This window comes from Paenibacillus sp. JT31N17, assembly GCF_056269255.1.
Genome location: NZ_JBWDNP010000013.1, coordinates 115,343 through 228,440, shown reverse-complemented (window position 1 = coordinate 228,440; position 113,098 = coordinate 115,343). Strand labels below are relative to the sequence as shown.

At 52.0% G+C, this 113,098-nt stretch carries 107 protein-coding genes, 1 pseudogene and 1 other annotated feature (1 of these 109 only partly in view); of the genes and pseudogenes, 25 read left to right on the top strand and 83 right to left on the bottom strand.

What is annotated here, in order from left to right; genetic code table 11:
• Window positions 1-397: 397 nt before the first annotated feature.
• The 9 genes from priA to AC0YOB_RS29630 form a co-directional block, all read right to left on the bottom strand.
• Window positions 398-2,986 carry a primosomal protein N' gene (priA, locus tag AC0YOB_RS29670; protein ID WP_475795852.1) on the bottom strand — a complete coding sequence of 863 codons (2,589 nt, stop codon included), beginning with the start codon at window positions 2,984-2,986 and terminating at the stop codon, window positions 398-400.
• On the bottom strand, window positions 2,983-4,194 hold the full coding sequence (coaBC, locus tag AC0YOB_RS29665; RefSeq protein ID WP_475795851.1) for a bifunctional phosphopantothenoylcysteine decarboxylase/phosphopantothenate--cysteine ligase CoaBC: 1,212 nt from the start codon (window positions 4,192-4,194) through the stop codon (window positions 2,983-2,985). The genes priA and coaBC overlap by 4 nt, the downstream gene beginning before the upstream one ends.
• Window positions 4,195-4,507: 313 nt before the next feature.
• The gene (gene rpoZ, locus AC0YOB_RS29660; RefSeq protein WP_210047070.1) at window positions 4,508-4,714 is read right to left on the bottom strand and encodes a DNA-directed RNA polymerase subunit omega; all 207 of its coding nucleotides are present in this window, start codon (window positions 4,712-4,714) and stop codon (window positions 4,508-4,510) included.
• Window positions 4,715-4,733: 19 nt separating this feature from the next.
• Window positions 4,734-5,351 carry a guanylate kinase gene (gene gmk, locus AC0YOB_RS29655; protein ID WP_475772723.1) on the bottom strand — a complete coding sequence of 206 codons (618 nt, stop codon included), beginning with the start codon at window positions 5,349-5,351 and terminating at the stop codon, window positions 4,734-4,736.
• A gap of 14 nt (window positions 5,352-5,365) precedes the next feature.
• The gene (gene remA / locus AC0YOB_RS29650) at window positions 5,366-5,626 is read right to left on the bottom strand and encodes an extracellular matrix/biofilm regulator RemA (protein ID WP_020615370.1); all 261 of its coding nucleotides are present in this window, start codon (window positions 5,624-5,626) and stop codon (window positions 5,366-5,368) included.
• Between the two features lie 370 nt (window positions 5,627-5,996).
• Entirely contained in the window at window positions 5,997-7,877 is a 1,881-nt protein-coding gene (locus AC0YOB_RS29645) for a bifunctional homocysteine S-methyltransferase/methylenetetrahydrofolate reductase (RefSeq protein WP_475795850.1), read from the bottom strand.
• A 24-nt stretch (window positions 7,878-7,901) separates the two neighbouring features.
• Window positions 7,902-8,732 carry a diaminopimelate epimerase gene (gene dapF / locus AC0YOB_RS29640; protein WP_475795849.1) on the bottom strand — a complete coding sequence of 277 codons (831 nt, stop codon included), beginning with the start codon at window positions 8,730-8,732 and terminating at the stop codon, window positions 7,902-7,904.
• 749 nt (window positions 8,733-9,481) lie between these two features.
• Window positions 9,482-10,621, bottom strand: a complete 1,140-nt coding sequence (locus AC0YOB_RS29635) for a serine hydrolase domain-containing protein (RefSeq protein WP_475795848.1) — start codon at window positions 10,619-10,621, stop codon at window positions 9,482-9,484.
• A gap of 185 nt (window positions 10,622-10,806) precedes the next feature.
• Complete coding sequence (locus AC0YOB_RS29630) at window positions 10,807-13,602, bottom strand: calcium-translocating P-type ATPase, SERCA-type (protein ID WP_475795847.1); 2,796 nt, start codon at window positions 13,600-13,602, stop codon at window positions 10,807-10,809.
• Window positions 13,603-13,759: 157 nt separating this feature from the next.
• Between AC0YOB_RS29630 and AC0YOB_RS29625 the strand changes: the two genes are divergently transcribed.
• Window positions 13,760-15,568 carry an Rqc2 family fibronectin-binding protein gene (locus tag AC0YOB_RS29625; RefSeq protein WP_475795846.1) on the top strand — a complete coding sequence of 603 codons (1,809 nt, stop codon included), beginning with the start codon at window positions 13,760-13,762 and terminating at the stop codon, window positions 15,566-15,568.
• A gap of 64 nt (window positions 15,569-15,632) precedes the next feature.
• On the opposite strand, the gene AC0YOB_RS29620 is transcribed toward AC0YOB_RS29625, so the two are convergent.
• The 10 genes from AC0YOB_RS29620 to AC0YOB_RS29575 form a co-directional block, all read right to left on the bottom strand.
• Window positions 15,633-16,487 (bottom strand): PHP domain-containing protein, encoded by an 855-nt coding sequence (locus AC0YOB_RS29620; protein WP_475795845.1) that lies wholly within the window; start codon window positions 16,485-16,487, stop codon window positions 15,633-15,635.
• Window positions 16,478-17,389 (bottom strand): selenium metabolism-associated LysR family transcriptional regulator, encoded by a 912-nt coding sequence (locus AC0YOB_RS29615; RefSeq protein ID WP_475795844.1) that lies wholly within the window; start codon window positions 17,387-17,389, stop codon window positions 16,478-16,480. Before AC0YOB_RS29615 ends, AC0YOB_RS29620 begins: the two co-directional genes overlap by 10 nt.
• Before the next feature lie 151 nt (window positions 17,390-17,540).
• On the bottom strand, window positions 17,541-17,978 hold the full coding sequence (locus tag AC0YOB_RS29610) for a hypothetical protein (protein ID WP_188992175.1): 438 nt from the start codon (window positions 17,976-17,978) through the stop codon (window positions 17,541-17,543).
• 184 nt (window positions 17,979-18,162) lie between these two features.
• Complete coding sequence (locus tag AC0YOB_RS29605) at window positions 18,163-18,426, bottom strand: YlbG family protein (RefSeq protein ID WP_210039983.1); 264 nt, start codon at window positions 18,424-18,426, stop codon at window positions 18,163-18,165.
• 24 nt (window positions 18,427-18,450) lie between these two features.
• Complete coding sequence (locus AC0YOB_RS29600) at window positions 18,451-18,912, bottom strand: YlbF/YmcA family competence regulator (protein WP_210040027.1); 462 nt, start codon at window positions 18,910-18,912, stop codon at window positions 18,451-18,453.
• A gap of 161 nt (window positions 18,913-19,073) precedes the next feature.
• Window positions 19,074-20,834 carry a hypothetical protein gene (locus tag AC0YOB_RS29595; protein WP_475795843.1) on the bottom strand — a complete coding sequence of 587 codons (1,761 nt, stop codon included), beginning with the start codon at window positions 20,832-20,834 and terminating at the stop codon, window positions 19,074-19,076.
• On the bottom strand, window positions 20,827-22,557 hold the full coding sequence (locus AC0YOB_RS29590; protein ID WP_475795863.1) for a DNA repair helicase XPB: 1,731 nt from the start codon (window positions 22,555-22,557) through the stop codon (window positions 20,827-20,829). Before AC0YOB_RS29590 ends, AC0YOB_RS29595 begins: the two co-directional genes overlap by 8 nt.
• A 103-nt stretch (window positions 22,558-22,660) precedes the next feature.
• Window positions 22,661-24,481 carry an FtsX-like permease family protein gene (locus AC0YOB_RS29585; RefSeq protein ID WP_475795842.1) on the bottom strand — a complete coding sequence of 607 codons (1,821 nt, stop codon included), beginning with the start codon at window positions 24,479-24,481 and terminating at the stop codon, window positions 22,661-22,663.
• A 15-nt stretch (window positions 24,482-24,496) separates the two neighbouring features.
• Window positions 24,497-25,261: an ABC transporter ATP-binding protein gene (locus AC0YOB_RS29580; RefSeq protein WP_475795862.1), complete on the bottom strand. Its 765-nt coding sequence runs from the start codon at window positions 25,259-25,261 to the stop codon at window positions 24,497-24,499.
• Window positions 25,262-25,424: 163 nt separating this feature from the next.
• On the bottom strand, window positions 25,425-26,624 hold the full coding sequence (locus tag AC0YOB_RS29575) for a M20 metallopeptidase family protein (RefSeq protein ID WP_475795841.1): 1,200 nt from the start codon (window positions 26,622-26,624) through the stop codon (window positions 25,425-25,427).
• Window positions 26,625-26,856: 232 nt separating this feature from the next.
• Between AC0YOB_RS29575 and AC0YOB_RS29570 the strand changes: the two genes are divergently transcribed.
• Together AC0YOB_RS29570 and ftsW are read left to right on the top strand one after the other, a co-directional pair.
• Complete coding sequence (locus AC0YOB_RS29570) at window positions 26,857-27,201, top strand: YugN family protein (RefSeq protein ID WP_475771438.1); 345 nt, start codon at window positions 26,857-26,859, stop codon at window positions 27,199-27,201.
• Window positions 27,202-27,217: 16 nt separating this feature from the next.
• Window positions 27,218-28,387, top strand: a complete 1,170-nt coding sequence (gene ftsW, locus AC0YOB_RS29565; RefSeq protein ID WP_475795840.1) for a putative lipid II flippase FtsW — start codon at window positions 27,218-27,220, stop codon at window positions 28,385-28,387.
• 158 nt (window positions 28,388-28,545) lie between these two features.
• Here ftsW and AC0YOB_RS29560 read toward each other — a convergent pair whose 3' ends face one another.
• Entirely contained in the window at window positions 28,546-28,929 is a 384-nt protein-coding gene (locus tag AC0YOB_RS29560) for an Asp23/Gls24 family envelope stress response protein (RefSeq protein ID WP_475771440.1), read from the bottom strand.
• 176 nt (window positions 28,930-29,105) lie between these two features.
• Between AC0YOB_RS29560 and cax the strand changes: the two genes are divergently transcribed.
• Window positions 29,106-30,167 carry a calcium/proton exchanger gene (gene cax, locus AC0YOB_RS29555; protein WP_475795839.1) on the top strand — a complete coding sequence of 354 codons (1,062 nt, stop codon included), beginning with the start codon at window positions 29,106-29,108 and terminating at the stop codon, window positions 30,165-30,167.
• 146 nt (window positions 30,168-30,313) lie between these two features.
• Here cax and AC0YOB_RS29550 read toward each other — a convergent pair whose 3' ends face one another.
• The 5 genes from AC0YOB_RS29550 to AC0YOB_RS29530 all read right to left on the bottom strand — a co-directional run bounded on the left by AC0YOB_RS29550 (window position 30,314) and on the right by AC0YOB_RS29530 (window position 35,062).
• Window positions 30,314-30,601, bottom strand: a complete 288-nt coding sequence (locus AC0YOB_RS29550) for an Fpa/YlaN family protein (protein ID WP_188992183.1) — start codon at window positions 30,599-30,601, stop codon at window positions 30,314-30,316.
• 137 nt (window positions 30,602-30,738) lie between these two features.
• Window positions 30,739-31,035, bottom strand: coding sequence for an HPr family phosphocarrier protein (locus tag AC0YOB_RS29545; protein WP_210040025.1), 297 nt, complete (start codon window positions 31,033-31,035; stop codon window positions 30,739-30,741).
• A gap of 34 nt (window positions 31,036-31,069) precedes the next feature.
• Window positions 31,070-32,185 carry an aminopeptidase gene (locus AC0YOB_RS29540; RefSeq protein WP_475795838.1) on the bottom strand — a complete coding sequence of 372 codons (1,116 nt, stop codon included), beginning with the start codon at window positions 32,183-32,185 and terminating at the stop codon, window positions 31,070-31,072.
• A 68-nt stretch (window positions 32,186-32,253) separates the two neighbouring features.
• Window positions 32,254-32,988, bottom strand: a complete 735-nt coding sequence (locus tag AC0YOB_RS29535) for a hypothetical protein (protein WP_475795837.1) — start codon at window positions 32,986-32,988, stop codon at window positions 32,254-32,256.
• A gap of 151 nt (window positions 32,989-33,139) precedes the next feature.
• Window positions 33,140-35,062: a sensor domain-containing diguanylate cyclase gene (locus AC0YOB_RS29530; RefSeq protein WP_475795861.1), complete on the bottom strand. Its 1,923-nt coding sequence runs from the start codon at window positions 35,060-35,062 to the stop codon at window positions 33,140-33,142.
• A 369-nt stretch (window positions 35,063-35,431) separates the two neighbouring features.
• On the opposite strand from AC0YOB_RS29530, the gene rpsD reads away from it, so the two are divergent.
• Window positions 35,432-36,031: a 30S ribosomal protein S4 gene (gene rpsD, locus AC0YOB_RS29525; RefSeq protein ID WP_475795836.1), complete on the top strand. Its 600-nt coding sequence runs from the start codon at window positions 35,432-35,434 to the stop codon at window positions 36,029-36,031.
• A gap of 142 nt (window positions 36,032-36,173) precedes the next feature.
• Here rpsD and tyrS read toward each other — a convergent pair whose 3' ends face one another.
• Window positions 36,174-37,430: a tyrosine--tRNA ligase gene (gene tyrS, locus AC0YOB_RS29520; protein ID WP_475795835.1), complete on the bottom strand. Its 1,257-nt coding sequence runs from the start codon at window positions 37,428-37,430 to the stop codon at window positions 36,174-36,176.
• Between the two features lie 49 nt (window positions 37,431-37,479).
• Window positions 37,480-37,758: a binding site (T-box leader), on the bottom strand.
• A 255-nt stretch (window positions 37,759-38,013) separates the two neighbouring features.
• Between tyrS and AC0YOB_RS29515 the strand changes: the two genes are divergently transcribed.
• On the top strand, window positions 38,014-41,157 hold the full coding sequence (locus AC0YOB_RS29515) for a transglycosylase domain-containing protein (RefSeq protein WP_475795834.1): 3,144 nt from the start codon (window positions 38,014-38,016) through the stop codon (window positions 41,155-41,157).
• A gap of 172 nt (window positions 41,158-41,329) precedes the next feature.
• On the opposite strand, the gene acsA is transcribed toward AC0YOB_RS29515, so the two are convergent.
• Window positions 41,330-43,054 carry an acetate--CoA ligase gene (gene acsA, locus AC0YOB_RS29510; RefSeq protein WP_475795833.1) on the bottom strand — a complete coding sequence of 575 codons (1,725 nt, stop codon included), beginning with the start codon at window positions 43,052-43,054 and terminating at the stop codon, window positions 41,330-41,332.
• A gap of 218 nt (window positions 43,055-43,272) precedes the next feature.
• Here acsA and AC0YOB_RS29505 point away from each other — a divergent pair, with 218 nt between their 5' ends.
• A complete protein-coding gene (locus AC0YOB_RS29505) occupies window positions 43,273-43,905 on the top strand; it encodes a GNAT family N-acetyltransferase (protein WP_475795832.1) in 633 nt (210 codons plus the stop codon).
• 25 nt (window positions 43,906-43,930) lie between these two features.
• On the top strand, window positions 43,931-45,109 hold the full coding sequence (locus tag AC0YOB_RS29500; protein ID WP_475795831.1) for an acetoin utilization protein AcuC: 1,179 nt from the start codon (window positions 43,931-43,933) through the stop codon (window positions 45,107-45,109).
• Between the two features lie 182 nt (window positions 45,110-45,291).
• Here AC0YOB_RS29500 and AC0YOB_RS29495 read toward each other — a convergent pair whose 3' ends face one another.
• The 5 genes from AC0YOB_RS29495 to AC0YOB_RS29475 form a co-directional block, all read right to left on the bottom strand.
• On the bottom strand, window positions 45,292-45,996 hold the full coding sequence (locus AC0YOB_RS29495) for a 5'-methylthioadenosine/adenosylhomocysteine nucleosidase (protein WP_475795830.1): 705 nt from the start codon (window positions 45,994-45,996) through the stop codon (window positions 45,292-45,294).
• Window positions 45,993-47,000 (bottom strand): catabolite control protein A, encoded by a 1,008-nt coding sequence (gene ccpA / locus AC0YOB_RS29490; protein WP_210039967.1) that lies wholly within the window; start codon window positions 46,998-47,000, stop codon window positions 45,993-45,995. The genes AC0YOB_RS29495 and ccpA overlap by 4 nt, the downstream gene beginning before the upstream one ends.
• 209 nt (window positions 47,001-47,209) lie before the next feature.
• Entirely contained in the window at window positions 47,210-47,557 is a 348-nt protein-coding gene (ytxJ, locus tag AC0YOB_RS29485; RefSeq protein WP_475795860.1) for a bacillithiol system redox-active protein YtxJ, read from the bottom strand.
• 68 nt (window positions 47,558-47,625) lie between these two features.
• Window positions 47,626-48,039, bottom strand: a complete 414-nt coding sequence (locus AC0YOB_RS29480) for a hypothetical protein (RefSeq protein ID WP_475795829.1) — start codon at window positions 48,037-48,039, stop codon at window positions 47,626-47,628.
• Window positions 48,040-48,247: 208 nt separating this feature from the next.
• The gene (locus AC0YOB_RS29475; protein WP_475789006.1) at window positions 48,248-48,676 is read right to left on the bottom strand and encodes a VanZ family protein; all 429 of its coding nucleotides are present in this window, start codon (window positions 48,674-48,676) and stop codon (window positions 48,248-48,250) included.
• Between the two features lie 85 nt (window positions 48,677-48,761).
• On the opposite strand from AC0YOB_RS29475, the gene AC0YOB_RS29470 reads away from it, so the two are divergent.
• Window positions 48,762-49,283 (top strand): type 1 glutamine amidotransferase domain-containing protein, encoded by a 522-nt coding sequence (locus tag AC0YOB_RS29470; protein ID WP_475795828.1) that lies wholly within the window; start codon window positions 48,762-48,764, stop codon window positions 49,281-49,283.
• Window positions 49,284-49,321: 38 nt separating this feature from the next.
• Here AC0YOB_RS29470 and ptsP read toward each other — a convergent pair whose 3' ends face one another.
• The 6 genes from ptsP to AC0YOB_RS29440 all read right to left on the bottom strand — a co-directional run bounded on the left by ptsP (window position 49,322) and on the right by AC0YOB_RS29440 (window position 56,391).
• Window positions 49,322-51,079 (bottom strand): phosphoenolpyruvate--protein phosphotransferase, encoded by a 1,758-nt coding sequence (ptsP, locus tag AC0YOB_RS29465; protein WP_475795827.1) that lies wholly within the window; start codon window positions 51,077-51,079, stop codon window positions 49,322-49,324.
• On the bottom strand, window positions 51,076-52,959 hold the full coding sequence (locus AC0YOB_RS29460) for a glucose PTS transporter subunit IIA (protein ID WP_475795826.1): 1,884 nt from the start codon (window positions 52,957-52,959) through the stop codon (window positions 51,076-51,078). The genes ptsP and AC0YOB_RS29460 overlap by 4 nt, the downstream gene beginning before the upstream one ends.
• Before the next feature lie 135 nt (window positions 52,960-53,094).
• The gene (locus AC0YOB_RS29455; protein ID WP_475795825.1) at window positions 53,095-53,889 is read right to left on the bottom strand and encodes a hypothetical protein; all 795 of its coding nucleotides are present in this window, start codon (window positions 53,887-53,889) and stop codon (window positions 53,095-53,097) included.
• Between the two features lie 163 nt (window positions 53,890-54,052).
• Entirely contained in the window at window positions 54,053-54,487 is a 435-nt protein-coding gene (locus AC0YOB_RS29450; protein WP_475795824.1) for a CoA-binding protein, read from the bottom strand.
• Window positions 54,488-54,537: 50 nt separating this feature from the next.
• Window positions 54,538-55,830 (bottom strand): 3-phosphoshikimate 1-carboxyvinyltransferase, encoded by a 1,293-nt coding sequence (aroA, locus tag AC0YOB_RS29445; RefSeq protein ID WP_475795823.1) that lies wholly within the window; start codon window positions 55,828-55,830, stop codon window positions 54,538-54,540.
• A gap of 42 nt (window positions 55,831-55,872) precedes the next feature.
• The gene (locus AC0YOB_RS29440) at window positions 55,873-56,391 is read right to left on the bottom strand and encodes a shikimate kinase (RefSeq protein WP_475795822.1); all 519 of its coding nucleotides are present in this window, start codon (window positions 56,389-56,391) and stop codon (window positions 55,873-55,875) included.
• 152 nt (window positions 56,392-56,543) lie between these two features.
• Here AC0YOB_RS29440 and AC0YOB_RS29435 point away from each other — a divergent pair, with 152 nt between their 5' ends.
• Window positions 56,544-56,846, top strand: a complete 303-nt coding sequence (locus AC0YOB_RS29435; protein ID WP_475795821.1) for a hypothetical protein — start codon at window positions 56,544-56,546, stop codon at window positions 56,844-56,846.
• Here the strand turns inward: AC0YOB_RS29435 and gndA are convergent.
• The 10 genes from gndA to AC0YOB_RS29385 all read right to left on the bottom strand — a co-directional run bounded on the left by gndA (window position 56,843) and on the right by AC0YOB_RS29385 (window position 68,115).
• Window positions 56,843-58,261 (bottom strand): NADP-dependent phosphogluconate dehydrogenase, encoded by a 1,419-nt coding sequence (gene gndA, locus AC0YOB_RS29430; protein ID WP_475795820.1) that lies wholly within the window; start codon window positions 58,259-58,261, stop codon window positions 56,843-56,845. The genes AC0YOB_RS29435 and gndA overlap by 4 nt on opposite strands.
• Before the next feature lie 291 nt (window positions 58,262-58,552).
• A complete protein-coding gene (locus tag AC0YOB_RS29425; RefSeq protein ID WP_475795819.1) occupies window positions 58,553-60,145 on the bottom strand; it encodes a gluconokinase in 1,593 nt (530 codons plus the stop codon).
• Between the two features lie 166 nt (window positions 60,146-60,311).
• On the bottom strand, window positions 60,312-60,908 hold the full coding sequence (locus AC0YOB_RS29420) for a hypothetical protein (protein WP_475795818.1): 597 nt from the start codon (window positions 60,906-60,908) through the stop codon (window positions 60,312-60,314).
• Window positions 60,909-61,145: 237 nt separating this feature from the next.
• Complete coding sequence (locus tag AC0YOB_RS29415; RefSeq protein ID WP_210040020.1) at window positions 61,146-61,907, bottom strand: DeoR/GlpR family DNA-binding transcription regulator; 762 nt, start codon at window positions 61,905-61,907, stop codon at window positions 61,146-61,148.
• Between the two features lie 47 nt (window positions 61,908-61,954).
• A complete protein-coding gene (locus tag AC0YOB_RS29410; protein ID WP_475795817.1) occupies window positions 61,955-63,430 on the bottom strand; it encodes a rhamnulokinase in 1,476 nt (491 codons plus the stop codon).
• Window positions 63,427-64,647, bottom strand: coding sequence for an L-rhamnose isomerase (gene rhaI, locus AC0YOB_RS29405; protein ID WP_475795816.1), 1,221 nt, complete (start codon window positions 64,645-64,647; stop codon window positions 63,427-63,429). The genes AC0YOB_RS29410 and rhaI overlap by 4 nt, the downstream gene beginning before the upstream one ends.
• Window positions 64,648-64,674: 27 nt before the next feature.
• Window positions 64,675-65,055: a sensory rhodopsin transducer gene (locus AC0YOB_RS29400; protein WP_379113342.1), complete on the bottom strand. Its 381-nt coding sequence runs from the start codon at window positions 65,053-65,055 to the stop codon at window positions 64,675-64,677.
• Window positions 65,056-65,091: 36 nt separating this feature from the next.
• Entirely contained in the window at window positions 65,092-67,161 is a 2,070-nt protein-coding gene (locus tag AC0YOB_RS29395; RefSeq protein ID WP_475795815.1) for a bifunctional aldolase/short-chain dehydrogenase, read from the bottom strand.
• Between the two features lie 150 nt (window positions 67,162-67,311).
• Complete coding sequence (locus AC0YOB_RS29390; RefSeq protein WP_379113340.1) at window positions 67,312-67,521, bottom strand: hypothetical protein; 210 nt, start codon at window positions 67,519-67,521, stop codon at window positions 67,312-67,314.
• Between the two features lie 168 nt (window positions 67,522-67,689).
• Complete coding sequence (locus AC0YOB_RS29385; RefSeq protein ID WP_475795814.1) at window positions 67,690-68,115, bottom strand: Hsp20/alpha crystallin family protein; 426 nt, start codon at window positions 68,113-68,115, stop codon at window positions 67,690-67,692.
• Between the two features lie 214 nt (window positions 68,116-68,329).
• Here AC0YOB_RS29385 and AC0YOB_RS29380 point away from each other — a divergent pair, with 214 nt between their 5' ends.
• The 6 genes from AC0YOB_RS29380 to AC0YOB_RS29355 all read left to right on the top strand — a co-directional run bounded on the left by AC0YOB_RS29380 (window position 68,330) and on the right by AC0YOB_RS29355 (window position 70,596).
• Entirely contained in the window at window positions 68,330-68,551 is a 222-nt protein-coding gene (locus tag AC0YOB_RS29380) for a spore germination protein (protein ID WP_475795813.1), read from the top strand.
• 9 nt (window positions 68,552-68,560) lie between these two features.
• Window positions 68,561-68,764 (top strand): spore germination protein GerPB, encoded by a 204-nt coding sequence (locus tag AC0YOB_RS29375; protein WP_475795812.1) that lies wholly within the window; start codon window positions 68,561-68,563, stop codon window positions 68,762-68,764.
• A 28-nt stretch (window positions 68,765-68,792) separates the two neighbouring features.
• Window positions 68,793-69,584: a spore germination protein GerPC gene (gerPC, locus tag AC0YOB_RS29370; RefSeq protein WP_475795811.1), complete on the top strand. Its 792-nt coding sequence runs from the start codon at window positions 68,793-68,795 to the stop codon at window positions 69,582-69,584.
• A gap of 13 nt (window positions 69,585-69,597) precedes the next feature.
• Window positions 69,598-69,840 carry a spore gernimation protein GerPD gene (locus tag AC0YOB_RS29365; protein ID WP_475795810.1) on the top strand — a complete coding sequence of 81 codons (243 nt, stop codon included), beginning with the start codon at window positions 69,598-69,600 and terminating at the stop codon, window positions 69,838-69,840.
• Entirely contained in the window at window positions 69,837-70,304 is a 468-nt protein-coding gene (locus tag AC0YOB_RS29360; protein ID WP_475795809.1) for a spore germination protein GerPE, read from the top strand. The genes AC0YOB_RS29365 and AC0YOB_RS29360 overlap by 4 nt, the downstream gene beginning before the upstream one ends.
• Before the next feature lie 163 nt (window positions 70,305-70,467).
• A complete protein-coding gene (locus AC0YOB_RS29355) occupies window positions 70,468-70,596 on the top strand; it encodes a sporulation protein YjcZ (RefSeq protein ID WP_475795808.1) in 129 nt (42 codons plus the stop codon).
• 201 nt (window positions 70,597-70,797) lie between these two features.
• On the opposite strand, the gene AC0YOB_RS29350 is transcribed toward AC0YOB_RS29355, so the two are convergent.
• The 21 genes from AC0YOB_RS29350 to AC0YOB_RS29250 all read right to left on the bottom strand — a co-directional run bounded on the left by AC0YOB_RS29350 (window position 70,798) and on the right by AC0YOB_RS29250 (window position 94,489).
• Entirely contained in the window at window positions 70,798-72,765 is a 1,968-nt protein-coding gene (locus tag AC0YOB_RS29350) for a glycoside hydrolase family 15 protein (RefSeq protein ID WP_475795807.1), read from the bottom strand.
• A gap of 2 nt (window positions 72,766-72,767) precedes the next feature.
• Entirely contained in the window at window positions 72,768-74,210 is a 1,443-nt protein-coding gene (glgA, locus tag AC0YOB_RS29345) for a glycogen synthase GlgA (protein ID WP_475795806.1), read from the bottom strand.
• A gap of 55 nt (window positions 74,211-74,265) precedes the next feature.
• Entirely contained in the window at window positions 74,266-75,378 is a 1,113-nt protein-coding gene (glgD, locus tag AC0YOB_RS29340; protein ID WP_475795805.1) for a glucose-1-phosphate adenylyltransferase subunit GlgD, read from the bottom strand.
• A complete protein-coding gene (locus tag AC0YOB_RS29335; protein WP_475795804.1) occupies window positions 75,375-76,541 on the bottom strand; it encodes a glucose-1-phosphate adenylyltransferase in 1,167 nt (388 codons plus the stop codon). The genes glgD and AC0YOB_RS29335 overlap by 4 nt, the downstream gene beginning before the upstream one ends.
• Window positions 76,542-76,604: 63 nt before the next feature.
• Window positions 76,605-78,539: a 1,4-alpha-glucan branching protein GlgB gene (gene glgB / locus AC0YOB_RS29330; RefSeq protein ID WP_475795803.1), complete on the bottom strand. Its 1,935-nt coding sequence runs from the start codon at window positions 78,537-78,539 to the stop codon at window positions 76,605-76,607.
• A 643-nt stretch (window positions 78,540-79,182) separates the two neighbouring features.
• The gene (locus tag AC0YOB_RS29325) at window positions 79,183-80,076 is read right to left on the bottom strand and encodes a helix-turn-helix transcriptional regulator (RefSeq protein WP_475795802.1); all 894 of its coding nucleotides are present in this window, start codon (window positions 80,074-80,076) and stop codon (window positions 79,183-79,185) included.
• Between the two features lie 331 nt (window positions 80,077-80,407).
• A complete protein-coding gene (locus AC0YOB_RS29320; RefSeq protein ID WP_475795801.1) occupies window positions 80,408-81,376 on the bottom strand; it encodes an ArsR/SmtB family transcription factor in 969 nt (322 codons plus the stop codon).
• A gap of 69 nt (window positions 81,377-81,445) precedes the next feature.
• The gene (locus AC0YOB_RS29315; protein WP_475795800.1) at window positions 81,446-82,822 is read right to left on the bottom strand and encodes a cytochrome P450; all 1,377 of its coding nucleotides are present in this window, start codon (window positions 82,820-82,822) and stop codon (window positions 81,446-81,448) included.
• A 124-nt stretch (window positions 82,823-82,946) separates the two neighbouring features.
• On the bottom strand, window positions 82,947-84,062 hold the full coding sequence (locus AC0YOB_RS29310; protein ID WP_475795799.1) for a sensor histidine kinase: 1,116 nt from the start codon (window positions 84,060-84,062) through the stop codon (window positions 82,947-82,949).
• A gap of 37 nt (window positions 84,063-84,099) precedes the next feature.
• Window positions 84,100-84,828: a response regulator transcription factor gene (locus AC0YOB_RS29305; RefSeq protein WP_475795798.1), complete on the bottom strand. Its 729-nt coding sequence runs from the start codon at window positions 84,826-84,828 to the stop codon at window positions 84,100-84,102.
• A gap of 207 nt (window positions 84,829-85,035) precedes the next feature.
• Entirely contained in the window at window positions 85,036-85,902 is an 867-nt protein-coding gene (locus AC0YOB_RS29300; RefSeq protein ID WP_475795797.1) for a hypothetical protein, read from the bottom strand.
• A gap of 16 nt (window positions 85,903-85,918) precedes the next feature.
• Window positions 85,919-88,345, bottom strand: coding sequence for a heavy metal translocating P-type ATPase (locus tag AC0YOB_RS29295; RefSeq protein ID WP_475795796.1), 2,427 nt, complete (start codon window positions 88,343-88,345; stop codon window positions 85,919-85,921).
• 89 nt (window positions 88,346-88,434) lie between these two features.
• Complete coding sequence (locus AC0YOB_RS29290) at window positions 88,435-88,635, bottom strand: copper ion binding protein (protein WP_210039929.1); 201 nt, start codon at window positions 88,633-88,635, stop codon at window positions 88,435-88,437.
• 92 nt (window positions 88,636-88,727) lie between these two features.
• The gene (locus AC0YOB_RS29285) at window positions 88,728-89,057 is read right to left on the bottom strand and encodes a metal-sensitive transcriptional regulator (RefSeq protein ID WP_210039928.1); all 330 of its coding nucleotides are present in this window, start codon (window positions 89,055-89,057) and stop codon (window positions 88,728-88,730) included.
• A 114-nt stretch (window positions 89,058-89,171) separates the two neighbouring features.
• The gene (locus AC0YOB_RS29280; protein WP_475795795.1) at window positions 89,172-89,723 is read right to left on the bottom strand and encodes an MOSC domain-containing protein; all 552 of its coding nucleotides are present in this window, start codon (window positions 89,721-89,723) and stop codon (window positions 89,172-89,174) included.
• A gap of 231 nt (window positions 89,724-89,954) precedes the next feature.
• Window positions 89,955-90,692 (bottom strand): DUF4247 domain-containing protein, encoded by a 738-nt coding sequence (locus tag AC0YOB_RS29275; RefSeq protein WP_475795794.1) that lies wholly within the window; start codon window positions 90,690-90,692, stop codon window positions 89,955-89,957.
• 12 nt (window positions 90,693-90,704) lie between these two features.
• Complete coding sequence (locus AC0YOB_RS29270; RefSeq protein ID WP_210039925.1) at window positions 90,705-91,211, bottom strand: DUF4178 domain-containing protein; 507 nt, start codon at window positions 91,209-91,211, stop codon at window positions 90,705-90,707.
• A gap of 36 nt (window positions 91,212-91,247) precedes the next feature.
• Complete coding sequence (locus AC0YOB_RS29265) at window positions 91,248-91,652, bottom strand: DUF350 domain-containing protein (RefSeq protein WP_475795793.1); 405 nt, start codon at window positions 91,650-91,652, stop codon at window positions 91,248-91,250.
• 124 nt (window positions 91,653-91,776) lie between these two features.
• A complete protein-coding gene (locus tag AC0YOB_RS29260; protein WP_475771479.1) occupies window positions 91,777-92,448 on the bottom strand; it encodes a PspA/IM30 family protein in 672 nt (223 codons plus the stop codon).
• 143 nt (window positions 92,449-92,591) lie between these two features.
• A complete protein-coding gene (locus AC0YOB_RS29255) occupies window positions 92,592-93,497 on the bottom strand; it encodes a copper amine oxidase N-terminal domain-containing protein (protein WP_475795792.1) in 906 nt (301 codons plus the stop codon).
• Window positions 93,498-93,646: 149 nt separating this feature from the next.
• Window positions 93,647-94,489 carry a phytanoyl-CoA dioxygenase family protein gene (locus AC0YOB_RS29250; RefSeq protein WP_210039921.1) on the bottom strand — a complete coding sequence of 281 codons (843 nt, stop codon included), beginning with the start codon at window positions 94,487-94,489 and terminating at the stop codon, window positions 93,647-93,649.
• Window positions 94,490-94,671: 182 nt separating this feature from the next.
• Here AC0YOB_RS29250 and AC0YOB_RS29245 point away from each other — a divergent pair, with 182 nt between their 5' ends.
• Window positions 94,672-95,553 (top strand): helix-turn-helix domain-containing protein, encoded by an 882-nt coding sequence (locus AC0YOB_RS29245; protein ID WP_475795791.1) that lies wholly within the window; start codon window positions 94,672-94,674, stop codon window positions 95,551-95,553.
• Window positions 95,554-95,610: 57 nt separating this feature from the next.
• Here the strand turns inward: AC0YOB_RS29245 and AC0YOB_RS29240 are convergent, their stop codons facing one another.
• Window positions 95,611-96,207 carry a TetR/AcrR family transcriptional regulator gene (locus tag AC0YOB_RS29240; RefSeq protein WP_475771483.1) on the bottom strand — a complete coding sequence of 199 codons (597 nt, stop codon included), beginning with the start codon at window positions 96,205-96,207 and terminating at the stop codon, window positions 95,611-95,613.
• A 252-nt stretch (window positions 96,208-96,459) separates the two neighbouring features.
• Between AC0YOB_RS29240 and AC0YOB_RS29235 the strand changes: the two genes are divergently transcribed.
• Window positions 96,460-97,086 carry an FMN-dependent NADH-azoreductase gene (locus AC0YOB_RS29235; RefSeq protein WP_475795790.1) on the top strand — a complete coding sequence of 209 codons (627 nt, stop codon included), beginning with the start codon at window positions 96,460-96,462 and terminating at the stop codon, window positions 97,084-97,086.
• Window positions 97,087-97,156: 70 nt separating this feature from the next.
• Here the strand turns inward: AC0YOB_RS29235 and AC0YOB_RS29230 are convergent, their stop codons facing one another.
• Together AC0YOB_RS29230 and AC0YOB_RS29225 are read right to left on the bottom strand one after the other, a co-directional pair.
• Complete coding sequence (locus AC0YOB_RS29230) at window positions 97,157-97,513, bottom strand: winged helix-turn-helix transcriptional regulator (protein WP_475795789.1); 357 nt, start codon at window positions 97,511-97,513, stop codon at window positions 97,157-97,159.
• A 220-nt stretch (window positions 97,514-97,733) separates the two neighbouring features.
• Window positions 97,734-98,609 carry an AraC family transcriptional regulator gene (locus AC0YOB_RS29225; RefSeq protein WP_475795788.1) on the bottom strand — a complete coding sequence of 292 codons (876 nt, stop codon included), beginning with the start codon at window positions 98,607-98,609 and terminating at the stop codon, window positions 97,734-97,736.
• Window positions 98,610-98,820: 211 nt separating this feature from the next.
• On the opposite strand from AC0YOB_RS29225, the gene AC0YOB_RS29220 reads away from it, so the two are divergent.
• Entirely contained in the window at window positions 98,821-99,903 is a 1,083-nt protein-coding gene (locus AC0YOB_RS29220) for an NAD(P)-dependent alcohol dehydrogenase (protein ID WP_475795787.1), read from the top strand.
• Window positions 99,904-100,062: 159 nt separating this feature from the next.
• On the opposite strand, the gene AC0YOB_RS29215 is transcribed toward AC0YOB_RS29220, so the two are convergent.
• The 6 genes from AC0YOB_RS29215 to AC0YOB_RS29190 form a co-directional block, all read right to left on the bottom strand.
• Window positions 100,063-100,890: a sugar phosphate isomerase/epimerase family protein gene (locus tag AC0YOB_RS29215; RefSeq protein WP_475795786.1), complete on the bottom strand. Its 828-nt coding sequence runs from the start codon at window positions 100,888-100,890 to the stop codon at window positions 100,063-100,065.
• A 186-nt stretch (window positions 100,891-101,076) separates the two neighbouring features.
• A complete protein-coding gene (locus AC0YOB_RS29210; RefSeq protein WP_475795785.1) occupies window positions 101,077-101,676 on the bottom strand; it encodes a nitroreductase family protein in 600 nt (199 codons plus the stop codon).
• A 109-nt stretch (window positions 101,677-101,785) separates the two neighbouring features.
• Window positions 101,786-104,167: an EAL domain-containing protein gene (locus tag AC0YOB_RS29205; protein WP_475795784.1), complete on the bottom strand. Its 2,382-nt coding sequence runs from the start codon at window positions 104,165-104,167 to the stop codon at window positions 101,786-101,788.
• 51 nt (window positions 104,168-104,218) lie between these two features.
• Entirely contained in the window at window positions 104,219-105,412 is a 1,194-nt protein-coding gene (locus AC0YOB_RS29200; RefSeq protein WP_475795783.1) for a beta-ketoacyl-[acyl-carrier-protein] synthase family protein, read from the bottom strand.
• Between the two features lie 266 nt (window positions 105,413-105,678).
• Entirely contained in the window at window positions 105,679-105,843 is a 165-nt protein-coding gene (locus AC0YOB_RS29195; protein ID WP_210039911.1) for a hypothetical protein, read from the bottom strand.
• Between the two features lie 61 nt (window positions 105,844-105,904).
• Complete coding sequence (locus tag AC0YOB_RS29190) at window positions 105,905-106,063, bottom strand: hypothetical protein (RefSeq protein WP_210039910.1); 159 nt, start codon at window positions 106,061-106,063, stop codon at window positions 105,905-105,907.
• Window positions 106,064-106,304: 241 nt separating this feature from the next.
• Between AC0YOB_RS29190 and AC0YOB_RS29185 the strand changes: the two genes are divergently transcribed.
• Both AC0YOB_RS29185 and AC0YOB_RS29180 read left to right on the top strand, forming a co-directional pair.
• The gene (locus tag AC0YOB_RS29185) at window positions 106,305-106,565 is read left to right on the top strand and encodes a hypothetical protein (RefSeq protein WP_475795864.1); all 261 of its coding nucleotides are present in this window, start codon (window positions 106,305-106,307) and stop codon (window positions 106,563-106,565) included.
• Window positions 106,481-107,533 carry an FAD-dependent monooxygenase gene (locus AC0YOB_RS29180; protein ID WP_475795859.1) on the top strand — a complete coding sequence of 351 codons (1,053 nt, stop codon included), beginning with the start codon at window positions 106,481-106,483 and terminating at the stop codon, window positions 107,531-107,533. The genes AC0YOB_RS29185 and AC0YOB_RS29180 overlap by 85 nt, the downstream gene beginning before the upstream one ends.
• Window positions 107,534-107,718: 185 nt before the next feature.
• Here AC0YOB_RS29180 and AC0YOB_RS29175 read toward each other — a convergent pair whose 3' ends face one another.
• The 3 genes and pseudogenes from AC0YOB_RS29175 to AC0YOB_RS29165 form a co-directional block, all read right to left on the bottom strand.
• On the bottom strand, window positions 107,719-108,417 hold the full coding sequence (locus tag AC0YOB_RS29175) for a TetR/AcrR family transcriptional regulator (RefSeq protein WP_475795782.1): 699 nt from the start codon (window positions 108,415-108,417) through the stop codon (window positions 107,719-107,721).
• 330 nt (window positions 108,418-108,747) lie between these two features.
• A pseudogene (locus tag AC0YOB_RS29170) lies at window positions 108,748-108,810 on the bottom strand (4Fe-4S binding protein); the annotation flags it as partial.
• A gap of 79 nt (window positions 108,811-108,889) precedes the next feature.
• Window positions 108,890-110,644 carry a Rieske (2Fe-2S) protein gene (locus AC0YOB_RS29165; RefSeq protein WP_475795781.1) on the bottom strand — a complete coding sequence of 585 codons (1,755 nt, stop codon included), beginning with the start codon at window positions 110,642-110,644 and terminating at the stop codon, window positions 108,890-108,892.
• A gap of 261 nt (window positions 110,645-110,905) precedes the next feature.
• On the opposite strand from AC0YOB_RS29165, the gene AC0YOB_RS29160 reads away from it, so the two are divergent.
• The 4 genes from AC0YOB_RS29160 to AC0YOB_RS29145 all read left to right on the top strand — a co-directional run bounded on the left by AC0YOB_RS29160 (window position 110,906) and on the right by AC0YOB_RS29145 (window position 111,940).
• Entirely contained in the window at window positions 110,906-111,037 is a 132-nt protein-coding gene (locus AC0YOB_RS29160; RefSeq protein WP_210039908.1) for a sporulation protein YjcZ, read from the top strand.
• A 194-nt stretch (window positions 111,038-111,231) separates the two neighbouring features.
• A complete protein-coding gene (locus AC0YOB_RS29155; protein ID WP_210040029.1) occupies window positions 111,232-111,387 on the top strand; it encodes a hypothetical protein in 156 nt (51 codons plus the stop codon).
• Window position 111,388: 1 nt separating this feature from the next.
• Window positions 111,389-111,556 (top strand): hypothetical protein, encoded by a 168-nt coding sequence (locus AC0YOB_RS29150; RefSeq protein WP_475795780.1) that lies wholly within the window; start codon window positions 111,389-111,391, stop codon window positions 111,554-111,556.
• A 162-nt stretch (window positions 111,557-111,718) separates the two neighbouring features.
• On the top strand, window positions 111,719-111,940 hold the full coding sequence (locus tag AC0YOB_RS29145) for a DUF2905 domain-containing protein (protein WP_210039906.1): 222 nt from the start codon (window positions 111,719-111,721) through the stop codon (window positions 111,938-111,940).
• 464 nt (window positions 111,941-112,404) lie between these two features.
• Here the strand turns inward: AC0YOB_RS29145 and AC0YOB_RS29140 are convergent, their stop codons facing one another.
• Together AC0YOB_RS29140 and AC0YOB_RS29135 are read right to left on the bottom strand one after the other, a co-directional pair.
• Window positions 112,405-112,581, bottom strand: a complete 177-nt coding sequence (locus AC0YOB_RS29140) for a hypothetical protein (protein ID WP_475789052.1) — start codon at window positions 112,579-112,581, stop codon at window positions 112,405-112,407.
• A gap of 145 nt (window positions 112,582-112,726) precedes the next feature.
• Window positions 112,727-113,098, bottom strand: the 3' portion of a protein-coding gene (locus AC0YOB_RS29135; RefSeq protein WP_475795779.1) for a carbohydrate ABC transporter permease. Its footprint extends 513 nt past the window's final position; only the last 372 of its 885 coding nucleotides appear in the window; its start codon lies beyond the right edge, outside the window — the gene reads right to left on this strand; its stop codon occupies window positions 112,727-112,729.

Genomic DNA, 113,098 nt, shown 5'->3' with positions numbered 1-113,098 from the left:
TTGCGTGGTTATACCTGAATGCTCGAGTGAACCGAGTGATTCAAGCCATAACTCACTTCGTAAGCGATACTTAAGTTATTGCGTGGTTATACCTGAATGCTCGGGGGAACCGAGTGAATCAAGCCATAACTCACTTCGTAAGCGATACTTAAGTTATTGCGTGGTTATACCTGAATGCTCGAGTGAACCGAGTGATTCAAGCCATAACTCACTTCGTAAGCGATACTTAAGTTATTGCGTGGTTATACCTGAATGCTCGGGGGAACCCGAGCGATTCAAGCCATAACTCACTTCGTAAGCGATACTTAAGTTATTGCGTGTTATACCTGAATGCTCGGGGGAACCCGAGCGATTCAAGCCATAATTCACTTCGTAAGCAATACTATTTTGCAAATCGCTATAGGATCATTTGTGGATCAACATCCACACTGATGAGTACAGGCGGTTGACCCAGCTTCCCCGAAAGTCCGTGGATGGCCTGCTTCAGCATGCCGACTGCGTCAACGTTTCCCCGATATTTTATCATACATTGAAAACGATAGCGATCTTTCATTCGGGGGATAGGAGACGCTACGGGACCCAGAATATCAATAAAACTGCGGCTTTCACCGGCGGTTCCGGATACCCCGCTGTCATTCGTCATCTCTCTGAGCCGGGTGGACAGCTTCTCTCCGACCGATATAAGCAGGGGCAGCTGCTCATGCGAGAGAGTAACGAGAATAAGCCGGCAAAAAGGAGGATAGGACATAAAGCGCCTGTGCTCCAGCTCATGAGCAATAAATGCGGAATAATCATGCTGCTGCGCCGTTATAATCGCATAATGCTCCGGGTTATAGGTCTGGACAATAACTTCACCCGGCAGCTCATGTCTTCCCGCTCTGCCCGCAACCTGCGTAAGCAGTTGAAATGTTTTCTCCGCGGCGCGAAAATCAGGGAGATGCAGCGATGTATCCGCGGCGATAACACCCACTAAAGTAACATATGGAAAATCAAGGCCTTTGGCTACCATTTGCGTACCAAGCAAAACATCCGCTTTACGCTCGCCGAAAAGCGTCAGCCATTTCTCATGCGAGCCTTTCTCTGTCGTCGTATCGACATCCATTCGAATAACGCGAATGCCAGGAAAAAGCTTGGAGAGCTCTTCTTCAACCTTCTGGGTGCCGGTTCCAAAAAAACGGATATGCTCGCTTTCGCAGGTCGGGCATTTCGAGGGAGCCGCTTCAGCATGACCGCAGTAATGACACCGCAGCGCCCGTGATTTTTGATGATAGGTAAGCGAGATGTCGCAGTGCGGGCAAAGTGCCGTATACCCGCAGGAGCGGCACATGACAAAGGTTGAGTAGCCCCGCCGGTTCAGCAGCAGCACCGATTGCTCGCCGCGATCCAGACGGTTCTGCAGCTGCTCATGCAATTGACGGCTGAACATGGAGCGGTTGCCTTCACGCAGCTCCTCCCTCATATCCACCAGCCGGACAGGCGGCATCGGTCTGCCCCCTACCCGGTCCGGCATCGGCAGGAGTCCCGAGATGCGCCCTGTGTCACGCTTATCCCGAAATGATTCAGAAGCACCTGATGCTTCGCTGTGATCTTCTTTGGCTGCTGCTGCACTGAAATCCGCTGAGCTTGCGCTCCCCGTTCCAGGATGAGTGGCCGCGGCGTAGCTTTCAAGTGAAGGTGTGGCTGACCCGAGGACAACCGTGGCACGATGCTGTCTTGCTCTTCGCACGGCAACATCGCGCGCATGATATTTCGGACTTTCTTCCTGCTTATAGGAGGATTCATGTTCCTCATCAATAATAATAAGTCCGATCCGCTCGAACGGGGCAAATATAGCCGAGCGGGCGCCAACTGCAACCTGTGCCCGCCGCTCGCGGATTTTACGCCATTCATCATAGCGCTCCCCGTTCGATAACCGGCTGTGAAGCACCGCCACGGCATTGCCGAAGCGGCCTTTAAAACGCTCCACCATCTGTGGAGTCAGGGAGATTTCGGGTACGAGCACAATCGCCTGCCGCCCCAGCTCCAAACAATGCTGGATCGCCTGCAGATATACCTCTGTCTTGCCGCTTCCGGTTACTCCATGGAGCAAAAACACGCGGGGGTCGCCAGCGTCGACTGACGCTTCGATTTTTTGATAAACAGCCCGCTGTCCCTCCGTGAGGGGCAGCGGGGATGTTCTTGTAAAGTCGCGCCCCGCATAAGGATCGCGGTCATGCTCTACCTCGCCAAGCGTAATAAAGCCTTTGTCTGCCAGTGTCCGCACGGTACTTGCCGTCGTTGGAACTTCCTCCACCACGACCTGCATGGCAGCCGGTTCTCCCCGCTTCATCATATATTGGAGCACTTCCCGCTGCTTGACAGCACGGGGCGGAATCAGGCTCAACGCTTCAAGAGCAGCCTCTTTGTCCACAGGCGGGAAGACAGTCAGAACTTTCCGTACAGCCATTCTGTCACGAATGGATACACGCGCAAGAAGCAGCCCGTCACGGATAGCGGACTTTACAGAAGCCGCATCGGAGGGATAGCGCTCCTGCAGACTCGTCATACGGACAGTTCCGCCGTTATGACGGATATAATCGACCCATCCCCCTGCAAGAGACAATAATGCATGCTCGGCTTTGACCGCATCCTCGGATAAAGTAACCGTCGTCTCCGCTTTCCCCTTGAGGGCTGCCGGAATCATCGCCTGCAGCGCAATCGTGAGCGGGCAGCAATATTTATCACTGATCCACTGGGCCAGCTCAATCAAGTCCGGAGACAATGGAGGCGTATGGTCAAGCAGCTCGGCAACCGCCTTAAGCTTGGATCGGTCCACATCCGCCCATTCCGCAAGGGAAACAACGAAGCCCTGAACAACCCTTCCTCCGAAGGGCACCCCGACTCTGCTGCCGACTTCGACCCAACCCGTCCACTCCTGGGGCACTTCATAATCAAAAGGCCGATCGGTCTGTCGGCTGGGGACGTCAACGATCACTTTAGCGATCATTCCCCGGCCCCCCGGGCCGACATCCGTTGAACAATAATTTCCAGGAGGCGGTCGGCAACCTGCCTTTTCTGCATCAGAGGAACCGTTTCGATAAGTCCCTCCTCACCGTAAATCGATACAATATTGGTATCGAGATTAAATCCGGCCCCCGCTTCGGCGACATTGTTGGCTACGACCAGATCGCAATGCTTGCGGTGCAGCTTGTCCATCGCATACTGCTCCATCTGCTCCGTCTCCGCAGCAAAGCCGACAAGAAATTGCCCGCGCTTGCGTTCGCCGAGCGTCTGCAATATATCTGTTGTACGCTCGAGCTCAATCACCAGCCGCTCATCCGATTTCTTGATCTTCTTATCGGCTACTGTAACGGGACGGTAATCGGCCACTGCCGCTGCTTTCACAACGATGTCCGCATTCTCATAGCGTTCCAGTACTGCCTGGAGCATTTGCTCTGCAGACTCGACTTTGACAAGCGTTACGCCGCCGATAGCTTCCGCCGTCGTCCTTGCCGCAATCAGGGTTACTTCAGCGCCGCGATTAGCCGCCGCTTCTGCAATGGCGAATCCCATTTTACCCGAGGAATCATTGGTCAAATAGCGGACCGGATCGAGCCGCTCCACTGTTCCTCCGGCGGTAACCAGAACCTTCTTCCCTCTTAGCGATTGGCTTTGCGCAAACCAGAGTCCTGCCGCATGGACGATATCCTCAGGCTCCGCGAGCCTGCCTTTGCCGACGTAACCGCAGGCCAGCTGTCCCGTACCGGGTTCAATAAAACGGACGCCGCGATCCGCAAGCAGCTGCATATTGCGCTCAACCGCTGGATGCGCGTACATATGGACATTCATGGCCGGAGCGACCAGGACCTGTGCGGTTGTAGCCAGCAGCGTCGTACTGAGCATGTCATCCGCCAGTCCCCCCGCCATCTTCGCCAGAATATTGGCCGTAGCCGGAGCGACGATGAACAAATCCGCACTGTCCGCAATATCGATATGGGATACAACAGACGGATCATATTCATGGAAGGTGTCGATATGAACAGGGTGACGCGATAAGGTTTGCAGGGTCAAGGGCGTTATGAACTTGGTTGCGGATTCCGTCATGATGACCCGCACTACTGCACCTGCCTGAACCAGCTTGCTGCACAGCGCTGCCGCTTTATAAGCGGCAATCCCCCCCGAAATGCCAAGTACAATCGTCTTTCCTTTCAGCATGCTTCTCCTCCTCTCTTTCCAACCCATTCAAGTAACGGCAGCCATTATGAGTGACAGCGCCATGAATATACGGCCCTTGGGCATCCTCTGACGCCAAACATGTTTATTCCCCTGCACCTCGTAGAAATCTATAAAATTGAAACTAATAAATGCTATAAGGCAAGAAGAACCGGCTGTCGCCGTCCTCTGGTGGCGCAGCAAGTTTCTTCCCTCATAACTTATAGAAATGGATAAATGTGAAACTTATACATGATATAAGATTAAAAAAATAACAACCACAAGGGTTGTTATTTCGGGCATGAAATCATCTTGCTTAATCCTGCCTGTTTGTACTTTCTACAACCAGTATATCGTGATAAATTTCCTCCAGCGCAACACCCACGTACTTATGGGATCTCGGATTGCGAAGTTCGGATTTGGCGCCGTCCCGGATCATTCTTGCCCGTCGTGATGCAGCAACAACTAATGAATACTTGCTGTCCACTTTCTTCATCATCTCATCGATCGATGGATACAACATATTTCTTCACCTCGCTCGCTTAGGCTTTCTCGGAAGCTTCCTGCATCGTTGCAAGCTCGGCAATGAACCGGTCCTTGCGGCAATGCTCGGCCGTGATGATGCTTTGTATTCGATGGCAAGCCGCATCTATTTGGTCGTTCACGACTGCGTAATCGTAATAGCTGATCAGATTCATTTCCTCAACGGCTACAGACATCCGATGGTCGATCACATCCGCATTCTCCGTACCGCGGCACGTAATACGATGCTTCAATTCGTCCAGGGAAGGAGGAACCAGGAAGATAAAAACGCCTTCAGAGAATTTCTCTTTCACTTTCAACGCGCCTTGAACTTCAATCTCCAGAATGATGTCTTTGCCCATAGCAAGTGTACGCTCCACAAAATCCCGCGGCGTGCCGTAATAATTTCCGACATACTCGGCATATTCCAGAAGCGCATCATGCGCAATCATATCCTGAAATTGTTCTCTTGTTTTAAAAAAATAATTAATACCGTCTACTTCACCCTGCCTGGGCAGCCGGGTCGTTGCCGACACGGAGTATACAAGGTCACTCTGCCTGCGCCGCAGCTCAGAGCATACCGTGCCTTTACCGACGCCTGAGGGGCCGGATAAAACAATCAATAATCCTCTGCTCATAATACTCCCCGTCACTATTCGTCGTGATCGTCATCCTTGGTTGAAAGCCGATGAGCCACCGTTTCCGGTTGGACCGCCGATAAAATGACGTGATCGCTGTCCGTTATAATAACAGCGCGAGTCCTTCTGCCATAGGTCGCATCGATCAGCATATGCCGGTCGCGCGCTTCCTGAATAATTCGTTTAATAGGTGCTGATTCCGGACTTACAATGGAAATAATCCGATTAGCGGAAACGATATTGCCGAATCCAATATTTATTAATTTGATAGCCACGCCAGGTTCCTCCTCCGACTCTCTCCTGTATGCAACAGCAATATATACATGATGTATAGATGAACGCAAGAACGAAAATGTATAATTTATCTGCCAAATGAAGGAAAAAGCAGAGCCATTGCACTATTCTTGACGAAAAAAGCCCGGAGCATACGTTTGCCCTCCTGGTTTAAAAGCTGCACAGATTCGGCCGGCATTGGCTTGTCTGACTTTAAGTGAGCGCAATCAAGCCGGCATGGCAAGTGCATCCATTGCTCTATTCTAATTCATTTTCTTACAACGAACAAGTGTTAAGAGAGCTCACAATAAAAAATAACTGCAGACTGTCAAACCGTCATCTGGAGCAAAGATGAAACAGACGGCAAAATATTTATCGGGCGACGCTCGTTTTTTGCCATACATACCGGGTCAGCTTGACCGTCATATCATATGACAGGAACGGGGTAATGAGATAGATCCCTTTAAAATGCGGAAGGGCCGCTTCCAGCAATTCCTCGGCAATCCGGACGCCTTCTTCCCGCCCCGCTTCACCTTCCAGACCCGCCATCCGTTTGCGTACTTCATCCGAAAGCTGGATGCCGGGCACTTCATTGTGTAAATATTCAGCATTACGGCCGCTCGCAAGCGGCATTATACCGATGAAGATCGGAACGGATAAATGGCGGGTTGCCTCGGCGATCTGGATGATTAAATCCGGATTATAGACGGGCTGAGTCATAATATAATCAGCGCCATATTCAATTTTGCGCTCCAGGCGCTGCACGGCTTTGTCCAAATATTTTACATTGGGATTAAAAGCGGCTCCTGTAATAAAATTCGCCTTTTGCTTGAGCGCCTTCCCCGAAAAGGATACTCCCTCATTCAGCTGTTTGATCATTCGGATCATCTCGAAGGAAGTCAAATCATAGACGGAGCTTGAATCCGGCAAATCCCCGAATCGCGCCGGATCTCCCGTAACCGCAAGCACATGGTCGATCCCCAGCGCGTCCAGCCCCATCATATGCGACTGCGTGCCAATCAGATTGCGGTCACGGCAGGCAATATGCACCAGAGGCCGAAGGCCCACCTGCTGCTGCACGATGGAAGCCAGCGCCAGATTGCTCATGCGCGTGACAGCCAGTGAATTGTCCGCCATCGTTACCGCGTCGGCACCGGCTTCTTTCAGCGCGGCTGCGCCGGCCATGAATTTGCGGATGTCCAGATCGCGCGGCGGATCCAGCTCAACAATAACCGTATGGCGCTCCTTCACCAGATCAACAATGGAAGGCCCTGCAGCATTGACGCCTCCGCTGCCCGTGACCATGATTTCCGGTTGAGGAGCAATGACTGCGGGACGCTCGGCGGTCATTACCGCTGTCCGCATTTCCGCGCTCACAGGCCTCGGCACATATCCGTCCAACGATGCGGATATTGCGGCTATATGCTCGGGTGTTGTCCCGCAGCAGCCGCCGATAATCCGTGCGCCGCGGTCAGCGAATTTGCGTGCGGATTCTGCAAAATATTCAGGCGTAGCCGTGTAGAGGTATTTGCCGTCCACATAATCCGGAATACCCGCGTTGGGGAAAATGGACATCGGCAGAGAAACCTCTGCGCCAATGGCGTCTATTGCGCGAAGAATTCCATTCGGGCCGCTGCGGCAATTAAAGCCGACAACATCCGCTCCTTCTTCTTTCAACCTCTCAAATGCAAAGGCCAGCGTATGACCATCCTGCGTCACCGCCTCCTTCTCAATGGCGAATTGGCAAAGCACGGGAACGGCCGACTGCTGGCGCACTAACTTGAGTACAAGCAGCGCTTCCTCCAGGTCATAGAACGTCTCCAGCAGCAGCCCGTCCACTTCCTCGCTCAAGAGTCCGTCAATTTGCTGCTGAAACGACTGCTTGAGATGATGGGAGCGGATGTTCTTCCTCTTGCCCGCGCGGATAGAGCCAATGGCTCCCACCACATACGCATCGCTGCCGACAGCGGATCTGGCGATCTGTACGCCTGCCTTGTTGATTGCCGCAACATCCGAGTCCAGCCCGTACCGAATCAAGCTTTCCCGGTTGGCCGAGAACGTGTTGGTTTCGATAATTCGTGCGCCGGCCTCATAATAGCGGCGATGCACATCTGCAATTACATGTGGTTTGAGAATATTAAATTCTTCGTAAGAAACGCCGACCGGGAACCCCATTTGGTATAAAAAAGTTCCCATCGCGCCGTCGCCGGTCAAGATGCGCGATCCCAGCGCTTCCCGTAAATCCGGTTTCATGGTCAAAACTCCTTCTGTCATTCGTTACAGCTTTCCGTTGAATACTTCTGCTGCCGGTCCTGTCATATATACATGGTTATCCGCTTCATTCCACTCGATAAACAAATCCCCGCCTTTGAGCGAAACGGTCGCTGTACGGTCTGTATATCCGTTCAGTACGGATGCCACGACGGTAGCGCATGCTCCTGTGCCGCAGGCAAGGGTTGGCCCTGCCCCGCGCTCCCATACGCGCATATCCGTAAAATCTCTGGACCGCACGGTTACGAATTCCACATTGATTTTACGCGGGAATAACGGATGAACCTCCAATTTGGGGCCCCAGACAGCAAGATCAAAATTGACGGCATCATCCACATAAATGACACAGTGCGGATTTCCCATGGAAACAGCGGTAAATCGAAATTCCCGGCCATCCACTTCGATTGGATGATTGATTACCGGCTCGGCATCAATTGTCGTCGGCACCTGAAGACCGTTCAGAATCGGTGCCCCCATGTCGACGCGGACCGTTTGTACTTTGCCATCGCTGACCGTTAACTGCACCCGCTGGGCACCGGCTCCCAATGTTTCAATTGAAATGTCCTGTTTATCGGTCAGACCCTTGTCATATACATATTTGGCCACGCAGCGGATCGCATTGCCGCACTGCTCGGCTTCCGATCCGTCTGAGTTGATGATGCGCATCCGAAAATCCGCGATCTCCGATGGCAGGATATAGACCAATCCGTCCGCTCCGATGCCAAAAAACCGGTTGCACAATTCCTCGGCAAGCTCTGCTGCGTTCGTTGGTAGACTTTCCTCGCCTGCGACAATGATAAAATCATTGCCCAGCCCATGCATTTTTGTAAAATTCATCAGCTTGCACTCCTTTATCCATAAGGGAAACAGTAGGTAAGATTTCTTATTAGCATAACGCAAAGCGTGTCTGATGGCTATTGATAATTTCACTCATTGTTTGCACATATCCCCTTAAGTCCCCCTTGGAATGGGGGATTCCTTCTGACTTTCCCTCCCTAAATCCCTCCTGAGGAGGGACCCCAAGGGCCCCGGCCCTCTGGACACCCGGAAGGAATAACGTTGGATGGACAGAGATGCTCCTTAGTCAGGTGTGAGCGTGCAGCGTTTACGTCCCTTGCGGGACACACTTCCTTTCGATATACCTTGGTACCTCGTGCCTCGCTGGGGCTTGAATAACGTTGGATGGACAGAGATGCTCCTTAGTCAGGTATGAGCGTGCAGCGTTTACGTCCCTTGAGGGACACACTTCCTTTCCATGTACCTTTGGTACCTGGTGACCCGTTTGGGGCTTGAATAACGTTGGATGGACAGAGATGCTCCTTAGTCAGGTGTGAGCGTGCAGCGTTTACGTCCCTTGCGGGACACACTTTCTTTCGATATACCTTGGTACCTCGTGCCCCGCTGGGGCTTGAATAACGTTGGATGGACAGAGATGCTCATTAGTCAGGTATGAGCGTGCAGCGTTTACGTCCCTTGCGGGACACGCTTCCTTTCCATGTACCTTTGGTACCTGTTGCCCCGTTGGGGCTCGAAACAAACCCTGCTCCGGTTGTGAAACCGGGCAGGGTTTTGAGGGAGTTGCCGTGTTAAATCGGGAGATTTAGTAATTGTCTGATTTTAGTGGTTAGAAATATATCCGTTTCCTGCTCACCGCGGTTATAGGTCATTCGGTTTTTGAGGATCGCTATCGCGAGATTATGCTCGGGATCAGCGAATCCAATCATGCCTCCGTTGCCGGTGTGGCCAAATGCGGACTGTCTGGAACCCATTGCTGTCAGTCCTACTTTGATTCCCCCAAGCCAGTATCCGAGCGCCTTGGGGATGGGCAGGCCCAGGAAGATTTCATCCGGCTGCTCGGTCTGCAGCCTGGTAGCTGCCCAAGACTGGGCAGGTGTCAGCAGCCTTACACCATCTACACCGTCTCCGATCAGGGAGGCATATATCCTCGCAAGCGCATTTGCCGTCATGATGCCGTTGGATGCCGGCATAACGGCCTGGTGGACGCGCGGTCCGTTCCAGGCTGACAAATTGTTATTTGGCGAGACGGACGGCGGCAGCATTCTTTTCAGCAGCATTTCATCCGGCATATCGTCCCACGGCAGCGGCTCTCCGCTCAGCCTGGCTATCCGCTGCTCCGCCGCCTCCGGTGCACCGAAGTAAAGCTCCACCGATATGCCGAGCGGCTTGCAAATTTCCTCGCAGACAATTTGGGCAAACGGGCGGCCATCGGCCCGCTGCGCAATCTCGCCCAGAATCCAGCCGAAGGTAAAACCGTGATAGCCCGTTTTGGTTCCAGGCTCCCAAACAGGCGCAAGCCGCTCCACTTCCCTGACTATTTCATCCCAATCGCAGATCATATCTACGGTGCTGTTCTCGGGCATCTGGGGAATTCCCGCTTCATGTCGAAGTACCTGCCGGATTGAAATATCCTGCTTGCCGTTCACTGCAAATGCGGGCCAATAGTCTGCAATGCGGTCATCGTAATCCAGTTTCCCTTGCTGGGCCAGCAAATGAATAACTGTTGCGGTGATTCCCTTCGAGCAGGACATAGCAACAAAGAGCGTATTTTCGTCCACCGGTTGGCCCGTCTTGCGGTCGGCTGTTCCGGAACAGGCATTGACGATCAGCACACCATGATGATAGACGGCCACTTGAACACCATCTTCCCTCCCGCTGCCAGTCAATTCATCCAGCAGGCTCTGCACTTGATTTTGAATAGCTTCCATAGCATCTCATCCTCTATAGTTTGGTTTTATTTAACATCTCACCACTTCTAGATTGAAGCATACACCCCGATTATGAACGGAATTTGAACGAAACAAATCCCCCGCTCAATCCGAAAATATGCGCTTCTCCAAACAAAAAGAAACCGCACCCTCGCCGGGTGCAGCTTAATCACAATATTACGGGTTCATCTTGTCAGTGTGCGGGAGCCTTTAAGCGGCCAGTTGCTTTTGTTCTTCTTCTTCTCCGTGGTGCCGAGCACGCTGCCGATGCCCATGAGGAAGGTCGGAATGCCGGCTGCTACAAGCACCAGACACCAGTCGCGGAAGCCGAGCGGAACGGTTTTGAATATCGGCTGCAGCGCTTCGATATACAGTACTCCCAGCATCAGGAGCACGGACGACAGGACGGCAAGCAGCAGATATTTGTTTTGAAAAATATTGCGGTGAAAGATCGACCGCGAGCTGCGGCAGTCAAATACGTGGATCAGCTGAGCCATAACCAAGGTGGCAAAAGCAACCGTCTGAGCCTCCACTAAATTGGACGCGCTGCCTGGATCCTTGTTCAAGGTAATCCAGAAGGCAGCCAGGGTGCATACGCCGATCAGAATACCGCGGCTGATTATTTTCCAGCCCATCCTTCTGGCAAATATATTCTCTTTGGCTGAGCGCGGCTTATGCTGCATCAGATCCTTCTCGGCCTGATCCACACCCAGCGCCATCGCCGGCAGGCCATCGGTAACCAGGTTCACCCATAGAATCTGGATGGGCACCAGCGGCAGCGGAAGACCGGCCATCATCGCCAGGAACATCGTGAGAATTTCGCCTACGTTCGAGGCAAGCAGGTAGCGGATAAATTTACGGATATTCTCGTAGATCCCCCTGCCTTCTTCAATAGCTGCTACGATTGTAGAGAAGTTGTCGTCACTGAGCACAAGGGAAGCCGCTTCCTTCGACACATCCGTTCCCGTGATGCCCATCGCAATTCCGATATCCGCCGCTTTGATTGCCGGCGCGTCATTGACGCCGTCGCCGGTCATCGCGACGACATGGCCTTTGCGCTGAAGCGCTTTGACGATCCGCAGCTTATGCTCGGGGGATACACGCGCATAGACATAGATGTTATCGACGAGACGATCCATCTGTTCTTCGCTCATGGCCGCAAGCTGCTGGCCGCTGATGGACAAGCCGCCCCTTGGCATGATGCCCAGCTGGCCGGCAATCGCTTCTGCCGTAAGCTGGTGGTCTCCTGTAATCATCACCGTCTTGATTCCCGCTCTGCGGCAGGTTGCAATCGCCTCCCGCACCTCGCGCCGCGGGGGATCAATCATACCGCTCAGACCGACAAAAATCAGCTGGCATTCAACGTCGTCTTCGACCTCCGTAGCGTCCTGCGGCCGCAAATCGCGATATGCGAACCCGAGGACCCGCATTGCGGATAACGCCATCGCTTCACCTGCGTCCGTTACCTTCTGCTTCAGCGTTGAGGTGAACGGAACGACTTTGCCGTCCCACAGCACATAGGCGCAGCGATCCATCAGCATGTCCGGCGCGCCCTTCGTGCAGATCAGCCGTCCTCCCTGATGGGTGACGAGCACGGACATGCGCTTGCGTTCGGAATCGAAGGGATATTCCTTAACCCGTTTATAAAGACCTTCCATTGATTTCATCGTGATGCCCAGCTTCGCGGCAAGTACGGTCAATGCCCCTTCGGTAGGATCACCCTTGAGCACCCATTCTTCATTAACAGCCGTATCTTTGCCTTTCTTGCGCTTGATGTCCGAATCCACCTCAACCTGCGACAAAGAAGCATTGTTGCAAAGAGCTGCGATTTGCAGCAGCCGGCGCAGCGACAGATCATGCTTTGTATCGAGTGCATTCCCGGATTCCATAATAGCGCCAACCGGTTCATATCCTTCGCCGGTTACCTGCATCTGACGTCCGCCAATCCACAAATTGGTGACCGTCATTTTATTTTGTGTCAATGTGCCGGTTTTGTCCGAGCAGATCACGGATGCGCAGCCCAAGGTCTCAACGGATGGCAGCTTGCGGACAATCGCCCTCCGTTTGATCATGCGCTGCACACCAAGGGCAAGTGCGATGGTCACGATGGCCGGCAGCCCCTCTGGAATTGCGGCGACAGCCAGGCTGACTCCCGCTAGGAACATTTCGTAAGCAGGCTGACCGTGCACGATACCCGCAAGCACCACAATAACAGTCAAGCCGAGCGCGACAACGATCAAAATTTTGCCCAGCTGCTCCAGTCTATGCTGCAGCGGCGTCTCCATGGAATCCGTTTGCTGGATCAAATCGGCGATTTTGCCCATCTCGGTGTCCATGCCGGTTCGAATGACCAAGCCTCTGGCTGTACCCCGTGTGACCATGGTTCCCATGAAGCCCATATTGCGCTGATCCCCAAGCGGCAGATCCGCTTCATTGATTGGCAGGCTGTGCTTCCCGACCGGAACCGATTCTCCGGTAAGAGCGGATTCCTCCGCGTAACAGCTGTTGGTTTCGATGAACCGGATATCCGCCGGAATCCGGTCCCCGCTCTCCACCAATACAATATCGCCTGGAACAAGCTCGCTTGCGGGCAGAACGATAACCGTGGATCCCCGCATGACCTTCGCAGCCGGCGCTGACAGCGCCTTTAAGGCACGCAGCGATTTTTCCGCCCGGTATTCCTGTACAAATCCGAGAACCGCATTTATGACAATAATGGCGACAATCGTGATCGCATCCAAATATTCGCCAAGCAAGCCTGAGATCAGCGTTGCGCCTATGAGCACAAGCACCATGAAATCCTTGAATTGGCCAAAAAACAGCTTCCAGGGTGAAGCTTTCTTTCCCTCCGTCAGCTCATTGCGCCCAAAACGGCTGAGTCTGTCTGCTGCCTCTTCCGGCGTAAGACCGGTCTCCAAGGATCCTTGAAACGACTGTGCCAGCTCATCTGTCCCCATCTGGTGCCACTTTCCTTGTTCCATGCCCTGTCTCCCTCCCGTTACTTGCCGCCCGGCGGACAGCCTATATTGCCTAAATGTATTCGGACAACCTGCAAAATATCCCAACGGGGGCTTAAGTTTTTGTCCCAACTATGGCATGATAGAGAGATGAACCATTACAAAGGAGATTTGAGCACGCATGGCTTTAGACGGTATTGTCACCCGCGCGATCGTAAACGACCTGCAATCCTGCATCGGTTCGCGCATTCATAAAATACATCAGCCCACCGACCATGACCTGGTTTTTCAGATTAAAGGCAGGGGTTCAAACAGTAAGCTGCTGCTTTCTGCGAATCCCACTTATCCCCGGGTCCATTGGACGGAGCAATCCTTTCTTAATCCAACCCAGGCACCCATGTTCTGCATGCTGCTCCGCAAGCATTGCGAAAGCGGTCTGATCGAGGATGTCCGCCAGATCGACAATGAGCGCATTATTCATATTGACATACGCCAGCGGGATGAGCTCGGTGATATTTCCTTAAAAACCATCATCATCGAAATCATGGGCAGACACAGCAATATCATTCTGATCGATGCCGCTACCCGGATCATCCATGACGGCATTCATCATGTTACGCCGGCAATCAGCAGCTTCCGGATCGTGATGCCGGGTGCAGTGTACGCTGCGCCCCCGGAGCAGGATAAGCGTGATCCGATTACCGTTACAACGGAGAGCGGGTATGCCTCCATCATCGAAGCCCAGGCTGCCAAAGCGCTTCAGCGGCCGGAAGATACTGAATTCAGTGATAAGCCGTCTGCTCCCCCCGCTGTACTGTCACCGGACAAATGGCTGGTGGCAGCCTTCAGCGGAATCAGTCCGCTGCTGGCCAAAGAAATCGTTCACCGCAGCGGGATCCAGGCCAAGCTGAGCGATGATCCTATTGTCCTGTGGCCTGCTTTTGACCAAATGATGAACACGTTTCGCGACCAACAATACGATCCGCAAATCATTACAGATGAGACTACCGGAAAATCGGCATTCTCCGTGACTGCGCTTACTCATTTAACAGGCATAACCGCGAGCTACGATACAATCAGCTCCTGCCTGGAAGCCTTTTATGGAGATAAAGCAACCCGGGATACTGTGAAGCAGCGCGTGTCGGATCTGATTCGTTTTCTGCAAAATGAGTACAACAAGAACGTGAAGAAATTGGAGAAGCTGCAGGAGACGCTAAACGATGCTCAGGACGCAGATAAATTCCGCATTCTCGGCGAGCTTATCACCACCTATATGCATCAGATTCAGCGGGGCGATGAGTCGGTTGACGTTGTTGACTATTATGACGAGGAGCAGCGGACGGTCACTATCCCGCTTGATAAGCAGCTCACCCCGTCGCAGAATGCTCAGCGATATTTCAAGAGATATACCAAGCATAAGAACAGTCTGACGGTGGTAGGCGAGCAGATGGATCAGGCGCAGGAGGAAATGCGATATATCGCTTCCCTGCTGCAGCAGCTGGAGAGCGCTACGCTGTCGGATATTGATGAAATACGCGAGGAATTGGTCGAACAGGGGTATTTGAGGGACCGCAGCAAGCGGGGGACGAAGAAGCGCAAGCCGACCCGGCCCGCACTGCTGTGTTATACGTCCTCGGAAGGAATTCCGATTTATGTGGGCAAGAACAATACACAGAATGAATTTTTGACCAACAAAACAGCCTCTGCGAACGAAACCTGGTTGCATACCAAGGATATTCCGGGCTCTCATGTCGTTATCCGCGCAGCCGAATTTAACGAACAGACGCTGGAGGAAGCGGCCATGCTGGCGGCTCATTACAGCCAGGCGCGGTCATCGAGCCAGATTCCGGTGGATTACACACTGATCCGGCATGTGAAGAAGCCCAGCGGAGCAAAGCCGGGATTTGTTATTTACGATCATCAAAAAACGCTCTTCATCACACCGGATGAACAACGCTTAAAGGCTCTGCCATCGCAGATCAAAACTTAGATTGCCGCCAATCGCGCCACGACTAAAGAGACAAGTCGCGGCGCTTTTGATATTCCGCTGCAATTTAGAGGCTGCCTCTCCTGGCCGGATCAAGCTGCTTCAGCACATCCACATGCACCGTGCGGTTCCCGATCGGCCCGTGGAAGACTTCTTCCTCACGCTTGCCGTGAAAATCGGAGCCGCCTGTGATGATCAGCTTGTACTTCTCTGCCAATCTAATGTACCTGACTTCATCCTCGGGGCCGTGATCGGAGTGATAGACTTCAATTCCCTGTGCGCCATGGCGGATAATTTCTTCCACCAGCGCATCATCGCCATACAATCCGGGATGGGCAATAACGCTTGTGCCCCCAGCCTCCCGAATCCAATCGACGGCCTCGAAGGGATGAAGCCGCGGCGGATTCGCGAAGGCTGCTCCGTCGGAGGCGAGATATCGGTCGAATGCCTCCTGGATCGAAGCGACAATCCCTTTGGCTACCAATAAGGAGGCCATATGGGGCCTACCGATCGTTCCGCCCTCCTTGCCCTGCTTCCGGGCTTCCTCCACCACTTCGTCCAAGGTGATGGAAATCCCAAGATTGCGGAGCTTCTCGATAATCATCAGATTCCGGCGGTCCCTCGTCTGAAGCAGGCTGCCGAGCTTGAGGCGCCAGGACTCGCTCTGCCAATCCGTATAATAACCCAGAATATGAATATCGCTGCCATCTGCGGCTGTGCTGATTTCAACGCCCGGAACGACGATGACACCAAGCTCTTTACCCGCCTCGATCGCTTCCGCGATGCCATCGACCGTATCGTGATCTGTTATGGCGATTGCTGCAAGTCCGGCCTCCTTGGCCATGCGCACGTTCTCCCGGGGCTGCTGCAGTCCGTCGGAAGCGGTCGTATGGCTGTGGAGATCTGCGCGGTCTATAGCCATTGCTGGAGATCCCTTTCACGCAGAAAAGTAAGAAAGGTAACCGCGGAAATAGGCAGCAGCGCGGATTTGAGATAAATCGAATAGAATTGGCGTTTGAAGCTGGCGTCCGTAATCGGAATCGTATGAATAAGACCCAGTGCAACCTCATGCTTGACGGATGATCCGGATACGAAAGAAACGCCAAGACCTGCTTCGACGGCCGATTTCACGGCGCCGGTGCTTCCCAGCTCCATCACGATCTTCAGATCAGCGGGATCAAAACCCTTGTTCCTCAGCTGCTCCTCCATTACAAGCCTTGTTCCCGAGCCCTGCTCCCGGAGAACAAATGGATACTCCAGCACATCGGCCAGAACCAGCTCCCGGGCATCGGCCAGCGGATGGGATTTGCCTACAATAAGCCTCAGTTCATCGCTCATGACCGCCTCCATATGCATGTCCGGATGATTGACAGGCGCTTCAATAAGACCGAAATTGAGCTGATGGTTCAAAATTTCCTCCATGATTTGAGCGGTATTCATCACCTTCATGCTGATTGAAATATGGGGGAATTCCTGGCCGAACGGTCCGAGCAGACGGGGCAGAATATATTCGCCGATGGTCAGACTGGCGCCGAGCTGCAACCGGCCCTTCAGCTGTTTCGTAAATTTCGACATCGAGGCATCCGTATCCCGGATCAGATCGATGCTGCGCTGGGCAAACGGCATCAAGGCTCTGCCCGCTTCCGTCAACTCGATTCTCTTGGTGGAGCGCTGAAGCAGCTTGGTGCCAAAGTAATCTTCCAGCGACTGGATCTGCATCGTTACAGCAGGCTGCGTCATATGAAGCGCTTGTGCAGCAGCCGAGAAGCTCCCCCGCTCCGCCACGGTATAAAATATATGGAGCTGGTGAAAATTAAGCGCCATCCCATTCATCCTTTCTCTCATTGAAATTCATTATACAACAAACCATGCAAAGAGTATCCAATCCCAAATCATGAAATAAAGGCGGTTCCACAGAAAAAAGCATACGCTCTTTGGAAGCGCATGCTTATTATTTAAACAAAATATGCGGCGATTATTTCCGTTTTCTGCTGTTTTTTATTAAGGTCATTCGCCGGGAATGTCTCAGCCAGGAATAATACGATTTCAAATCGCGTAGTTCAATGGTCTCGGACATCCGCCCGAGAAACGTGACGACGATCATCTTGTGGAGCGGATTGCCGGCCAAATCGGTTTCTTTATCCAAAGTGGCGAATTCCGCTACAAATACCAGATCGTCATCGATCAAATAAACATCCTGCTCATTGCGATAATAAGGCTCAATACGTCCCTGCTTCAGACACTGCCACATGAAATCGGCGATATCCTCAAATCCGGTTTTTTCACTTTCGACGCGATCCGCCCAGCGAATTTTGGCATGGTTCGTGATGACGATATCCGCTACTTTCTTGTCCCCTAACACGACATGAAATGATTCGTAGGTGCTCCATCTCTCCGTCGTCTTGTCTTTCATCGCACGATCCACCCCTCCCCAGGAAGTAGGCCTTATTAACTATGTTTATAATTATATCCATTGTAGCATGCATGTCCAATAATACAAAATAAAAATAAAGCTGCACCAATACTGGTACATTATGGATATAGAAGTTTAAAAAAACAGCTTCCGCTCCGTTGACCGGTATCGGAAGCTTGTGAGATCACAAACTGTAAAACCGTGTTTTGTCAGGAACATTGCGCTCATACTCGGTCTTGATTTCGTTCCGGTAAGAACGTTCCGTCTTCTTCACGAAAGGCAGTCGCTGGATGTTGCGGATAATCTCTTCTTCCCGATCGCTGTTCATGTACATCACGACATAATGCATTTTCCTTGAAATATAATGGATGTTGCCGTATTTCTCCAATGAACGGGCCGATTTGATATCATTGACCCAAATAATATAGCCGGTACGTTCTGAAAACATAGCTCGCGATCGTCCTCCTTTTCCTTATCCGCAGCCTCCGCCAGTGCTGCATCCGCAGGAGCCGCCTCCGCCGCAGCCTCCGCCGGAAGATTCGTTGCCTGGCACCTTGATCGTTTCGGACACTGAGCCGGCGATCTGTTTGGCAATGTCATGGAGCAGCTCATCCACCGCCTGCTCCGCGATTTTGTAGCGGGTCACGCATTCAATCGCCGCAAGCTCTTTCTCGATAGCTTTCACTTTATCCTTCGCCTCATGAAAGTTGGGATGGAACCGTCCAAACCGCTGGCATTCATCGAAGAGCTCCTTGGCTTTCTCGAACTTCCGGATCAGCGCCTTGACTTCCTGGCTCTGATCGACTGCTGTTTTCCAGTATGCATATTCGGCAACTTCCGCCGATTGATTAATCATGTCGCCTATTTCATAAGCGTTGATGAGCAATGCTGCCATATCGAGCGAGGGCGATGGATCGGGAACGAAATCAAGCATCGCACCGCTTCCTGCAAACTCGGCAGGCTCAGTCATTGGTATCGCTTGCACTGTACCCACCCCTTTGGTATGAAGGTTAGGCTTTCGCCTACTTGCTATCATACCATAATAGGTTTCAAGAAGAAACGGGGGCTTTTGCCGCCTGATCCAAGCCCTGGCCCTCAATCGCTTTCCAGCGGGATGACCAGCATCATTTCCCCCCACATATCCGGTTTCAGACGAAGCGGAGACCGCATATCCGCACCATCCCCATGAATATGGCCGATAACGGCCCACTGCCCGTCGTAATCCTGGATTTCATGGGGCACAAACAGCTGCAGGCCTTCCTCGCGCTGCAGCTTGACTGCCGTTCTCCAGCTGAGCGCTTTCTCCAGAAGTTCCCTGCGGGTTGAGACATGATAAGATCTTAGCTGCTTCACCCACATGGAGGACACCTCCTCAAGCCCGCCAAACAAGGACCTGATTGAAGGCACTTCAGTAAGCAGCTCATAGGCATGAAGCGCACAGGGATCCTGAAAATAAAGCTTGATTTCTGGCGGATGAACTCCATCAAGCGGCTGGCGGGCTCTTGTCTCCATATGCCCCGTGACGTTATCCTGCTGCATCCACCCTTCTATGGCAAAGCGGAGAGGCTCCGGCAGCGGCTGATCCGCCGCCCGCTCCAGCATGGCAATGACATCCCCGCAGGTAAACCTTCGTTCCATCGCTTTGACGGCCGCTTTTTCGTTTACCCGATAGATCGTAATCACATCGACGACTTTGCGTTCCCATACCATCTCCAGTTCCCATCTGACTGCCGCAGGCACATAGGCGGATACGTAAATATCCCCGTCAGGAGAGACCGCAATCGGCTCTGCAAACTCCTTGGCACACTGAGTCGGCACTAAGTCAGGCGAAATAAGCCATCTGAAGAATCCGTCGCCGCTCGCTGTTGTCATCAGCTCCATATAACCGCAGGCTTTCATCAGACCGACCCATCGCAGCGCAGGCGTCAGCGCTTCCTTGTCCCCCGCGAAGGCGTGTTGTTCCAGCTGCTTCTCCACATCGGAGATCTTATACCATTGTCCGCTTCCCAGAGCGGCTGTGACTGCAGCTGCGCCCGCAATGGAGCTGTCAAGAACCGCATATTGCTCGATGATGAGCTGCAGCAGCCCGGACTCCCTCTGCTCTCCTGTAAGCTCAAACCACTCCTGCAAACGGCCGGAATGCAGTCTGAACGCATCTGCATTCTCGCTTAGCCACCCTTTACGGGATGCAATCTCAAGGGCAAATGCCAGCGGGAGCGGGTATTCGGCAAACGGAACTGTTTTTAATCCAATCAGGGACAGTTCGCTTGGTTGTACGATCATTTGGCTGCTGCATTTATCAATTGTCCTTTTGGTCAGCATTCCTTTGACCGTCTTGTGCATACCCGACCGCACCAGCTCAGCCAGTACATGAAGCAGCTGAAGTCCCAGCTCCGGGATATAAACATCATTCTCTTCGAAAATAATATCCGCATCCCCGACAGCGCCTGCTGCCGGGGAAATGAAGGATGCAAACAGCGTATGGTGCCAGGGCAGAAAGGTATCGCGCGGCAGAAAATACAGCTTCTCGCCCCAACCTTTGCGTACCGCAAAAATAATGCCTGATTCGGCCAGCATGAGAAGCCCGATCCGATAATCCGCTCCGGCAATTCCCGGTTCGCTGAAGCCCAGCATCTGCTCCTCCTTGAAGGGCAATGCGCCAAATCTCCCAACGATGATCTTGAGCGCCGCCGCAGCTGGCCGCGGCATAGACGACCAGGCGGCAGCCAGGCTCGGCTTGTCGCGCAGCGCTTCCGGCCAGGGCATCGCAACTCCCGGCAAAGCCCATAAGGGAGCCGAGGCGTACTGCTGCAGCTCTGCTTCATTCAGACGACTGGCAACCTGGCGGCTATTCATTGATTTTCCGCCTCTCATCCCACTGAACGTAGCTCTCACGCTTCCACTTGTTCTTATCCAGCCGCCAGTCGCTCACTTCATAATGATAGCCCTGTTCGAGCAGAAACAACTGGCGCTTATGCGCGAAATCCACTTCCTTGGTATCCTGGGAAACCAGCGTGTAGAACCAGGCATTGTTGTCGCCGGGCTTGGGCCGGAGAATACGGCCGATCCGCTGGGCCTCTTCCTGGCGGGACCCGTAGCTTCCGGATACTTGAATCGCCACCGCCGCATCTGGCAGATCGACTGCAAAATTCGCCACTTTGGAGACGACCAGCACCGGAATGGCGCCCTCTTTGAACAAATCGTAAAGCTTCTCGCGCTCGGCATGGGGGAGCTCGCCTGTAAGCACAGGCGCCTGGAGGGCCTCTCCCATGGCATGGAGCTGCTGCAAATATTGGCCGATGACAAGCGCCGGCTTGCCTTCGTGCTTCGTCAGCAAGGTCCGGACCGCATCGATTTTCCTTCCATTCTCTCCGGCAATGCGAAATTTGGATTTGGCCTCTGCCGCCTCATATTCCTGTTTTTCCGGCGTGGAGAGCGGAATGCGGATCTCGGCGCAGTGGACCGTGGCAATCCACTGACGGGACTCCAAGGTCTTCCAGGGCATGTCGAATCGCTTCGGACCGATAAGAGAAAACACATCCTTCTCCCGACCATCCTCACGAACAAGCGTAGCCGTAAGCCCCAGACGCCGTGTAGCCTGCAGCTCGGCAGTCATCCGGAAGACCGGAGCAGGCAGCAAATGGACTTCATCATAAATGATGAGTCCCCAGTTCCTCTCCTGAAACAGCTTCATATGCGTGAATTCATCGTCTTTCTGACGGCGGGTGGTTAGAATTTGGTACGTCGCGATCGTAACCGGTCGCACCTGCTTCGAAGAGGCTGCATACTCTCCGATATCGCTGTCATCCAGGGTTGTTTTATCAAGCAGCTCCGTTTTCCACTGCCTGACCGAGGTGACATTGGAGGTAAGGATTAAAGTATCACAGCCCAGGCTGGCCAATGCGGCAATGCCGATAACTGTTTTCCCTGCCCCGCACGGCAGAACGAGCACCCCGCTCCCGCCATCCTCTCTTCCTTCCCGGTAGAACAGATCCACAGCCAGCTTCTGGTAATCGCGCAGCTGGAAGCCGCGTCCTCCCAGCGTCTGTTGACGCAGCTGGACGGGCAGGGACTCCCCGTGCCGGTAGCCTGCGAGATCTATGACCGGGTAACCCAGGCGGACCAGCTCCTGTTTCAGGCTCCCGCGGTTTTCCGGACTGGCATGACGCTGGCCCGTCTTCTCTCCGGCAGTCAGCAATGTGGAGATTGTGGCATCCTCCGTCAGAGAGCCAAGCAGCGTCTCGTCCCCGCACAATACGAGATCGCCCTCCTCGGACCGGTCAAGGGTCAGCTTGCCGTAGCGTTCCGTCAGCATGCGGATGCCGCTCGTTACTTTGACGGGCAGCTCGTACCGACTGTGGGCGCCGAGAGCTTCGAGAATCTGATCGGCCCCCATCCCGGATGCTGCTGCATTCCACAGCGACAACGGCGTGATCCAATAGGTATGAATGTCTCCCGGACGCTTGGTCAAATCGGCAAAACAGGACAGCTGCTCGCGCGCCTCCTCCGCGTCCGGATGCAGATCATGAAGGAGCACGGTGAAATCGCCCTGTACAATCAAAGGCCGGTCCTTGCGCATAAACAAGCTCATCATCTCCTAAAAACATTGCTTGCGAGCCGCTTGGCACTGCCGGCAGCACGCAAACCATCATGTTCTTATAGTTTGAGATATTTTGATGTTTTTATACTTGTTTTCCAGGAAGAACTGCCCGTTTGTACAAATAGACCGTGAGAAAATAATAAATCGTATAGATGACCACAAAGATTACAAGCGGAATCCAGATCCGGTAATACGGATTCACCAGAATGAACGAGAACAAGTTCATGCCGACAAGCACATGGGACAATCCTACGACTCCGGGAATCAAAAACACCAGAAACAGCTCTTTATATATGGAAGCGGACAGCCTGCTCCGCCGCACACCGATCTTGTGAAGCATCCGGTAGCGATTGACATCACGGCTCGCGCCGCTGAGAATTTTGAACATCAGACAGCTGGCCATCATCGCCAGGAAGGCGATTCCCAGGAAGAAGCCCATGAATACTGTCCCGCTGGCAAAGCCGAGCTTGCTTTGATAGTATTCATTTTTACTCTGCGGATAATAACCGATATTTTCGTATTTCTTCGCTTCCATCTGGTCAAGCTGCTTCCATGTCTGTTGATTCGCGGTGAAACCCTCTGTCTTGCCGATCATGGCCATATGGCTCGCTGCGTCAATCTTATTGAATGCCCCGGCATCCACCAGCTGCATCTGCACGACTTCTACGGCAGGAGGCTGAAGCTCATACAGGAAATTGATCCATTCTTGAGACAAAGAGCCGTCATCCATTGAACCAGGCGCTATCTTGTCGGCCAGCCTCGTATATTGGTCCCACTCCTTCTGCGTGTTTCCGGTATGTGTCAGCGGACGGCCCTTCTCCATATCTTCAAGCAGAAAATATACCGTCTGGTCGTGCACCTTGTAATGATAGACATGCTCTTCGGTGAACGTTGTGCCGCTTAGAAGCTTTTGCTCTTCCGCTGTCGGGTTATGGATGGTGACATCATAGATTTTATAATTCTCGGCAGAGATAAAAGCATTGTTCTGGAATGCCATTCCGCCGGAAATCGCTCCTGCCGAGAGAGCAATGAGCATCGCAACTGTCGCCAGCATTTTGGTCAATCCATTGATTCGAAAGCTTAACTGCCCGAATGTAAAGGCATGAATTCCTTTATTCGCCTGATTTTTATCAGACTTCAAGCGGTTAATGAAGAGCGGCACCAGCGAGATAAAGATCAAATACGTCCCAAGCGTGGTCATGACGGTGGCCACCAGCAGCCCGATTTCCCTAAGCTGCTCCATAAATACGAGACATACATAACCGATCCCAAGCGCCAAGATACCTAACACGCTTATGAACCATTTCATCCGGCTCATGACCGGAATACGCTCCGGCTGCTTGTCCGCATGTATCAGCTGCAGAAGCCGCATGCGGGATAGCTTGGCATAATTCCACAAGCCGGACAGCAGAAACAACGCGATGAAGAAAATAATTGTAATGGCGATAGAGGATCCGAATAACGGATGATAGCCTGCGAGATCCACATCAAGCTGCGACGCCATCAGCTGGCCGACCACGGCCGCAAGGCCGATTCCAAGAGCGATGCCAAGCAATAAAGAAATACCGCCCATGACCATATTTTCAATAAACAGCAGCATGTTGATTTTTTTCTTCCTGGCTCCGAGCGTCATGTACATGCCGAATTCCCTTTGACGCAGCGAGAAGAGAAACGAGCTGGCATAAATAATATAAAAAAAGGTCACAACCGACAGCAGAAAGGAGCCCATCAAATAAACCAGCTCTATATGATTGATTACCGAATTGCTTTTAATAAATTCCTTATTCCAGGCCAACGTCTGGAACATATAGAAAATGGCTATCGCCATGATTAGACCCGCCAATAAGACAACATAATTCTTGAACTTGCTTGTCATGCCGGTTAAAGCGAGTTTGACTAACACTCGGGCACCTCCTTTTTATTCATCCTGCACCGTGCCCCATTCCGCCAGAACATCAAGAATTTGTCTGTAAAAGATTTCCCGCGTCGTTGTACGGCGTATTTCCTTGTACATCCGGCCATCCTGTATAAACAGAATCCGGCTGCAATAACTGGCGCTGAAAGCATCATGGGTCACCATCATAATGGAGATTCCCTGGTTCTCGTTCAGACTCTTCATGACCTCAAGCAGGCTCATCGCATTTTTGGAATCGAGGGATCCTGTGGGCTCATCGCCAAGAAGGAGCGCCGGCTCATGCACAACCGCTCTTGCGGCAGCAGTCCGCTGCTTCTGCCCGCCTGAAATCTCCGTAGGGTATTTGTCGGCAATTCCCGCGATGTCTAAGGTGCCGAGCACTTTATTCACTCTGATCCCGATTTCTTTGGAAGGCATGTTCTGCAGCGAGAGCGGAAGCGCCACATTCTCATAAACGCTCAGGTTCTCCAGCAAATTAAAATCCTGAAAAATAAAACCCAGCTCCCGGGAGCGAAAATCCGCAAGCTGATCCTCTTTCATCCCCGCAATATCGGTTCCGTTAATCTTGATGCTCCCCTGTGAAGTGGAATCCAGCGTCGAAATCACATTAAGCAGCGTTGTTTTCCCTGATCCGGAGGGACCCATAACCGCCACAAATTCTCCTTTCTGAATCAAAAACGAAATATTATCCAACGCCAGAAATGGATGTTCATTTTTTTTCCCATATACCTTCTTAACGTCTCTGACGTCCACTACCGGTAATACCATCATTGGCGCCTCCTTTTTTCATAAGCGGATTACTTGGCTAGTCTGTTTATTATAGAAAATGATCCGTAAGGAGGTATTACGAAAAAATTAAGAATTATTAAGAGGTAAACGCAAAAAGACCCGGCGCACAACATCGCCGGATCACCTGGCTTGCTATAAGTGATTAATCTTGTTTTGAACCGTTAGCTGATGCATAATCCTCGGCCATCGCGATCATCAGTTTCGCCGAGACCAGCATCGACCGCTCGTCCAGGTCGAATTTGGGATGGTGATGAGGATAGAAAGCGCCGCACTCCTCATTGCCGGCCCCGACAAACATGAAGCAGCCGGGAATTTCCTTCAAATAATAAGAGAAATCCTCCCCTGCCATAATCAACGTCGATTCCTTTACTGCCTCCTCGCCCAGCCGGCGGCGGGCAACCTCGAAGAAACGCTCAGCTTCTGCAGGATCGTTTACTACCGTCGGATATCCGAAACGGTAATCAAGCTCGGCTGTTGCGCCATGCATTTCTGCCGTTTGCTTGACAATCTGCTCAAGCCGCGCTTTAATCCGGCTTCTCGTTTCCTCATTGAAAGTGCGGACCGTCCCGGTCAGCCTGCAGCGCTCGGCAACCACATTTCCGGTTGAGCCTGCATGAAAGGAGCCTATCGAGACCACGGCCGGCTCCAGAGGGTTTATATTGCGGCTTACTATCGTCTGGAGCGCCTGTACCATCGCCGAACCGACCAGCACTGCATCCACCGTCTCATGAGGCATCCCGCCGTGACCTCCGCGGCCTGTAATATCAATATAGATTTCATCGGGAGACGCCATCAGCGGCCCGCTGCGGGTCGCCACAACACCATAAGGCAACGGTGTCCACAAATGCACGCCGTATATGACATCCACATCCGCGAGCACGCCGCTGCGGATCATGCCGAGTGCGCCTCCTGGCGTCAGTTCCTCGGCCGGTTGGAACAGCAGCCGCCGCTCCCCCTGCAGCTGCACGCGATTGGCACTGTAATACCGCGCTATTCCAAGCATCGTCGCTGTATGCGCATCATGTCCGCATGCATGCATGACTCCGGGAACCGTCGATGCATATTCGCATGATTTCTCATCCTGAATCGGCAGGGCATCAATGTCGGCGCGCAGAGCGATGACCGGCCCCGGTTGTTCTCCTTTGATCGTCGCGACCACGCCGTAACCGCCCTCGGTTCTTGCCACTTCACAACCGAATGCAGCCAGCTGGCCCGCGATCCATTCCGATGTTTCTTTTTCATGAAAGGACAACTCCGGATGCCGGTGCAGATATCTCCTCCACTGTACCATATCCGGATATCCGGTTTGCAGCATTGCGTCGATTTCTTCATTTATTCCCATGCGCACAAACCTCCCTCGCTCACACCAGACTTATTCTCTACTGCTTATTGTACCAGAAGGATGGAAGGTGCTGAAAGTTGTTTCGCCGCTTTCGGCGATCATTTTTCGTAAAGCTGTCACTTTTGGCCTGCAGACAGCGCCAGAGTCAGGCTTGCACTAGTAAGTGAAAAATACTATCATGGATAAGAAGTGAGTACAGATACGTCCCTTACGTTTGAAGGAGGATCCATCCATGATTATTGAGAATACTGGCCTAAACGGCATGACAAGCGACCTTGCGCATCTCGACGAATCTGCGGACAAGCTCGGCTTCGTCCGTTGGCAGTGGGAATATTATCGCGCAACCTATGATTTGAAACTGGAAGACAGCGCCAACCGCGAAGACTACTTCTTGCGTTTTAATGTCCGCGCAATTGAGGGCAAGCTGGAGTCGCCGCACACCGTTCTGAAAGTGGAAGCCGTATACATAGGCAGGGCTACCTTTCCGCACGGGCTTGATTATGAATCAGCCATTCCGCAGCCGATCTTGAATGCGGCTACACAACGGCTGCAAGAATTAAAGAAACTACTCGCCTAACAGGCTTGTTCCTCGGATGAAACAAAAGACGAACGGCCTGCGCGGCAGGCCGGATTTTTTACTTCTCGTCCTGACTCTTGTGCTTGTCGGTTTTGGTCTTGTGATGGTTTTTAGCGCCAGCTCCAACACCGCTGTCATATCCGAGAACTACAACTATGACGCGCTCTATTTCACCAAACGGCAGCTGATCTGGGCGGTGCTCGGGACCGGGATCATGTTTATCATCATGAACATTCCCTACACCGTTTTCAAGAAGGCCTACATTCTTTATTTTGTACCCGTTATCATAATGCTTATGATTGTTCCATTCGTCAGTGAAGAAATCAACGGGGCGCGCAGCTGGTTCAATATCGGACCGCTCGGCATACAGCCGACGGAATTTGCCAAGCTCGGACTTATTCTTTACCTGGGCTCACTGATCACCAAGAAAGGCGAGAAGTTCCGGGATTTCAAAAAAGGGCTTGTCCCTGTATTTATTGTCATCGGCTTTATTTGCGGATTGATTATGCTGCAACCGGATTTGGGCTCTTGTATTGTTATAGCGGCATGCTCGATTATCATCATTGTAGCGGGCGGCGCCAACCTGAAGCAGCTCTTCCTGGCCGGCGTGGTCATTTCGCTGATTGTCGTTGCAGGGGCAAGCATCTCCATGATGAAGGATCCTACAGGCTGGAACTACCGGATCGACCGCTTTACGGCTTTTACAAATCCTGAGGCCGATGAGCTTGGGAGTACCTATCAATTATCGCGATCTCTCCAAGCCTTGGGACACGGCGGTTTCTCGGGCGCCGGCTTTGGCCACAGCGTGCAGAAGCTGAAGTATCTGCCTTATGCTTACAGCGATTTTATCTTCTCGGTCATAGCCGAGGAATTCGGCTTTCTCGGAAGTGCGCTGTTTCTGCTGTTTTATCTGGTCTTCCTCTGGCGCGGGCTCATCATTGCCCTGCGGTGTCCTGACAGCTATGGAACCGTTGTAGGTGTAGGCATAGTGGGCCTGCTCGCCGTACAGACCATCATTAATATCGGCGGTGTCACCGGTGCCATGCCGCTTACCGGAGTTACTCTGCCGTTCATCAGTCATGGCGGCTCCTCCCTGCTTGTTTCTCTGGCCTGCATCGGTGTGCTGCTCAGCATATCCCGCGAGCATGACAAGCCGGAGAAGAACAGCAACCGGTTCGCCAGTTAAGCTGGTGAACCATTCTGCACCGGATTGGTTAAGAATTCTTCAAAGCCGACAAGCGATGAGCCTTGTCGGCTTTTTCCTTTGCAGCCCCGGAAAGCTCCGATCCTTCCCTCCCGCCGGCACAAAAAAAACCGCCCGGACATGGGACGGTTTCTCATGAATTATTTAATTCGGGTCATAGTTTCTTCCGCTTCGTTGTCTTCCTTGAAGGCAACGCCCTCCACCTTTAAGTTAACTTCCACGACATTCAGGCCGGTCATGTTCTCTACAGCCTCGCGAACATTATCCTGCAGCCTGCGGCATACTTCTTGAATCGGAATGCCATACTGCACTATAACACGCAAATCGATAGCTGCTTCGAGCTGTCCAACTTCGACGGTTACACCCTTTTGAACATTTTTACCGCTCAGCCGTTTGGCAAGACCCTCTGATATTCCGCCCGACATAGCGGCAATCCCTGGAGTTTCAAGCGCAGCCAGCCCCGCGATGGTGGCGACTACATCATCTGCAATTCGAATAATGCCGGTAAGAACTTCATCGGACATGCCACACACTCCTCTTTTCCAATATGCTTCCATTGTAAATGAAGCGAACTGGCGAAGCAAGATTATAATGCGTCATGTTGATTAAGTTTAGATGTCAGTTTACATGTCCAGTATTTTCCGCTATAGTGTTATCAGATTTCCACTTACCCCATCCAAAGACGAGGTGTTCAGGAACGTTGAATCAGAAATTGTTTTTCACAGCATTGATTGGTTTGTTTGTACTTAGCGGCGTCGCTCATTACGCCCATTTCGGAACAATTGCCGAATTTATCATTTCCGCAATTGCCATCTTGTTCGTGGCTGGATTTCTCGGAAAAGCGACCGAAAGCGTGGCCCACTATGCCGGACAGCGATTGGGCGGATTTCTGAACGCTACCTTCGGAAACGCAGCAGAACTTATTATCGCAATCTTCCTGGTCAAGGAAGGATTATTCGATATGGTGAAAGCCAGCATCACCGGCTCCATCATCGGCAATTTGCTGCTCGTGCTGGGTGCAAGTGTCTTTCTCGGCGGATTGAAATTCAAGGAACAGCGATTCAATGTACAATTGGCCAGCCACAATTCATCGTTGATGATACTGGCTGTTATCGCACTTGCCATCCCGGCTATCTTTATTTCAAGCGAGCATTTCTCCATCGATCATAGCCGGACGCTCAGTCTTTCCATCGCCGGACTTCTGATTGTGGCCTATATCCTTTGGCTGGTGTTCTCGATGATCACCCATAAGGACGTACTCGCCGACGTGGAGGAAGCAACGCCGGATCATGGGGAAGAACCCGCCTGGTCCAAGCGGACCTCTATTCTGTTCCTGGTGATCGCTACGGTGATGACCGCATTCGTCAGCGAGTGGCTGGTCCACACGCTGGACAGCCTTACCCATAAATTCGGCTTGTCGGAGCTGTTTGTCGGCGCCTTCGTCATCGCCATTGTCGGCAATGCCGCGGAACACAGCGCAGCCGTCATGCTGGCGATGAAGAACAAGATCGGCGCTGCTGTGGAAATTGCCGTGGGCAGCAGCCTGCAGATTGCCTTGTTCGTTGCTCCCGTGCTTATTTTCATCAGCCTATTATTCGGCAATACGATGGATATCGTATTTACCCCCATTGAATTGGCTGCTATCGCCGTAGCCGTCTTTATTGCCAAATCAATAGCCCAGGACGGGCGGACGAACTGGTATGAAGGAGCTCTGTTGATCATCGTATATGTCATACTCGGGTTTGCCTTTTATCTTGTTTAGCACCAATTCCCTTTGCCGCACACGAAGAAGACGCTCCGCAAGCTAGCGGAGCGTCTTCTTCGTTATTCGTTTAAAACAAATGGGCTTGATGGCGGAAAACCGCCGGCAGCTGGATTGAAAACAAAAAAAAACCGCGTTGCCCGCGGCTAAACCTTGTTATTCATAGCTTCATACAGCTGTGCCAAATTGCGCTCAAGCTTGCTGATAATCTCTTTGCCAATCACTTCGGCAACAAGCCCTGCCCGAATAGCAAAATCGATTTCCCTGGAAAAGCCATATATTTGCGTGTCCAATACCTCTTCGTAGAGGGGACATTTTCTCGTGGCCAAGTTTTCCATTTGCACTTCGATCAGCTTCTCAATTTTATAAGCATCTTCCTGAAGGAGATTGATCGCTTTTTGATGTAGATGAATGAGAACATCGGATGAAGACATCGTACTCCCCCTTGTGCGTCTAGCTATCGCCCTTGTTTATCTTTATATTAGACGAAAACGGGACAATGTACAAGGTCAAAACGACAAAAGCGCTCCGCCAATTATTCGGCGAAGCGCTTTCTTTTTGATTTGGTTGGCTATTCGGATAGAATCTTGATGTCCAGGCTGTGTTTTGCAAACACTTCTGCCATGGCTGCTTTGGCATCGTCCGCATCCGGACCGTGAACATGAAGTTCATAGGAATGTCCGCCAACCAACGTAGTGAATAGACCGAGAATGCTTTTAACGTCAATATATTTATTTTCGGCTTGAAGTACGATTGACGAACGGAATTTATTCGCCGTCTGTGAGATGTCAACGATTGCTGCATTGTTGGACATGTGAATCCCTCCATTTTTAGTTACATTTGCTATAATTGCTGTAGCTGCATTCATCATAACCCGATTTCGTATCTCAGACAAGGGGCTTTTATTTCAAATTTTCGGGATTCAGCCGTTCCAATTCAGGCACGACAAACCTTCCATCCTTGCGAATAAGACGGTCATCGAAGTATACTTCTCCCCCACCGTACTCCGGACGTTGAATGAGCACCAGATCCCAATGAACCGCGGAACGGTTGCCATTGTCGGTCTCCTCGTAAGCCTGGCCAGGTGTGAAATGAAGGCTTCCGGCAATTTTCTCATCAAACAACGTATCTTTCATCGGATGTAAAATGTAGGGATTAAAACCCAGACTGAACTCTCCGATGTATCTTGCTCCCTCGTCGGTATCCAGAATTTCATTCAGCTTCGCCGTGTCGCTGCTCGTTGCTTTCACAATCTTTCCTTTATCGAAAGTGAAGGAAATGTTCTCGAAAGTCACTCCGGAATAAACGGATGGCGTGTTATATGTAATCGTTCCTTGAACCGAATCGCGCACGGGTGCCGAGAAGACCTCACCATCCGGAATATTGTTCAGACCTGCGCATTTTTCCGCTCCGATTCCCTGAATGGAGAACGATAAATCCGTTCCCGGCGCCACCAGTCGGACATGGCTGGTCTCTTTCATCAGCTTCTCCAGCGGATCCATCGCCTTGTCCATTTTGGCATAATCCAAATTGCATACGTCAAAATAAAAATTCTCAAACGCTTCCGTGGGCATATTGGCAAGCTGTGCCATCGAAGCATTCGGATAACGCAATACCACCCATTTGGTATGTTTTACACGTCGTTCAAGATGTATCGGATGGCGGTACAATTGATCGTACAGGAGCATATTGGCGCTTGGAACATCGGCCAGTTCATTTACATTTTCTCCGGCACGAACCGCGATATAACCATCCATTGCTTCCATGCGCTTCAGATCGAGTGAAGCCCACAGCTCCATCTGCTCTTTGGTCGCATTTTTGAGCAGCGCACGCAGAACAGAACGGTCGCTCGTTTCGACAAAAGGACGTCCGCCCCGTTTGGCTACCTCTTCAATTAAACATATCGCGAGCTCGCGCTCCGAACCTATCATGTCGATTAGAATGTTCTCTCCTGGCTGAACATCGACGGAATAGCCGGCCAGATTGGCAGCCAGCGCTTGCAGACGCGGATCACGCATATAAGTTACCTCCTGTTTCTTTTTCTATAATCCTACCACTTTTTTAGTGACTCTGCACGAGCAGTGATTCATTTTTGTTTGGCATCGGACAATACCTGAAAGGTAATATCTGAAATTCTGGATTCCTGGCGCTGCTCGCCCTGCGTCTTATAGCGCAAAATTGTGTGTTCCTGAAGCCGCAAAGGCAGCAAGCGTTTCTTATCCACAATCAGTTTATAGGTGGAACTGACCTGCAGCGTAGACAGCATGTCCTCGAGCAGCCGGCCCGATCGGGTTATTTCGGCCTGCCATTCTTTTTGGAAACTGGCTTCGGCCTCCTCCTTCGTGCTTTGCTGCCGGATCTTGCTTCCCGCCGCAACCGGCATACTGTTCTGCAGATCCTTGAATTCGCCGCGCAGCTTGGAAGTCCACTTTTCCGCAGCCGCCTTCTCCTCCGTCTTCACCAGCAGTACAGCAGTCGTGTTTCCCGATTCTGCCGGTACGAGTTCTGCAGCGCTTGCAGTATCCTCAATCTGTTTCAGCAGCTCCAGGGGATGGATGACGTCCTCCGATGCGCTGATATCGCTTGATTTGACTTCCAGCCGTTCATGATCCTTCACTGTGCCTTGAAACGACAACGGTTTTATTACCATCCCGTCCCCTGTTGCAATATTCGTGGTGCCCTTGAACGTATAGTGATCGACACCGGACAAACCCGATACCGTCAGAGCAAGCAGCTCCTTGGGCGATCTGTCCACTACCGATGAAGCGCAGCCTGCTGTCACTGTCAAGCAGAGAACCATTATGGCAAAATATTGTTTCATCCTTTTCTCTCCTCATGCAACAAAGTCTTCTTCTTCAAGAATATCCTCTGTTGATAACGCCCACTTTATGCGGCCTGCCGGCGAATAACTCAAAAAAGGGGCAGCTTCGGGCTCTTGCAGCCCTTGCTCACCCCTTCGTTTCATCCTATGCTCAAGCTCCGACAAACACCCGGTTGCGCCCATTGTTTTTGGCTTCATAAAGCGCCATATCCGCCCGGTAAAAAAGAGATTCCACACTGACCAGATCATCCTCAAAGACCCATTCCGAAAGCCCGCATGACACGGTTACGGAGGGGTCCGTGAGCAACTCCACCCGGCTGCGGATTCTCTCGGCAATTCGGTAAGCCTGCTCGGAACGGATTTGAGGCAGGTAGACCGCCAGTTCTTCACCGCCCCATCTCGCTGCGATATCGCTTTCCCTGATGCAGGATTGGATCACTTCGCTGACACTGATCAGAATCCGGTCACCAATCTGATGCCCATAAGTGTCATTCACTTTTTTGAAATGATCGATATCGACCAGAACAAGGGAACCGAACTTGTCTTTGCGCTGCCTGGCCTGGATCTGTTCGTTCAAATAATGCCTTGCCCGCAAGCCTGTCAAATTATCGGTTATGACCATCCGCCGCACCTCCGCATGCAGCGAGGCGTTGGTGACAGCCAAGCCGATATGGGTGGACAGCACCTGCAGCAGTTTATAGTTATCATATGAAAAGTAATTCGGACTTTTATGAGTGACCATGATGACCCCGACTACTTCCGTATTGGCCATGATTGGAGCGGCAATCAGCGAGCGCGAGCCCGTCCCGTCCATCAGCTTGGATGACACAACCGGCGTACTTTGGTAGTCGGAAATAATAAGAGGCTCCTTGGTCCCATATACGATGCCGCAAAAACCATGTAATGTGGAGTAGATTTCGTTTGCAGCCGAAGGCAAATTGCTCGCCATCATTTTGAAGACGTTGGTTTCGTTATTCAACTGCAGCACATTGCAGTAGTCCGCTTTGAAAATATGCAGAAGCTCGCTCATTGCAAACTGAAAGATTTCTTTCAGATGCAGGGACTGATTGAGCCGCTTCGTCAGCTCATTGATAAGCTGAAGCTCCCCAATCAGCAGATTGGATTGCTCGAACAGCTTGGCATTCTCAAAAGCCGAGCCAGCCGTATCGCAAAGCATGACAAGCGCTCCAATATCGGAATCTTCCAAATATTTTTTCTTCATCGTCACACTTAAAACACCGTAGACAGCCTGCTTGCCGCTCATCGGTATCGCCAGCTTGAATAGAGCATCATCCTCATATTCCATGACAGGCTTGCCCTCCAGAAAAGCCTGCGCATAGAGATCGGCTGCGGAATGCCTCAGCAAGAGCGGCTTTACGCGAGGGTCGCCATTAACATGATCCTGCGATAAGTACAGATCGACCTCGGCATGCGGGTACAGGTTCTCCACATCCACAAGAAGGACATTCAGCACCGAGGTGACTTCATTCTGATCATGCAGCCGCTTGGCCGTCTGAAACAGCGTATCCCTTCGAAAAGCTTCTTTCTCGCTTGATTGCTGCCTGATCAATAAATTCTGCACAAACACCCTCTCCAGATGAGAGTAGAAAAGCACCCGGAAATGAAGTGCCGCCGTCTCGAGCAGCGCAGCAAAATTTTGGGCGGGGGAAAGATTGCTTGCAAGCAAAACAGCAAGGCAGTCCTCGTTCTTCTTATTAAAAAGCGGCACAACCAGAATTCCGCCGCTGATCAGACTCTTTCTTTTTATAGAAGCCTCTTCGGCCAATTGCCTAAGATCATGGGAGATGGATTGATCTGGATTCGCTTGATCCGATGCTGCGATTATTTGTCCATGTGGATCAGTCAGTAAAAGGAAACCGTCCAGAAGCGGAGAACCCGCAGATTCGTTTAACCAGTCCTGAAAGCTGCTCCGGAGCAGGCCCGCCAGAAGCGTTTGGTCCTCTTCATAAATATCCTCGTTCGCAAACCAGAGGGACGGCAGCGGCAATGCTTGTTCATTCCCGGACAAGCGTTCATTTAGAATCGGGTTGTCTGCACGAACAAAGTTCTTCATCAAACAGCATCGCCTCTTCTCTATGTAGCAAGGATCACAACAGGATGGATATGATCTATCATACTTCAATCTCTGAAAATATGCACTACTTTAGTCATAAGGATATAGGACTTTAGATTCATATTCTGCCATGGTATGTAAGATTTGATTATTTCCTTGATTTTACTTGACTTTATCCCCTACATTTATATAATATTTATAGTTGAATATATGGGAACGGTTTTGTGTCACCCTCATTGAGGCTGTCTCTGGCAGGACTGCGGCTGAACATGCCTGTCAGGACTTGATCGATTGTCGTTTAAGCGCAGACAGTACTCGGCGAAACACCCATTTTCAAACATCCCATTTGAAGAAGGAGTTTTACGACACATGTCAAGATATACGGGCCCTAAGTTTAAATTAAGCCGCCGCCTCGGCATTTCCTTAAGCGGTACTGGTAAAGAATTGAAACGCGCATTCCCGCCGGGACAACATGGTCCAGGTCAACGCAAAAAAATGAGCGGTTATGGCATTCAATTGCAAGAAAAACAAAAACTGCGCCATATGTATGGCATGAATGAAAAGCAGTTCCGCAACCTGTTTGATAAAGCTTCCAAAATGAAAGGTATTTCCGGGGAAAACTTTATGGCCCTTCTTGAGAGCCGTCTGGACAACCTCGTTTACCGTCTTGGATTTGCTAATTCCCGTTCCGGTTCCCGCCAGTTGGTATCACATGGCCACATCACGGTAAACGGCAAGAAAGTGGATATCGCATCTTTCACTGTTTCCGTCGGAGATGTAATCGGACTTCGTGAACGCAGCCGCGGTATCAAATCCGTTAAAGAAGCTCTGGAAGGCCGCAACTTCCTTCCTAACTATCTGGAGTTCAATGATACTTCCGTAGAAGGCAAGTATCTTCGCCTTCCAGAACGCGCTGAGCTTCCACAAGAAATCGATGAGAAACAAATCGTCGAGTTCTACAGCCGTTAATTCAACCAACATGAGAGCGGTCCTTCCCGGGCCGTTCTTTTCTTTTGTTTATAAGCCTGTTTTCTTCCCCCTTTGGAAATTTATACTTGCTTATGACTTTGAAAAAAAGCCTGCCCGGCGTTTACACCAGGTCAGGCTTCTTCTATTGGATCGTAATTCTGGCGAACCTGCGTTTGCCCACTTGAATAACATCACCTTCGGATACCAACACTTCAGCGCCCGGATCATCGATCTTCAGCTCGTTTATCCGGACTGCACCCTGCTGAACGCTGCGCTTGGCTTCACTGCCCGATGGCTGAAGGCCGAGCGTCGTCAGCAGCTTCACAATTCGGATGCGCCCTTCCTCAAGCTCAGCTGCCGGCAGAACGGCTGTTTCAATATCCTCCGGAAGAGCCCGCTGCTGAAATACCGTAATAAAATGCTGCTGAGCTGCCTCTGCGGCTTCTTCACCGTGATACATGCGCACGAATGTGCGGGCTAGCTGCATCTTCACATCCCGCGGATGCCTGGACCCGTTCTCCAGACCAATGCGCAGCTCTGCAAGCTCCTCATTGCTCATATCTGTAGCAAGCTCATAGAACTTTACCATCCGCTCGTCCGGTATGGACATCGATTTACCGTAAATTTCATTGGGCTCCTCATCGATTCCAATATAATTCCCGAGGCTCTTGCTCATTTTTTGTACGCCGTCCAGACCTTCCAGAAGCGGCATCATAATAGTAGCCTGCGTCGCTTTGCCATACTCCTTCTGCAATGTGCGACCCATCAGAACATTGAATTTCTGATCGGTTCCACCTAGCTCGACATCACTCTCAAGCGCAACGGAATCATAGCCCTGCATCAAAGGATAGAAAAATTCATGAATGCTGATCGGCTGGCCTGACTGGTAGCGTTTGGTAAAGTCGTCGCGTTCCAGCATGCGGGCTACCGTTAATTTCGCCGAGAGTGTGACCACCTCCGCAAAATTCATGGGACCCAGCCATTCTGAATTGTAATAGACCGTGGTGCGCTCAGGATCCAGCAGCTTGAATATCTGCTTCTTGTAGGTCTCCGCGTTTCGCTTGACATCATCCTCGCTGAGCTGCTTGCGCGTCTCCGACTTGCCTGTAGGATCTCCGATCCGCCCCGTAAAATCGCCGATAATCAGCTGCACTTCATGCCCCAGCTGCTGGAATTGACGCAGCTTGTGAAGCACGACGGTGTGTCCGATATGAATATCAGGCGCGGAAGGATCAAGGCCGAGCTTCACCTTTAGCGATTTTCCCGATGCTACCGCATGAATTACTTTTGCTTTTAATTCATCCTCGGGTACAATTTCAACTACTCCCCGCCGGATCACGTCCATTTGACGCTCCACTTCCTGCTTCTGCCCGTCTGTCAATTCATCCCATTTTACCATGCCGATTCACTCCTACAAAAAATTTTGAACACAAAAAAACCCTTTCGTCGCAAGGGACGAGAAGGATTTGCTCGCGGTACCACCCTCATTAGAGCTGCATGATCCGAAGTATTTAATCAGGATGCATGCTCAAACAGCTCTCACTTCATTTCATAACGGATATCATCCGGAAGCAGACTACTGAATGTCCCCTCTATACAGGAACGAAAGTTCGTCCGATCAGCTCAAGGTGGTAATTCACGCTGCGGCGCGTACCGGTTCACACCTGCCACCGGCTCTCTGGTTATCGTCAATTCGCAGCCCTACTGCAACCTGTCAATGCTGTTCTGATATGATCTTTTTTTTAAAGCAGGGAAAGAAACCAACCTTGGCGCCAAAAATGGCGAAAGCCGTTTGTTCTTGATTCCCGTTATATCATACACATTGACTATAGTCAACGGACGGCTTGTTCCTTACTCCTGTATACAAGGGGTCTTTCAACCTAAACTTGCTTGAGAGCTGACAAAATACAGCTTTGTAAATACACGCTGCTGGGGATTTATGCTATAATATTTCTGTTAATCGGAGGAGGAGTTATGTACATATGGATCAAGACCAAGGGCAGAACAAGAATGGACACAGCAAATGGCGGACATTCGGAATTGTGACCCTCATTACCGTCAAATGGTTGTTCATATTCGGCTTGTTAATCGGCTTGTTCGCAGGAGGCATCGCCTCCGGCTATGTCGCATCGTTCGTCAAAGACGAACCGATCCGTTCACGCGCCGAAATAGAAGAGAAAATCGACGAGAATGCTACTACAGGCTTCGTATACTTCAATGACGGCACACCTGTCGGTCAGCTTCGTACCGAAGAAGACCGTCGAATTGTAACCCGGGCGGAAATACCCGATCAGGTGATTAACGCCGTATTGGCAACAGAGGATAATAATTTTTACAATCATATCGGTATCGATGTCAACGGCCTGGGACGCGCCGTCAAGCAGAAGCTGCTTAATGAAGACACGCAAACAGGCGGCAGTACGCTGACTCAGCAATTGGCCCGTCAAGTTTTTCTTACACTGGATAAGACGGACAGCCGAAAAGCGAAGGAAATCTTTCTATCCCTGCGGCTCGAGCGCTTTCTGACCAAGGACGAAATTTTAACCGCCTATTTGAACAAGGTTCAATTCGGCACAGGCAACAGCGGCTATAATCTTTATGGAATCCAGGCTGCGGCCAAGGGTATTTTTAATATTGTCGATTTGAAACAGCTGAATATCGCACAGTCGGCCTACCTGGCTGGATTGCCGCAGCGCCCCTCCGCCTATGCGGCTTTCACAAGCAAAGGAAAATTCGACGAAGGCGGCTTCAAGCTTGCCGTGGAACGGCAGCATAATGTGCTCAAATATATGCTGGAAACGGGACGCATCACCTCGGATGAATATAATGAAGCATTGGCTTTCGACTTGCGTGCATCGCTTGCCAAGCCTACAGAAAAAGCTTACTCCACGTTCCCTTATTTGATGCTTGAAGCGGAGCGCCAGGCCGCAGAGGTTCTGCTGATGCAGAAGGACCCTAGCCTGACACAGACCGATGTCCGCAAGAAGGAAAATGCCCCGGCGCTGGAAGAGTCCCGAAGCCAGCTGCTCCGCGGAGGTTACCGCATTTATACAACGATTGACAAGCGTGTATACAATTTGATGCACCAAATCAGCAATAATCCCGATAATTTCACGCCGGACAGCAAAGAAAAAGGCATGGAGCAAATCGCCGCCGTCATGATCAATCACAAAACAGGGGCAATCACGGGCATGATCGAGGGCCGCGATTTCTATACGGAACAGATGAATCATGCCACACAGATGACCCGCCAGCCCGGTTCCACCATGAAACCGATCTCCGCCTATTTGCCTGCTATTGAAAAAGGGCTGGTCCAGCCCGGCAGCATTATTGACGATGCTCCTATGGTGCTGAAGGATGGGCAGAAAGGCTTTCATATCCCGATGGACTCCAACAAGCGGTTTGCCGGTCTGGTCACAGCCAGGGAAGCCCTGAACCGCTCCATGAATCTGCCGGCACTCAAAGTTTTCAATGAGATGGTGACGATTCCGGAGGCGTGGAAATTCACGCGCAAGCTGGGCATAACCTCCATTAAGCCTGAAGATGATTATGCACAGACAGGAGTAATCGGGGGACTAAGCGTCGGCGTATCCGTAGAGGAATTGACGAATGCTTACGGCAGCATTCCGAATAACGGAGTGTTCAATGACGCTTACATGATCAGTAAAATTACCGATGACAAGGGCAATATTATTTATGAGCATAAAAATCAGCCCACTCGCGTGTTCTCGGAACAAACTGCGTTTTTGATGACCGATATGCTGCGGACTGTTATATCCGATTCCAGCGGTACGGGACATTCCATTGCTTCCAACTTTACCGGCTACGGCAAAATTCCAGTTGCCGGAAAAACGGGCTCAACCCAGGATTACGGAGATGTCTGGTTTATGGGCTTCACGCCTGATGTCACGCTTGGCGTCTGGGCAGGGTATGAGGAGCAGGTCCATACCCTGTCCAAGGATGGGCGGGCACGGGCCAGATCCATCTGGACCCTGATCATGAATTCGGTCACCAAGGACAGGCCTGACCTGTTCCCGACGGAGGCATTCAAGAAGCCATCCGGCATTGTTAAAGCGACCGTATCCAGCGTAAGCGGAAAGCTGCCTACCGATCTGACCAGACAGGCTGGAAAATTAGTCACCGACTATTTCAACGAAAAATATTTGCCAAAAGAATCGGATGATGCCCTTGTTAATATGGCCTACATCACATTCAATGGCGTTAACTATGTACCGCAGCCATCGACGCCTTCGGACATGGTCAGCGAACAGCTTGTCATCAAACGCCAGAAGCCGCTTGATGAGCTCATGTCTGAGATTTCAGCGGCACAGGCAAAGCTGCCGGCAAGCAGCAGACGTTCCATGAGTTCTTATCTGCCGGCGGATGCGGGAAAAGATGCCCCATCCAAGGTGGACCCACGGGTTGAGGACGGCCACGCGCCAACTCCGCCTGCCAATGTCCGGCTGCAGCCTATTCCGGGGAAAAGCTCCAATCAAATATCGTTCAGCAAATCGCCGGAAGCAGATGTCGTCGGCTATCGTCTGTACCGTTCTCTCAATGAAGAGCCTTATAAAATTGCAGGCGCGCCTGTGTTGGCCGGCGCAGACACCGAATTTACCAATTCGATTACACCAAGCCTGTCCTACCGTTATTACATCACTGCTGTTGACGTAGGAGGCCATGAATCGGGACCAAGTGCAATTGTGGGTTCCAATAATTCGATGGTGCCGCCGATTCAACCACCGTTACTACCAGGCTCTGGGGATGAGGGTGCAGGCACGCCTGTCAATCAATCTGAAGGAACATCACAGGGCGATGCCGTCCAGATCGACAAAGGGAACACGGGCCAGAATCCAGTGGCGCCTCCATCCGCCCCTGCCGGCATTAAAGGGGAAGTTACCGATATCGGCATCAAGCTGACATGGGACACGAATACAGCTGCCGAGAACGTAACTTCGTACAATGTCTATTACAGCACCGACCAGAGCGGAAAGTTCACCAAGCTCGGTTCAACGGCTGAAGCCAGGTTTGAATATCTGTCCACAATCACAAGCGGTTATTTCCGGGTTACTGCGGTCAATGAATCAGGCGAATCCGCATCTTCGTACACCGTTCAACTAAAATAACAATGGAACCAGGCTTTGCCATCCTCTGGCGGTGAAGCCTGGTTTCTTCACAACGCTGCCTTGGTGAACGCTCAGCAAAAAGCCCGCCCTCTGCCTAAACGGCAGATGGGCGGGCTTTTTGTGTACAAGCAATGAATACTATAGGGATAATGGCTTGTTGCTTACTAAGCGGTTAATCCTCGATGGTCGACAAATCACCTGTCGGCAGATTTAATTCCCATGCCTTTAGTACACGGCGCATGATTTTACCGCTGCGGGTCTTGGGCAGCTTGTCTTTGAATTCGATTTCGCGCGGTGCAGCATGCGCAGAGAGCCCTTCCTTGACGAAGCGGGAGATATCCGCCTTCAGCTCTTCCGAAGGCTCATAGCCCTCACGGAGCGCCACAAACGCCTTGATAATCTCGCCGCGCATGGGATCAGGCTTGCCGATTACGCCGGCTTCAGCAACAGCCGGATGCTCAACCAGCTTGCTCTCCACCTCGAAGGGACCAACACGCTCACCCGCCGTATTGATGACATCATCGATTCGGCCCTGGAACCAGAAGTACCCGTCTTCGTCTTTATAAGCGGAATCACCGGAAATATACCAGCCGGGAATTCGGAAGTATTCTTCATACTTGGCCGGATTATTCCAGACCTTGCGCATCATGGATGGCCAAGGCGTGCGTATCGCAAGATTGCCCATCCGGTACGGCGGCAGCTCATTGCCGCTGTCGTCAATGATGGATGCCTGTACGCCTGGCAGCGGCCGCCCCATTGAGCCTGGCTTGATGTCCATGCTTGGATAATTGCAAATCAGCTGCGCTCCTGTCTCCGTCATCCACCATGTATCATGAATACGCTGATTATAGACCTTCAATCCCCAACGAACCACTTCAGGGTTCAAGGGCTCGCCCACGCTGAGCACATGTCTGAGGCTCGACAGATCGAATTGCTTCACGACATCGTCGCCTGCGCCCATGAGCATACGGAAAGCCGTTGGCGCACTGTACCACACCGTTACTTTATATTTCTCGATTGTTTTATACCAGTCCTGGGGGCTGAACCGTCCGCCGCGGATAACATTGGTTGCCCCGTTCAGCCATGGCGCGAATATCCCGTATGAGGTTCCAGTGACCCATCCCGGATCGGCAGTGCACCAGTAAATGTCATCCGGCTGCAAATCCAGTACCACGCGTCCGGTGAAATAATGCTGTATCATTGCGTTTTGGGCATGAAATACACCCTTCGGCTTGCCCGTGGAGCCTGATGTATAATGAATCAGAAGCCCGTCTTCCCGATCGAGCCATTCAATCTCCGCTGCGTCGGATGCCTTAGCCATTTCTTTCTTGTAATCAACAACGATCCCGCTTGCTTCCACGTCTTCGCCATATACGATAATATGCTTCAAATCCGGCAATTCTGCACGAGGAATCCGTGAGAGCAGCGCAGGTGTGGTGACGATAGCTGTCGCGCTGCTGTCCTGCAGCCGGTCCTTGACTGCGGTCTCCATGAAGGCTTCAAACAGCGGTCCAACAACAGCTCCTACCTTAAGCGAGCCGAGCAGGCTGAAGTACAGCTCCGGTGTGCGCGGCATGAAAATAAATACCCGCTCACCCTTCTGGATGCCTAAACTGCGAAGCACATTCGCAAAACGATTCGACTGTTTGGACATTTGTTCAAAGGTGTAGGATTCGTCCCGAGCGTTATCGCTATAATATAGGGCGGTTTTCCCGCCGAGACCTTGTTCAAGATGACGGTCAATCGCTTCAAATGCCATGTTTACTTTGCCGGTTTTACTCCAGGAAAACTGCTTTTCAATCTGATCGAAGCTGAACTGCTTTGCCATTTCGTCATAATTTGTCATGTTGGAGCCGGAAGCCGTTGCGGGTATCCGCTCTTGATGCATATCTAACATAATTCATCATCCTCCTGCCCATTGTAAAACTATTCTGCCAAAAAGAAGCGGCTGACGCCATCTTGTTGCGGCTGAGTTAGGGTGAAAAACATACAAAAACCGCCTCGGAAGCAGAATACGCTTTCATATTATAACATAGGCTCCAATGGTTCAACCATCCTTTTCATCACACTGATTATTTGTTATAAGTAAAGGTGATCCCGAAAGGAGCATGACTGTTGGAACATCGCAAAATAATGCAGGTTCGGCACCTGGCCTGTCAGGACCGGGAGCTTGTAATTGAAGGGCCGATCCCTGCAGATATTCTGTCAGGATATGTCCTCCACCCCGACTTGGATGCTTTTCGCAGGCCAATCGAGCAGCATAAGGCATTGGTCGAAATTGCTGAACTTACCGAAGGGCGGATTATCGCCGTCAGAGACGCGGAAACGATCGTTGGCTATGTCACCTTTCATTACCCGGACGAGCTGGAACGCTGGTCGGAAGGCGGAATGGACGATCTGATCGAGCTCGGAGCGATTGAAGTGGCAAACAGCTATCGGGGCTTGGGCCTCGGGAAACGATTGATCGAGACGGCTTTTGCAGAAGAGCAGCTGGAGAACGCTATAGTCTATACAACCGAATATTATTGGCATTGGGATCTTGAAAACACGGGTCTGAACGTATGGGATTATCGTGCGATGATGGAAAGGCTGATGAAGTCCGTAGGGATGATCTGGTTTGCGACAGATGATCCGGAAATTTGCTCGCATCCCGCCAATTGCCTGATGGTTCGCATCGGCAGGGAAGTTCCCCTCTCCTCGGTCGAGCAATTCGACCGTGTCCGTTTTCGCCAGAGATTCATGTACTAGTCAGACAGGAAGGAGATGAAGTCCGATGACGGCCAACGCCGTATTTATCCATCATCCGGGCGCGTCCCGGTATAAGTTCAATGAACAGCATCCCTTTAATCCTCAGCGGCTTGCTCTGGCTATCGATCTGCTGCATGAAGTGAATGCGCTGCAGGCACAGGATATTGTCGCCGCCTCGCCGGCATCGGAAGATATTCTCGCGCTCGTTCACCGCAGCGACTATATTGAAGCTGTGAAGCAGCTCAGCCTTGATCCGCCGCCAGAGCAGTGGGTGCGCCAAGCGCAGCTTTACGGTCTGCAGACCGAGGACACCCCTTTTTTCCCCGGCATGCATGAAGCAGCCTCGGCCATTGTCGGCGGCTCCGTACTCGCAGCTGACCTCGTGATGTCCGGGCAAACGTTACATGCGTATCACATGGCCGGCGGACTGCATCATGCGTTTCCCGACCATGGGTCCGGATTTTGTGTATACAACGATGCTTCTATCGCGATAGCCCATATCAGAAAGCAGTATGGCGTTCGGGTGCTCTATATTGATACTGATGTCCATCATGGCGACGGTGTTCAGTGGACTTTTTATAATGAATCCGAAGTGTGCACGTATTCTATTCACGAGACCGGCAAATTTCTTTTTCCGGGAACGGGTTTTGTCCATGAACGGGGAGCGGAGCATGGCTATGGCGCCAACTTCAATGTCCCGGTAGATCCGTATACGGAGGACGATTCCTGGCTGGAGAGCTTCACAGCCTCGATCCGCAAGGTGGCGGCCGCCTTCAAGCCTGATATTATTGTCAGCCAGCACGGCTGCGACGCACATGCCTTTGATCCGCTGTCGCATACCCACTGCAGCATGCGCATTTATCAGGAGATGCCTGCCATTATTCATGCGCTTGCCCATCAATATGCGGAAGGACGCTGGGTAGCTGTCGGAGGGGGCGGATATAATATTTGGCGCGTTGTACCGCGTGCCTGGGCGCTTGTATGGCTGGAGATGATTAATCACCCCATCTCTGCCGCTCTCGCTGAGAAGCACAGCGACGTGCCTCTCCCGGCCTCTTGGCTGAACCGCTATTCCAAGGAGAGTCCGGAGCCGCTGCCGACGCATTGGATGGATGATACAAGGAGCTGGCCGCCGATGCCGCGCCGCTCCGAAATCGAATCCTCCAACCGGCGGACCAGTGAAATTGTCATACAGGACTTATAGCTGTGTAAAAACAAACCGCCACCATAAACCAATAAAGGCAATTCGGCAGCCCGCCTATAGAAGCGGAGCTTGCCGGATTGCCTTTTTGAAACTTATCGAGAATATCAGGTCACGCCTGAATATTATAATTTGTTCTGTGGAGAAAACATGCTTCAGCCCCCACTGGACAGCAGAACTGCTTCTTACATATGCCGGAGCATCTCATCTATGATCCGGTGGGAGTTAACAGAAGCTTCCACAGTGAAGTCCGCAAAATTAACATGGGCCGATCCGTCAGCCTTGTCCGACATGGAACGAATCACAACGAATGGCACGCCATTCATCCCGCAGACCTGCGCAAGCGATGCCCCTTCCATCTCCGTGCATGCACCGCCAAGCTCCTCATGCAGTTCGCGAACCGCTTCACGGGATGCAATAAACTGGTCGCCTGAAAGCACTTTGCCTTTCATGCTGCGTCCCGGAAAGAGACTCTCGCAGGCGCTGGCAGCCAGTTCGACAAGTGAAGCATCCGCGACCCACTCCGAAGTTTCCTGAAACGGGATTTGTCCGCGGGCGAAGCCAAGTGGTCTGCAGTCCATATCATGCTGGACGCATGAGGTCGAGACGACGATATCCCCGATATTCAGACCGGGATCCAGTGCGCCGGCTACGCCGGTAAATAAAACACAATCCACACCTGCGTCAATGAGCAGCTGGGTACAAACCGCGGCGTTTACCTTGCCGACTCCCGATTTGCAAAAAACAACATCATGTCCGTGCAGCTTCCCTTCAACATAGGTGATGCCCGCTTTGTCGAAGGAGCCGGTTCTCTCGACATGCTTGTGCAGCAGTTCGATTTCCTCTACCATAGCCCCGATAATACCGATCTTCAAAGCCTTCTTGGTCATTTCCGGCTACCCACAGATTGACGCGTAATCACTTCATGAGGAAGAACGACGCGGGCTTGCTCCACCGATTCCTTCTTCATCAGCTTGGTCAACAGACGCATCGACACAGCGCCGATATCATACATAGGCTGTGCGACAGCCGTCAGCTGCGGACGAACCATGGAAGCCATGCGGCTGTTGTCCACACTGATGACGGATATATCATCCGGAACTTTAAGCCCTGAATCCTGGATGCAGTGGATAGCGCCGATAGCCATCTCGTCAGTTGCAGAGAATACGGCTGTTGGCAGCTCGGAGAGCTCCAGGAAATATTTCATTGCTTCAACGCCGGATTCGTAACGGTAATTTCCGGTACGCACCAGATTCTCGTCATAGGAAATTCCCGCCGCTTCCAGCGCACGCTTGTATCCTTGAAACCTTGCATAGCCATTGGATGGATCCTGCAAAGTCCCGCTGATCATCGCGATTCGTGTGTGCCCCTGTTTGATTAAAGTATCCACGGCGTCATAAGCCGCAGACTCATGATCGATATCAACAGAAGGAATGGAGCCATTCTCATCCGTTGTGGCGCAGAGCACGACAGGCACATTGGAGGTTTTGAAAGCCTGCAGATGCTCGTCCGTCACAGCGCCGCCCATAAACAGAAGACCGTCAACCTGCTTCTCCAGCAGCGTGTTGATAACGCGGATCTCCTTGTCCTTCTTCTTATCGGCGTTGCACAAAATAATATTATAGTGGTACATATTCGCAATATCCTCTATACCCCGTGCGACCTCTGCAAAAATTGCGTTGGAAATGTCAGGAATGACAACGCCGACTGTCGTCGTTTTTTTGCTGGCCAAACCACGGGCTACTGCGTTTGGACGATAGCCCAGACGCTCGATCGCTTCGAATACCTTTTTGCGTGTTTGAGGCTTCACATTGGGATTGTTGTTCACGACCCGTGAAACCGTGGCCATGGATACGCCTGCTTCTCGTGCTACATCATAAATGGTTACCGTCAAGGTCCTTCTCTCCATTAGTTCAAATTTTTGTAACGATAGTTTTCCTTACATCTTCTCTATCGTTCTAGGGAAGAAACCTGCTTTTGCCCGCAAAGAGGCGTCTGCCGCAACTGAACCCTTATCCGGCTCAAGGTTCTTGAGCTTGGCAAATGCGGTTTCTTCTTCAAATATCGCGCCGTCTTACTTTATCGTAATGATACGACAAAATATTACTTTTCGCAATGATTCCCAAGATGATCATCTAATGTCGAATAGGTTATGCCCCAATGGGAAGCATGCCAGGAAACCATTCCGTTCTCAATAAGAAGCGCTTGGGGGGATTCATGCTTGATCCCTACCTGCTCAGCAATCGCCCCGGAAAGCTCCTGATGATCCACAACCTCAACCAGAAAACAGGGCGGAGAAAACTCTCCTGCATCCTCCAGCCATGCGGTTAATTCGTCATAGGCACCCGTACTTACGGAGCAGCGGCTGCTGTGCTTGAAAACAAGCAGCGGCTTAACCCTGGAGGCAGACAGCACTTCATTCCATTGCTGAACGGTTTTGAGAGATGTGATTCGCTCCAGCAGGCAGCCCCCCTTATATCTGACCTTAAGATCATTATGAATATAAATAATACCTATGTTTAGAATGTGGGGTTTTTCCGGCTTAACTGGGTGAGCCGTTTATGTATATCCGCGATCCAGACTTCATCTTCAGCCGCTTTGGCGACGGCATACAAATCAAGAAGCGTATTGATCCGGTTCTCCGTACGCTGCCTGATCGCCTCGGAATCGGACAGCTTGCGGTCATGATAGGCTTCTACTAATAAATCTGCCCATTCATTCCACTCGTTAAACAAGTAGGTTTGTTTATCCGGTTCAGTTCCCAATTTCCCGATCAGCCCGGTCAGGTCCGGTTTGACCTCTGGAAATACTTCGCTGCGGCTGCATGCAGGGCATGAGTATATCGGTACATTGTCAATTTCCACTTTACCAGAGTAAATAACAGTGCGCAGCTTGATAAGCATGACGTCGCCGCAAGGACACCGTTTCTGCAAAATCGTCCACTCCTTCTCACGGCATTTGCCGTCGTTTAAGAAGAAACAGCCTGCCTTTGGGCGGCGCACATTTCTTCCCGTCGAAAGTACCGGAATATGCCAAAACAGCAGGCATATGATTTTCCGCCATTTCGATAAGAGTATTCGACTACTTTTGCTGAAAGTCCTGCTTAAACGGCAGATGTAATTTTTGCATAACCGCCCTGCTTCAGGATGTGATCTTCCGCCATCTCCTGCGAACAGCGGGTATGGCAGTAACCGCCATTGCAAGGGCGCCGCCGATACAATCATTGCGGATGTCCTGCAGATCGGGTGTGCGTCCGCCGACAAAAGACTGATGATATTCATCGGTCAATCCATACAAGCCGCAAAGAGCCACGATCAGGATCTTCATGCCCCAGCTGTCCGCACGTGCTCCGAATCCGTAATCAAATGCAAGCGCGAGTACGAAATATGCCATGAAATGCCCCCAATCAAAGCTGGACATCGCCGGAAACAGCTTTTGAAACCACGGCAGAAAACGATTGATCTCGTCACCGGTCCGGGAGGAAAGAAGAAATATAGCCGCCATGACCGCAAGCGCCGGAATCGCATACAGGAGACTGCGCCGCTTTTTGGCATGAAGAGTTTGCTTCATGGGATCACCTTCGATACAATATTGCTGATAGACTGCAAGAAGCAAGCCTGACTGTTTCATAATGTTGACGTTAAGGAGGATTACAATGACGCTGCAAGGTAAAACCATTATTTGTTTATTGGACGATGAATTCGAAGATTTGGAGCTCTGGTATCCCGTTTATCGCGTTCGCGAAGAAGGGGCAGCCGTTCTGTTCGCCGGGCCGGAGAAGAACCGCACTCATATTGGCAAATACGGCGTGCCGGCAAAAGCCGATCTGTCATTCGACGACGTAGACAGCTCGCAGGTTGATGGCCTGCTCGTTCCCGGCGGATGGGCGCCGGACAAGCTGAGACGCTATCCGCAGGTGCTTCAACTGGTCAAGGATATGGATGCCGCGGCCAAACCGATCGGTCAGATCTGCCATGCCGGCTGGGTGCTTATTTCCGCAAAGATACTCAGCGGGCGCAAGGTCACATCCACGCCTGGAATACGCGATGATATGGAAAATGCCGGCGCTGTCTGGATCGATGAGCCAGTGGTCGTCGACGGCAATCTGATTTCCTCGCGGAGACCGCCAGATTTGCCTCCATATGCCAAGGCTTTCGTGGATGCATTCAAGGGATAAGGTCATCTCCTCCAGCTAAGCAGCAGCTGTGAGAACTGCTACCGGGTGGTGATCGACCCCTGATTCCCGCCGCTTTGCTGCATGCTCTGGAAAGATGCCAGCATTTCATGGATGCTCCGACTCGTCCGGCAGGTTAATATTTCACTGAACAATGAACGGCTGTCCTGCTGCGTCAGGGAGAGCAGCCGTTCTTTAATGGGCAGTATGGCATGCGGCGACATGCTGAGCTCATCCACATCCAGGGCGAGCCAAATCGGAAGTGCCTTCAAATCCCCCGCCATTTCTCCGCACACACCGATATGAATACCGGCTTGCTTGGCTGCCTCCACAGTGAATTTCAACATCCTCAGTACAGCTGGATGATACGGCTCATACAGATGTGAGATTTGATCGTTCATCCGGTCGACGGCCAGCGTAAACTGAACAAGATCGTTGGTTCCTATACTGAAGAAATCCACCTCTTTCGCAAGCAAATCGGCTATCATCACGGCAGCCGGAAGCTCGATCATGATCCCCACTTCAATCTCCCCGTCATAAGCATGTCCTTCTTCCACAAGCTCGCGCTTCGCATCCGAGAGCAGCGAATTCGCCGTCTGAACCTCTTCGACCGATGAAATCAGCGGATACATGATTTTCACTTTACCAAAGGCGCTTGCGCGCAAAATGGCCCTCAGCTGAGTTTTGAAAAGCTCCGGTTTGTCCAGGCATATCCGGATCGCCCGATACCCCAGAAACGGATTCTCCTCCTCCGGAAGCTCAAAATAATCAAGCTGCTTATCCCCGCCGATATCCAATGTGCGAATAATCAATGGCCGCCCGGCCAGCTTTTCCGCGACGCTCCGGTAAACTTCAAACTGTTCTTCCTCCATAGGCAGCCGGCTCCTGTCCATGTAGAGAAATTCCGTACGGAACAGCCCAACGCCGCTCGTACCGCTGGCAAGCGCAATATCCAGCTCCTTAAGTGAGCTGATGTTGGCGCCAAGCTCTATCTCCTTGCCATCCTGGGTAACCGGTTGAAAGCTGACGATGCCTTTGAGCCGCTGGCTGGCTTCCTGCTGCTGCTTCTGCTGCTGGGCATAACGGTCGATCAGATGAGCCTCGGGGTCCAGGTGAACAACTCCGGTGTCACCATCAATGATAAGCATATCTCCGGTCTGAATGGCATCTTCAATCTTCGTATCCAGTCCGACAACCAGCGGGATACCGAGCGCTCTGGCCATAATGGAGGAATGGGAGGTCGTGCTGCCAACAAGCGTAGCGATACCGAGCACATGGTTGGGATTCAAATGAGCCAGCTGGGAAGGCGAAAGCTCTTTGGCCACGAGTATGAAGGGCTGCGTATCGGACGGCAGTGTAATCTCCGGAGCGCCAAGCAGATGCTTGAGCAGCCGGTTGCCGACATCCTTGATATCCAAAGCCCGCTCCTTCATATATTCATCATCAAGCAGATCGAACATTGTGACAAAGTGGTCAATCGCCTCTTTTACCGCCACTTCGGCCGCCTTGTACTGCCGCTGGATGATGCCCTGAATCTCGTTCATAAAAACCGGATCCTCCAGAATGGCCAGATGGGCGTCGAAAATATAGCTTTCCTCCGTACCCACAACTTCGCGAAGCTCATCCTTCATTTGCTCGATTTCCACTTTCGAGGTACGGATGCCCTCGTACAGCCGCTCGAATTCACGAGCCAGATCCGCCACGTCGATTTTTTGCTCCGGCAAATCCCACTCCCAGTTCGGCAGAACAAATGATTTGCCGATTGCAATGCCTGATGATGCTCCAATTCCTTGAATCATGTCGTATCCCCCCCACTGCTTCTCTCTTTCAGAACGACTGACATTACAGATGCTTGCCCCCGTTTAACGTTCTTGAACGGAGCAAAACTCCATGAACGAACACGATCGGAATTCGTGATCACCATCGGTGTCGCCAGGGATTTGCCTTCCTTGCGGATTTGCTGCAGATCAAACGTGATAAGCAACTGGCCCGGCTTCACCTGGTCGCCTTCCTTGACGATCGCATGGAATCCTTTGCCTTTGAGCTGTGACGTGTCAATGCCGATATGCAGCAGCACATCCAGCCCCTCGGGCGTTCGAATACCGATGGCGTGCATGGATGGGTAAACATGGATGACCTTGCCCTTCACCGGAGAAACAAGCTCGCCTTTGTCCGGTATAAAAGCTACTCCGTCACCAACAAGCTTGCCCGCAAATATCGGATCGGGGACTTCGGTCAGGGGAATCATCCTCCCCTGCAGGGGCGAGCTGAACAGCACTCGTGTAATGTCCCGGCGGATTACCTTGTCCATCTCTTCCCGGATAAGCTCGGAATAGGTGCCGAAGACGATCTGCACATTGCCTCCGCCCAGCCGGATCACGCCGGCAGCGCCCAAATGCTTCAGCGCGTTATTGTCCACCAGCCGGTCGCTGCCGACCTTAAGACGAAGACGGGTAATACAGGCTTCCATTTGCAGTATATTTTCTTTGCCCCCGATCGCTTGCAGAATAAGCGGCGCCCGATAAGGGATATCGCCTGCCCACTCATCGAGCTGGGAGCCTTCCTCGCGGCCGGGAGTCGGAATACGGAAGCGCCGTATCGCCCAGCGGAACAGAAAATAATATAGAAGTCCAAAGACGATGCCGATCGGGATAAGCAGCCAGCCCCTCGTCGCAAGATGCTCATTGATCAGAAAATCAATGGCCCCTGCCGAGAAGGAGAATCCATGTAAAATGCCCAGCTCGTAAGTGAACCACATCATCAGGCCGGAAAGCAGCGCATGCACCACAAATAAATACGGCGCGACGAACAGAAAGGCAAACTCGATCGGCTCTGTTACCCCGGTCAGAAAAGACGAAAGCGCCGCGATCATAAAGGTTTTGCGGATCTTCGGCTTCAAATCCTCCCGCGCCTCGTGAATGATCGCGAAGGCAATGGCAGGCAGTGCAAACATCATCGTGGGATACAGCCCCGCCATAAAGGCTCCTGCGGTCGGGTCACCGGCAAAAAAGCGCGGCAGATCGCCGAACAGGACGGAGCCGTCGCTCTGCTGGTAGCCGCCTACCTGGAACCAGAAAACATGACTGACCAGGTGATGGAGGCCAAAAACAACCGTAATCCGCAGTACAAAACCGAAAAGAAAAACGCCGAAGCCCCCGCCAGAGGATACGATATCGCCAAGTACCATTAACCCTTCGTGCACACTTGGCGCAAGACGCACCATGACGATAGCCAGTATCGCAGAGAAGAAGCTTACAGCCAGCGGCACAAAACGAGGTCCGCCAAAAAACTGGATGTATTCCGGAAATTTGATCGATTTGAACCGTTCGTTGAAGATGCTCGTAACCACGCCAATAATGACTCCGGTAAATACAGTCGGCTCCAGCTCATAATGACTGGCATTTATGATGCCCGTATAAATAAACATGCCTGCCAATGCCGCAAGGCCCGCAGCACCCGCATTGCTGGTCATGCCCATCGCCACACCGAACGCAAATAAATAGGGCAGAAAAGTGAATAACGCTTCACCTGCCATATGTAAATGGGACTGCATGCCTGGAAGTCCCAACGCGTCCCAAGGCAATGCACTGAGGCTGAGGAATACAGCCGCTCCCGGGAGCACGATGGTCGGCAGCATTAAAGATCGTCCAAGCTGCTGCAGGTGCCCCATTATGTTCATCCGTGAAACCCTCCCCTTTTTGTCGCCTATGCCGTATAGAATTTTTCTCTATTGATCGTAAGCGTTTGGCTCTGCTTTGTCAAAAAAAAACGGCGGACCCGCTGGTCCGCCGCTTCTTTGGTATTGGCCTGCCGGTTAACGCTGAAAGCCGCCAAAGGTATTTTGTGCGCCCTGGAAGGAGCTTGCTTGCGAGCCAGACGAATAACCAAGCCTGGAGAGAACCGGACCCGAATTCGAGGCCGCGTTGGTGGCTTGGTATACCGGGTTTTGAGAAGTGTGCGCATTCGCCTGCGAGAAGTTGTTTTGGCTTTGCAGGTTGGAGCGGAAACCAAATTGATTTTGCGGTTGATTGAATTGATTCTGGTTGAATTGGTTTTGGTTCATTTGATTCGTTCCGGCCGTGTAGCCGACATGCGAGATCACTGGTTGCTGCTGCATTTGGTTCGATTGGTTGAACTGGTTTTGATTCGAACCTGCCGTGTAACCGACATGCGAGATCACCGGTTGGTGCTGCATTTGGTTCGATTGATTGAACTGGCTGGTTGAATTGGAGCGGAAATTTTGATTGGCACTGTAGCCTCCAGCATGGGAAATAACAGGTTGGGACTGGTTGGCCTGGCTTGAAGAACCCATTGAAGAAAACTCAGTGTTAAAATGGTTTTGCGGTTGGTAATCCTGGTTCGCCGTGTAGCCCACGTGAGAGATCACAGGCTGGTTTTGATTTTGATTACGGCTTTGATTCGTTCCAAAGCTGTTGAATTGGGAAAAGCCTGCGCCCGAAGACATCCCTTGGTTTTGCTGCTTTGGCTGTCCTTGATATTGGGATTGAACATACCCAAGTGGCTGGAAGCTGTTCCGGCTGCCTTGGTTACTAAACTGCTGTCTGAACTGACTGTTTTGAAACCCGCCTTGCTGCGACATCGAGTTCACGTGTTGTCCTCCTTGGAATAAAAAAATGTCGACCTCCGGATGCCTAATAGGCTGCACCTTCCAAAAGCCTTTCTTATTGTGGGAGAGACTGGCGTGAATTATGAATATGCAGCCCGTATAAATAATGGGCGGGTTTCAGGAAATTACCAGAAGCAAAATCTGCTTATGCCTTTGTTTTTCCATGCGGCAACAGCAAGGAATCCTCCACTTTGATGCAGCGGTCCATTATGACCTTCAGGCCAGCGCGTTCCGCGATTTGGGCAGTCTCGTCATGGTAAACGCCCAGCTGGAGCCAGATGACTGCCGCCCCGATTGCTGCAGCCTCAGCCGCAATAGGCGGAGTATGCTCGCTGCGCCGGAATACATTGACCAGATCCACTTTCTCCGGGATATCCCGCAAGGAAGGGTAGGATTTCTCGCCCAGAATGGTATCGGCATTGGGGTTGACCGGAATGATCCGGTAGCCTTTGGCCTGCATCGCCTGCGACACCAAATAGGATGTGCGCTCGGGATTATCGGATAAGCCAACCACTGCGATCGTATTCGTTTGTTCCAGAATTTCCTTGATTTCCTCGCGTGAAGGGTTCTCAAATGCCATAAGTGACACACATCCTTTGGTTATAATGGTTTATAAATTTTTCGTATGGTCTATTCGATCCATTCGACATTGGCTCCCAGAATTTTCAAATGGTCAAAATATTGCGGATACGATTTGGCCACATGATGGGCATCGCGAATGCGCAAGGGCTGCTTGGCGCGGAGTCCGACAACAGCGAGCGCCATAATAACCCGATGGTCGTAATGAGCGTTGATTTCAACTCCGCCCTCGACACCTTCAGGACGGCCATGCACTATAATTTCGCTTTGACGCTCCTCGACATTCGCCCCGGCCTTGCGCAGCTCATTCAAATAATCCGTAATTCTGTCGCATTCCTTATAACGCAGGTTCTCCACATCGTAGAAACGCGAGGTGCCTTCCGCGAATACAGCGGCCGCCACCATGGCGAGCACCGCGTCGGTGGCTTTATCGCCGTCGAACTCAACTGCCTTGAGCTTCCCGTTGCCCTGAACGCGGACAACCCCTCCCTCATGTGTCAAAGGAACCTCCATGGCGCGGAGCACATCGACGATGGCGCGTTCTCCCTGCTTGCTGTGCTCCTCCAGCCGGTGCAGCGTAACATCGGACTGGGTGACAGCCGCCGCTGCAAGAATAGCCGCAGAGCCGGGGTAATCACCCTGGACGACGTACTTCTTGGCTTCATAGCTTTGCCCTCCGGGAATGCGGTAATGCATCAGATCATCGCTCGCTTCAATGACGATACCCGCCTGCTCAAGCACTTCCAGCGTCTGTCCCACGACGACCTTGGATTTCAGATCATTCAGCACCTCGATTTCGCTGTCTTCCGCAAGCAGCGGCGTCAGAAACAGCAGCGCGCTTAAATATTGCGAGCTTACACTGCCGGAAACACGGATTTTCCCGCCCTTGGCCGCACCTCCGCGAATCGTGATGGGAAGACGTCCCTGATCATGCCGGACCTCTACGCCCAGCTGCCCCAGAGCATCTATCAGATCGTCATGCGGACGCTTGCCGAGCGAATCCGGGTAACGGTTAATGAAGGTAACATCCGGGCACAGGGCGGCAACCGCCATCAGGAAGCGGAGAACAGCGCCTGCATTTCCCACATCCAGCTCTTTGACATCCTTTGGTCTGCGGCCGAAGCCCGTGATAATCATCTTCTCGTCGTCTTCTTCGATGACCGCGCCCAGATCCCGGATGCAGCGGCGCATGGCATCGCTGTCCTCGCTGTGGGCCGGATAATAAACCGTGCTCGTTCCTTCCGCCAGCGCCGCAACGAGCAGGTAGCGGGTGGTGTAGTTTTTGGATGAGAGCGCCTGGATTTCTCCATGCAGTTTAGGGGTTGGGGTTACGAGAACGTCCATCTTTGAAATCATGCTCCTTTATTTGGGTTGGGTGGTCTATTGCTATTGCTGCAGGAAGGCTACGATCTTGTCCACCACTTCATGCGCATTAAGCTTGGATGTATCGATGGTCAGATGGGCAAAATCGTAAGCATGCTTGCGATCCTCCATAAGCTGGTTGACCCGCTGCCTCAGATCTCCCTGCAGGAGAGGACGAGAAGCGTCCTGGCTGACACGGGAAATGATCTGTTCCGCGTCCGCCGTAAGCGCCACCACCAAAGCGGAATCAAGCATCAGTTCACAGTTGCGGGGAGCCAGCACGGCGCCTCCGCCGGTAGCGATGACCTTCCTCTTCTCATGTCTGAGCACATCGGTTAGCGCAGCCGTTTCCGCCTCCCGGAATGACGCCTCGCCGCGATGCGTGAAGATTTCCGGAATGCTTCTTCCTTCGCGGCGCTCAATCTCTGCGTCCACATCGATGGTCTCACAGTCCAGATGCCTGGCCAGCAGCTGGCTGACCGTTGACTTGCCTGTCCCCATAAATCCGACCAGTACAATATGGACTTGCTGCTTGTCCGCCATTCGTTAGCACACCTTCTTTATTTGCTCCAGATTGATTTTACACATGTTTGCTTATCATATCATTATTAGCGCAGATCGGGTATAAAAAAGTTCATCCTGCCGTAGAGATGATAATACCGCTATTGTTACCAATTATGCAAAGGAGGACGCCTATGGCATACAACCGGGAGCCGCATCTTTCGCTTGGACCTATGGGGCACTTGTTCAATCCCGATTATCCGCTTTGCCGTGAGGATGTGGTATGGATTTTGGAATTTATGAAAAAGAAAGTGGCTGACGAAGCGCCTGAATTACTCAGCCTTCCCCAGCCACAGCTATTAAAAATATTTCAATCCTTCTCCGAAGCCTCCATGATTCTGATCAAGCAGCGCAGCGGCTGCGGCCCGGAAGGGGACAGACTGCGGACCTGCCTGATTGAAGGCGTTCTTGGCCTCTATCCTGCAGGCGCCAATTAATCGTGCAGGTGTAACCAGTCAAAGTGGAAGGAGCCTTCCTTGTCCACACGCTTGAAGGTGTGAGCGCCAAAGTAGTCGCGCTGCGCCTGCAGCAGGTTAGCCGGAAGACGGGCGGTACGGTAGCTGTCGTAATAGGCCAGCGCGCTGGAGAACGCCGGAACCGGAACGCCATACTGAACCGCGGCGGCGACGACATCGCGCCACGCGCCCTGATACGATTCCACAATTTCCTGAAAGTAGGAATCCAGCAGCAGGTTGCGCAGTCCCGGCTCACGATCGTATGCATCCTTGATGTTCTGCAGGAAACGGGCACGGATGATGCAGCCGCCACGGAAAATCATGGCGATGTCGCCGTAGCGCAGATCCCAGCCGAACTCTTCGGAGGCGGCGCGCATTTGGGCGAAGCCTTGTGCGTAGGAGCAGATTTTGCTGGCAAACAGCGCCTTGCGGATCGCTTCGATGAACGCAGTCTTGTCGCCTTGGAACGGAGCGCTTTGCGGGCCCTTCAGCCGTTTGCTGGCGGCCACGCGCTCTTCCTTGAGGGCAGACAGGAAACGCGAGAATACGGATTGGGTGATGATCGACAGAGGCACGCCCAGATCAAGCGAGCTTTGGCTGGTCCATTTGCCCGTGCCCTTCTGGCCGGCTTCGTCGAGAATGACATCCACCATCGGCTGCTTCGTTTCCGGATCGTATTTGGAGAAAATATCCGCTGTGATTTCAATCAGGTAGCTGTCAAGCTCGCCTTTATTCCATTCGGTAAAGATGCTTTGCAGCTCCTCCGTCGAAACGCCCAAAACATTTTTGAGCAGATCATAGGCTTCGCAAATCAGCTGCATATCGCCGTATTCAATTCCGTTGTGAACCATTTTGACATAGTGTCCTGCGCCATCAGGTCCGATGTATGTACAGCAAGGGTCGCCATTGACATGCGCGGAAATTGCAGTAAGGATGGGTTCAACCAGTTTATAGGCAGATTCCTGGCCGCCCGGCATGATGGACGGTCCTTTCAGCGCGCCTTCTTCGCCGCCGGAAACGCCTGTGCCGATAAACCGAATGCCTTGTCCTTCCAGATCCTTGCTGCGGCGCTGGGTATCAGGGAAAAAGGCATTGCCTCCGTCGATGATAATATCGCCTTCGTCCAGATGAGGGACAAGCGCGTCAATGGTAGCGTCCGTACCTTTGCCTGCTTGAACCATGATCAGAATTTTGCGGGGGCTTTCCAGTGACTCGACAAACTCCTCGATTGTAAATGTACCCACAAGATTTTTTCCGGCAGCTTCCTTGAGAAGATCGTCCGTTTTTTCGCGTGAGCGGTTGAAGACCGAGACAGTAAATCCTTTGCTTTCAATGTTGAGCGCAAGGTTTTTGCCCATTACGGCCAAACCAACTACACCAATTTGTTGTTTAGACATTGTGGTTTCCCATCCCTTATCTCATTTATAGTTGAGCTTCTATGCGTTTGCTACAGCCTGTCCCCGAAAGGGTTGGATTGTAACGCTTACGCACACAGTACTTTTATTTTACTCTTTTTGCAAGGGAATGAAAACCGGCGCCAAAAAAAATCAGCTTTATGGACCAGACGGGCTCTATCAGAGCCCGACTTTACTGGCCGCGACTGCATCATGCGGTCCGATAGCCGGCATGGCCGCGCGAAGACGCACGCCGGAAGCGGCGTACGTCAAGAGCGGTCCGGCCGCGCCGGATTATTCGCCGCGCTGGTAGGCGGCGATTTCCGCGAAAGCGGGAGCGAGCGCGCTGTACAGCGAGCGGTAGACCGGGAACAGGCGGTTATAGACGGCCGCCGCCTGAGGGTCCGGATCGCGGCGGTCAACGACCTCGACCGCCGACGCAAGTCCGCGCAGGCCGTGCGGAGCCTGCCCGAGCGCGAACTGCGCCAGCATTGCGGCGCCGATGGCCGAAGCGTCCTCGGTGTCCGTGAGGGTAACCGGACAGCCGAATATATCGGCCATCATCTGCCGCAGCGCGCCCGAGCGGGCAAAGCCGCCCGAGGCGCGGATTTCCCGGAGCGGTCCGCCGCCGGAGCTTGCGGCGACCAGCTCGGCCACGGCGCGCAGGCCGAAGAGGATACCCTCCAGCGTGGCGCGGATCATATGCCGCCTGTCATGGTGCAGCGACAGGCCGATGTAGACCCCGCGCGCATTCTCGTCCCAATGCGGCGCCCGTTCTCCCGCCAGGTGCGGAAGGCTGAGCAGCCCTTCCGCTCCTGGCGGCGTTTCCATCGCGAGCGCAATCAGCTGCTCGTATGGATCAATTCCCTGCCCCGCCGCCGCAGCCGCTTCGGCCGGGAACAGCTTGTCGCGCAGCCAGCGCAGCACCACGCCGCCGCTGTTTACAGGCCCGCCGGCGATCCATAGGGAATCCGCCAGCGGATAGCAAAACAGCCGCCCTTCGCGATCTGCAGCCGGCGTATCCAGCGCGATGCGCACGGCGCCGCTCGTGCCGATTGTGACCGCGGCAATCCCGCTCTCGACCGCTCCCGCGCCCAGATTCGCGAGCACGCCATCCGCTGCGCCCACGATGACCGGGACATCTGCCGGCAGGAGCATGGCACCCGCGGAGGACTGACGCAGCCCCTGCAGCACATGCTCCGACGGCACAAGCTGCGGCAGCCTGTCGAGCCCTACGCCGGCAAGCTGGAGAGCCTGCTCATCCCACTTGCGGTTCACCAGGTGATATAGGCCCGTTCCCCCGGCTACGGACTCGTCCATCAGATAAGGACCTTCGAACCAGCGGTGCAGCACAAATTCCTTGATTCCGATGAAGCAGCGGGCGGAAGCGAATATTTCCGGTTCGTTATCGCGGAGCCACAGCAGCTTGCAAAGCGGGGTCATTGCATGAACGGGGACGCCCGTCCGCATCGTCAGTTCTCCGGCTTCCCCGCTGTCTCTGAGCTTCTTCGCATAACCGGCCGCTCTTAGGTCAGCCCATGTCACACAGGGCGTCAAAGCCTCTCCAGCCCCATCAACTGCGATTAATCCATGCATGGCCGAGCTGAATGTAAGGCAAGCCACCTCGTCAGCCTGAATACCGCCCTTGCGCATAACCTCCCGGATTGACCGTTCCACCGCCTCGGCGATCAGGCCGGGGTCTTGTTCGAAATGTCCCGGATGGGGCTCGAGCAGAGGATAGCCTTCTTCCGCCCTGGCGCGGATCGAGACGCCTTCCTTCGATGCCTGCTCGCCTTTATAGCGGTCCGCGTTCAACGCCAGTACCTTGGTGCTCGTCGTCCCAATATCAACGGCTATAATAATCTTACCGGTTGCATTCCTCACCATCCGTCTCTCCTCCCGCAGCAAACCAAAGAGCGCTTTTTGCTATCGTTACATTGTAAAACATGCGGGCAAGCCGTGTAAACAACAGAACGGGCGGCATGCAAAAATAAGCCTTTTGGCGCGTAAGCTCCAAAAGGCTTATTTGAATGGGAAAGCTCCAATCCTCTTTCTATAATTCAAGCTGTATCATCTCAATCCTCAGCGACTGCAGCCGCTCTTTGGAAAGCGCCGCATCGTCATCACGTCCCTCTTTGATCGCCTCATGCAGGACCGAAAGCTCATAATCCAGCTCATACCTCAGCACAACCGCCCGTTCTTCCGCACGTTTAGACTGAAAAGCCTGAATCATTTCTTCTACAGTGACCAATGGTTTCTTCTGGTAAATAATCCGATGCTCCATCCCGGACACCTCCACAAGTCGAATGATTTCGCCGAACATGATGCTTTCAATCACGATTTGGCGGTCCTTAAAGCGCTTAACAACCGCATGACCACGGGAATCGTTAATCAGCTTCTCAAGCAGCTCCGACAGTTTCTCATCCTTAATGATATAATCGCCGATGATTTTGTAACGGTTGCGCACTCTCTGAAAACGGAGCTTCACAAGCTTGCGCCCGCTGCGTACCGATATGAGAAAGTAAACGTCCGACTCGCTCCAATACAGCGAATAACCCTCCTGTATCAAATCCCGAATCAAATTCTGGATTTGCCGCCGGTCAAAACGCAGCTCCAGGTTACAGTACTCCACTTCATGACTCTTGTTCATCGGCAACTCCTCCCCCAGTGTTGATCCGTTGACGAAATGTTCTGAATATTCTTTCTTAATAACTATCTTATACTCCATCTTATGTTATGGCAACTTGGTTTATTGACTATTTTTAAACTTGTACCGCAAATTTGAATAATAAATTTCGATACTCTGCATGATTTCCCCAAAATTTAAAGACAGGCGCCCGGCCCCATTCGCATGAGGTTGCGGCCGCCCTGTTCAACTTGCGTCTTGCTAATGGCTGATCGTCACTTTAATGCCCTGCCCGGTTAAAATACGAAGTACCTCCGGGTCGGCCCGGTCATCTGTAATCAGATGATCGATTTGTTCACAATCAGCGATGTGGGAGAACGCCCGAACGCCAAATTTGCTGTAATCGACCAGCAGGTATACTTCATCTGCCAAACCGATCATCTTCCGTTTTACCGCCGCTTGCAGCTCGCTGGATTCGCTTATTCCCCGCTCCGGATGAATGCCCTTGCCGGAAATAAAAGCCTTGTTCACGTGGTACTGCTCCAGGTTGCTCTCGGCCAGAGGCCCTTGATAGGACAAGGAGCGGGGTGAAAGGATTCCCCCGGTGGAGAAGACCTGAATCTTCTCCTTCCCGGCGAGCTCCAGCGCTACCTTGATCGAATTGGTCAGAACGGTCAACGGGATATTCGGAAGCTCAGCCGCCATATAGTAAGCCGTGGTGCTTGCATCAAGCGCAATTTTGCTGTAGGGCTCAATTTGACCGACCGCTTCGGCAGCAATCCGTTTCTTCTCCGCTGCGTTCATAACCTCACGTTCAAAGTAAGGAATCTCGGCCTGCGCATCCTTCACGCTCATGGCGCCGCCGTGACTGCGCTCAAGCTTGCCTGTTTGCTCGAGCCGGTCCAGATCGCGCCGGATCGTCTCTTCGGTAACGCCGCACAGCTCGCTGAGCTCGCTCACCCGGATACTTCCCCGCTCATTGACGAGGCGGATGATTTTTGCATATCTTTCGGCTACTAACATAAGCTTCAGTCCAATCCGAATAGTAAAAGCCACGGGCTTTATTTCCATTATTGCAGACCTGTGAGCTCCCGCCAAGTTCCGTATTGTTCTTCCCAGATACCGGATTCATCCGGTTCATACACGTTGACAGCAAAGGATTCTCCGATCAGCTTGCGCACCCCGGCAATATCGGCAGCTTCACCGGAAGCGATAAACTGGACGGCAAGATTGCCCAGCGCGCTGCCTTCCGCAGGTCCTGCCCATACGGGCTTACCCAGCGCTCCCGCCGTAAAGCGGCAGAGCATTTCATTCTGAATGCCGCCGCCAACCATATGCAGTCGATCATAGACCGTCCCGCTCAGCTCTTGCGTTTTCTCCAGTACGTAACGGTATTTCAAGGCAAGGCTCTCCAATACGCAGCGGACAATCTCTCCATCCGATGCCGGAACCGGTTGACCGGTCTCCCGGCAATACGCGGCAATTTCCGAAGGCATATGCGCAGGATTCAGAAACCGCATGTCATCCGGATCAATCAGAGAACGGAAAGGCTCGGATGCAGCTGCACGTCCAAGCAGGTCAGAGTATGCCAGCTTGCTGCCGCCTTCTCTTTCCCATGCCCGCTTGCTCTCTTCCAGCAGCCATAGACCCATGATGTTCTTAAGCAGCCGGTACGTCCCGTAGACGCCGCCTTCATTGGTGAAATTCAGCGCACGCGCATGCTCGCTCAGCACCGGCTCAAGAACTTCGGTACCCATCAGCGACCAGGTTCCACAGCTCAGATAAGCGAAGGACGGCTCTAGTGCCGGCACCCCTGCGACAGCTGATGCTGTGTCGTGCTCGCCAACCGCAATCAAAGGGATTGCCGCGGTGCCAAGCTCCTGTGCGACCGATTCGCTTAAGGCTCCGACAGCCGTGCCCGGCCGAACCGGAGGCAGCATAATCGCCGGATCGATGCCGATCGCCGTCAAGAGCCGTTCATCCCAAAGTCCTGTTGCGGGATTGAGCGCCTGCGTAGTCGAGGCATTCGTGAACTCGCTGTGCATTTCACCGGATAGGAAGTAGCGCAGCAGATCAGGGATCATAAGCAGATGCTTTGCCTGCGCAAGCGACGGATTCCCGTCCCGCTTCATGGCATGGAGCTGGTACAGCGTATTAAAAGGGAGAAACTGAATCCCGCTGCGCGCGAATATCTCCGCTTCCGGCACGATTTCCAGCACCTCTTCGATGGCTGTCGTCGTATGGCCGTCCCGGTAATGATAGGGATTTGCCAGCAGCTCGCCATTGCTGCCGATCAAGCCAAAATCGACGGCCCAGGAATCAATGCCGATGCTGCCGATTTGCCCGTCCGCAGCACGCCAGGCACTGCGGATACCCTGTTTGATTTCGTGATACAGCCTTAAGATGTCCCAATAGAGTCGCCCGCCAACCTGTACCGGCTCATTCGTGAACCGGTGCACCTCCCGGATGACGATCCGGCCCTCCTCGATCCATCCCAGCACTGCGCGTCCGCTGCCTGCGCCAAGATCGAATGCGAGCGCCTTCACCAGCTCGCTCCGCCTTTGCCGCGATGGGCAACGGACTCATAATAACCGCTTTCCCGAAAAGCCTTCATCGGATCGAGGGGCAGATTCTGCTCCTCGCGCACCGCATGCAGGAGCGGCGTTACATCGAACTCGAACGCGCTGCGCACTGCATCCTCGGCAGCCATGACATCCTGGGCTTCCTGTGCCGCATGCACCTCATCCAGATTGATCAGCAGAGCTTTGGCATACTGGGTCTGGACGTTTAATACGGAACGGATCATCGCCTGGATTTTCGGTTCGATGTTGTGACATTGATCGATCATATAGGCAATGTCGTCGGCACCGCCGCGAATGCCGCTGTCCGCGTCATTCGCCGCTTCAAGAATCTGGTAGAAAATAAGGAATAATTCATAAGGATTAATCGCACCGACAATCAGATCATCGTCCGCATATTTGCGACTGTTGAAGTGGAAGCCGCCCAGTCTTTGCTCATCCAGCAGGTAAGCGACAATATGCTCCACATTGGTACCAGGCGCATGGTGGCCGGTATCGACGAGAACAGAAGCCTGTGCGCCAAGCTTGCCCGCCAGATTGTATGCCATGCCCCAATCGGCAAGATCCGTATGATAGAAAGCCGGTTCAAAAAATTTATATTCGATCAGCATCCGCATATCCGGCGTCAACGCCTTGTACATCTCGGCCAGCGCTTCATGCATCCACGCTTTGCGCCTGCGGATATCGGCCTGACCCGGATAGTTCGTGCCGTCCGCAAACCAGAGGCTGAGATCGCGGGAGCCTGTGGCTTTGGCGATATCTACACACTCCAGAAGATGATCGGTTGCTTTGCGGCGGATAGCGGCATCAGAGTTGGTTACGCTGCCCAGCATATAATCCTCATCCTGAAACAAATTGGGATTAACGGCCCCGATTTGAAGACCGAGACCCTCCGCATGGCTGCGGAGCTTGTCGTAATCGTCCACTTTATCCCAAGGAATATGGATAGCTACCGACGGGCAGAGGCCTGTCAGCTTTTGCACTACGGCAGCATCATCGAATTTCTCGAACGGATTGCGGGGAACGCCGACCTTCTGGAACACCTTGAAGCGGGTTCCTGAATCGCCGTAGCCCCAAGAAGGTGTTTCAATACGAAGGGATTTCAGCTTTTCCTTGGCCTTGTTTATGTCGATGCCGCGACTGCTCTGCTGCTCTTCGAATAAAGCATAGGCGCGATCATTCATGGTACGTATCATCCTCTCATTCCCGGACTATTGGTTATCTCTTACCGGATAAGCCATCACCGACATTAAGGCGTTGGCCGGCTGTGTCGCATCAAGTCTGCTGTATTGGACATAAACGGGAATATCGCTCATGACTTCCATCGCATAGGGAACACCCTTCGGGATGCTCTCAGAGCCGCTTCTGAGCAGCGCAGTGCGCTGATGAAGCGTTCGTTTGGCCGGAACCAGCACCGTAATGCCTTCCAGCGGTTCACGGTCTTCAAAATAAACGTTGACGATCAATTGCGCGTCCATATGATTGGTATTCAGAACACAGATAGATTCGTGGCTCTCAAGCTCCCCGCTGCTTTGCGGTGGAATGTAACCGTCCGGGATCACCCATAATGTTTCGCCTTTTTTTGCAGCCAATGCGATTTCCTCCTTGTAAGAAAGCGGATAGTTGAATTAGCGTGTGAATGCCGCCGGCACTCCCCCATCGATAGTCAGCATGCAGCCTGTTGTTTTAGCTGATTTCGATGAGGCGAAGAAAGCTACGCCTTCGGCGATGTCGGAAGGATAGATGTTCACAAGCAGTGTTGTCCGGTTGCGGTAGTGGGCTTCAAGCTGATCCGGCTCGATGCCGTATGCCGCTGCGCGCTCATTGCGCCAGTTGGAATTCCAGATTGCAGATCCCTGAAGAATGGCATCTGGAAGAATAGTGTTCACTCGGATGCCGTCCGCTCCGCCTTCCGCTGCGATGCAGCGTGCAAGATGCGCTTCAAGCGCTTTGGCCGAGCTGTACGCCGTAACGCTTTTGCCTGCAAAGATCGAGTTCTTGGAGCCGATAAATACCATGCTGCCGCCAATGCTTTGAGTTTTCATGGTTTTGAAAGCTTCGCGCGCCACAAGGAAATAGCCGGTTCCCAGCACGTTCATGTTCAGATTCCATTCTTTCAGCGATGTTTCCTCGAACGGGCTGGAGGTGGCAAGCCCTGCGTTGTTCACCAGAATGTCCACCCCGCCGTAATACAAGGCGGATTCAGCGAAAGCGGCTATAACCTGCTCTTCGCTTGTCACATCCATCTTGACGGCGAGAGCGCGGCCTTCGCCATGCTTGGCGTTAATATCGTCCGCAACCTTCTGAGCGCCTTCAAGATTGAGGTCGGCAAGCACGACATGCGCGCCTTCCGATACCAGACGGCGGGCCGTTTCGCTGCCAATTCCGCCCGCTCCGCCGGTAATGAAGGCGATTTTGCGGGAGAATTCGGTTTCGGCCGGCGCAAGCGTCAGCTTGTACAGCTCAAGGGGCCAGTATTCTACATTATACGACTCATTTTCACTGAGCGATACAAAGGAGCCCAGCGCTGTCGCACCGCGCATAACCGCAATGGCACGGTGATAAAGCGCTCCGCTGACCTGTGCGTTGGCGCGGGATTTTCCTGTATTGAACATGCCGATGCCCGGAATCAGGATCACGCGAGGAGCCGCTTCGAACATGACGTCGCCTTCGTTCTTGTTGCGTTCAAAGTAAGCTGTATATTCTGCTTTGAATGCGGCAATTCCTTCTTTTACGCTTTGAATCAGTGTTTCCCGGGTTCCTGATGCCGGATCCCATTCAATGTACAGGGGCGTCATTTTGGTATGAACCAGATGATCGGGGCAAGCTGCGCCAACCTGGGAGAGCTTTGCGGAATCGCGGCCATTGACGAACTCCAGCACATCAGCCTCATCATCGAAGACGGCCAGCATAGGCTTCTCCGCGCTGACTGCGCCGCGGATTGTCGGCATGACGGCAGCAGCAAGCTCGCGTCTTTTGCCAGCTTCCAGAGAGCTGTAGCGCGCGCCTCCGAATACGGCGTTCTCATCGATGCGGCCTGCGATATATTCCTCCGCCTCGGTAATGATTTGCAGCGTTTTGTTGTAGGCTTCCTCAGAGGTTTCCCCCCATGTCACCAGACCATGCTTCTCCATCAGCACAAGCTCGGCTTTGGGGTTGGCGAGCACCCCTTCCGCGATCATTTTCGACAGGGTAAAGCCGGGACGGACATAGGGAACCCAGACGAAACGGTCGCCGAAGATTTCTGCCGCCAGCTCGCGGCCATTGTCGGTACAGCACAGGCTGATGATAGAGTCCGGATGAGTATGGTCCACATGCTTGAAAGGAAGGAAGGCATGCAGCAGAGTCTCAATGGATGCTCGCGGGTGCTTGCTGTCGATCATGCAGTTCGCCAGATAAGCGACCATGTCTTCATCGGACATGCTCTCAAGCTCGAATAATGGACGGATATCCTCCATGCGAAGAGCCGTGAAATTCTTCGCTTTCATAGAGGCCAGATCGGAGCCGCTTCCTTTGACATACATAACTTCGACATCGCGGCCGCGGAAATCCTTCACAACCGTCTTCATTGATGTATTGCCGCCGCCCCAGTTGCATACGGTCCGGTCAGTGCCGATCAGATTGGAACGGTAAACAAGTTCTTCGACGCCGCTTTCAAGCGCAGATGCTTTTTGCGATTCCCATAATGATTTAGCCATGTTTTGTCATCACCTTTGTTTTTGATTGTTTTATTTTGTTTGTGTTTGTTTTCATGGTATCACAGCTTTGGTTTTCTGTATATACAAAAATAAGGCATATTCGCGATGAACGAATATGCCTTATTTTATAGAGGTAACGAAGTATATCCGCTATACAAACCACTGGTTCAGAATCAACCCGAATGCAACAGCGCTGACCACCGCTCCTGCAAAGCTGAACCAGCCTGTGCGGATTTTATGCTGAAACATGCGCAGAATCCCGAAGCTCAGCAGTGAAAAGATAAGCAGGATGAATATGGCTCCCGTGGCAAACAACCCACCGGATATGGCACTGATATCTCCAACTGTCAATTCGACCACTCCTTTTGCTCATTCGACCTTTAGCATCTATTATAAGCGATTGATCCGGCTTTTTTCCACCTGCCGCCAACCTGAAGATGGGACAAATTATTGACATTTTACAAGCTGCTTCGCCATAGCTCCTGTCGCAAACCGGGCTTGTCCCTGTAAAAGGCAAACGCCTCCCCTTCAGCTCCCATGGATTTTGGCTTCGAAAGATCGCTTATTGCGGGGACGTTTGCGCAGCCTGACCTTCAGCTGGGTGCCGTCATAGCTGGCTTGACAAGAGTCGGGAATCACCATCCTGGGCAGCTTGACGACTTCCGTTTCCCCCTCCCGATGACCCGACAGCCTGATGCGGTCTTCCTGTGCAACCAGCCTGATCCGGCTCAAGTCGGCATTCCCGCCAAGCGGATATATAATGATCATATATTGTTTGGACTCTGTGATTTTCGCCTTGGATGCGTTTAATACCGACGATGCAGCGGGAATCGCCTTGACCATCATGCTCCGGACATATTCGCCAATCCAGTCAGGCTGGCTAAGCATATCAAAGTCTTTGGGAAGCCGCTGCTTCTCCATCCATTTCTCCAGATCGTTAAACCCCTCTTCCATATCGATTGACACCTCCGCTCCAGAATCGCCTGTTTAATATATGCCGGCATCAAACACGCTGCCACTCCATCACCCAAAAAAAGATCCGCTGTTGACACGCAAAAGGAACCACTGGGCGCTTGCCGCATAGGATGTAACATCAGCTTTGGATGCAAGGAAGCTGCCCTCAAGCAGCAATGGCAATTTCAGCCTATAAGAAAGGGAGTGGGAAACAATGCCTGCTGTCACCGGTTTTGTCAATTTCATCCGGGTGGGCTCAAGCCCATTCGTCCCGTCAGGTGATTCCTTCCAGAGGCCGCCTTCGGGCATATCGATAACCTATGCCGGTCCAGGATCGTTCCTCACAGGCAGTCCGGCCAAATCCCATCATTCCGTAAGCGCGGCTATTACCTCTGACCCGGATGCTGCGGATTGCTTACATTCTCAAGCGGGGTGAGTCGTCTAAATGAATTGGACCGTTCATCAAAATATCACCATTCACCAGCTGCGGGTGGATAACGTGACGAACTCATCTGTCCTTCAGATCGGCACAGCGGGTTCTGTGCGCTCTCTGTCCCAGCTCTACAATACCGGGGGCTTTACCGGTCCAGCACCGCAATTCGGCGAAGAAAATCCGCTTTCCTTTGTTCCTCTGCCCAATCCGGTTTAGCTATTAAGTCCTTCAGGAGGTGCGTATCATGCAATCCTATAACGAACCCGCCTATTCCCCTCAACAGGTGTGGATGGCATGGTCACAAAGGGTTCAACAGCTGCACATCCGACTGGAAGCACAGCAAGCCGCAATCGATTCGCTGAGCAAACAGGTGGAAAGCTTAAGCGAACGGTTGAAATCCGCAGAGACAAAGCCGCAGTATCATATCGACCGCATGGAATACCATTTTGACCAGTTGAAGGTGGAGAAGCTGGACGGAACATTGAACATCGGCATGACCCCTCCCAGCGAGGAAAAGATGAAGGAGATCGGCCAGCTTGTCATTCCCGGCGCTCCCTCGCCTGCGGCCGTACCCCCAGCATCTGCCTTTACATCTGATAATGGTGCTTTACCCCTCGGGGATGTGAACGATCAGGCGCTTAGCGGCCCCAATCAGTTCCCATCCGCCTTTGCCTCGGGCGCGCCGGATGCGACCATGCCCGGTCCACCATATCCCGAAATCCGCCGCGATATAGATTTTTATCTGAATACGCGGGCGCCTGTCATTCTCTCGCAGCTTGAAGCAAGTTATGGCATTACGCTTGACCCCTTCCACCGCAAATTGATTGTGGAGGATATCCGCAAGCAAATGAGTCCCCGGATTCAATATTATATAAATGTCGCCCTGCCCAAAGGAAAGACAAATGACCAAAATCCGCCCCAGATTACGGATGAGCTGAAGTCGGATATCATCCAGAAGACAACCCGCGATATCGATGCGGCGCTTCAGAGCTATGTAGCCAGCCTTGCGTCCCAATCAACCAACAAGAATGAATAGGAGAAAAGCTGCCATGAATTTGAATGTTGTGAATCATGCATTGTCAGTAGGCTGCATCCAGCTCACCGCTGTGGCCAGTGCTTCCATCCTGCAGGTCGGGGATACGGGGCAAATCAATCTCTATTCCATGTTCGATACGCCGCCGGAATCGGTAATTGTGGGTCCGCTCGTGCCGCTATCCGCGCCTGCCGACGCACAGGAAGCGGAGGCTGAGGATTCCGCCAGTAATCCTGATGCCGAGAGTAGTTCGTCATGAGCATGAAAACAGCCCATCCGGGTAACGACCCGAACCTTTGTTACCCCATACGCGTATCGGAGCTTGGCTACCTTTATCTGATCAGTGCTGGCGACGCTTCCGTCGTACAATTCGGAGACCGGGCGGAAGTGAACGCTTCTTTGAGGGCATTGGCTGTTCAAAGGGAAAGCGATCATGAGGCGAGAAAGGATGTCTACTTTGAAGCCTACTCTATCTACAACCGGCCGAGGCAGGTTTTTCCCGAAAAGCCGGGTTCGGCTGAAGAGGACGATGATGTGCAGGTGATAACTTGTCATAGACAGCCTGCCATCCGTGTTGGCTGCATCCAGATTATTGCCATAAGCGCAGCTGCTAACATTCTGATCGGCAACGGTCTGACTGAAACCGCTGAGTCCCGCATCAAGAATATTCGTCAATTCGCCGAGCCCCTCCCTTCCCCGGGACTGCCGGAAGCCCGGCCCTGATATTACCGCTCTGCCAAACCCGCCTTTATATCAATTGCATACAGGATATATAACCAATTGCAAATGCATACGGTATAAACGTCCAAACGATTTTGCGGGTTTGGTCATACATTAAAAATGTGATAACGACTATCACAAATCAAACACTCAGGAGGTATGCAATATGGGATACCCAGGTGGGGTTGGCGGCGTAGGCTGCGGACCAGTAGTCGGCGGCATATGGGGATGTACAGGCGTAGTCCTTGTGCTCTTCATTCTATTGGTCATTGTTCTTCGTGCCGGCGTATATTAAGTTAAGCAGCCAATACGGAATCAACAATCCGCGATGTCTGGACCATGTGGAATGCTTCCGCATGAGCTCTCTGCTCTTGACCGGAAGGTGAGATTTCCTGCCAACAATATGATATAAACATGATCCAGACACTATAAATCAAAGAAGAGCCCCGCTTTCCGCGAGAGGCTCTTCTTTGATTTTTCTGAACTGTACGGCCCACTATTTCACTTTGGCCAGTTCAGCATATTTGGCGGCGTAACGGCTGACGGTCTGCACATAAGTGGCATGCGACCAGGTAAGCGGCGCAACGGAAAGCGGCGTTCCGTCTCCCGGGTGAACCTGCTCCGGCAGCAGACCGCTGGACAGGGCATGCTCGATAGCCCATTCCAGCGCCTTGCGCGGACCTTCCAGGTCGGCCAGGCCTTGTGCGGATTCAATATCAAAGTTGGCAATCCACAGCGTACAAATAATCCATGGATTACCCGGCACATTATCGATATCTCCGGATTGCTGGAAGTAGTAGTCATTCGTGTATCTTGCGACCCCGCCGATCCCGTTGCGGATCGACAGGCCCTCCCGGATCGCACTCATCGTACTGACCACTCTGCTGTCATCGACAGGCAGCACGCCGAAGTCCCAAATACCGAACAAGCTGCTTTCCAGCGTCATATCCTTCACCCAGACATTATCTTTCTGAATCAGTCCGCGCGCAAAACGTCCGGTTTCCTCATCCCATAAATGCTTCAGCATTCCTTCCTTAATCATCCTGGCGGTATCGCGGAAATGATCGCTCCGCTCGTAATCGCCAAACAATTCCGTAAAAAATGCCCCTGCCATCAGACCGCCGTATACGGAAGCCACGGTATACGTCCATATCCCGTAACGTTCCTCCCATAAATCATAGCTGGGCTTGGGCAGGGACAAGGCCGGTTCAATATACTCGCTCAAAAATGCCGCACCCTTGCGGATCAGATTATTGTAGAGCGACTGCGGCAGCTCGATAACTTGATTGCGGATGTAATCCTTCCACAAGGCAAACAGGACCAGCGCCGTTTCATCCTCCTGGATCGGAAGTCGGCGGCTTCCCTGTACAATATAGGGATGCCAGCTGGAGCCAACCGTTCCATCGGGATTGTATTTATGGAACAAATAACCTTCGGGCGAGAGCGTCTGTGCGCAAAAGTGGAAGAACGGCGCGATGACACTCTGGAAGCCTGCCGCCGACATGGCATCGGCAATAAGGGCTCCGTCCCTTGGCCACATATAGCTGTAATGATCGCGGTTGTATTGCAGGATATCGGTATCATTGGCAGCTACGATGGCTCCGCGTTCATCCGTCTGCGTGCGCACGATCAGCAGGCTGAGCCTGAACATTCTCGCAACCTCCGGCGGAAGATCTCCCAGATCGCTCTCCGCCCGGTGGAGCCAATGCTTCCAGTAAATCACAATCCGGCTGAGCAGCTTCTCCGGATGGCTGTCCTGCACATATTGGTTGAGACTTTTAACTTCTTCGAGATCCTTGCCGATCGACATCCAGTAATACACGGTTTTCTCTCCGCCAGCCGGCACGACCGTACGGAAGCTCATCGTGCTGTCAACGGAGCCCTGCGAGATGGAATTGCCCATCAAGGTGCCGTCCTCCGCATCCCGCCATGTGCCCTCGGCCGAGTGGAACCGCTTGATGCCGGTCGTATACTGCACCATCCCGCCTTCGTCCGAGAAGCCGTTAAACATAAAGTATGAGGACCTTTTGTAATGAAACAGGGTATGATTATCCGGATAATACGCTGCCGTATCCCCTACCTCGGAGCCGTCAATCATCAAATCCTGATGGAAGAACAGGCGGAATTCCCGCTCATCGTCCGCTTTATTTCTAATGACGACCCGCTTCAAGTAAATGGATTCGCGCTGATGGATGCCGTCATTAATATGCAGCTCCACAGCAAGGCGATCATTCCGCGCGATAATGTTCGTGACGAGCGAATCCTCAACATAGCCAAGCTCGAACGTCCAATCGGGCTCTTCCAGCCAGGAGAATTGCCCGGCCGCCCAAATGCCGAAGCGGCAGTATTGCCCTCCCACATGATTCAGCTGACCGACAAAGGGATAATAAATGTCGCGGATATAACAATTCTGATCCAGATTAACGAGGATTTTACCATTGCCAATCACAAGATGGCGAGCCATAGTCAGGTCTCCTTTCGATTCGACAGAATTTCATCGTACAGATTCATATAAGACTTCGCGGACTTCGTCCAGCTGCAGTCGTCCCTGGCTCCATTGGCGACAATTTTCTGCCACGCCACCTCGTCCCGATAGAACGAGAGCGCTCTGCGCACCGTGAAGAGCAAATCATGCGCATTATAATGCGTGAAGGTGAAGCCGTTTCCTTGTCCCGTAAACTCATTATACGAGATCACCGTGTCCTTGAGACCACCGGTCTCACGGGCTATCGGAACCGAGCGGTAGCGCAGCGCAATCAGCTGGCTGAGACCGCAGGGCTCGAACTGCGAGGGCATCAGATACATATCGCTTCCGGCATAGATCCGTCTTGCCAGGCCGTCATTAAAGCCCAGCCAGACGGCGAGCTTGCCGGAATGTCTCCGCGCTGCATCGTTGAACAGCTGCTCGTACCGCCAGTCCCCTGACCCCAGAACCGCAATCTGCACATCCTCCTGAAGAATCTCCTCCAGCACCGCTTCCACCAGATCAAAACCCTTCTGGTCCACAAGCCGGGAAACCACGCCAATCAGCGGCGTGCTCTCGGATTCAGCAAGTCCCAGCTCACGCTGCAGGTTCACCTTGTTTTTCCGTTTGCGCGGCAATGAGCCTCTGTAGGGAACTTGAAGAGCCGCATCATTCATGGGGTCGAAGGAAACCGTATCAATGCCGTTCACGATACCGGTCAGATCTCCCGAGCGCTGACGAAGCAGCCCATCCAGCAGCTCGCCGTAGGCTTCCGTCTGTATTTCCTGCGCATAGGTGGGACTGACGGTTGTCAGCTTGTCCGCATAGAGAAGACCGGCCTTCATGCAGCTCCCTCCGCCATAGAACTCAATGCCCTCCGAGCCAAACAGCTCATCACCGCTGCCAAGCAGGTCCATCAATTGCTGCTGTCCGAACACACCCTGGTAACGCAAATTATGTATGGTGTATACAGTTGCTATATTGCGGGTGACCTGTTCATACCGGTACCGCGTTTTGAGCAGGAACGGAACGAGCCCGGTTTGCCAATCATGGCAGTGAACGAGATCAGGGCGATAATCCATATGAAACAAGGATTCCGCCACCGCAGATGAGAAAAATACGAAGCGCTCGGCATCGTCGCCGTAGCCGTAAAGCCCGCCGCGCTTGAAGTAATACTCGTTGTCAATCAAATAATAAACGATTCCGTCGATTTCTCCCTTTAAAAGGCCGCAGTACTGCTCGCGCCAGCCCAGCCGCACATGGAATTCAGCAATCCGTTCAAAACCGGCAAGCAGCGCTTCCGGCATCGCTTCATATTTGGGGAGAATGACACGGACTTCTGCGCCATTCTCCTTCAAAGCGGCAGGCAAAGACCCGGCAACATCGGCCAGGCCTCCGGTTTTAATCAGCGGTACCGCTTCAGAAGCGGCAAACAGGATATTCATCGTATGATTCCACCTCTATTTCTCTATCTGCCCTATCCAATCCATAGACAAGAAGCTAGATGACTTTGCGTTTCATCGCCAGGAACGGCGAGGACTCCGCGCCTCGCAGGTCGCGGCTCGGCTCGATCGTTACATCCTTATCCAGGATTACATGATTGACATTGCTATTCTCGCCAATGATTCCATTTTGCATAACAATGCTGTTGCGGACGACAGCGCCTTTCTGAACATGAACGCCGCGGAACAGGATGCTGTTGATGACCGTCCCCTCGATAATGCAGCCGTTAGCAACCAGGGAATTGCTCATTTTCGCCCCTTCCGCATAACGCGCAGGCGGCTCATCCTTGACTTTTGTATAAACAACACCAGGCTCGAAGAACAAACTTTTCCACACTTCCGGACGCAGCAGCTGCATGCTGTTCTGATAGTAGCTGGAAACGGTATTGACAATTCCCAGATATCCCTCGTACATATGGCTCTGGATATGAAGCTTATCCACGCGCGACATAATGGCGTGGCGTACGAGATGATCCTGTCCCTGGGCCAGAGAAGTCTCAACCAGCTCCATCAGCAGATCCTTGCGCATAATGTACATTTCCATCGAGACAAGGTCGCTCTCCATGCGGCCGTAATGGTCCTGAATGCCCGTAATTCTGCCGCTCTCATCAATCAGCACTTTTCGCGCTTTCCCGTCCATCAGATCCATTTGCCGCTTGCAGACAACGGTGATATCCGCCCCGCTCGCTTTATGCTCGGCAACAATGGGCTCGAAGTTGATATTGCATATCATATGACTGCGTGTAATGACGACGAATTCGTGCTGGCTGCGCATAAAATAATCCCGATGCTGGTAAAAGTGGAACAGATCGCCCCGCCGCACTTCGTTCACATCGTCCGTAATCGGAGGAAGCATAAATAATCCGCTCTGCCGGTGATGCAAATCCCAATGCTTGCCCGATCCCAGATGATCCATCAGGGAGCGGTATTTGGTATGGGCGAATATCGCCACTTTGGAAATACCCGAATTGACCAGGCTGGATAATGTAAAATCAATCAGACGGTAACGCGCTCCGAAGGGCACGGTGGCCAGACAGCGGTCTGCCGTGAGCGACTCCATTTCGTCCGATTCATGGATCAGATTGATCACACCAAGTATATTGGAATTCATGGCTGCTCCACCTCCTGCAGAGTATTGCTCAGGGTCACATTCTCGTCGCTTGCAATGACCGTAACCGGTCCCTTGTCCGGATTGCCAATCGTCACGCCATCGGCAATAACCGCGCCTTCTCCGACTATCGTGCGATAGATTCGCACATTCCGGCCAATCTTGACATTCGGCATGATTACCGATTCCTCTATAACACTATCAACACCGCATTGCACGCCATAGAACAGGACGGAACGGTGAACACGCCCTTCAACTATGCAGCCTTCGGTAATAAGCGAATGGGAGGCTTCACCGCCAGCCGCGATGAAGTGGGCAGGCCTGTTGGGATTAACGGAATAGATTCTCCAATTGCGGTCGTTCAGGTCCAGTGCCGGCTCGTCGGAGAGAAGATCCATATTCGCTTCCCACAGGCTTTCAAGTGTACCAACATCTTTCCAGTAGCCGTCAAAGGTATAGGAATTCAGCTTGACTCCGTCCTGGAGCATAGCCGGAATGATATCCTTGCCAAAATCATTGCCCGACAAGCGGTTGGCTTCGTCGCGGATCAGATACTGCTGCAGCACCGGCCAGGAGAAAATGTAGACGCCCATGGAGGCCAGGTTGCTGGTCGGCACCTTCGGTTTTTCTTCGAAGGCGGTGATGCCGCCATCATCGTCGATGCTCATAATTCCGAAGCGGCTCGCTTCCTTCCAGCCCACTTCGATACAAGCAATGGTAACATCCGCCCCGCGCTCTTCATGCTGCTGAAGCATCAGCTCATAGTCCATTTTATAAATATGATCGCCGGAAATAATCAACACATATTCAGGATCAAAACGATCGATGAAGCCCATATTCTGATAAATTGCATTGGCCGTGCCTTTATACCACATGCCGCCTTTTTGCTTCATATAAGGAGGGAGTATGGCCATCCCGCCGTCCCGCCTGTCAAGTCCCCAGGGGCTGCCGATGCCCAGATACGTATTGAGCACCAGCGGCTGATATTGCGTCAGCACGCCTACTGTGTCGATGCCCGAATGGGTGCAGTTGCTTAAAGTGAAATCAATAATCCGATATTTGCCGCCGAAGTGAACTGCCGGCTTCGCCAAATCTTTGGTCAGCACACCCAGCCTCTTACCTTCTCCGCCTGCAAGCAGCATCGCTAACATTCTTTTTCTGCCCATGGACACTCTCTCCTTTTCTACTGCAGCTCGCCACCGCAGTAATTAAGTCCGCCTGCATAAACGCTAATGAAATTTCCGGAAAGATTGCGGCCCTTCCCCTTGAACATAAGTGAGTAATTGAAAGCTGAATGGAGCCACATCCACGGTCAGGCTGCACGCTCTTCCATGCCAGGCAGAAGCGCGGCTCTCAATGATATCCGGCACATGTTTCCCGGTGCCGCCAAATGCGTTTGACTCACTATTTATAACGACCCGGTATTGACCCGGTTCGGGGACGCCAATAACGTAGGATTGGAGCTGTTGGTTGGAGAAATTGCATATGGAAACCGAGAATTCGTTGGCCGCATGGCCTCTGCGCATGAAGACGACGACACTTTGCGCAGCATTGTGCACATCAATCCACTCGAAGCCGCCGGGATCGCAATCCCGCTCCCACAGCGAGGGCTCCATGGCATATGTACGGTTCAGCGTCTTCACATAATGGTGCATACGATGGTGGGATTGATACTCGAGCAGCTGCCAATCCAGCGATTCCGCATCCTTCCATTCATCGAACTGGCCCCATTCGCTCCCCATAAAGAGCAGTTTTTTGCCGGGATGCGTCATCCAGAAACCGTAAAATAGCCGAAGCTGGGCAAATTTCTGCTCATAGGTGCCGGGCATTTTGTTCAGCAGTGATTTTTTGCCGTGCACGACCTCATCATGGGAAAGCGGCAAAACGAAGTTTTCGGAAAATGCGTATACCAGCGAGAAGGTAATCAGATTATGGTGGTGAATCCGCTCTCCGGGGTCAAGCGCCATATAACGGAGCATGTCATTCATCCAGCCCATATTCCACTTGAAGTTGAAGCCAAGACCGCCCATGTAGGTGGGTGATGTGACGGCCGGCCAGGAGGAGGAATCCTCCGCAATCATCAGCGCGTCGGGGAAATAATGAAATACCGTTTCATTGAGATGCTTCAGAAACTGGATGGCATCCGTGTTCTCAGAGCCCCCGTGTTTATTATAAGTCCGCATCTCCGGCGGCTTATCCAGGTGAAGATCGATCATGCTGGCGACCGCGTCCACGCGCAGACCGTCCACATGGAAGACGTCCATCCAGAAGACCGCATTGGAAATGAGGAAGCTCTGCACCTCGGTGCGGCCAAAATCAAATGCGAGCGTCCCCCATAAGGGCTTCTCCGCCCGCAGCGGGTTCATTCCTTCATAGATCGGCGTTCCATCGAATAACCGGAGTCCATGGTCATCCTTGCAAAAATGGCCCGGAACCCAATCCAGAATAACACCGATCCCGCGCTCGTGGCAGCGGTCGATCAGAAACATCAGCTGCTCCGGAGAGCCGTAGCGGCTGGTGGCCGAATAGTAGCCCGTCGCCTGATAGCCCCATGATTGGTCGAAGGGATGCTCGGTAATCGGAAGCAGCTCAATATGGGTATATCCCATTTCTACCACGTAATCCACGAGCTCGCCGGCCATCTGCTCGTAAGTCCAGAACAATTCTCTGCCGTTGTTCTTCCAGGAGCCCAAATGCAGTTCATAGATCAGCATAGCTTCATGATAAGGACTTTCTTCCTGCTTGCGGTGCTGCCATTTCTCATCGCGCCATCTGTATTTACCCAGATCCGCCACTATGGAAGCCGTCTTCGGTCTGAGCTCCGACTGGAAAGCGAATGGATCGGATTTCAGCAGACGGTTCCCCTGAATCGTCTCGATTTCGTATTTGTACAGCGTTCCTGGACCGATCTGCGGAATAAACAGGCTCCAAATCCCGGTCTCTCCCACCTTGTGCATGGCATGATTCTCGCCGTTCCAGTCATTGAAGGAGCCGGTTACACGGACGTTGCGGGCATTCGGGGCCCACACTGCAAAACGGACGCCGCTTTCATCGCCAAGGCGAATGGGATGAGCGCCTAATGTCCGGTAGCTGTGATATAAATTGCCTTTGTTAAACAAATATAAATCGCGCGTGGACAAACCGATTGATGCGGCATTTATCATGAGCGGCAGTGACCTCCCCAAGAAAAATGATTGTTAAATATTTGTCAAGTTTTCTGACATGGATGCGCGATTTTCTTTCATTATACACCGCCGTATTCAAGTTGGCACTCTATTTTCTGAAAATTGCGCCAGTCAGCTAAGCCTTATGGCTTATTCTAATTTATACAAATTGCCATCACAACATAACACAATAGTTTCCATTTATGTGGAGATTCACCTTAAATTTCAGCCGGAATCAACGATTGCCTGCTTATAGTCCATATTAACCATTAAGGCATGCTTCGCAATCAGCTCTATCCCCATCATAGCCGAGAGCCTGTCTATATTCAAAAGAAATCTTTCACGGTAACGCCGGAAAGTCTGACCTTGCCTTGAGGAGCCAGCTGATAGCAGATTGGCAGTCTGCCAGAACGTTCATAATCCCTGTGCCTTTATGGCATAACCCGCGATTACGCAGCAATAAATTTGTTGGAGAATCCTTGAAGCGGATAATAGCCGATGAATGCAAAAGAAATTGAATTCGAGGTGAATTTGACTACCTTGTCAATGGGCTCTAACATGGGAGAAAAAAAAGCAGCCCAGACCTGCTTCAAGTCCGGAGCTGCCTGTATTATCATGCTTGCGGGGAAACGCGGGCCGCCTTTTATTCAAAATCCTCCTGCTTCGTGATGTTCCGGGCAAGCGCAGCGCCTGTGAACCGTTTTCTGTAAAGCAGCGGCGTGATGCCGATATGGTCCGAGAAGGAACGCGAGAAGTGCGGTGTCTGCTTAAACCCGGTTTCATCCGCTATGCGGGATATGGGCCAATTCGTCTGCAGCAGCATCAGCTTCGCCTGATCCAGCCGGTAGGAGAGCAGATACTGCTGAGGCGTACAGTCGAACACCTCGCTCATGCATCTTGCAATATAGTTGGGATGCAGGCCCAGCGCCTCGCCAAGCTTGCTGTTGGTGACCGAGCCCCGAAAATGAAGCTTCAAATAAGCGGCAGCCTGCTCCGCAACAGAGATCGGCGCCTTGGCCGCATCCGTCCGCCAGCCCTCGTCAAAAAGCTGCAGCAAATGAAGAAACCATTGCTGGCGCTGCCAGAAGGCGCTGTGCGAGGTGCCGCGGGCCGCTTCATGCAGCTTGCCGAACAAGGAAATCGCTTCTTCCGGAAAGGTGAGCGTCATGGACTTGGGCAGCCGTATGGCATATGAATAATAATCGCCGCGAAGCGTACCGCAGTTGTTCTCGTCGAGCTCCTCCCAGAGACCTGCCGTCTGAAAATGAACCCAGTCTATGACAGTATGCTCCGAGCAGGGCTTGACCGGATAATGCCAGCGGTCGGGGCGCAAAATCACCATTTGTCCCGGCCCCAGCTCCCATGTACGCGATTCTTCACCAATATATAGCATTCCGCTATGAACGAAGAGCAAATCGAAGACACCTATATTTCGTCGGTTTGGATGCTCGCCGCCGGGCGGGTAGGTATTGCGGTTGGATTCGATAAAATAAGGCAGCGGTGGAGATAAAAAAGTAAGCAGTGGATCGGACGACAAAAGAAGGCCTCCCTGTAGAAGTAAGCTTAAACGGAATGTTATGTTTTTTCCGCCCGTTTATTCTATCAAACATTTGCAGCCGAATGAAACAGCATTTGATCCTAAAATGCAAAAAAACTTCAATTCGGGTGCCGCTTCCGGAAATAAAGCCGCGATAGACCCGGAAATGCACGGCGACGACCAACGGCTGGTTCTGATCTTCAATGTGAACCAGCTGGCTTTGCCCTGGATCCCTGCTGCGAGGCGTCGGACCTTGCCGCTGCGTTGTAATCAACAAAAAAGACATCGCCAATAACGATGTCCCGGATCTTATTGACATTTCAGTTTATCTTCATTTATCGTCCTGAATCAGGCTTCTTCCTTGCTCCCCCGATTCATGGATCTGTACGAAGGACAAAATCAGATCCTGCGGATAATCTCCGAAAGAAGCGCCGAATAAATTAAGCCCATTCCGGTTGACGGCATCCCCGGATACCTCGATCCGGACGCGAATGGGCTTGTTGAAGGTCAAATTCAAGTCGCGCAGCGTTGTCCCGGACTTCCGGTCCTCATGAATGTAGCTGCCTTCTTCCGATACTCTCCACTGGATCAGCTTCCCGTATTGTGTGCCGCCGTTCCACTTTGCAGAGGTCAGCTTGCCCATGCGGTCTCCGTAATCCGCTTCGATGGTTATCATCCCGACGGGACAATCATTGATAAACAGCGAAATATCCGAAGGCCAATTCATATCGAAGCCTGGGGCTTCCGCGCATAATTCCGCCTGAAAGCGGAGCTCGCTGAAGCTGACGCCAGGAGGAACCGGGTTGGCAAAATAATATTCCACATAGCCCGAGCCCCCGAACCACAGCAGTGAGGCTTCCACCCGCTCCGGCATATAGAATGCTCTCGGGTCATCGACACAGCCGATGTAGACCCCCTCTTTGTTCACCATCCCGCAGTACGGTTCAATGGAGCACTGGGAGTACATGCCGATCGGCATATGAATTTCCTCCAGCTTGTGAAGTCCTTCCCCCCGTTTGGAAGGCAGCTCAAGCAGAATGGAGCTGCAGGTGACCGTGCAAATCTTCTCCCTGTTGGCGCCAAGCGTCGAGCTGACCAGTTGGGCATGCTCCAGCATCTGAATATTAATCGTAATGGTCGGCTGCGCAACGCCCAGCGTACCCGCAAGCTGGGAAATACTCATGGGGCGCTCGCCCAGCGTTTCCAGTATGCGAAGCCTCAAATCACCGGACAGCGCTTTGGCAACATCGACAATGCGGTTAGCCGGGTAGCGCTGCACGAAATCTTTTATCTCGCTCATCTACTCGTTCCTCTCGACAGGCGTATCTCTTAAACGCATAATAAATGCCCGACTTGTTTCTACTCTGTGTCAAACGCGGCGATGCGGGATCATCCAGCGTCCGTTCTTGATGCGCAGCGACACGAGCGGCTCCGGCTCCGCCTCGCCCTGGCCGGGAGCGGATGTAAAGCGGAATCTGCGCGCCAGCACCGCCAGAATCAGACCGGCCTCCATCAGCGCGAACTGCGACCCGATACAGCCGCGGGCGCCGCCGCCGAATGGAAAATAAGCAAACCTCGGCCACTGCGAGATGCCGGCGTCGAACCGCTCCGGCCGGAATGCGGCAGCATCTCCGAATACCCGGTCATTCCGGTGGATGGCATACGGACTGATCAGGAAGCTGCTGTTTGCCGGAAAATGATCCCCCAGCATCTCGACCGGCTGCTCCGCTTCACGGAGAATCGCCCATGCAGGCGGATATAAGCGCAGCGTTTCCTGTATAACCTGCCTGGTGTAAGCCAGCCCGCGGTAAAGGTCAAAAGCCGATTGTCCCTCACGCATTTGTCTGACGGTCAGCGGTCTGTCCCGAATCTCTTCATAAAGCCGTTCATCTACTGAACGCTCGCGGTCAAGCGCATAAAGCGCCCATACAATGGCATTGGCTGTGGTCTCATGACCGGCCAGCAGCATGGTCATCATTTGATCGCGAATTTCCACATCGGGAATGGGCTCGCCCTGGTCATCCCTTGTATCCAGCAGCAGCCCCAGCAGGCTGTCGGCATACTGCTCCGGGTTCCTGCGGGCTTCGGCAATGGTATCGTAGATCATATCCTCCAGAGACCGGATCGCTTTGAGGTGCTTGCGATTTTTCGGAGTCGGCACGGCAAGCGGGAGGATGATTGGCGAGAAAATGGTTTTGGCGCTTAGCCTGATCGTATCGTCCACCGCTTGCGCAAGCTCGGTCTTGGCCGCATGAAGCTCCTTCTTGAACATGCTTCTGGAAATAATGCCGAGCGTCAGCTGCATCATCACATCATGCATCGGAACCCTGACGCCTTCCTGAAGCGTATCGGCGAGCCGCTCTGTTTCTTCCATAACGACCTCGGCGTATGCTTGTATGCGTTCCTTATAGAAAACAGGCGTCAGGTATTTCTTCTGCTGCCTGTGGCGCTCATGCTCGGCGGTCAGCAGACCGTCGCCGATGGTTCTGCGCAGTACGTTGGAGCTGCGGCCTTTGCGGAAGCGTTCTTCCTGATGTACGAGAATTTCCTGTACGAAGGCAGGTGAGTTTACGATAAAGGTAGGGCGGAACGAGCTTGTCCGCAGGGATACCATCTCCCCTAAGGGCAGCGCATTGATAAGGAATTGGAGCGGATCCCGTTGAAAGCTCAGAAAATTGGCAACTCGGGATGAAGGAATTCCGACCACTCGGGTCAAGCTGATCTCCCCTTTACGATTGCGGTTCATGCTCCTCCATCATACCGCCCTTTTGTCCAATGCTCAAATTGGAGGAATACCGGCAGTCCCAGTCCAATTGCAAACAAAAAAGGCGTTTTTGCCTGAAGCCGCCTCCGGCTCACTAAATCCCGGATTACCGCAATGCCGCTTGCATGCTGGTCAGCAGAATTTTGAATTCGGTTTTGCGCTTGTCGCTGCTCGCTGTAATCATGCCGCCATGCAGCTCCACGATGCTTTTCGCAATGGCCAGGCCCAGCCCGCTTCCGCCGGTTTTTTTGGAACGGGAAGCCTCCACACGGTAAAAGCGTTCAAAAAGATGCGGCAGATGGCTCACCGGTATGGGTTCGCCGTAATTGCGGAAAATGACCGACGTCAGTCCCCGCTCCTCTGTCAGTTCAATGTCCAGGTACCGTCCATCCCGGCCATACCGGATCGCGTTGGTCATCAGATTCTCGAACAGACGCAGCATTAATTCGCCATCTCCCTCCACGATAAGCGGTGCAGGAGGCGCGTGAACCCGGCAGATCATGCCTGCCGCCTCCAGCGCGGGCACCGATTCATCCGCCAGCTGCCGGAGGAAAGGAACCAGATCGATTTGCTCCAATTTTAGCGGAAGATCGCTGCTGGTCACACGCGTATAGTCAAATAGATCATCAATCAGCTTCTCCAGGACAAGCGATTTCTCATAGGCAATGCTCACATACTGGCGAAGCTCCAGCTCGTCCCTGTATCGATCCTGCTCGATATACCCCAGAAAGCCGAGTACGGAAGTAAGCGGAGTCCGCAAATCATGGGAGACGCCGGTGATCAGATCATTCCGCGCCTGGACGGCGGCTCGTTCCTCTGCCTGCGCCTGGCTCAGCCGCACCGTCATCTCATTGACCGTCCGGGCAACCTGTCCCAGCTCGTCGGAGGAAGTGACCGGAATGCGATGCGACAAATCGCCTCCGGCAATCTGCTGCAATCCGGAGGTGATCAGCTCGAGGTAGCGGATTATGTTTCGTGAAAAGATAAAGAAGAACAGGAGAAACAAGACACATCCCGTCACCGACATGACCGTGACCGATCCGACCGTGTTAATGATCCAGCGCAGCAGCGAGGTAAGCGGAAAGGAGGAGGAAGGATTGAAGCGGATGAGCTGGGCGGCCAGAAAATAACCGAGCGTCAGCACGAAGCCCAAGGCAAGCAGGCTGGCCAGAAAGGCAAGCAGAAACTTCCACAGAAATGTTCGGAATAATCGGGGTTTCATCAGAAACAGATTCCTTTCGGCTTAACGGACTCGCAAACTATTGATTATCGATCTTATAGCCCACTCCCCATATGGTCTTGATGTAACGGGGCTTGCGGGGATCGGTTTCGATTTTCTCGCGGATTTTGCGGATATGGACCATAACGGTATTATTCGCTTCAAAAAAAGCATCCTTCCAAACCTTCTCATAAATATTCTCGATGCTGAAGACGATTCCGCGATTGCGGGCAAGCAGCTCAACAATCGCAAACTCCCGTGGAGTCAGCTTGACGGGAACTCCCTCCACCGTTATTTCATGCGCAGCCGAATGGATGACAAGACCATCAATGACCATGATATCGCCGCTTGTCTGGGGAGAAGTATATTTATTGTACCGGCGCAGCTGGCTCTTGATTCTCGCGATCAGCTCCAGCGGACTGAAGGGCTTGGTGACATAATCGTCCGCTCCTACGCTGAGTCCGGTAATTTTATCCATTTCCTGACCTTTGGCCGACAGGAAAATAATAGGCATTTCGCCCAGCTCGCGAATTTTCAGGCAGGTGTCGATTCCATTCATTCCCGGCATCATGATATCCAGTACAATCAGATCCACGGACTCCCGCCTTATGATAGCCAGCGCTTCCTCTCCGCTTGCGGCAATAAGAAGACGGTAGCTTTCCTGCTGCAGATAAATCTGCATCAGCTTGATGATTTCGGGTTCATCGTCGACCAGAAGCAGCGTTTTAATGTTCACTTTGTATGACGTCCTTTCATAAGTACGTTTCATTATACCAACTCCGGAAAGGCTTTTCACATGCTGAAGTTCTTATCTTTTTCTTAAAATCGGGCAGAACGCGAGAAGAGGGCGCCATAAGTGGCGCTCCTTGCGAACAATCAACAAAAAAGCGCCGCATGAACGGCGCCTCCTGCTGCATCACTATTTATTATTGTAAAGCTGACTGCTGATGACTTACTGGTCTCTCCATCTGACACGTCAAGGAACATCGATGACGAAAGGCACCACAAACGTTTTTCCTTCCCGCTGGAACTGGCCCCAAACCTTGTAAATTCCGCTTTCCGGAAAACGGGTCATGAAGGCTGCATCCGGTCCCTTGGCTTTCTCATCCGTCGGGTGCACATGGAGATATTGCTCCGCATCTGCGCTTAGGATTACGACATGACCTACAGCGCCCAGATAAGGCTCAAGATCGGTAACCGGTTCACGCGTATTGGCATCGGTCATGTGAAAATTAAGCTCCAAATCCATGCCAGCCATCAGATGGCCGTAAGACAGTGTCACCTCTACGCCATTAACTGCCTTGACCAGACTTTTATCGGGTTCGATCGGTTTGGCTTCACCCGCCGACCCAAGCACGGAAATCCAGGTGCTGTTGTTCACTGCAGAACCGCCAGTCGGCACGTAATCCGCAATCAGCTTGTAGTCGCCCCCCGCAGGAAAATCCGTCTCCACTTGAAATTGTCCATTCCCGTTATATATCGGATGGATATGATCGAAATACGCGAGATCCCTGCTGACGATGATCAGATGCATCTGCTTCTCGTGATTCAAATCAAATTCCGCGACAGGCTTGCCCTTCTCATTGTTAATTTGTACAGTTATCACTGTGGTCTTCCCCGCCTGAGGCTTCTCGTCCGACAGCCTCCAGACTGCCTCCGTCTGAATATGGGATGTACCGGGGGCCGAGTGTCCTGAACCATCATTACCATTATGATTCATTTGATGCATCTCGGCATTTTCTTGCTTCTCAGCGGCAAGAGGCGCCTCATCATGCTTGGATCCGGAGCATGCAGTCGCTAGACTCAACACAGCAATCAGCGCTACTATTAATAATCGTCTCATCGTTAACCTCCGTAAATTACAACTTGACCCGCTGCAGGCGGAGTGCGTTCAGCACGACGGATACCGAGCTGAGCGCCATCGCGGCGCCTGCCAGCCATGGGGCGAGGAACCCGCTTGCCGCAATTGGAATGCCGATGACATTATAAGCCAGCGCCCAGAACAGGTTCTGCCTGATATTGCGCATCGTCTTCCTGCTCATTTCAATGGCATCCGGGATACTGTTCAAATCTCCCCGCATAAGCGTCACGTCTGCTGCTTCCATGGCCACATCCGTACCTGTCCCGATCGCCATGCCGATATCCGCTTCCGCCAGAGCCGGTGCGTCATTAATGCCATCGCCCACCATTGCAACCTTTCGGCCCGCAGCCTGCAGCTTCTTCACCTCAGCCGCTTTTCCCTCGGGCAGTATTTCCGAGAGCACCTGGCTGATTCCGGCTTCCCTGGCAATAGCTCGGGCAGTACGCTCGTTGTCTCCGGTTATCATTATCACATCAAGACCAGCCTGCCGGAGACGGCTGACTGCCTGACGGGATGTTTCCTTGATGGTATCCGCAACGGCGAGCATGCCTGCATATTGACCGTCAACAGCAGCCAGAATGGCGGTTTTCCCCTGTTCTTCGAGCCTGTTCATCTCCGTCTGCACGGCATCCGCCGTCACGTTGTTCGCCTTCATCAGCTTGCGTGTCCCGATCAGCAGCTCCCGGCCTTCTACTCTGGCCCGGATTCCAAACCCCGGCAAAGCCTCGAACGATTCCGCGCCGGCAAGCGTAATTCCCTGCTGCTGAATTCCCTCGACAACGGCTGCAGCAAGCGGATGCTCCGAGCCCTGCTCAGCCGATCCTATCCAGCCAAGCAGTTGTTGTTCGTCCCATGGCGCTTCCAGTTGAATGTCTGTCAGCTCAGGCTGCCCTTTGGTTACAGTGCCCGTTTTGTCCAGCACAACCATATCGATCCTGTGCGCAGCTTCCAGGTGCTCGCCGCCCTTGAACAGAATCCCAAGCTCTGCCGAGCGTCCTGATCCCGCCATAATGGAGGTCGGTGTCGCAAGACCAAGTGCGCACGGGCAGGCAATGACCAGAACGGCAATCGCCTTCTCCAGCGCTCCGGCAAAATTGCCCGGCTCGATTCCGAAGTACCAGATCAATAGAGCAGCGACGGCTATGCCCACGACAATCGGGACGAAAATACCGGAGATTACATCGGCAACGCGCTGGATCGGAGCTTTCGAGCCCTGCGCCTCCTCTACTACCTTGATAATCCGGGAAAGCGCGGTGTCCTTGCCGATTTTCGTCGCCTTAATCTTCAGCAGCCCGTTCCTGTTGATCGTGGCGCCGAACACAGACTCTCCGGCATGTTTATCGACAGGCAGACTTTCACCGGTCAGCATGGACTCGTCAACAGCGGAGGTTCCCTCAAGCACTTCACCGTCAACCGGCACCTTCTCCCCCGGTTTCACAATCACGACATCTCCGATGAGGACCTCTTCAATCGGAATATGCAGCTCTCTCCCGTCACGAATGACCAAAGCGGTCTTCGCCTGCAGGCCCATCAGCGTCTTGATCGCTTCGGAGGAGCGCCCTTTGGCCAGGGACTCGAACAGCTTGCCCAGCAGAATCAGGGTAATGAGGATCGAGCTTGTCTCATAGTACATGTCTACCTGGTGATGGCTGCCGATCGACTGAAAAGTCAGATAAAGACTGTAGAAAAAGGCCGCCGATGTGCCCAGTGCGACAAGCACATCCATATTCGCGCTGCCATTGCGCAACGCTTTATAAGCCCCTATATAGAAAGGTCCGCCGATTATAAACTGGACCGGAGCCGCCAGCACAAGCTGGAACCAGGGGTTCATCAACAATTCCGGAAGCCAGATCCAGGAGGTAAAGGAGAAATGCGCAACCATCGCCCAGAGCAGCGGCAGTGACAATACAGCTGACACCAGCAGTCTGCTCTTCTGCCTGCGTATCTCCTGGCGGCGGCGTTCTCCGGCATCCATAACCTCAGACTTCAGTCTGGCTTTATAGCCCAGCTTCTCCACGCGGCTGACCATATCGGAAACAGACACATCCGCGGAGGAATATTCCACTCTTGCGGTTTCCAGCGCAAGGTTGACAGCAGCCCGCTGAACACCCTCAAGCTTATTCAAGCCTTTCTCGATCCGGGCTGCGCAAGCCGCGCATGTCATGCCTTCGATCGCCAGATCGACGGTCTCATGAACCGTGCCATAGCCAAGCGCCTGGATCTTATTCTCCAGCTGCTCTCTGTCCACCTGCTCCGGATCATAGTGGACGGAAGCTTGTTCCAGAGCAAAATTTACAGAGGCTTGCGATACACCCGTGAGCCTGCTCAATCCCCTCTCGATCCGGTTTGCGCATGCGGCGCAGGTCATACCGGAAATTTGCAGGGTCGTTTGCTGTTCATATTCCTTCTCTGGCACCGTACTCATATGCATCACCCATTCTCTCTATATGGTACCCCAGTAGGGTATATTTATACGTATAAAAAAGGAGCCGTCCATCCGGCGGCTCCGGACCCTTACACTACGTCATACCCTTGATCTTCTATCGCTTCCTTGATTGCAGCCAGCGAGATCTTCGATGCATCGTAATCAATGCTGACCGATTGTTTGGCGAGATCCACTTTGGCGGCAGCGCCTAATGTTTTGACGGCCCCTTCAACAGAATTCACACAGTGACCACAGGACATTCCTTTTACATTCAACAGAACATGCTCCATGATGATTCCTCCTATAGGCGGCCTTAGTCCGCCGGATATTATAATGGGAAGAGACGCGCAGCACCGCAAGCAGGATGAAACGCAGCTTCTTCTTATTTCATCAGCTTCTTGACTGTAATCAGCAGCTCATCAATGACTTCATGCTCGCCAGCCTGAATGCGCTCCACAACACAGGACCTCATATGCCCTTCCAGAAGAAGCTTGCCTACACCGTTGAGTGCGGATTGAATGGCGGCGATTTGATTCAGAACATCGTCGCAATAGGTGTCTTTCTCAATAAGTCCCTTAACACCGCGAATCTGGCCTTCAATCCGGTTGAGACGGGTTATTAAATTGGTCTTCATGGCGTTTGAGTGATGACTCTTGCGCTCTCCTTCACTTGCACAGCTTTCCTTATCATGCAGTTCGACTGACTCATCCATGAGCGGATCACCTCTTCCTCTACAATATACAATACCCCCCATGGGTATGTCAAGCGGACAGCGGCATTAAATTTTCCGTTTTCTTCCCTATGTATATTCCATAATTGTCCATTATCATGACTGGGGCCAGATAATGGTTACGACATCATTCATCCGAATGGCCCCTTCCCGTTCGACAGAGCAGACGATGCCCCGGAGCCTCTTCGCCGCAGGTACAAATTTTTTGGCCACCGCTGATGGATATATTTCCGATTCAATAACCTCTCCAGGATCCTTGCACGGCATATTTTCACCTTCGCAAATCAACCCCGCCCCGGAGGCGAATACCAGTCTGGCACCCAAGGGCAGCGTGGTCAAGGGATCCAGACCCTTAAGCAGCAAATTGGCGCCCAGCCATTCCGGTCTGATCTCCGCCAAACCCATGTTGCGGGCGATCTGCCGGCACTCCTCGACAGAAACGATACTGATTTGACGGCGGTTGGCAATAAGCTGGCCACGCGGATAGATTTTCTGCCGCGAATCAGCCTTGCGCAGCAGCCCGAAATGGCGGTCGCCCGGTATGCCGCCAAGCTCCACCTGGATTTCCTCGATCCTTCTTGTAACGAACGAGGATGGTGCATCCGCAATCAGGACGGCTTCCACAACTGCTTTGCTTTTCTCTGCCATTCTTCTCACGCCCCCAGTTTCATCGCGTCTTTGCTTTATTATGGCTGGCTGCTGAGGCGGCATCCCATCCGGCCGACCCGCCATAATTTCCATCTTTCTTCTAACTATATAACAATAAGGATCGAATCCGGAAGTTCTTTTTATGTGAAAATTAAAGCTATACACGAAATAAAAAGGACAATGGAGCCCATATTCGGGCTCCAACTGTCCTTTTGCCATTTCGGTTAACCATTACCTACGCCTGGAAATCCTCCCCATGCCCACGCGGGTTTTGGGCTTGGATGATTTGCGCGGGGTGAGCCAGCTTGATTTCTTGCCGCCGCTGCCCGAATCCCTCGTAATCGTGCCGGATTTGGGCGGCGATTTATTGAAAATGCTGTTGCCGCTGCCGGCTTTGCTCGAGTCGGCGTCCTTGGCCCTTTTGAAAATAGAGCCCTTGCGGTCCACCGTCATCGGCGGAATCGCTTTTTTCTCGTTTGCGGTAGGCGCATGGTAGCTGCCTGTCTTCGGTTTATACGTATCCGCATCTGTATATCCGCGATAAGAGCCCCCGCGGCTGCCTCCGAACAGATCGCCAAGCAGGCTGGCCACAATATAGCCCTGAAGGAAGCTGGAGCTGTAATTGTTGCGGACATATTCTTTAGAATCGACTTCAATCAACGTATCTTCGGGCTTTTTCACATCCTGCTGCAGGTGAATGATCTTATCGGAATAGACGAGAAACATATGGTCAGTCTTCTCGTCCGAGACCTGCTGCGGTTTATTCTCATCCGCCAGAGCCTTGGCCACTTCCGGAACGCTGAGACCTTCCGCCCGATAGATGTACGATGTCGCGGATCCGCTGCCGTTCACTGATTCCAGCGGGTATTGGTCTTCAATCGTGCTCGTTACGCCGCATGCCGCAAGAAGCGGAACAATCAGACTGATAGCGAGCAGATTCTTAAGGTAGAATGACAACCTTCGTCTCATTGCTTGAACCCCCTAACTTCCGCGGAGGACGCGGACGTCGGCCGGAAGCACATCTTCACCCTCATACATCATGAACCGCCCATCCTGCCATTCGATCCGGAGCAGCTTCATATCGTCGGATTGATACTGCCATACATACTGCTCGCCGCCCTGCACAAAAGGAGCCTTGCCCGTAACCGTAATCAGCCCGGAATACTGCTCCTCCAGATGATAGGTCCTCTCGTCCAGCTCGATGACGGTAGGGACTTCATCCACCGAATCCAGCCTGCCGTCAATGGGCGTATAAATGGCATATACCGTTTGCTCGCGTTCTTCAATCGTCAGATAGGAAACGGCAGCCCCATCCTGCAGGGTCAGTACAATCAATCTGCGCTGTCTGTTCTGGGTACGGCCAATGACCTGATAGGTGACCAGCGATATTTCACAAATATCACCGGGTCCAATGGTGAGGATAGTCTTCTCCGGTTTTGGCGGCTCCGGCTTTGCCATTATATTCTTGATACGTTTAAACAGGCCCATCGCCATCGCTCCTTATTATGTGGATTGGCCCTGTTGTTACAGGCACGCCCCGATAATCAATGCACCGGCAACATGGAAGGAGCCGGCAAGCAGCGCGTGGGCGATTTTGCCTTCCTTCGTGCCTTTGTCCAGGTGCAGGCCGAACATGGAGCGGAAGACAAGCTCCAGCAGGGTTTCAAGTACAAGCAGAATCACAAAGGAGATCACGGAAACCAGCAGCGCTTCGCCCAAATGGTTGGAGGTTGCAATGGACTGGGACAGAATGTAAGCTTGCGCCAGCAGCTTCATGACGAATCTGGTGGTAACCGCTACATTGCCCTTCTTGATCTCTTCCATATCCTTGTATCGCGTGAACATTGAATCCACTGTCATCAGTACAATCAGGAGCACAGCTCCCGCTCCGGTCCACACCAACATGCCCACTACTTCTTGTAAGGTCATCGGACATCCTCCATCATCAATTTTGCTGCATCCATTCGTGCAAAGAAAAAACGTCTGGGGGACGTCAGATCAGCGGGTGAGCGCGATCATCGTCGGCGGACGTTCTTCTTAGGTACGTTTTTGTTTAGTTCTTGTTCTCGTACTGCTTCATCAGAGCTGCCAGCTCATCTTCGACAGCTTTATCCTTGCCAAGCGCCTCGATCTCGTCGTCAAGCGACTTTTCCTTGCTATTCATTTCGTTGCTTGCTTCTGCCTGCGCTTCCATCTGGAGCATTTTCTCCTCCATCCGCTTCATTCCCGCAGTTGCGGTATCGGCGCTGAAGCCAGCCATCGATTTGTTGATGTCCGCTTGTGCCTTCGCTGCGTTGTAGCGGGCAACCAGCGTTTCGCGCTTGTTCTTCATATCCGTCAGCTGCTTGCGCATCTCTGCAAGCTTATCGCGCAGATTGTCGGCTGACGCTTTATTCTGGTCGTAATTGGTTTTGTATTCATTCATTTTCTGCTCGGCCGCTTTCTTCTCTTCGAGAGCGCGGCGGGCAAGATCGAGATTCTGCGCCTGAGCTGCCGTATGGGCCTGCTCTTGCCGTTTCTTCACGAGCGCTTCCTGCTCTTCATACAGCTGCTTGAATCTCTTCTCGATCGCGATCTGAGCGGCGACGGCTTTCTCCGCATCCTCCAGGTCTTCCTGCATATCGCGAATATATTGGTCAGTCAGTTTAACCGGATCCTCGGCTTTCTCAATCATGGCATACACATTGGATAAAGTTAAATCTCTCAGACGTTTAAAAATCGACATTTTTTGTAGTCCTCCCTTAATATGTTCTGCGTTGATGTTACCTATTACGCAATCAGAGCAAGATACGTTTCAATTATGTATCCGAAGCGGAACTAAAATCAACTGAAGATTTTATTTTATTTGGGAAAAAAATGATAATGACATTACCGATTATCCGTCCGCTGCTCGCCTTCAACCGGATTAAAAATTTCTCTGCTCTTCCCGCGCTGCTCCGAAATCGCATACGGAGGCAGATCGCTCACCTTGCCATCGCTTCCGATCGTACCGTATTTTATGAATGCCGGTGTTGAAAAATTATACATAAAATAAGTAGACTCGCCAAATGCCGGCGGTTTTGATCCGGATTCCCGATACTTGCCGCTCGCCGACCAGGTATCCTTCTGCCACTTCACCTCGGCCAGTCCCTGTTCGTTAATCTCAATATAGCTGATTAAGCCTTTGTATTCCTTCGTAAATCGAAGAGCTTCTCCCTGGGGAAAGACATAATCCTCAGAGAATCCTTCCCCTAAGGGAGCTAGCCCTTTCTCCAGCGGGATTGGACTGAGATTGGCGGCAATATTGCGGGCATCCGGGAGGCTGCCTGTCATAAGCTTCCGGTAGTCGGCTTCTCCGGATGGTGTGCGGACGATCGCCTGTCTGGTGGCCGTGATGTAATCCACTGTGCCGCCCAGAGTCTCGGAGAGAAAACGAAGCGGAACATAAGTGCGGCCGGAAATAATCTGAACCGGCGCATCCAGCTTCACGCGGGTTCCATTGACATTGGCTTCCGTCACCCCCTCCTGCAGCATGACCGTCATGTTCTGGCTCGGATTGGTGATGACAACTGTCCTCGCGGACGCATCGTACGAATAGCTCACCCATTCGGGGTCGTTAAAGGCAATCAATTGAACGAGCGTGTAGCCTTGCAGGAGAATGGGCTGTTCCTGCAGCTTGCCGTCAATAAATACCTGTGGCTGTACGGGAGCTGCGCCATATGCGGACATGCTTGCTGTCATTGTGCCTGCCAACAGCAAGGAGACAGCGGCGGCCGTTTTAAACCATTTCATCATTTGATTGTTTCCTCCTTGCTTGTTTGTTCGCAGGCAAGATTCTATTATCGTCATGGTAATAGATTATCATATCATCGGCAAACTGGAAACGACCCCCATCGCAGAAAGAGCCGCGATGGAGGTTTCTTTAAGAGAAATTTAGACTGGTTTCAGTTGCTGCTGCGGCTGTACAGCAGCGGGTTGAGCGGACTCGCTGCGAGATCGCCCGGTCCAAGTCCGGGGAACCAGGCAGCCATGTCGTTCCGGTGGGCGCTGCTTTCCGGCTCGGCTATCCGCAGCCCGTCCGCAATATAGATAATTGTCATTACCTTGCGCATATGATCCGTTGGATTGCCCGGTGCGCTGTGCACCGTCCAGCCGGAGTGGAATGTGGCATCTCCCGGGGCCATTGCTCCGTACGTCCACTGTTCAAAGCCTTTGCCATCGATATACTGTGCAAGCGTCTTATGGGATTCGTCGGAAATCACCATCCGGTTGATGTACCCTTGGCTGTGCGATCCGGACGCGAAAGTCATGGAGCCTACCTCCTCCGAAATCGGCACAAGCGGCATCCAGAGCGTGATCGTCTTGTCCGTATCCAGCGGCCAGTAGATCTGATCCTGATGCCAGGGGGTATGGCCGCCGTAAGGTTCTTTGAACAAGGCCTGATCATGATACATCCGGACGCCATCCACGCCCATTAGATCGGCAGCGATCTTGGCGAAACGCCGGGCCAACGAAAATTTGGCCACTGCCTCGCTTTTTTCCCACAGGTTGCCGATCTGGATGAAAGCCTTACCATAAGTGTCCCGCTCTTCAAGCGGCTTGTTCTGTTTGTTCAAACGCTGGACGCACTGGCTGATTATCGGTTCATAAGCCGCAACCTCGCTGGCCGAAGCGACGCCGCGCAGCAGGACATGCCCTTTCTCCTGATAGTTCTTGATCTGTGTTTCTGTTATTTCATACGGCTCATCCAAAGCAGGCAGCAGGGTGATCTGTTCATCGGCTGACATTGTTTATTCCTCCTTCATGGAATACGGAATCATCATCTCGTTATATGACGATTATATTCATTTGCATGAGGATGGTCATTGTCAATCCTTATTGGATGTTTGTCAAAAACAACTGAAAATCTGAGTTTCATTATGATATACTTCTAGATAATGAACACCGTCAGAGGAAAGGGGCCAGTAGTATGGATATCCGTGAAGTTCAGCGCAGCTCTCCCCCGTTCGTACCTTATATCCGGAATAGTGAATATGCCATTCGGCGGCCGTGGGATTACCCCGAGAGAAGGCTGCTTGATTATCTTCTTATTTATATCCAGGAAGGGATATGCCAAATAACGGTCGACCGGCGGGTCTACCGTTTTGAAGCCGGACAATTTTGCCTCGTTCAGCCTGGGAGTCTTGTTGTGCTGGAGGGGCTTACGGATACCATCACTCCCTATGCCCATCTGGATGTGTTTTATAATCCGGAGCGTGAACGAAGCTTCGCCACCCGGCCGGGGCAGCTCGATCTGAGCGCATACCAGGAGTTGATGCAGCCCAGCCTGGAGCAGGTATACGGGGTTCATATTCCGGTGGGACTTACGGTGGGAAATCCGAAAAAATTCAGTGAAACCATCATTCGGCTGACCGAGCTGTGGCAGCAGCATAATCCCCTGATGCAGCTGAAGGCCCACCTGCTTGCCTCCGAGCTGATGATTGCCGTATTGGAAGCCTATGACCGGGAAAACAGCTTCAGCATGCGCAGCGCCAAGGATCCGTTCGGCTGGATCGTTTCGTATTTCTCGGTGCATCTGAACGAACCACTTTCCATCCAGGACATGGCCGGCAGAGCCAATCTCTCTCCGTCCCGGTTCAGCGCGCTGTTCAAGCAGCGCTATGGGGTTTCCCCGCACCAGTACCTGCTGGAGATGCGCATTACGCATTCCCGTGAGCTGCTGCAAAGCTCGCTGTTAACCCAGGAGGAAATAGCCTCCTACTGCGGCTTTGCCGATATTCACCATTTCTCCAAAACGTTTAAAAAACGCACGGGGTTCTCTCCCGGGCAGTGGCGGGATCAGGCAAGGTAATATTTTTGTCTTGCTAAATTTTCATTTCAATTATAGAAATTCGGTGCAGCCGCGCCCTTACTCGTCTTTCCCGCAAATGCCGTAGAAAAATAAAATATTCATTTCTTCTATGAATTGTTCCATATTTCCATACTGCCGGGCGTAATCCAGCAATTGCTCGGATTGCCGAAAAAACATATCGATATAAAACAGTATCGTTGGAATCGAAACTTTGCTTGAAATTTCTCCCCGTTCTTTCCCCTCATTGATCAAACGAACAATAAGCGGCAGGACTTTTTCTTTATATTCCGTTTCAAAATATTGATTCATCTCATGGTCCTCAATCATGATTTCCTTGATCACGGCAACGGGCAGCGTCTTATACGATTCTTTGCCGCGGATAATGCTGTACTGTACGATCTCTTTCAAGGAATGCTTCTCCGTGATATAGGCTTCAAATTCCGCCGTGTACTTGTTGATATAATCCATGAATACTTCCCGCAGCAGCAAGTCTTTACTTCCAAAATGATTATAAATCGTAACCTGCGACACATTCGCCTTCTTTGCGATATCCGCTATCCTTATCCGCTTGGGCTCCCATGTTTTCAGCATTTCAAAGGTACTCATCATAATCTTCTCTTTAATACGCTCGGCTCTCTTCTCAAATCCGTTCATGTCGTTTTCCCCTTTTTTGAAAAAGACCTTCGGCATATTATAACATATGTAATATATATAATAAAATATTTCACCATTTCACAAATAGGATTGGTCCTTGGCTGACCGGCAGGGCACATTTAAGTAACCCGATTACATTAATGTGCCTTCTTCTCAAAAATAATCTTTATCTTCATAATGACAGGGAGCGGATTCGCCTTACGTCAAGACGCATGAAGCATAACTATATTTACTTGGGAGGAACAAGAAGTAATGGAAAACATATTGTTCGTAAAAGCAAACGACCGTCCGTCGGATCAAGCAGTCAGCAGCAGAATGTACGATACTTTTTTGAATAGCTACCGCAAGAGCCACCCGAATGACAGTATAACGGAGGTTAATCTGTTTAACGTCGAGCTTCCCTATTTCGGAAATACGACGCTGAGCGGTCTTTATAAACTCAGCCAAGGGCTTGAGACTTCGCCGGAAGAGAAGAAAGCTGCCGATATTGCCAATTTTTATCTGGAGCAATTTATGGCAGCCGACAAGATTATAATCGCTTTCCCTCTCTGGAATTACACAGTGCCAGGTCCGCTGGTCACCTATATTTCCTATATTATGCAAGCAGGGAAAACGTTCAAATATACGTCAGAAGGTCCAATCGGTCTGGCGGCCGACAAAAAAGTCGCGCTTCTCACCGCAAGAGGCGGAGATTATTCGCTTGAATTCATGGCTTCTATGGAAATGGCTTTAAATTATATAAAAACCGCCATCCGCCTTATGGGCATTCATAATCCCGATTCCGTAGTCATCGAAGGACATGCGCAGTATCAGGACCGCGCTCAGGATATCATTGACAGCGGATTAAAAGAAACTGCGGATTTGGCAGCAAGGTTCTAAATTCTCACAGCCTTTCTTGTGATCCGCTATTTACAAAAAATCAGCCACAGCAAGTTGCTGTGGCTGATTACTATTCCGAAACCGTCTGTAATTCCATTTGTTTATTTCTCATTCTGATATCATGGGCGGTTCCCCATTCATTCATTAATCTCAATATGGGACCCAATGTATAACCGTAGTCTGTAAGCGAATATTCGACTTTGGGAGGCACGACGGGATAGACGACACGCCTGACAACATCCTGGTCCTCCAATTCCCGCAGCTGGGAGGTCAGCATTTTCTTGGTTATATCCGGAATGGCCTTTTGCAGCTCGCTGAACCGTTTGGTCCCTTCAAAATAAAGATGGAGTAAAATGGTGCTTTTCCATTTTCCAACCAATACTTCCAGCACCGGATTGATCCGGCACATGTCTGGAAGAGATTTCATAGATCCTACCCCTCCTTTTAAAAGCCCTAAAGGTTGTTTTTTCAATACTATGGTGTCTGGTTATACCTAGTGTTCTTATTGGACCATAAGTTACATAATAACACATATAATCAATAAAATCTGAATGGCATTTTAAATCAAATGATGAACTTTGTTTTGGCCAACAACCGCATATTGGAGCAAAATTGCATTGCGATCCGGGGAAAACGGGATGAACGTCCTACTTGCTCTTCCGCCCGGCCTCACGGAAGGCTGCCGGAGGAATCGCCTTGGCTTTGGTAAACACACGGGTAAAATAGTGGACAGATGAAAAACCTGTCCGCTCGGCAATTTCTTTGATCGGCATATCCGTGTGAGTGAGAAGATGCTCAATGGCACGTATCCGTTCGATCCGAACAAAGGAGGAGAATGATTCATGAATGCTGCCTGCGAACAATCTCGACAGCTGCCGCTGAGAGATGTTCAAATAATCTGCGACATCGGGCAGCGACAATGGCCCGCTTAAATTATCACGAATATACAGCTTCGCCCGCTTGACAAGCACTGCACCATTAGACGAGGCCGGCGGCGCGTCCAGGCTCCGTTTTGTTCCGATCAGCTCCCCAAATGATTCGAGAAGCGCGTGGGCGAGCGGAGATAGGAGCGATACGGACAGCGGTCTGTCCCATTCTTCCGGCACCAGCAGCGACCTCCAGAGGTGAGCGGTTGGCGATTGCCCGGCCGAATCTGTCCAGACGGCTCCTTGAAGCAGCGATTTCGTATAGCTCTCGTACGCTTCGGCTTCGGACTGGTGCTTATCGGGCTCGAATGCCACGAACAACAGGTCCAAGCCGTCCACCTCGCTGATCTGATGAAGGACCTCCGGGCGCGAGTTGATAACCACGCCCTCGTATAACGGAAAGCTTCGTCCTTCTTCCTCATACACTCCCCTGCCGCCGTTTACATAACAAATCTCGTTGAAGGAATGCTTATGTACGGCATTGGCTGCCAATTCATGGATGACTCCCCAATAATGGATCAAATACGTCATGGCCGGTCCCTTCAGCAGCCCCGCATAACGGTTCAGCCGGTCATTGCTTTTTGTCCATTGAAACATAATAATCCAAACTCTCCTTGGCGTAAAATTACAAAAGGATGGCCGCGGGCTGCAAATACGCGGCTTCTTACCCTCTCTATAATTAAAATGTATTTGCGGCAAAATGACCATAAGGAGAAGGACCCGGAAGAAGGAGTGAGAGTACCGCAAATACAGGACAAGTTAAATAGACAGAAACCATTTATACTCGGAGTGAAGGAGCCATTTTACCATGAAAATTACAGCAGCGATGACGGCAGAAAAAGGCAGTCCATTTGAATTGCACGAGCTAGAGCTCGCCGATCCGAAACCAAACGAGGTACTGATTCGCATTGTGGCGTCCGGTGTATGCCATACGGATGCCGCTTCCAGAGATGGCGAAATTCCTGTTCAATATCCCGTCGTGCTGGGTCATGAAGGATCAGGCATCGTCGAGAAAGCAGGAAGCAATGTCACTTCCGTCGTCCCTGGCGATCATGTTGTCCTATCCTTTGCCTCATGCGGCAATTGTGAATATTGTCTGTCCGGCAAGCCTGCCTACTGCAGCAGCTTCTTGATGCTCAATTTCGGCGGCGTAATGGCCGACGGAACAACTCCGCTTCATCATCACGAGCATGGTGTCAAAAATTTCTTCGGCCAATCTTCCTTTGCCACCTATGCGATCGCGAATGAACGGAGTGTCGTTAAAGTGGATAAAGAGATCGATCTTGCACTGCTTGGTCCGCTTGGCTGCGGCATTCAAACCGGAGCCGGGACAGTATTCAATTCCCTGCAGCCTAAATTTGGCGAGAGCATTGCCATATTCGGTGCAGGCAGCGTCGGACTCAGTGCGGTCATGGCAGCAAAGATTATCGGCTGCTCCAGGATTATCGCTGTCGATATTATACCGAGCCGTCTTGAACTGGCCAAAGAACTCGGCGCCACTCATGTCATTAACGGAAACGAAGCTGACGCCGTAGCAGAGATTCGCCGCATCACCAACGGAGGCGCGAGCTACAGCATCGATACGACGGGTGTGACGGAAATCGGGATCCAGGCGGCAGAAGCGATCCGAGTAAAGGGAACCGCAGCCTTTGTCGTTAAAGTGCCTGATCTGGCGCAAGCTCCCACCGCTATTTTCGGCAAGTCCTTTGTTACGCTCTGGGAAGGGGATTCCATTCCACAATTATTTATCCCCCAACTCATTGAATATTATAAAGAAGGAAGATTTCCTTTTGATAAGCTTGTAAAATTCTATGAGTTCAAAGATATCAACCAGGCCTTTAAGGATACAAAAACAGGGGTATCGGTTAAACCGGTATTGAAAATGGTTTAACCCGGCAAACAGCAAGGGCGCTATCGAAAGCATTCGCTTTCGATAGCGCCCTTTTTTTAAAAATCACGGATCAAGGCTGCAAGTTCCAGGAAAAGGAAAGTGCCCTCCCCTCCATCCTGGAGAGCTCACTAGGAGCCGCCACAAGAATCTATGCGCTTTTTACAAATACGGCTGAACGATCCGCTTGATCCTCTCCAGCCCTTCCCACATATCGCCTGGTCCATCATAGATCAGCACCATCGCGCCGTCGAAGCCGGAAGCACTTACACGGTCAAGACAGAGACGGAACTCCTCTTCATCCGGCAGACCTTGCTCGTCATAATCCGCTTTGGCATGCACGGACACGCTTGCCGGCAGAATAAGCTCAAACTCTTCATATTTGCAAGGGGCCTTGAAGTTGCCGAAATCCGTAATAAATCCGATTGCGTCCTCCGTCAGCTCCAGAAGCTTCCTGCAGCTGCCGCCTGTCGAGGTCAGCGCCTTGAAATTTTCACTGACCACACGCACACCCTTCGATGAACCGTATGCAGCCAGCTCCTGAAGGGCGGATGCCGACTGCCGCAGTGCCTTCTCGTTATCAGGATCGGCTTCACCGGCAATAATCCGGATCTGCTTCGCCCCTGCCTGCGCCGCAATATCAATCCACTTGCGGGACAGCTCCATATCCGCAGCCAGCCGCTTTCCGTCTTCCGTTGTCAAATTGCCATAATCCAGCAGAAGCGTATCGAAGGATACGCCAGCGGACAGAAAAGACTGCTTCAGCAGCTCCAAATAAGCAGGCTCTGTCGATGGAAAATGAAAGTGGCAAACTTCGATGGCCTGATAACCGCGCCTTGCGGTTTCTGCAGGCAGCTCCAGAAGGGTGTGAATCTCATCCTGCGTCTGTTCATTTGTCGTATGCTTGCCCGTCTCTTCGTTCCACCCGGTCCAGCGGAGCGGACCAAGAAGCCGATGCAGACTCCAGGTACTCACTGATAAGTAGGACATGAATAATAACCTCCTCAGATACAACGCTTTCATCCTGACTTACCCAGCTTAGCAGAACCATCGGGAATTTCAATATGTAATTTACACGCGGATGGAAATTGACAACGCCCTCCCATGGATAGGAGGGCGCTGTTATTCCCTGCTTCAGAAGCATCTTCCCGGCAGGCTTGAATGCCATGAGCAAGCTTATTTGAAAACCTTCAAGCGCTCTTCAATCGGTTGGAATTCCTTCTGTCCAGGCTCCGCCAACGGCTTGCCGAAAGGCATCTGGGCAATCATCAGCCAGCTTGACGGGATGTTCCACGCTTGCTTGACCTCTTCGTCGATGATCGGATTGTAATGCTGCAGAGATGCGCCCAGCCCTTCCAGCTCCAGTGCGGTCCAGACCACAAACTGCAGCATCCCTGAGGAATGATTGGACCATTCCGGGAACTTGTCCTTATACGTTGCAAACTGCTGCTGCAGATTTCCTACGACGGTCTGGTCCTCGTAGAACAGCACGGAGCCGTAGCCGCTGCGGAAGCCGTTGATTCTCTCTTCTGTCTGCGGGAAGCTCTCGGCAGGGACCATTTTGCGCAGGGTCTCTTTCGTTATATCCCATAGCCGTTCATGCTGCGCGCCAAACAGCAGAACCACTCTGGCACTCTGCGAGTTGAACGCTGAAGGAGTATGCAGGATAGCATCACTCACTATTTCCTGGATCCTCCCATCGGAGACGATTCTGTCGCTGCCGATGGCGTAATAGGTTCGGCGTTTTTTCAAGGCTGCTAAAAAATCCTGACTCATCGTTAATCACTCCTCTGAAGAATTACTACTTGATTATGATATCCCGACTGCTATTTCATTAACCAGCAAAAAAAGGCTGTTCCGGCAATGCGTGCCGGACAGCCTGCTGTCAACTGTTTGGCTGGAGCATCTTCCTGATCTCCTGCTCGGGAACCGGACGGCTGAACAGAAATCCCTGCGCTTCATGACAATCCTGGTCGGCAAGAAACTGAAGCTGCTCCTCATGCTCGACCCCCTCTGCAACGACCCGCAGATCGAGGTTCTTGGCCATCGCGATAATCGTCGTTACGATTGCGGCATTATCCCTGTCGCTGGTCACATCCACGAGAAAAGAGCGGTCGATCTTCAGCTTGTCAATCGGCAGCTTCTTCAAATAACTGAGCGAGGAATAGCCTGTTCCGAAATCATCCATAGACACCGACAAGCCTAAATTCTTCAGTTGATTCAGCTTTTCTATCACAAGATCCGTATCGTGCATGGCGACACTTTCGGTAATCTCCAGATCCAGACAGCGCGGAGTGATGCCTGTATCATTCAGAATGACGGCGATGGATTCCACCAGGTTGGATTCATAAAATTGACGCAAGGAAATATTGACTGCCACGCGGACCGGGCTATAGCCGCTGAACTCCCATTCCTTGAGCTGCCGGCAGGCTTTTCGGAGCACCCACTCGCCCAGTGAAACAATCAGCCCGGTTTCTTCCGCCAGAGGAATGAATTCGACAGGGGATATCTCCCCAAGCTCGGAATGATGCCAGCGAAGCAGCGCTTCGACACCTGTCAGCTTGCGGGTCTGCAGGTCGATCTGCGGCTGGTAGTAGAGGAGCAACTCCTCATTATGGACAGCTCTGCGCAGTTCCTTTTCCAGCACCATTTTCCGCAAATACGACCGGTCCATCTCGCTGTTATAGAAGCGGTACTTGTTCCTGCCCTGCTCCTTGGCCCGATGCATCGCCGTATCTGCCTGCTTCATCAAAGTTTCGGCATCCGAATTGCCCTCAGCGGACAGACTCATCCCGATACTCGGGGTTGAATGCACCTCCTGCCCTTTCAACGAGAAAGGGACCCTGAAAGCAAACAGGATTTTCTCCGCAGCCAGAACCGCCTCGGGCTGTGTGCTGCCTGTGAGCATCACAACAAACTCGTCGCCACCGATGCGGAACACATCGCCCTTCCCTTCCAATACCTCCTGCAGCCGCCGGGCAACCAATGTCAGGAATTGATCTCCAGCCGAGTGGCCGAGCGTATCGTTGATGATTTTAAACCGGTCCAAATCGATAAACATCAGGACGATTCCGTGAGGAATTACGTGAAGGGCATCATTCAGCATCTGATTGAAGGATCTTCTGTTCGGCAGTCCTGTCAGCGTATCGTGATAGGCCAGCTCCATAATCCGCTGCTCATATTCTTTTCTCTCGGTAATATCGGTGGATACGCACAGCAGCTGGCGGGAATCCGATAGGACAATTGGAATTTTCGCCGTTTGCACCCATCTGCGGCTGCCCTTGTGATCGACGATGAGCTGCTCCAGGTTGTAGACGCCCTCTCCCGCTGCCAGCAGTTCGAGCTCATCGTCATCCCCGTGGCGGTCATCATCCTCGTATTTAATGAAATCCGTTTCTTTCCTGCCGACAATATTGTCAATCGTCTCTCCATACATATTGGCCAGCGAAAGATTGGCGAGCGTCAACGCTCCCTCTTCGTTCTTGGTATAGATAAAGCTTGGATTGGTATCAATGACGGTGCGCAGAAATTCTCTCTGGTTCATCAGCGCGCGGTTCATTTCCTTGACGACATTGGCATGCATAAAGCAAAAGCCGATAAAGACGGCAATGGCAAAAATCAGGACCGCAATGCTGCTCGGGTATAAGCCGCTTTGCTGTGACATGTTAAGCGTACCAATGGAATAAGCCACGATCGAAGTTGTGCTGAACAGCACCAGAAAGGATCTTCGATGGGAATTCGAGACCTTCAGACTGAGGAAAAAACAGAATCCGATAACGATGAAGAAAAGCGGAACGTTCAGATTAAAAATCCAGCTGTATGATCCATAGACGGGAAACAGAAAGCTTGCGTAATGCTGCGATTCAACCAGGTGCAAGGATTGGATGCCTTGCTGCGTCCATCCCGCGGCATAAACGATCATGCTCCATACGGATAACGCGATGATCAGTTTCCTGTTGATAACCCAGGCCCATTTGCCGGATAACACCTCTCTGTGGGCCAAACTCCGGTAAATGGCATAAGTCACATAGAGCAAAGATGGCGGAAGCATGATCGATCCGAAACGAAACAGGCGAAACAGAAAATCAATCCAATCGAGGGGAAAATAATTATGCGCGAACAATATGGCCACATCCAGCTGCCAGACGCCGATAAAGACCATAAAAATAAACAAGCTCTTGGAAAGGATGCTTCTGCCGAACAAGGTTTGTATGGCGAGGCCAAGGCCCAAGGGCACGATTGAAAAAACTAGCATTAGAAAGAACATAGATCATACCCTCGCGATAGATGAATTTATATGAAATCCGTTAAATAAAAGTCAATTATCGTATTTGGACAGCAGCAGACAGGTGTTGTTCCCGCCATAACCATGGGAAGTAACCGCAATCTGGTTAATCACCTGATAACGGGTCTCGGCAACGATCGGCAAATCTGTGAAGCCCTGCCGCGACGATTTGATCGTAGGCGGAATAAATTGATGCTCAATAGAAATAAGCGATGCAATGGCCTGCATAATGCCGCTTGCTCCAAAAGCATGTCCAAACATGCTTTTAATCGTCGTAACCGGAACATCGCCGTCAAAGGTATTGTTATAGGCCAGGTATTCCACCCTGTCGTTGGCGTTCAGGCCAAGCGCCTGACTGTTCACATATGTAGGCGCATGGCTGCCAAGCACAGCCTGCAGCGCCTTGGTCATCATTTGTCCGGTAAGGTCGGAAGCGAATATGGATTGTCCATCATTATTAGTATATATATTGTCTATCACCCCGTATAGATATGCATCCCGCCGCAAAGCGACGTTCTCCCTTTCCAGTACGAGGACACCCGCACCCTCTGCCAGAACAAACCCCTCTCTATCCAGGGAAAAAGGGGTTCCCGCCTGTTCCTTGTCCAGCTCCATGGCCAATGCGCCCATCTTCGAGAAGCTGTATACGCACCCTCTTGTAACCGGGGCATCTGACCCGCCGATTATACATACATCCGTCTGGTTGGCTTCCAGCAGCAGCTTCGCCATCAGAATCGCATCAAGCCCGGCCGTGCAGCCCGTGCTCAGCGTAAAAACCAGACCGTTCGCCCCAATGTGGCCCGCTACAGCCGATGATAGACTGTGAGGATTGCCGGCCCCGGCGCTTGAAAGCGGAAATCTCTCATATTGGCTGTTGTTGCTCAATACCGCATACTGCTCAATTTCTGACAAACCGCCAACCGAAGTCCCCATAATAACCGAAACGCGCAAACCCTCTTTATTCTTATGTATGCCTGACATGAGCATGGCATCCTCGGCAGCAGCAACCGCAAGACGGGCTGTCCGGGGATAATTCTTATAGTTGAAGCCATTGATCTGTTTGAAATCGCCTTGTACAATACCGCAAACGAGATCTGTCCCATGCGGCCCTATCCCCTTGACCACCTCATGCGTGCATATGCCTGATTCCAGTATCCCCTTGAATTGCCGCACATCCAACGCACCGGGAGCTTTAATCCCGTACCCTGTCACCACTATTTTCTCCACGGTCTCCCAACACTCTCTCTATATCATCATTTATTTCTACAATGAATCTTGTAATTCGACATTGTTCGAGTCCATTATAGCTGAATCCGGCGGTTTCAACACGCTAATTTTATCCGCTTGGCTCTTTTTGCGCTTGCCCGGGAAATAAACGGATTATTTCTTGCAGAATGACTGCTTTCGTCCCTTCTGGAAACAGCGGCTGATGCAGTCGATTTTACGCTGAGTCAGGCAGAGGCATCGCTGCGCTCCGCCCGACTGACGTGCTGTTACTGGCCCGGACGGATCCGGATAATGCCTAATTCATTGGCATTGATGGCAAATGCGTTTCCTCCTTGAGCGACAGTGGCATTAGCCAATTGGCTGGCCTTGAATTTTGTCTTGCTGTTTTCGAAGCTGACATTGTTGGTTTGTTTGCTTTTCTTTTTCTTCATGAGATCACCTCCCTCCCCCGCTGACTGTTGGACAGCATTTGGCAATCGGGTGCAGGAGAAACTATTTGCGGTTTTTCTTTAAAATCTGCACATTGACGGCATTGCTGGCCAGAGCATTGCCTATTGTTGATTCAGCCGAAGCCGTTTGAAAAATGTTTATCACGATATATTGGTTTTTACCCGTCCGGTACCGGTACGTTTTTACTCGGGATCTGATCATCTGCTGTCCTCCCATCCTGAGATTCTATTTACTATATGTAATAGATTCCCTCACGGTATCCGCAGTTATAAGACTCGTAATTTAAAAGAGGCGATTGCCGATTAGAGTTTGCGAGGACGGGAATTGAGGTCTTATGAATTCTTTATTGCATTTCGGATGAATTTATATTAGCATGTTCATATTAGGTACTTATCGTACCTTATTAAGATACCTTATTAAGATTTATGGGAGGAGAAATTATATGGCTGAAAGAAATAGGACTGTGTTGATTTCAGGTGCAAGCATCGCCGGCCCGACCTTGGCCTACTGGCTTTCCAAGTATGGATTTGATGTAACCGTGGTCGAACGGGCAGAGACGATCCGGGCGGCGGCTATCCCATTGATGTCCGCGGGACGGCGGTCGACGTGGTCGAGCAGATGGGGATACTCCCGCAGCTCCAGGCGGCTCATATCCATTCGCAGAAGATTACTTTTTTCGATCCCGGAGGCATTGCCGGCGTGATCAGGCCAGAGGAGCTTACTGGCGGCGAGGAAGGACGGGACATTGAACTGCCCCGGGGCAGGCTGACGGAATCGCTGTTTGATTTGACGAAGCTCCAGTCGGTCCGTTACTGGTTTAATGACTCAATCTCCACCTTGAATGACGACGGCTCCGGTGTGGATGTCAGCTTCAAGAGCGGCCGGCGCAGCAGATTTGACATCGTCATTGGGGCTGATGGCTTGCACTCGAACACGCGTCGTCTTGTGTTCGGCCAGGAGGAGCAGTTCAACCGATATCTCGGTTATTGCTTCAATGGCTTTTCCATTCCGAATGATCTCGGCTTGTCCCACGAATCTGTCACCTACGCCACCCCGGGGCGGATTGCCGTGTTGTCGGCCTCTGGAGACAGCGATACGCTGTATGCCTTCCTGACGTTCGCCTCGGAACGGCCGCCATTGCCGGAGAACCACGATGCCGACAAGCAGCGCAAGCTGACCGCGGAGATATTTGCCGGCGGCGGCTGGGAAATCCCCCGTCTGGTGAAGGCGATGATGGAATCCGACGACCTGTATTACGATGTCGTCAGCCAGATTCACATGCCTCGTTGGTCGGAGGGCCGGATAGCGCTGGTGGGCGATTCAGCCTTCGCGCCCTCTTTCTTGTCCGGACAGGGCACAAGTCTGGCGCTGGCAGGCGCGTATATTCTGGCCGGTGAGCTGGCGTCCCATGAAGAGCACGGAGAGGCTTTCGCAGCGTATGAACAAATCATGCGGCCGTTTGCTGAAGCGAACCAGGCCCTGGCCGGCCGCGGTGCAACCTTCCTTTTGCCGCGCACCAGTGAGGAGCTTGAAGCCCGCAATCTAGCGCTGGCCGCATTGCAGTCATCAGATCAGTTAAACATGCCCGGTGATGAATCCAAAGACGTGCACAGCTCGCTTCGCCTGCCTGATTACGCTGCTTGGCTCGAGGCTGCAGCAAAGGGTATATAGAACCCGTGAGAACGAAAGACGGGCAGGCAATCGCCGGGTGGTCTTCCCCCTTTCTCTCGCCGAGATTGAACGCAAACAGCGCGCTGCCGATTTCCATCCGGTGCGCGCTGTTTGCGTTCAGCATAATATCGTGGTTAGATGCAAAAAATAAGGTAATCCCGCAGCGCCCATTTTGAGAAAATGAGTTATGCAAGAACAAGCGGTAAAAAAATATCGTCAACAATTTCTGTGATAGCGTGGTCGGATAATGCCTCATGGGTTGTAAGCAATTCATATCGGAGCAAATCTGACGGGAGGGCTATAACCCTTGCATTGATTCTTTTCGGGTTGATCTCTCCCCGATCCTCAGCGTTTTTCAAAATTGTCCTCATGGCTATTGTCAGTTTGTCTTCGGTTCTCGGTTGCATAAGCTGCGGCAAAGAAGAAATTAAATCCTTGCCATGATACTCGACCATTATGCCGTGTATGGTTTCAGCACCGATCATTTGCAGAGGTTTAACTATTCTCTGGAGCAGGAGAAGCACATCCTTACGCAAATCGCCTGTGTCCGGCGCGTCGATGGAAGGCTTGGGCACATGCTTGATTATGGCTGCAACGACAAGCTTGGCTTTATTGGGCCAACGACGGTATACCGCATTTTTATTTGTTTTTGCCCGCACGGCGACTCCCTCCATGGACAATCGGGCATAGCCTGCCTCGTTAAGTTCTTCCCAGGCAGCATGCAGAATGGCATTCTCCAGGATATCGCCACGACGCCGTGTGCCTGTGTTCTGATTCTCATTTTGAACGGATCCGCGGGAGTCGGAAGATCTCTCATCCTTTTTTTCATCCATACTTGCTTTCCTTCTTTCAACATTTTTATCATTTTCTATTTTTCGCTGCAAATATTCGCTGTTTCTTTCCGGCGTGGTAATTACGGGGCCTTGCTCCTTCTCCCATTATACTATCAGGAGATGCGTGATGAGAGAGTTTTGTATACCGGCTTTTATTGATTCACAAGGAATTGGCATATTACTAACTAAAGCTGGATTGTATCAAAAAAATGGAGCTTATGACAACTATAGCAGTTGAACATAAGCTCCGTATGATTATAGCTTCGTGTGGCGAGGGAACTTGTCGGTAAACGGCATGGTGAACTGCCAACCTTGTATTTCCCTTCCGGCGTCAACATTGGTGATACAGGTCGTCATTTGTTAACCTTGGCAAGCTCCATCTTAAATTACAGCGGGAGACGGGCAATGATCAGCGCAGCTTCCGCACTTGTCGCAAAGCCTCGGGGATTAAACATTCCGCTGCCTTGGTAATTATCCTACATGCCGCCGCAAAAAAAACTTCCGACGCCTGAAGGGGCACGCCCTATTCCTCGAAAAGCTTCTCTCCCCTATGAAGCCGCCAGGCTATCCGCGCCGTATGCGGCGTTTCCCTCGCAGTCGGCGCGTGGGCGGCCAAGTAACGCGCAGCTGCGAGCAGCAGCGTTTCCCTCGCGCGCTCGGCAAAAAGATCATTACGTCCGCTCCATTTGCCGTAGGCGGTCATAGCCGCTTCGTACAGCTGAAAAGAGTGAAATTCCGCATCCTCTCTCAACAGCCCGTGACCAAGCGTGTTCATCAGCGCGGCGGGATCGCCACCGGCCCGCAAATAACGGATCACCCATCCGGCGGCCTCGTTCACCTGCTGCCTCTGATCCATGAGCTTCAGCAGCTCATCCAGTTCCGGGAGCTTGCCGCCGGGAGCGGGCTTCGGCCGTGCAGCAGCGGGAACATTGAGAAAGCGGTCCAAGTAAACGCTGATTGCTCCATAAAAGACCGCCCTCAGGAGCAGCGGCTGACGGCTGCGGGAGATCATTTCATACACCGCATGCGCATGTGTGAAGGTATGCAATACCGCAATCCAATCGCCAAAATCATTTTGCGTATGAAAGCGCACAATCCGCTCCGCCGCTGCAAGCTCGACCAGCTGCGCCAGATGAAGAGGGTCTTTCCCTTCTTTGATGAATTGAAGCATCATATTAATCGTATGAAGCGGCTGATCGCCGAGCAGCGCGGCAACCAGATTTTCTTCCTCTTCCATTCTAAACGGCTGGCAGGCTTTTTCGCCTCTGGTATGGACAGTCAGCTGGCTGAACGCTTCCCGAAGCGGCTCAACCAGATTGACCGGCGCCTGCCATTGATGCAGCTCTTCGCTTCGTGTGGGGCTGCCCATGAGGGGAACCAGCGAAGCCAGCACCTGCATTCTCGACTCGGGATTGACCAGACTTAGCGATTCGAATGCTTTATTATGAAAGTCCAGGGTATGGCCGCCATCGAGATAAAAGTGGTCAGTGACCGCTGTGAACATCATGTCCGCAAGCTCTTCATCCGAAGCCCCTCTGCCGACGGCAGTCAGCAAAATCCGCTCGGCTCCCTGCGTATCCCTTACTTCCATGCAGCTGCGGTACCATGCGGTCAGCCTCTCATGGGGAACCTCACCGCCCGGAAGCCTGCCCAGAAGATGATGCTCCGCTCTGCCGCTGCTGCTCCGGGCCACATGATGCAGCCCCTGATACAGCGCCAGCAGCTTGCCCATCCCATCCAGCTTCGGCAGGATGCGCGTCATCGCAGTCAGAATCGTAAGTCCCGAATTCCAGCCGCCGCTAAGACGGGTACCGTATTCGATGCCCGTCCGGGCGATTTCATCCGCCGGTACGCCTGATTCCAGCAGGCCGACAATCGCTTTGGCAATGACAATGCCGATATTTTGCTCCAGCCCGCTCTTCAACCGCTCCAGCTGCTTTTCCTTATCCCGGACGCCCCGCGAGCGCGAATGCACCCAAACGCCGTCCTCCCCAACTTTCACTTCATGCGAGGGAACATCATCCGCCCATGGATCAAACGTCCCTCCACTGCACACATCAAATCTGGCATGATGCCAGTGGCAGGTCAGGATACCGTCGCACAGGCTCCCCACGTGCAAGGGAAATCCCAGATGGGGACAGCGGTTATCCACTGCGTATACCTGATCTTCATGATAAAATACGGCGATGCCGCCTTTAATGACTTTAGCTTTTTCCTGTTGAAGCGCTTCCAATGTCCCGGCGAATAGCCACTCTTCCGTCACGTTTGCCATACTCATTAGGAACAAACCCCTTTCGGCCCGTATAATAAGCTTGCATCTTATTATAGCAGTGATGTATGGTTCACAGCCATGAAAACAGCCATGAAAATGACGCGGCTCCCCGCCAATGAGGACAGTGCAGCTCAGACGGAACTACTTTGAACACTTGCCGGACCAATGATACATGGGCCAATGCCATTCCATAACAAACACCCAATCACGGCGGAGCGGTTCAGCATACACTTACAAAGTACCCCAAACATAAGGAGGTGCTTTGGAATGGGTTGTGAAGGCGAAGTCGGCGGAGTTGGCTACGGCGGTGCAGGCAGAGGAATCGGAATTATCCTCGTGCTCTTTATTTTACTGGTCATTATCGCTTGCAGTTGCGGATTTGGCGGATTCGGTTACTAATTAATCCCTATGGAACGTTTTCACTGAACACGTTCCGTACTTGTTAACCTCCCTAATAGACCCGCTCTGCGGGTCTTTTGCCGTTTCCCCGGCAAATCATTTTGCTTCCCGGCCGCACACTGCTGATTTGAATTTGGATAATGTTCCATAAAGTTTTCCATACTAGCTTTAATCCCGCGAATGGAGTGATCATTTTGCCTAAAGAAAAAAAAGAAGAACATGAACCGACTGTCGCGCCTGAGATGGATACTCATAACTCCCTTGAAGAGGAACCGACCGAAGAAGAACGGGAGCGAGGCGACTATACAGAAGTGACACGCCTCTATCTCGATCGGACTCCGGAGGATTGATATGAACAATTCCGTCCTCTTCTTTGTCGGGTTGTTCCTCGTCATTGTCGCAGGAATTCTTTGGACAACAGATACAAACCGGGCTGTCGTGTCGATCCTCGCGATCGTCGGCATCATCGCTGCCGTTGCCGGCGCTGTATTGCATCTAAAGTACCGAACAAAAACTTAAAGCATATAACCTTCGTTTGTCAGGTCGTTTGCAATTACCAAGGATGAGCAGTACATAAACGAACCTGTTTGGAATTAGAGCTGCTGCCGGTTTGATCCAGAGGATTTGAGTCCGGGATAGACCGGCTTCATGCGCAAGATTTTCAGGATAGGAGACTTCCTCATGAACAGCGTTTCCAAGTTTCTCATCGTTGCCGGTGTTGTCATAATCGGGATTGGCTTGATATGGGCTTTTCTAGGCAGGTTTATTAACCTGGGCCGATTGCCGGGTGACATCGCTGTCGAGAAAGGGAATTTCAAATTTTACTTCCCGATTGTTACCTGCATCGTGATCAGCGTCGCTCTCACTTTAATTTCATACCTCGTTCGCTGGTTCACGAAGTAGATCATCTCCTTCTCGGGTCAACCGTCCGCATTCATTCTTTATACTCAGCTCCATTGTGTCCGTCGGACATAAAGGATGTACGACTTTGATCCGATTTTTCCCAACTTGGACTTCTTTACCTGATGCTTCAATATCCCGGGTCCGGGAGAATTTACGGCTCAAATCACGGTTGTTACTAGATCATAGATTGGAGTTAGAAAATCTGTCGCTTCGAAGAACAATCGCTTCTCTCCGTGGGTTGGGCAAAAGTCCGATGACCGGTCTGATGAATTAGAAAATGGAGAAACCACGGTATTCCTATTATAGTTAGCGCAGAGGAAGTAGGGAGCCTCAAAAGCCTTCGGAACTATTCGAAAATTGCAAAGCAACGCGGCATATAAAATAAAGAAGGCTGCCACTCGGCAGCCTCCAGGCATTAAATTAACCTGTTTCACATGAGCTTGACAGGTACATTCTCTCCGTTTTTACTTATCGATGATCTCATCCAGTGATGATTGTGTATCACGCTTCAATATCTCGGCAATTTCACGATCACTTTCATTTTCACCTTGAATGGCTTTCGCCGCATCTGCCTGCTGCTTCAATTGCTCTTCAATTTGCCCGATACCATGAGCCTCTTGATGATTACGGCTTGATGTCATAGTTGTCACCTCCCTCAACATTCCAGGGAATTCCCCAACCATTATTATGCGTTGTTTGACAGGGAATTATGACTTTGGTTAGATTTCCATACATTCTCGTTTAGTTATATTATAGTTCGTCCGTGGATGCTTTTCAGCCGGACTGTCAGCCTTTGACCGCTCCGACCATCAAGCCCTTCACGAAATATCTTTGCAGGAATGGATAAAGGAATATGATTGGTCCAATCGTAACAACGGTAAGCGCCATCTTGATGGACTCCGAAGGAATCTGAGCGGAAATCCGCTGCATATCCATCGCATTGCTGGAGCTTTTGAGGAACTCCACATTCGAGACCAGCGTCCGCAGCAGCAGCTGCAGAGGCTGCAATTCCTGCTTGTCGACAAACATGAGACCGAGAAACCAGTCATTCCAGTAGCTCAGGGCCATGAATAATCCGACCGTCGCCAGAACCGGTTTGGCAAGCGGCGCGATCAGCCGGAAGAAGATCCGGAATTCGCCGGCTCCGTCCATTTTGGC

Coding starts and splice junctions, on each gene's coding strand:
- rpoZ (WP_210047070.1), bottom strand. CDS start 4,714: ATGTTGTATCCATCGATCGATGAGATGATGAAGAAAGTGGACAGCAAG.
- ftsW (WP_475795840.1), top strand. CDS start 27,218: ATGAAACAAAAGACGAACGGCCTGCGCGGCAGGCCGGATTTTTTACTT.
- AC0YOB_RS29545 (WP_210040025.1), bottom strand. CDS start 31,035: ATGAATGCAGCTACAGCAATTATAGCAAATGTAACTAAAAATGGAGGG.
- AC0YOB_RS29500 (WP_475795831.1), top strand. CDS start 43,931: ATGACGGCCAACGCCGTATTTATCCATCATCCGGGCGCGTCCCGGTAT.
- AC0YOB_RS29395 (WP_475795815.1), bottom strand. CDS start 67,161: ATGGCTAAATCATTATGGGAATCGCAAAAAGCATCTGCGCTTGAAAGC.
- AC0YOB_RS29315 (WP_475795800.1), bottom strand. CDS start 82,822: ATGAACCGCAATCGTAAAGGGGAGATCAGCTTGACCCGAGTGGTCGGA.
- AC0YOB_RS29560 (WP_475771440.1), bottom strand. CDS start 28,929: ATGTCCGATGAAGTTCTTACCGGCATTATTCGAATTGCAGATGATGTA.
- AC0YOB_RS29225 (WP_475795788.1), bottom strand. CDS start 98,609: ATGTTTCAATGGACAAAAAGCAATGACCGGCTGAACCGTTATGCGGGG.
- AC0YOB_RS29185 (WP_475795864.1), top strand. CDS start 106,305: ATGGCTGAAAGAAATAGGACTGTGTTGATTTCAGGTGCAAGCATCGCC.
- AC0YOB_RS29215 (WP_475795786.1), bottom strand. CDS start 100,890: ATGTCCTACTTATCAGTGAGTACCTGGAGTCTGCATCGGCTTCTTGGT.
- AC0YOB_RS29235 (WP_475795790.1), top strand. CDS start 96,460: ATGGAAAACATATTGTTCGTAAAAGCAAACGACCGTCCGTCGGATCAA.
- AC0YOB_RS29385 (WP_475795814.1), bottom strand. CDS start 68,115: ATGGAAGAGGGGTTTAACGATCTGGAGAAATGGATGGAGAAGCAGCGG.
- AC0YOB_RS29310 (WP_475795799.1), bottom strand. CDS start 84,062: ATGAAACCCCGATTATTCCGAACATTTCTGTGGAAGTTTCTGCTTGCC.
- AC0YOB_RS29625 (WP_475795846.1), top strand. CDS start 13,760: ATGGCTTTAGACGGTATTGTCACCCGCGCGATCGTAAACGACCTGCAA.
- AC0YOB_RS29350 (WP_475795807.1), bottom strand. CDS start 72,765: ATGGCTCGCCATCTTGTGATTGGCAATGGTAAAATCCTCGTTAATCTG.
- AC0YOB_RS29515 (WP_475795834.1), top strand. CDS start 38,014: ATGGATCAAGACCAAGGGCAGAACAAGAATGGACACAGCAAATGGCGG.
- AC0YOB_RS29305 (WP_475795798.1), bottom strand. CDS start 84,828: ATGAAACGTACTTATGAAAGGACGTCATACAAAGTGAACATTAAAACG.
- acsA (WP_475795833.1), bottom strand. CDS start 43,054: ATGTTAGATATGCATCAAGAGCGGATACCCGCAACGGCTTCCGGCTCC.
- AC0YOB_RS29645 (WP_475795850.1), bottom strand. CDS start 7,877: ATGAAACCGGATTTACGGGAAGCGCTGGGATCGCGCATCTTGACCGGC.
- AC0YOB_RS29605 (WP_210039983.1), bottom strand. CDS start 18,426: ATGTTTTCAGAACGTACCGGCTATATTATTTGGGTCAATGATATCAAA.
- AC0YOB_RS29630 (WP_475795847.1), bottom strand. CDS start 13,602: ATGGAACAAGGAAAGTGGCACCAGATGGGGACAGATGAGCTGGCACAG.
- AC0YOB_RS29210 (WP_475795785.1), bottom strand. CDS start 101,676: ATGAGTCAGGATTTTTTAGCAGCCTTGAAAAAACGCCGAACCTATTAC.
- AC0YOB_RS29285 (WP_210039928.1), bottom strand. CDS start 89,057: ATGGATGAGTCAGTCGAACTGCATGATAAGGAAAGCTGTGCAAGTGAA.
- ptsP (WP_475795827.1), bottom strand. CDS start 51,079: ATGATTCAAGGAATTGGAGCATCATCAGGCATTGCAATCGGCAAATCA.
- coaBC (WP_475795851.1), bottom strand. CDS start 4,194: ATGCTGAAAGGAAAGACGATTGTACTTGGCATTTCGGGGGGGATTGCC.
- AC0YOB_RS29255 (WP_475795792.1), bottom strand. CDS start 93,497: ATGATGAAATGGTTTAAAACGGCCGCCGCTGTCTCCTTGCTGTTGGCA.
- AC0YOB_RS29165 (WP_475795781.1), bottom strand. CDS start 110,644: ATGAGTATGGCAAACGTGACGGAAGAGTGGCTATTCGCCGGGACATTG.
- aroA (WP_475795823.1), bottom strand. CDS start 55,830: ATGGACGTTCTCGTAACCCCAACCCCTAAACTGCATGGAGAAATCCAG.
- AC0YOB_RS29295 (WP_475795796.1), bottom strand. CDS start 88,345: ATGAGTACGGTGCCAGAGAAGGAATATGAACAGCAAACGACCCTGCAA.
- glgB (WP_475795803.1), bottom strand. CDS start 78,539: ATGATAAATGCCGCATCAATCGGTTTGTCCACGCGCGATTTATATTTG.
- AC0YOB_RS29600 (WP_210040027.1), bottom strand. CDS start 18,912: ATGCTTGATTTCGTTCCCGATCCATCGCCCTCGCTCGATATGGCAGCA.
- AC0YOB_RS29140 (WP_475789052.1), bottom strand. CDS start 112,581: ATGACATCAAGCCGTAATCATCAAGAGGCTCATGGTATCGGGCAAATT.
- AC0YOB_RS29245 (WP_475795791.1), top strand. CDS start 94,672: ATGGATATCCGTGAAGTTCAGCGCAGCTCTCCCCCGTTCGTACCTTAT.
- AC0YOB_RS29275 (WP_475795794.1), bottom strand. CDS start 90,692: ATGAGACGAAGGTTGTCATTCTACCTTAAGAATCTGCTCGCTATCAGT.
- tyrS (WP_475795835.1), bottom strand. CDS start 37,430: ATGGTAAAATGGGATGAATTGACAGACGGGCAGAAGCAGGAAGTGGAG.
- AC0YOB_RS29360 (WP_475795809.1), top strand. CDS start 69,837: ATGAGCATGAAAACAGCCCATCCGGGTAACGACCCGAACCTTTGTTAC.
- AC0YOB_RS29470 (WP_475795828.1), top strand. CDS start 48,762: ATGACGCTGCAAGGTAAAACCATTATTTGTTTATTGGACGATGAATTC.
- priA (WP_475795852.1), bottom strand. CDS start 2,986: ATGATCGCTAAAGTGATCGTTGACGTCCCCAGCCGACAGACCGATCGG.
- AC0YOB_RS29375 (WP_475795812.1), top strand. CDS start 68,561: ATGAATTGGACCGTTCATCAAAATATCACCATTCACCAGCTGCGGGTG.
- AC0YOB_RS29270 (WP_210039925.1), bottom strand. CDS start 91,211: ATGGGCCTGTTTAAACGTATCAAGAATATAATGGCAAAGCCGGAGCCG.
- gerPC (WP_475795811.1), top strand. CDS start 68,793: ATGCAATCCTATAACGAACCCGCCTATTCCCCTCAACAGGTGTGGATG.
- AC0YOB_RS29290 (WP_210039929.1), bottom strand. CDS start 88,635: ATGGAGCATGTTCTGTTGAATGTAAAAGGAATGTCCTGTGGTCACTGT.
- AC0YOB_RS29475 (WP_475789006.1), bottom strand. CDS start 48,676: ATGAAGCAAACTCTTCATGCCAAAAAGCGGCGCAGTCTCCTGTATGCG.
- AC0YOB_RS29550 (WP_188992183.1), bottom strand. CDS start 30,601: ATGTCTTCATCCGATGTTCTCATTCATCTACATCAAAAAGCGATCAAT.
- dapF (WP_475795849.1), bottom strand. CDS start 8,732: ATGAATTTTACAAAAATGCATGGGCTGGGCAATGATTTTATCATTGTC.
- gndA (WP_475795820.1), bottom strand. CDS start 58,261: ATGTCTAAACAACAAATTGGTGTAGTTGGTTTGGCCGTAATGGGCAAA.
- AC0YOB_RS29450 (WP_475795824.1), bottom strand. CDS start 54,487: ATGGCATTTGAGAACCCTTCACGCGAGGAAATCAAGGAAATTCTGGAA.
- AC0YOB_RS29230 (WP_475795789.1), bottom strand. CDS start 97,513: ATGAAATCTCTTCCAGACATGTGCCGGATCAATCCGGTGCTGGAAGTA.
- AC0YOB_RS29575 (WP_475795841.1), bottom strand. CDS start 26,624: ATGGGAATAAATGAAGAAATCGACGCAATGCTGCAAACCGGATATCCG.
- AC0YOB_RS29415 (WP_210040020.1), bottom strand. CDS start 61,907: ATGTTAGTAGCCGAAAGATATGCAAAAATCATCCGCCTCGTCAATGAG.
- AC0YOB_RS29425 (WP_475795819.1), bottom strand. CDS start 60,145: ATGGTGAGGAATGCAACCGGTAAGATTATTATAGCCGTTGATATTGGG.
- rpsD (WP_475795836.1), top strand. CDS start 35,432: ATGTCAAGATATACGGGCCCTAAGTTTAAATTAAGCCGCCGCCTCGGC.
- AC0YOB_RS29300 (WP_475795797.1), bottom strand. CDS start 85,902: ATGAGACGATTATTAATAGTAGCGCTGATTGCTGTGTTGAGTCTAGCG.
- AC0YOB_RS29420 (WP_475795818.1), bottom strand. CDS start 60,908: ATGAACAAGAGTCATGAAGTGGAGTACTGTAACCTGGAGCTGCGTTTT.
- AC0YOB_RS29265 (WP_475795793.1), bottom strand. CDS start 91,652: ATGACCTTACAAGAAGTAGTGGGCATGTTGGTGTGGACCGGAGCGGGA.
- AC0YOB_RS29635 (WP_475795848.1), bottom strand. CDS start 10,621: ATGGAAGCTATTCAAAATCAAGTGCAGAGCCTGCTGGATGAATTGACT.
- AC0YOB_RS29570 (WP_475771438.1), top strand. CDS start 26,857: ATGATTATTGAGAATACTGGCCTAAACGGCATGACAAGCGACCTTGCG.
- glgA (WP_475795806.1), bottom strand. CDS start 74,210: ATGAATATCCTGTTTGCCGCTTCTGAAGCGGTACCGCTGATTAAAACC.
- AC0YOB_RS29250 (WP_210039921.1), bottom strand. CDS start 94,489: ATGTCAGCCGATGAACAGATCACCCTGCTGCCTGCTTTGGATGAGCCG.
- AC0YOB_RS29365 (WP_475795810.1), top strand. CDS start 69,598: ATGAATTTGAATGTTGTGAATCATGCATTGTCAGTAGGCTGCATCCAG.
- AC0YOB_RS29240 (WP_475771483.1), bottom strand. CDS start 96,207: ATGAACGGATTTGAGAAGAGAGCCGAGCGTATTAAAGAGAAGATTATG.
- AC0YOB_RS29580 (WP_475795862.1), bottom strand. CDS start 25,261: ATGGTATTACCGGTAGTGGACGTCAGAGACGTTAAGAAGGTATATGGG.
- AC0YOB_RS29435 (WP_475795821.1), top strand. CDS start 56,544: ATGGCATACAACCGGGAGCCGCATCTTTCGCTTGGACCTATGGGGCAC.
- AC0YOB_RS29380 (WP_475795813.1), top strand. CDS start 68,330: ATGCCTGCTGTCACCGGTTTTGTCAATTTCATCCGGGTGGGCTCAAGC.
- AC0YOB_RS29180 (WP_475795859.1), top strand. CDS start 106,481: ATGGGGATACTCCCGCAGCTCCAGGCGGCTCATATCCATTCGCAGAAG.
- AC0YOB_RS29205 (WP_475795784.1), bottom strand. CDS start 104,167: ATGTTCTTTCTAATGCTAGTTTTTTCAATCGTGCCCTTGGGCCTTGGC.
- AC0YOB_RS29495 (WP_475795830.1), bottom strand. CDS start 45,996: ATGACCAAGAAGGCTTTGAAGATCGGTATTATCGGGGCTATGGTAGAG.
- AC0YOB_RS29260 (WP_475771479.1), bottom strand. CDS start 92,448: ATGTCGATTTTTAAACGTCTGAGAGATTTAACTTTATCCAATGTGTAT.
- AC0YOB_RS29335 (WP_475795804.1), bottom strand. CDS start 76,541: ATGGGCAGAAAAAGAATGTTAGCGATGCTGCTTGCAGGCGGAGAAGGT.
- rhaI (WP_475795816.1), bottom strand. CDS start 64,647: ATGAATGATCGCGCCTATGCTTTATTCGAAGAGCAGCAGAGCAGTCGC.
- AC0YOB_RS29280 (WP_475795795.1), bottom strand. CDS start 89,723: ATGGCAGAGAAAAGCAAAGCAGTTGTGGAAGCCGTCCTGATTGCGGAT.
- glgD (WP_475795805.1), bottom strand. CDS start 75,378: ATGAATTCCAATATACTTGGTGTGATCAATCTGATCCATGAATCGGAC.
- AC0YOB_RS29145 (WP_210039906.1), top strand. CDS start 111,719: ATGAACAGCGTTTCCAAGTTTCTCATCGTTGCCGGTGTTGTCATAATC.
- AC0YOB_RS29615 (WP_475795844.1), bottom strand. CDS start 17,389: ATGGCGCTTAATTTTCACCAGCTCCATATATTTTATACCGTGGCGGAG.
- AC0YOB_RS29160 (WP_210039908.1), top strand. CDS start 110,906: ATGGGTTGTGAAGGCGAAGTCGGCGGAGTTGGCTACGGCGGTGCAGGC.
- AC0YOB_RS29535 (WP_475795837.1), bottom strand. CDS start 32,988: ATGAAACAATATTTTGCCATAATGGTTCTCTGCTTGACAGTGACAGCA.
- AC0YOB_RS29530 (WP_475795861.1), bottom strand. CDS start 35,062: ATGAAGAACTTTGTTCGTGCAGACAACCCGATTCTAAATGAACGCTTG.
- gmk (WP_475772723.1), bottom strand. CDS start 5,351: ATGAGCAGAGGATTATTGATTGTTTTATCCGGCCCCTCAGGCGTCGGT.
- AC0YOB_RS29195 (WP_210039911.1), bottom strand. CDS start 105,843: ATGAAGAAAAAGAAAAGCAAACAAACCAACAATGTCAGCTTCGAAAAC.
- AC0YOB_RS29190 (WP_210039910.1), bottom strand. CDS start 106,063: ATGATCAGATCCCGAGTAAAAACGTACCGGTACCGGACGGGTAAAAAC.
- AC0YOB_RS29440 (WP_475795822.1), bottom strand. CDS start 56,391: ATGGCGGACAAGCAGCAAGTCCATATTGTACTGGTCGGATTTATGGGG.
- AC0YOB_RS29220 (WP_475795787.1), top strand. CDS start 98,821: ATGAAAATTACAGCAGCGATGACGGCAGAAAAAGGCAGTCCATTTGAA.
- AC0YOB_RS29320 (WP_475795801.1), bottom strand. CDS start 81,376: ATGAGCGAGATAAAAGATTTCGTGCAGCGCTACCCGGCTAACCGCATT.
- AC0YOB_RS29460 (WP_475795826.1), bottom strand. CDS start 52,959: ATGAACATAATGGGGCACCTGCAGCAGCTTGGACGATCTTTAATGCTG.
- AC0YOB_RS29355 (WP_475795808.1), top strand. CDS start 70,468: ATGGGATACCCAGGTGGGGTTGGCGGCGTAGGCTGCGGACCAGTAGTC.
- AC0YOB_RS29595 (WP_475795843.1), bottom strand. CDS start 20,834: ATGAATAGCCGCCAGGTTGCCAGTCGTCTGAATGAAGCAGAGCTGCAG.
- AC0YOB_RS29150 (WP_475795780.1), top strand. CDS start 111,389: ATGAACAATTCCGTCCTCTTCTTTGTCGGGTTGTTCCTCGTCATTGTC.
- AC0YOB_RS29610 (WP_188992175.1), bottom strand. CDS start 17,978: ATGAAAGACAAGACGACGGAGAGATGGAGCACCTACGAATCATTTCAT.
- AC0YOB_RS29620 (WP_475795845.1), bottom strand. CDS start 16,487: ATGGCTATAGACCGCGCAGATCTCCACAGCCATACGACCGCTTCCGAC.
- AC0YOB_RS29540 (WP_475795838.1), bottom strand. CDS start 32,185: ATGCGTGATCCGCGTCTGCAAGCGCTGGCTGCCAATCTGGCCGGCTAT.
- AC0YOB_RS29590 (WP_475795863.1), bottom strand. CDS start 22,557: ATGCGCAAGGACCGGCCTTTGATTGTACAGGGCGATTTCACCGTGCTC.